The sequence below is a fragment of the Klebsiella sp. HMSC16C06 genome (genome assembly GCF_001808325.1).
GTDB lineage: Bacteria > Pseudomonadota > Gammaproteobacteria > Enterobacterales > Enterobacteriaceae > Klebsiella > Klebsiella variicola.
In genome coordinates this window covers 1-95,036 of the sequence record NZ_KV792984.1, presented here as the reverse complement: position 1 = coordinate 95,036, position 95,036 = coordinate 1, and the positions used below count along the sequence as shown (strand labels likewise).

Sequence of the window (95,036 nt, the reverse complement as noted above, 5' to 3'; positions counted from 1 at the left end):
ATCTGTCGCTGATCGGCGGCACCTGCCTGAGCTTTTATGACTGGTACTGCGATCTCCCCCCCGCCTCGCCGATGACCTGGGGCGAACAAACCGACGTGCCGGAATCCGCCGACTGGTACAACTCCAGCTACATTATTGCCTGGGGCTCCAACGTCCCGCAGACCCGAACCCCGGACGCCCACTTCTTTACCGAAGTACGCTACAAGGGCACCAAAACCATCGCCATCACGCCGGACTATTCGGAAGTCGCCAAGCTCTGCGACCAGTGGCTGGCGCCAAAACAAGGCACCGACAGCGCGCTGGCGATGGCCATGGGCCACGTGATCCTTAAAGCCTTCCACCTCGATAACCCGAGCGATTACTTTCTTAACTACTGCCGGACCTACACCGACATGCCGATGCTGGTGATGCTCGAGCCGCGCGACGACGGCAGCTATACGCCGGGCCGTATGCTGCGTGCTTCCGACCTGCTTGACGGTCTCGGGGAAAGTAATAACCCGGAATGGAAAACCGTCGCCTGTAACGCTGACGGCGAACTGGTCGCGCCGAACGGCTCCATCGGCTTTCGCTGGGGCGAAAAAGGCAAATGGAATCTCGAACAACGGGCTAACGGCCGGGACGTCGACTTAAAACTGTCGCTGCTGGATATGCACGATAGCGTGGTGTCGGTCGGCTTCCCCTACTTCGGCGGCAATGAAAACCCGCATTTCCGCAGCGTGAAGCAGGAGCCGGTAACGCTTCATCAACTGCCGGCTAAACAGCTACCGTTGGCCAATGGCGAGAGCGCTTTGGTGGTGAGCGTGTATGACCTGGTGCTGGCTAACTACGGTCTGGATCGCGGTCTTGACGATGCCAATGCCGCGCGCGACTTCGCGGATGTCAAAGCCTATACCCCGGCGTGGGCCGAGCAGATCACCGGCGTGCCGCGTCACCATATCGAGCAAATCGCCCGCGAGTTCGCCGAGACGGCGCATAAAACCCATGGCCGTTCGATGATTATCCTCGGCGCCGGTGTGAACCACTGGTACCACATGGATATGAACTACCGCGGGATGATCAATATGCTGGTGTTCTGCGGCTGCGTCGGTCAGAGCGGCGGCGGCTGGTCGCACTATGTCGGCCAGGAGAAACTGCGCCCGCAGACCGGCTGGCTGCCGCTGGCGTTCGCGCTGGACTGGACTCGTCCGCCGCGGCAGATGAACAGTACCTCTTATTTCTACAACCACGCCAGCCAGTGGCGCTACGAAAAGCTGACCGCGCAGGAGCTGCTGTCGCCGCTGGCCGACGCCAGCAAATTCAGCGGCAGCCTTATCGACTTCAACGTCCGTGCGGAACGGATGGGCTGGTTACCCTCTGCGCCCCAGCTCAACGTCAACCCGCTGACCATTAAGCAGCAGGCCGAGGCTACCGGGCTCTCCCCCGCTGAGTTCACCGTCCAGTCCTTAAAATCAGGCGATATTCGCTTTGCCGCCGAGCAGCCGGATAGCGGCAAAAACCATCCGCGCAACCTGTTTATCTGGCGTTCTAACCTGCTGGGATCGTCCGGTAAGGGGCATGAGTACATGTTGAAATACCTGCTCGGGACCGACAGCGGTATTCAGGGTGATGAACTGGGCGCCAGCGATGAGGTAAAACCTGAGGAAGTCGAGTGGCAGACCGCGGCGATTGAGGGCAAACTCGATCTCCTGGTGACCCTCGATTTCCGCATGTCCAGTACCTGTCTCTTCTCCGATATTGTCCTGCCGACCGCCACCTGGTATGAAAAAGACGATATGAACACCTCGGACATGCACCCGTTTATCCACCCGCTCTCCGCCGCCGTCGACCCGGCCTGGGAGGCAAAGAGCGACTGGGAGATCTACAAGGATATCGCTAAATCCTTCTCGCAGGTCTGTGTTGGCCATCTCGGGAAAGAGACCGATGTGGTGCTGGTCCCACTGCAGCATGATTCCCCCGGCGAACTGTCGCAGCCGTTCGAGGTGCTTGACTGGCGCAAAGGCGAATGCGATCTCATTCCAGGCAAAACCGCACCGTCCATTGCCCTGGTGGAACGCGACTACCCGGCCACCTGGGACCGCTTCACCTCTCTCGGCCCGCTGCTCGATAAGCTCGGCAACGGCGGGAAAGGCATCGCGTGGAATACGCAAAGCGAAGTCGATTTCCTCGCCAAGCTTAACTACGTCAAGCCCGACGGTCCGGCCAAAGGCCGGCCGCGGATCGACAGCGCCATTGACGCCTCTGAAGTTATTCTCAGCCTCGCGCCGGAAACCAACGGCCAGGTGGCGGTGAAAGCCTGGCAGGCGCTGGGAGCGTTTACCGGCCGCGATCATACCCATCTGGCGCTCAATAAAGAGGATGAGAAGATCCGCTTTCGCGATATTCAGGCGCAGCCGCGCAAAATTATCTCCAGCCCGACGTGGTCCGGACTGGAAAGCGAGCACGTCTCCTACAATGCCGGTTATACCAACGTGCATGAGCTGATCCCCTGGCGCACCCTCTCCGGCCGCCAGCAGCTGTATCAGGACCATCCGTGGATGCGCGCCTTCGGCGAAAGCCTGGTGGCCTATCGCCCGCCCATTGATACCCGAAGCGTCAGCCAGATGAAGGCCGTGCCGCCAAACGGTTTCCCGGAAAAAGCGCTGAATTTCCTGACGCCGCACCAGAAGTGGGGGATCCACTCCACCTATAGCGAAAACCTGTTGATGCTGACGCTGTCGCGCGGCGGGCCGATCGTCTGGCTTAGCGAAACCGACGCGAAAGAACTGGGCATTGAAGATAACGACTGGATTGAAGCGTTCAACGCCAACGGGGCTCTCACCGCGCGGGCGGTGGTGAGCCAGCGGGTGCCGCCGGGGATGACCATGATGTACCACGCTCAGGAACGGATTATGAATATCCCGGGTTCGGAAGTGACCGGTCGTCGCGGCGGTATTCATAACTCGGTAACCCGCGTCTGTCCGAAGCCAACGCACATGATTGGCGGCTACGCCCAGCTGGCCTATGGCTTTAACTACTACGGCACCGTCGGTTCGAACCGCGACGAGTTCATCATGATCCGCAAAATGAAGAATATTGCCTGGCTGGATGACGAAGGTCGCGATCAGGTACAGGAGGCGAAAAAATGAAAATCCGTTCTCAGGTTGGAATGGTGCTGAATCTGGACAAATGCATCGGCTGTCACACCTGCTCGGTCACCTGTAAAAACGTCTGGAGCAGCCGCGAAGGCATGGAGTACGCGTGGTTCAATAACGTGGAGACCAAACCGGGCATTGGCTACCCAAAAAACTGGGAGGACCAGGATCAGTGGCAAGGCGGCTGGATCCGCGGCATTAGCGGTAAACTGACGCCCCGTCTCGGCAATCGGGTCAGCGTATTATCGAAGATTTTCGCCAACCCGGTGCTGCCGGCGATCGACGATTACTACGAACCCTTTACCTACGACTACCAGCATCTGCACAACGCGCCGGAGGGCAAATATCTGCCGACCGCCCGCCCGCGCTCGCTGATCAGCGGCGAGCGTATGGATAAGATTAACTGGGGCCCTAACTGGGAGGAGCTGCTCGGCGGCGAATTCGAGAAACGCGCCCGCGACCGTAACTTCGAAGCCATGCAAAAAGAGATGTACGGCCAGTTCGAAAATACCTTCATGATGTATCTGCCGCGCCTGTGCGAGCACTGCCTCAATCCGAGCTGCGTGGCCACCTGCCCGAGCGGCGCGATCTACAAGCGTGAGGAAGATGGCATCGTACTGATCGATCAGGACAAATGCCGCGGCTGGCGGATGTGCATCAGCGGCTGTCCGTATAAAAAAATCTACTTTAACTGGAAGAGCGGCAAGTCGGAAAAATGCATTTTCTGCTATCCGCGTATTGAGTCCGGGCAGCCAACGGTCTGCTCAGAAACCTGCGTTGGCCGCATCCGCTACCTTGGCGTGCTGCTGTACGACGCGGACCGTATCGAAGAAGCGGCCAGCACTGAACATGAAGCCGACCTCTATGAGCGCCAGTGCGAGGTGTTCCTTAATCCAAACGATCCGGCGGTCATTGAGGAAGCGCTAAAACAAGGGATCCCGCACAACGTCATTGAGGCGGCGCAGAAGTCGCCGGTCTATAAGCTGGCGATGGACTGGAAGCTGGCCCTGCCGCTGCATCCGGAGTATCGCACCCTGCCGATGGTCTGGTATGTGCCGCCCCTGTCGCCGATCCAGTCGGTTGCCGACGCTGGCGGCCTGCCGGGCAACGGCAACATCCTGCCAGCGGTTGAGAGTCTACGCATCCCGGTGCAATACCTGGCGAATCTGCTGAGCGCCGGCGATACCGGCCCGGTCTTGCGCGCGCTGAAACGGATGATGGCGATGCGCCACTACAAGCGCTCGCAAACCGTCGAGGGCGTCACCGATACCCGGGCCATTGAAGAGGTGGACCTCAGCGTTGAGCAGGTCGAAGAGATGTATCGCTATCTGGCGATCGCCAACTACGAAGACCGCTTCGTGATCCCCACCAGCCATCGCGAACTGGCGGAGGATGCCTTCCCGGAACGCAACGGCTGCGGCTTTACCTTCGGCGATGGCTGCCACGGGTCAGATACGAAATTCAACCTGTTTAACAGCCGGCGGATCGACGCCATCGACGTCAGCGGCGTGCGTAAGCATGGGGAGGGCGAGTGATGCGGATCCTGAAAGTGATCGGTCTGCTGCTGGAGTACCCCGACGAGTTACTGTGGGAGAACCGCGACGACGCCCTGGCGCTGGTCAGGGCCGATGTCCCTTCCCTGACGCCGTTTGTCAGTGAGCTGCTGACGGCTCCGCTGTTGGATCGCCAGGCCGAGTGGTGCGAGGTGTTCGAGCGCGGGCGCGCCACCTCGCTGCTGCTGTTTGAACATGTGCATGCCGAGTCGCGAGACCGCGGCCAGGCGATGGTCGACCTGATGAATCAGTATCAGCAGGCGGGTCTGCAGATCGATTGTCGCGAGCTGCCCGATCATCTGCCGCTGTATCTTGAGTACCTCAGTATTTTACCCCCCGCGGAGGCGCGCGAAGGGCTGCAGAATATCGCGCCGATTCTGGCGCTGATCGGCGGCCGCCTGAAGCAGCGAGCCTGTCCGTATTATCAGCTGTTTGACGCCCTGTTGGCGCTGGCTAAAAGCCCGCTCACCAGTGACAGTGTCACAAAACAGGTGGCGGGAGAAAAGCGCGACGATACCCGTCAGGCGCTGGACGCCGTGTGGGAAGAAGAGCAGGTGAAGTTTATCGAAGATAACGCGACCGCTTGCGACAGCTCGTCGATGCAAGCTTATCAACGACGCTTTAGTCAGGATGTGGCGCCGCAGTACGTTGACATCCGCGCCGGAGGCCCGAAATGATCCAGTATCTGAACGTCTTCTTTTATGATATCTACCCTTACCTGTGCGGCACCGTGTTTCTGGTGGGCAGCTGGCTGCGCTACGATTACGGGCAGTATACCTGGCGCGCCTCATCCAGCCAGATGCTGGATAAGCGCGGGATGGTGCTATGGTCGAACTTATTTCATATCGGCATTCTCGGCATCTTCTTCGGCCATCTTTTTGGCATGCTGACCCCGCACTGGGTCTACTCGTGGTTCCTGCCGATGTCGCAGAAGCAGCTGATGGCCATGATCCTCGGCGGCATCTGCGGCGTGCTGACCCTGGTCGGCGGTATCGGCCTGCTGATGCGCCGCCTGACCAACCCGCGCATTCGCGCCACCTCCACGACCGCGGATATTTTGATCCTGTGCATTCTGCTGATTCAGTGCGCGCTGGGGCTGACGACCATCCCCTTCTCCGCCCGGCATCCGGACGGCAGCGAAATGCTCAAGCTGGTGGACTGGGCGCAGGCGGTGGTCACCTTCCACGGCGGCGCCTCAGCGCATCTGGACGGCGTGGCGTGGATTTACCGCGTCCACCTGGTGCTGGGGATGACTATCTTTCTGATCTTCCCCTTCACCCGTCTGGTTCACGTCTGGAGTGCGCCGGTGGAGTATTTTACCCGCCGTTACCAGGTGGTACGCTCCCGCCGCTGAAGGCTGGCGGCCCCAGCCATGCCCATTTACCGGTAGCCCGGACGAGGCGCTCGCGCCGACTCCGGGTCATATTTTTCAGCCCCGGTTCCAGCCTTTATGCCGGATGGCGGCTACGCCTTATCCGGCCTACAGGGGCCTCTCAAAGGCTCATACCTCCCAGGCCCGCGCAAGCGCAGCGCCGCCGGGCAAGATATCAGGCACGGCACCTGTAATTTCGCCGGGTGGCGGCTGTCGCCTTGCCCGGCCTACAGGGTCGTCTCACAGGCCCGGTCAGCGCAGCGCCACCGGGTATCAGGAAATTTACTTCCCGGCTTCCGGATGGGTATCGAACGCCGCCATTACCGCCGCCAGCGCCGCTTCACTAAAGCCATGTTTAGGATCGTCCACGCCCAGCCCGAAGCGGGTCTGCAGCGCTTCATACAGCGCGGAGACATCGGCAAAATCGATCTTCTCCACCACGTGGTTATTCTCCCAGTGGGTAAAGTGGAAGTTGGTGAGGGTCATTTTGCCGCCGTCCGGCAGATGACGGCACATCAGCAGATGGTGACGGAAGTGAGACTGTGGCCAGTGCGCCGACCAGAAGTTGCCCATCACATAATCAGACGCATACTGGCGGCCTAAATCGAAATGGTACATCGACTGCCAGTGCTCGTGATGGTTGAACTGCAGCGTCCACTCATCCCCTTCATGCACCAGACGATAGCTGCCATGCGGCGTTTGCTGGGGGATATCGGCCAGCAGTTTGATCGGCGCGGTCAGCGTCTGGCCGCCGAAGCCGACGTCGGCGATCCAGCGCTCGCCCGCCACTTCCACCAGCAATAAACGGTGAGTACGCGGCGGCATCTGCGGCGGATTGGCCAGCACTACGCGGCCAAGCAGGCTGCGGACGTTAAAGCCTATCTCGCGCAGCACGCGCTCAAGGAGACCATTTTGCTCAAAACAATACCCCCCGCGGCGGGCGGCGATCAGCTTCTCTTCCAGCGCCCGATCGTCAAGGTGGATCTCACGCGGCAGCAGGACGTCGAGGTTTTCAAAGGGGATGGCGCTGTTATGCTGCAGATGCAGTTCGCGCAGGGTATCAATGGATACATCAGGCTCACCCGTCCAGCCCAGACGGGAAAAATAGGCGCGTAAAAAGGGACTCATCAAGGCCTCCAGCTGTAGGTGTCCGACATTTATAGCCTATTTTTCCGCGCCGACCGTCTTTTTTGTGCGCTTGTCGTTAACCGCGCGTGCTGCGCTGCATCAGCGCCAGCGCCGTCAGCATCAGGACCAGACCGGTCAACAACGTCAGGCTGGCCATCGCCATGCCCTGACCGACGGAACCCTGTTCGAACTGGCGCCAGATAAACACCGCCACGTTTTGCGTACCGGCTGGAGAGAGCAGCAGCGAGGTCACCAGCTCCCGGGAGGCCACCGCGAACACCATCAGCATCGCCGCCAGCAGCGCCGGAAAGACCAGCGGCAGAACAATCAACCGCAGCGCCTGCAGTGGCGACGCCCCGTGCACCCGGGCGGCGGGCTCAAGATTGTGGCCCAGCTGGCGCAGCGCGCTACCGACATAGCGCACCGGCCAGGGCAACAGCAGGCAGCAATAGGAGAGCAGCAACATCCACAGCGTGTTATAGGGCGAGCGCGGCCAGAAGGGCTGATTCCACAGCAGGATCAAACCGACGCCTACCACCACGCCCGGCAGCGCCGCCGGCATCAGTGACAGCGCGTCCACCATCCCGCGCCCTTTAATCTTCTGCACCATCACCAGCCAGGCGGCCAGCAGGCCCAGCGCGCCGACAATCAGCGCCGAGCCCAGGGCCAGCGACAGGCTGGTGCCGAGGGCCGACAGGGCATCCCCCTGCTGGTCAAACAGCGCCGCGAAGTGACGTAGCGTGACATTCTCAACACTCACGCCCCCTGAGAGCGTGCCCATCACGCTGGTGAGCATCATCGAGGCGGCGGGGACGCCGACCGCCAGGCCGCCGACGGCCGCCATTATCAGCACGGCGGGCAGCGTCATCCAGCCCAGCGATGCCCCGCGGTTTTCTCCCGGCTTGCCGGTGACGCTGGTGACCTCTTTCTCCCCCACCAGCCGCTTTTGCAGCCACCAGGCGAACAACGCCACCGCCATCAACAGCAGCGACAGCAGCGCGGCGCCGGTAAGGTCCACCGGCCAGTCGGCCAGCTTTTTCTCAATACCGACCGTCAGCATCACCACTCCCGCCCGGCTGCCCAGCGCCGCCGGTACACCAAACTCCTCGATAGCGAGGGTAAACGCCAACAGCGTGCCCGCCGCCAGCGCCGGGGAGAGCATCGGCAGTGTCACGTGCCAGAAGGCGCGCCAGGCGCTGGCGCCATGGACGCGGGCGACCACCGCCAGCCGGGTCCCGCTCGCCAGCAGGCTGCGGGAGACGGCAAAGTACACCACCGGGAAAATATTAAAGGTCATCACCAGCACGATACCGCTGCGGCTGAACAGCAGATCGTTCAGTTGCCAGCCGGTCAGCTGCTGCAGATAGCCCTGGCTTTGCAGGGCCAGCATCCAGGAGAGCGCCGAGATATAGGGCGGCGTCAGAAAGGGGATCAAAAACAGGAGATCCCACAGTCGGGGTAGCGGCAGCGAAAACATACCGCGCAGGATGCCGAGCGGCAGGCCAATCATTACGCTGACCAGCGCCACGCCGGCGGCGATCCACAGCGTACCGCCGAGCATCGCCGGTAACTGGGGATCGGCCAGCAGCGCCGAGACGCCGCCAAAGGCGTCCCCGAGCGAACCGGCGCTAAAGTGGGGAAAAATCGCCTGCAGCAGAATAAACACTAACGGCAACGCGACCAGCATCACCAGGGCAGCGAGGGTCGCGCCGGAAAGGAATGTTTGTTTCACAACCGGTTCCTGAAGCTGAGGGGTCCCCCGGCGGCCAGCGCCGGAGGAACAGGATCAATTACTGCGCGTACAGCTGACTGAAGCGGGCGAGCACGGCGCCCCGCTCGCTGCTGCCTTCGCTGGTGGTGGGCAGCACCTTCAGCGCGTCCAGTAGCGGACGTTTGGCCGCCACGTCGCGGCGGGCGGGCATCAGCCAGGCATCGGCAACCCTCGCCTGACCTTCCGGCGACAGCACATAATCGATAAAGGCTTTGGCATCGTCGGCATGCTGGCTGGTTTTGAGGATCATCATCGGGCGCGGGGCAATCACTGTTCCGCTGGCCGGGAAGATCACCTTCAGCGACTCGCCCTGCTGAATATTGCCGTAGGAGACATAATCCACCGCGCCAAATACCGCCGCTTTCGCCCCCTGCATCACCGGCGTCACCGCCTGGGCGTTGGGTCCGCTGACCACCATGCCGTTCTTTTTCAGATCGTCAAACAGTTGCCAGGCCTGGTCGCCCATGCTGTTTTGCAGCCCGATCAGCAAATCCAGCGACGCGCCGGAGAGCGCCGGGTCGGGGGTTGTCACCTTGTCTTTAAACGCCGGCTGGGTGAGATCCCGCCACTCTTTCGGTTCCGGGGTACCGCTTTTACTGTTCCAGACAATGCCCAGGGCGGAGACGCCCTGGGCGATATAGTCCGCCGATTTCAGGTTCGCCGGTACCTGGTCGGCATTGGCGCTCGCAAAAGGCAGCAACCAGCCCCGCTGGTGCAGATCTTCGGCGGTATCCCACGAGGCGGAGATCAGCACATCCGCCTGCGGGTTGGCCTGCTCGGCCTCCAGTCGGGCCATTACTTTGCCGGTGGTGGCCTGGAAAACCGTCACCTTCACCCCGGTCTGTTGTTCAAAACCGCTGGCCAGGCTTTTCGCCAGCGAGCCGGGTCCGGCGGTGTAAACGGTCAGCGCATGGGCGCTGGAGAGCATCATGGCGGAAAGAGCCATCGCGAGTACCACTCCTTTCTTAACGGTCATAACGGTGTTCATGCAACTTCCCCTGAGGTTGGCGTAACGGCGCGGACAGCGGCCACGCGGCCCGCGGATAAATAGACAATCTGGTCAGCTAACAGCTCGGCTTCACGTCGATCATGGGTGACATACACGGCGGTGATGCCGAGCTGTCGCAACAGGCGGCTCATTTCGCCGCACAGCGATTCGCGCAGTTCGCTATCCAGGTTGGAGAGCGGTTCATCAAACAGCAGCACCCGCGGCGCGGCGACGATCGCCCGCGCCAGCGCCACCCGCTGCTGCTGACCGCCAGAAAGACCAGAAGGTTTACGTTCGGCGAAACCGTTGAGGCCTACCCGCGCCAGCGCCTCGCTCACCCGGCGCTCGCGTTCGCTACGGGAGACACCTCGCATGCGCAGCGGAAAGGCGACGTTCTGCGCCACGCTCATATGCGGCCAGAGGGCGTAATCCTGAAAAACCATGCCGATATCGCGCTGCTCCGGGGGCAATCCCCATCCTGCGCGAGCGACCAGCCTGTCGCCAAAGCGGATTTCGCCGCTGACCGGCACGCTCAGCCCGGCCAGCAGACGCAGCAAAGTGCTTTTGCCGCAGCCGGACGGACCCAGTAGCGCCACGATGCGGCCGGGTTCGATATGCAACGAGAAACGGTCAAGAACGGGAGTCTCTGCGAAGGCAAAAGAGACCTCCTGCAGGGTGATAGGGGTCAGCGTGCGCATCATCGCCCTCCCTTTCGGGACAGCGAGACCTGCCCGGCGGCCGACATCCGACGGGGCACGCTCACCTGGGATAACATCAGGGGAGCCAACATATTGTGATCCTCTTTGGGACTTAGTGCTGGCGACTATAGTCAGACGAGATGACGTATTGATTACATTTTCATTGCGGCTTAACGTGTTACCTGCCAACCGACCCATTATTCAAGGAACGCCTATGAGCCGCTTTCGCCACGTTGAACTGCAGTACGCCAGCCGCCTGCTCAACCACGGCCCGACCATTTTGATCACCAGCTACGATGCCCCGTCTGACCGGCGCAACGTCATGGCCGCCGCCTGGTCAATGCCGGTGGAATTCGCCCCGCCGCGGGTGGCTATCGTGGTGGATAAAAGCACCTGGACGCGGGAGATCATCGAGCGCAACGGCACCTTCGGCATTGTGGTTCCCGGCGTCGCCGCCGCCAGCTGGACCTACGCCGTCGGCAGCGTCAGCGGCCGCGATGAGGACAAATTCAATGCCTGGGGGATCCCGGTAGTGACCGGTCCGGAGCTGGGGTTGCCGCTGATCGAGGAGAAGTGTCTGGCATGGATGGAGTGCCGCCTGCTGCCGGCGACGGCGGCCCAGACCCAGTACGACACCCTGTTCGGGGAGGTGGTGTCTGCCGCCGCCGATGAACGCGCATTCGTCACCGGACGCTGGCAGTTCGACGACGATAAGCTCAATACCCTGCATCATCTTGGCACCGGCAATTTTGTCGCCAGCGGTCGTCATGTGCGGGCAAACTCCCTCGACGAATAAGCGTGACCTGCCGCGGGTGGCAGATTTTTCCCCTGCCCGGCCTGCGGCCCCCCCTTTTCAACCCGGAGGGCGGCGGCGATCGGCGCTGGGGGTCAGGCCAAACACTTTTTTATACAGAGTGGTAAAGTGGTTGCTGTTGGCGAAGCCGCACAGATAAGCCACTTCGGTAATGGACATCTCCGTTTCACGTAATTTGACCCGCGCGGAGACCAGTCGCAGACGTTTCAGATAATTATCCGGCGTTAAGCCCGTGGCCTCTTTAATATGGCGAAACGCCGTGCGGGTGGTGAGATGAAATTGCTCCGCCAGTTGCTGCCAGTTATGTTCTTCGAAACAGTGCTCCTGCAGCCAGGTGAGTAATTTATGCAGTTTATAGCGGGTGCTGCTATATTCGGCTTCCGACTCGGCTGTGAGAATGGTGGTCACCAGCTGGAAAAAGAGAGACTCCCGTTGCGGGGTATTATCCGCCGCTCTCAGCGCCGGGGAAAATATCTTTTCCACCAGTTCCCGGCAATAGCTGCGAGTCTCCGGCGCCAGCCAGCCATAGCAGGCGGCGCGCTGCGCGGATAATTGCTGCAGCAATCCCTCCATCTGCTGTAAATAGCCAAAGGCCACCGCCGGATTAATTAAGACATTAATCAGCTTCAGCGTCCCCAGTTCATCATAATAGTGGACATCGCCAGGCTGGACGTAAAATACATCGCCCTGCTGGATGTACAGCGGGCGGCCATTAATAACGTGTAATCCATGCCCCTCCTCGACGATCACCAGCTCGGCAAACTCGTGGCCATGCTCCTGGCTATTATCTTCCGGGTCGCTGGCGTACATGCCGAGCTTATCCTGGGGATGGGTGAAATAATACTCAACGGTCAGTGTCATCATTACAGCAAATCCTGAACAGCCTGGTGCGCAGGGGCACGATAATCTATTCCGACCTTCGCCACGCGCCCGATGTGCGGATTTGTGATCGCCAGCGCCCCCACCTCATTATTCCTGCCATTTTCACTGACGGTTTGGCATTGCCAGAGTGGTGGCGCCGCCAGACGACGGCCTATGCTGCGCCTAACCTAATGGAGAGGACGCAGTATGTCACAGGCAATTCAATACAATTCCAGTGTGGCGATGACCCGCCATCCGCATTTATTACAGCGTGCGGCCGCCCTGACGCCCGCGCTACATCGTCAGCGCCAGGCGCCGCAGGCCATCGTCGAGGCCGTCGCCGATCCGGCGGCGCTGAACGGCTGGCGGGGACACACCGTCTGCACGCCTGAGCAGTTTTATCAGCAGCCGCTTCGCGTCGGCGACAGCATCATCATTGATTTTGGCAGCCATTTTGTTGGCTACCTGCAGTTCAGCTGCCGCAGCGTCGGCAGCCCGCCGGATGCCCCGGCCCATCTGCACTTCACCTTCGGCGAAACGCTGAGCGAAGTCTGCGAGCCGTTCAGCGAGTACCAGGGGTGGCTGAGCAGTAGCTGGTTGCAGCAACAGGATCTGTGGCTCGACGTCCTGCCCGCCCGGGTTGACCTGCCGCGTCGCTACTGCCTGCGCTACCTGAAGGTGGAGGTCAAAGCGCTGTCGCGCAAATTTCGTCTGCAGTTCGATGAGATAGCCCTGGAAACCGTTACCTCAGCCGGCAGCCCGCAACCGGCGGTCATCGCCGATCCGCAGTTGAAAGCTATTGATAGCGTCGCGGTTCGCACCCTGCAAAACTGCATGCAGGAGGTATTTGAGGATGGGCCGAAACGCGACCGTCGGCTGTGGCTCGGCGACCTGCGCCTGCAGGCGTTGGTCAATGACGTGACCTTCGGCCACCACGATCTGGTCCGCCGCTGCCTGTACTTGTTTGCCGGCCATACCCGGGAAGACGGCATGGTCTCCGCCAATGTCTTTGTCCAGCCTGATGTGCGCGCCGATGACACCTTTCTCTTTGATTATTCATTATTTTTTATCGACGTACTTTATAACTACCTGCAAAGCACCGGCGACACGGAAACCGTCGGTGAGCTGTGGCCCACGGCGCGGCGGCAAATCGAGCTGGCGCTGACCCGCTGCGATCCCCAGGGTCTGGTGCGCGACAGCGATGACTGGTGGGCATTTATCGACTGGCAGGCAGAGCTGAATAAACAGTCGTCGGCGCAGGGGGTGCTTATCTACTGCCTGCAGCGTGCCCTCTGGCTGGCGCAGCGTGTTGAACCGCAGCGGGTAGCCGACTACACCGCTACGCTCGCGCAGCTGAAAGAGGCCGCCCTCCGCCACCTGTGGGACAGCGAGCGGCAGGTGTTTATCAGCGGCGCCGCGCGCCAGGTCTCATGGGCATCGCAGATCTGGCTGGTACTGGCGGAAGTTGGCACCGCCGGGCAGCGGCAAGCGCTGATGCGCCGCCTGCAGCAACAGCCGCCCGCCATTGCCATGAATACCCCGTACTTGCGCCATCATCACATTGTCGCCCTGCTGCAGTGCGGCCTGCGCGAGGAGGCGGTGGCGGAGATCAAAGCCTACTGGGGGGCGATGGTTGACTCCGGCGCCGATACCTTCTGGGAAATTTTCGACCCACAGCATCCTGACTTTTCCCCGTATGGCAGTAAGCTCATTAACAGTTACTGCCATGCGTGGAGCTGTACCCCGGCCTGGTTTATTCGCCAGTACGGACTTTAACAACAACGATAAGCGAGTGATTTATGGCAGAAACAACGTTTACCCTGTGGCGGCAGCGCCTTGGCTATGGCATTGCCGATCTCTCCTGCAACCTTGTGTGGCAGATGATCTCTCTGTATCTGATGTTCTTTTACACCGACGTGATGGGTCTCCCGGCCTATTACGTCGGGCTGATGTTCCTGGTTACCCGGCTGGTGGACGGCGTGGCCGACGTGCTGATGGGGCTGGTGATCGACAATACCGCCACCCGCTGGGGGCGCTGCCGTCCCTGGCTGCTGATCGGCGCCCTGCCTTTTGGTCTGCTGTGTATTCTGGCCTTTTATGTGCCGGATTTCGGCACCACTGGCAAACTGCTGTACGCCTTTATCACCTATCTGTGTCTGTCGTTCCTCTACACCCTGGTGAACATTCCGTTCTGCGCCATGCTGCCGTTTTTAACCAGTGATTCCGCAGAGCGCACCACGCTGTCGGCGGTACGTATTCTGCTGGGATCCCTCGGGGCCACCTTCGTCGCCGTGGCCACCCTGCCGCTGGTCGGCATGCTGGGCAAAGGCGACCAGCAGCAGGGGTTCCTCTATACCGCGGTGATTTTTGGCGTACTGGCGGCCTTTTTCCTGCTGGTGAGCTTTCGCAACGTCGAAGAAAAGATTACCCTCAGCGGGGAGCGCATGACCCTGAAACGCGCCTGGATTAGCCTGCGCGCCAATCGTCCGTGGTGGATCTTCGCCAGCAATATATTTCTGATGTGGGGGGCATTCTTCTTTCAGACCGGAGCGCTGGTGTACTTCTTCCACTATTACGTCGGGAATAGCGAGCTGACGGCGGTTATCGCCGGGATCTCCACCTTCGTTCCCCTGCTCGGCACCCTCACCGTCCCGCTGCTGGCCCGACGCATGAAAAAACGTCATGTCTATCTGGTGGCCAGCGCGGTCAATCTGCTCGGGATGGGGATGATGATGCTGTCTGGCACCTACGCGCTGGGGCTGATCGTCGGGGCGGTGATCCTCTCCCTTGGCGCCGGTCAGCGTACGGCTATCTATTTCTCGATGCAGGCCGACCCGGTGGATTACGGCGTGTGGAAAACCGGCATTAATACCGCGGGTATCCTGACCTCGATAAACGGCTTTCTTGGCAAGGTGGCGATGGCCGGCGCCGGGGCGATCACCGGGGCACTGCTCTCCTCCGGCGGCTATATCGCCAACCAGGCGCAAAGCGACAGCGCCCTGTTGGCCATCAAGGCCTGCTATCTGTACATTCCGGCGCTGTTGATCCTCGCCTCGATGCTGTGGATGGGCCGCTTCTACCGCCTCGACGATCACTATGAGCAGATCCGTGCCGACCTCGATGCCGGACGCGGCGCCTCGCCAGCCCCGGCCACCGGAGAATCCCCCGCCATGTAAGGCGCCCCGCTGCTTTAACCTCTGGATAAATTAAGGACTTTTATGCGTATCTCTGTGATTAGCGCAGCGGTTTGCTGCGCCCTTTTTCCACTCACCAGCGCCGCCGGGTTGAGCGTCGAACAACGGCTGGCGCAGCTCGAAGCGCGCCTCAATCTCGCCGAACAGCAGGCCAGCGAAGCCAGCCGCCGCGCGCAGCGGGCAGAACAGAAAACCGCCGCCGCCGAACAGCGCGCGGCGGCGGCGGAGCAGCAGGTGCAGGCGCTCAGCCAACAGACCACGGCTCGCGAACAAAAACAGCAGGCTACCAATCAGCAACTGAGCGAACAGCTGGCGAAGCGCGCCCCGGACGATGGCTTTACCTTTAACGCCTATGCCCGTTCCGGAATGTTAGTCAACAGCCACGGCAAAGGCGCCCGCGGCGGGCCAGGCATCTCCCCGGCCAGTTCGCTCAACGGCGATGCCCACGTCGGTCGTCTCGGCAACGAAAAAGATAATTACGCTGAGCTGAGCTTTGGCAAAAAGCTCACCTTCAACGATGGCTCATGGGCGCGCTTTAAGACCATGCTCGCCGACGGGGCCACCAACCCGGATCCGTGGGTTCAGGACAACGACAGCCACCATCTGAACATTCGTCAGCTGTACGTCGAGATGGGCGACTTCGCCGAGTTCACCGGGCCGTTAAAACGCGCCTCGATCTGGGCTGGCAAACGCTTCGATCGGGATAACTTCGATATCCACTTTACCGATAGCGACATCATGTTCCTCGGTGGCACCGGCGGCGGGATCAATGATGTCGACTGGGGAAGCGGCCTGCGCGGCGATTATTCGGTATATGCGCGTAACTTCGGCGACCTTGGCAGCGATAATTACGCGGATAATGACATTCAGAATCTGCTGTTCACCGCCAACCATTTTTACGGCAACTGGCAGCTGATGACCACGGTGATGACCGCCCAGGGTAACGATGACCTGAAAGATAATACCTCGACCACCGGAAGCTATGCCCTGCGCAGCGATAACACCGCCAAAAACGGCTACTACGCGATGCTGGCCCTGCACGACAAACAGCAGTTCTACGGCCTGGCGCCAGGGGTGTCGGAAAGCGCCCTGCAGTACGGCGTCGGGCTGGGCGCCGAAGCGCGTCAGCCGGGGAGCGATGGCGACCTGACCGAGAACGCGGCCTCCCTGCGCTTTGCGTCGTACGGGATCCTGCCGCTGGGGAAAAACTGGCAGCTGGCGCCGTCGGTGATAGCCCAGCACAGCGAAGACCGCTATCGCGACGGCGACCGCTACGACTGGGCGACGTTTAACCTGCGGGTATCGCAAGGGATCTCCGCTCACTTCGCCCTGCTGTATGAGGCCTCGTGGCAGTATATGGATCTCAATCCGAACGGGCGCAGCTATCGCTATAATGACAACGTTTATCAGTATCAGGCGGTCCGCGGTGATTTCTACAAGCTGACCTTCGCCCCCACCTTTAAAGTGGGCGATGTGTTTGATATCAAAGCGCGGCCGGAGATACGTTTCTTTGTCACGTGGATGAACTGGGATAAAGACCTGGATCGTTATGCGATCAACGATGATTTCGGCAGCAAAGGCTTTACCTCTGGCGGGACATGGAACTTCGGCGTGCAGACGGAGATTTGGTTCTGACCGAGCGTCACTGGCGGGCATCATGCCCGCCAGTGGCAATTACATGCTATAACCCGGCTTCTTTATCAGCTGCGCCATCTGCGGGGCGATCTCACTGTCCCACACCGCCTGCCACGCGTCCGGCTCAACCTGAGTCAGCGCGACGCTGACGGCGCTCTCTTTGCTGTTCAGATGGCGGATCAGCACCTCTGTGATGTCAGCGGCCAGCGCGGTTTTTTGTTCGTCAGTCAGTTCACGGGGAAAACATTTAATATCTACATGCGGCATAGCAAAGACTCCTTGTGGTCAGAGCCATAACGCTACCACAGAATGGCCGTTCTGGTTGCCATCGCGTGCGTTAAATCAGCTTGTTACGGCGTAGCGCCACGGCCAGCTCCGGTCGCTGACAGACCGCCCGGGCGATGGCGGCGAATTTTGGCGCGTGGTCGTCAAACCACGCCTGTCGCGGCCCCCAGCTGTACATCGCCGCGATATAGCAATCCAGCAACGTTACCGACGCGCCCAGCGCCCACGGCCCGGCAGCCAGCTGCTGTTCGAACCAGAGATAGAGATTTTTCCGGTACTGGCGACAATTCTCCACCAGCTGCTCCGCGGCGGCGGGCGCCCAGCGTTCCGGATAATCGGCATAGGTAAAGGTAGGATAGACGTTGGCCACCAGCCAGACCAGCAAACGCTGGAACTGTTGACGCTGCGGCGGCCCGGCGCGGGGGCCAGATCGGGACGCTGATCGAGGATCATCAGCGCGATGGCGGCGGTTTCGGTCATGATGCTCCCATCGGCCAGCCTCAGGGTGGGCACCTGGCACAGCGGATTAATCTGCCGCAGACGCTCGCGCGCCGGACCGGGCTGGTCAAAGCCCTCCACGTCAACCACCTCGTAGGGAATATCGGCCAGGGAGAGCATCAGCTCGCTAATCGTCGAGCCCCATCCCGGCACGCCATAAACGGTAATCATGGTCTGCCTCCAGGGTAAAGCCTAAGTGTAGGCAGAAATTCGCCGCTCACCCACCCGGCACACCATGCCCTGAAAAGGCAGGCCTACGCCGATTCTCGTGCCACCAGCTGAAAGCCGATATCTATAATCACCCCGCTGTCCTCTCCCCCTTCGATGCGGTCAGCCAGCAGCGTAGCGGCCCGTTCACCGATGGCATGACGGTCGACGCTGACGGTAGTGATAGCCGGACGATTGCTGGCGGCGAAATCCAGATCGCCAAAACCGATCACCGCCAGATCCTGCGGTACGCGTAGCCCCCGGCTTTCGGCTTCCATAATCGCCCCCTGGGCGAGGGTGTCTGAGCTGCAGATGATCACATCAAACTCGCTGGCGGCGAGCAGCTCCGCCAGACCGCGCCGCCCCAGCGCCAGCGACGCCGGGAGCGGCACTTCAACCTGAGGCGCATCGTCCAGCCCTTTTTTAGCCAGTCGGGCACAGAGCCCCTGCTTACGCAACATCGCGCGCGCATCGCCCGCCCACAGCAGGCCTGGTCGCTGGTAGCCTTTCTCCAGTACATACTCGCCAATGGTTTCGCCAACTTTTTCATGGGAAAAACCGACCAGCATATCCAGCGGCGTCGGGGTGAGATCCCAGATTTCCACCACCGGCGTGGCGGCGTTAAGAATCGTTTTCTTTAACAGCGGCGCATGCTGGATGCCGGTTAACACCACGCCATCAGGGCGCCGCGAAAGCAAGGTAGAGACCAGCTCGGCCTCGGTCTGCCGGTCATAGCCCGCCACGCACAGCAGCATATGGTAGCCGCGCGCCGCCAGGGTATCGCTCAGCGCCTGGATGGTATCGACAAACATATTGTTATTGATTTGCGGTACCACGACCGCCACCAGCTTGCTGCGCCTGGAGGCGAGGCCGCCGGCCAGCGCATTGGGGATATAGCCCGTCGCCTGCACAGCCTGCATCACTTTCTCTACCGTTTTTGGCCTGACCAGCTGGGGCGTATTCAGCGCCCGACTGACCGTCATCGGCGACAACCCGGCGCTGCGAGCCACATCCTCCAGCGTCGGCGCCCGCGTCGGTTTTTTGCTTTTCACGGCTAAGCCCCTGTGTTAAGTCGTTTTCTGTGGGCATTATTGATGATGCCCCACGCAATTGCCAGCGCCCGCCGCGTCTCCCCTAACAGAATCAACGACCTGCAATACAAAATGTTATCGCTATCATTATGACTTGTCACTTTTCACAAACTGTTTTGGATTGTGACCTGCACAGCAAATTTTTCGCCTTTATAACGGCCAATTGTGATCGTTTGTACAAATTAAAACCACTACCGTAGCGTCAAAATCATTTCACCATTACAAATGATAGCGCAATCATTTTATTATCAAAAAGGACACCAGTATGACCTCAAGCGCCAATTCCGAATCCGTAACCTACGCCAAAGCTTTCGGCGTCAAAACCGCCGCTGAAACCGGTGACCGCATTGACCACGTTAAACTGTCGCTGGCTTTTCTGCCGCTGGCCACCCCCGTCAGCGATGCCAAAGTGCTGACCGGTCGCCAAAAACCCCTGACCGAAGTGGCGATTATCATCGCGGAAATTCACTCCCGGGATGGATTCACCGGCGTCGGCTTTAGCTACTCGAAACGTGCGGGCGGCCAGGGCATTTACGCTCACGCCAAAGAGATAGCCGATAATCTGCTTGGCGAAGATCCGAACGACATTGACAAAATCTACACAAAACTGCTGTGGGCCGGGGCTTCCGTCGGCCGGAGCGGAATGGCGGTACAAGCTATCTCCCCTATCGATATTGCCCTGTGGGATATGAAAGCCAAACGCGCCGGTCTACCGCTGGCCAAACTGCTGGGTTCACATCGTGATTCCGTGCAGTGCTACAACACTTCCGGCGGCTTCCTGCATACCCCCCTGGATCAGGTGTTGAAAAACGTGGCTATCTCCCGTGAAAACGGCATCGGCGGGATTAAACTAAAAGTCGGTCAGCCTAATACTGCCGAGGATATCCGTCGTCTGACGGCGGTGCGCGAAGTGCTGGGTGATGACTTCCCGCTGATGGTCGATGCCAACCAGCAGTGGGATCGCGAAACCGCCATTCGCATGGGGCGCAAAATGGAGCCGTTCAATCTGATCTGGATTGAGGAGCCGCTGGATGCCTATGACGTCGAAGGCCACGCGCAGCTGGCCGCCGCGCTGGATACGCCGATTGCCACCGGCGAGATGCTGACCAGCTTCCGCGAACATGAGCAGTTGATCCTCGGCAACGCCAGCGACTTCGTGCAACCGGATGCCCCGCGCGTCGGTGGGATCTCCCCGTTCCTGAAAATAATGGATCTGGCCGCGAAGCACGGTCGCAAGCTGGCTCCGCACTTTGCCATGGAGGTGCACCTGCATCTCGCCGCCGCCTACCCGCTGGAGCCATGGCTGGAGCACTTCGAGTGGCTGAACCCGCTGTTTAACGAGCAGCTAGAACTGCGCGATGGCCGGATGTGGGTTTCCGAACGCCATGGTCTGGGCTTCACCCTCAGCGAGCAGGCCCGCCGCTGGACCCAGCAAAGCTGCGAGTTTGGAACTCGCCCGTAATGACTTTTCCCGGATGACGGCGTCCACGCCTTATCCGGGCTACCGGTCCGCAGACCACTGAGAACCCGTAGCCCCGGTAAGCGCAGCGCCACCGGGGATAAACCTCTGACCCGCTGTACTCGCAATACACGAAATCCGTCAGCAAGCATCAAAGCGGCATGAAAGATGACGTGTCTTCACAACCCTGCAAAGGAGTTGAATAACATGCAACAGCAAATAAAACGCAGCAACGTGCGTTACGGTATATTGGTTTTTTTATTTCTCGCGACCGTATTTAATTATGCTGACCGGGCCACCCTGTCCGTTGTCGCGCCGATGATGAGTAAAGAGTTAGGTTTTGACCCTGAAGCAATGGGCCTGGCCTTTTCGGTGTTTGGTATTTCCTACGTCATTATGCAAATCCCCGGCGGCTGGCTGCTGGATAAATATGGTTCGCGGTTGGTCTACGGCTGCGCGCTGATTGGCTGGTCGGTCGTCACTATGTTTCAGGGCACTATTTATCTGTTTGCCAGTCCGCTGGTTGTGCTGGTGATCCTGCGTCTGATGATGGGGGCCATTGAAGCGCCCGCTTTTCCGGCCAACAGTCGCCTGAGCGTCCAGTGGTTCCCCAATAAAGAGCGTGGATTTGTCACCTCGGTCTATCAGGCCGCGCAGTATATTTCGCTGGGCATTATTACGCCGCTGATGACCATCATTCTGCATAATTTAAGCTGGCACTATGTCTTTTATTATATTGGCGCTATCGGGGTGGTGCTGGGGATATTCTGGCTGGTAAAAGTGAAGGATCCTTCACATCACCCTAAAATTAACCCGCAGGAGCTCAATTATATTCGTGAAGGCGGCGGCGTACCGGAATTAGGTAGCCAAAAAACGCCGCAAAAATTAACTCTCGCGCAGATTAAAAGCGTCTGCGTCAATCGCATGATGATCGGGGTTTATATCGGCCAGTTCTGCGTCACATCGATTACCTGGTTCTTTCTCACCTGGTTTCCGACTTACCTCTACCAGGCCAAAGGCATGTCAATCCTCAAGGTCGGGTTTGTCGCCAGTATCCCGGCCATAGCTGGATTTATCGGCGGCCTGCTGGGCGGCGTATTTTCGGACTGGCTGCTGAAACGCGGTTACAGTCTGACCACCGCCCGTAAGCTCCCGGTGATCTGCGGCATGCTGCTCTCCTGCGTCATTGTCGTCGCCAACTACACCTCTTCGGAAGTGGTGGTGATCGCCGCCATGAGTCTGGCGTTCTTTGCCAAAGGTTTCGGGAACCTCGGCTGGTGCGTGCTGAGCGACACCTCGCCGAAAGAGATGCTCGGTATTGCCGGTGGCGTGTTCAATATGTGCGGCAACCTGGCGAGCATCATTACCCCGCTGGTCATCGGGGTGATCCTCGCCAACACCCACTCGTTTGATTACGCCATCCTCTACGTCGGTTCCATGGGCGTGCTTGGCCTGTTCTCCTATCTGTTTATCGTTGGGCCGCTGGATCGCTTGACGCTCACTCCGCGCACCGTTTGATTGAAGACCCTGGCGAGCATTCGCCTCCGCTGTTTCGCGTCGTACTCCGGCGAAACAGCGGTTTTTTAGTAGGTTATCCCCGGCGGGTTGACCACCGACTGCGCCACCGCCTCGCCCTGCTCTCCCCAGCGCGCCAGCACCTTCTGATATTCACCGCGGGCAATCGCCCCGTCGAGGGCTGCCTGCAGGGCAAAGACCAGGCCGTTGCCTTTTTTAGTGGTCGTCGCCACCCACGCTTTTTTCGGCCCCAGGCCCACCACCCGGGTCTGGCCGTTAAGGGCGGCCTTATAGGCTGCCACCGACTGCGGGCCGAAAAAGATATCCGCTCGCCCGGACTGGATATAGAGGTTGCCGGAGGCATCATCGGTCAGGTAGACCGGCTGGGCCTGCGGCCGTCCGGCGGCACGGTTGTCCTCATTCCAGCCCAGCAGGATCCGCTCCTGATTGGTGCCGGACCCGACGATCACTTTGCGCCCGGCGAGGTCAGCGGGTCCGTTTACCATGGCGATGTCGCTGGTGGATTTCACCGAGAAGGCCAGGGAATCCACCCGGTAAGTCGCAAAATCGAACTTCTCTTTGCGCTTCTCGGTCACCGCGATATTGATCATCGCCACGTCGTAGCGGCCGGAGGCGATGCCCAGCGGCCAGTCCTCCCACGCGGTGGGCACCAGCCTGAGCTTCAGGCCAAGGCTTCCGGCCAGCAGGCGGGCCATATCCGGGTCGCTGCCGATCCGCGTGCGGTTGTCGCTGGCCAGCAGCGCCAGCGGCGGCGAATTGAGCGCCGAGATCGCCACCGTCAGCGTCCCCGGCTCGACGAAGCGATAGCCCGGCGGAATTTTCGCTATCGCCTGCGGGTCGCGGGTGACCGGCAATGGCTGCTCATTGGCGCGCAGATCCAGCGCCGCCTGAGCGCTCATGGCAAAAGCGCTGAGAACAAGGGTCATTAGCGCTCTGTTCATGACGGCAGCACCCTGGATAAAAACTGTCGGGTACGCGGATGCTGCGGATGGTTGAGCACCTCGTCGCTGCTGCCCTGCTCGACGATCCTGCCGTCGACCATAAACACCACCTGGTCGGCCACCTCGCGGGCAAAGCCTACCTCGTGGGTCACCACCACCAGGGTGGTACCGGAGCGCGCCAGCTTCTTGATGACATCCAGTACCTCGCCCACCAGCTCGGGATCCAGCGCCGAGGTGGGCTCATCAAACAGGATCACCCGCGGGTCCAGTGCCAGCGCCCGGGCAATCGCGATACGCTGCTGCTGCCCGCCTGAGAGATGCCGCGACCAGGCGTCGGCTTTATTGCGCAGTCCGACAACGTCCAGCAGCTCCCAGGCGCGGGCAATGGCCTCTTTGCGCGTGACCTGCTTGTGGGCGATCGGCGCCTCAATCAGGTTCTCCAGCACCGTCAGGTGCGGAAACAGGTTAAAGTTCTGGAACACGTAGCCGACGTTGATCCGCTGGCGGAGGATCTCCTTCTCTTTCATCTCATACAGCTTGTCGCCTTTGCGGCGATAACCGATATAGTCGCCATCAATCTGAATAAATCCCTCATCGACACGTTCGAGGTGATTGATGGTGCGCAGCAGCGTGGACTTGCCCGAGCCGGAAGGGCCGAGGATCACCGTCACCGTGCCCGGGGGGATCTCCAGCGACACATCGTCCAGCGCCTTGTGGCGGCCATAGTATTTGCTGACCCCGGTGATAGAGATATGGCCATTATGAGAGCTGGGCATGAACGGCCTCCTGCGGCTGTGGTTGACGTGCGGGTTGATTCAGACGACTGCTGCGGGCGCTGTTTACCGCCGAGCGGCGCTCGCTGCGCGCCAGGGCGCGTTCCACCAGATACTGAATGGCGGAGAGGACGCTGGTGATCGCCAGATACCAGGCGGCGCCAACCATCAACAGCGGGATCACCTCCTGGGTACGGTTGTAGATCATCTGGATGGTGTAGAACAGTTCCGGCATCGCCAGGACGTACACCATCGCCGTTCCCTTGGCCAGACTGATGATCTCATTGAAGCCGGAGGGCAGGATGGTGCGCAGCGCCTGCGGCAGAATAATGCGCAGCGTGCGTCGCCAGGCGGGAAGCCCCAGCGCGGCGGCGGCTTCATACTGCCCATGGTCGACCCCTAAAAAGCCGCCGCGAATAATCTCCGCGGTATAGGCGCTCTGCACCAGCGTCAGGCCCACCACCGCCGTGGAGAATTGCCCCAGCACGTTAATGGTCTGATAGCTGGCCCAGGTGACGCCGGTAAACGGGATCCCCAGCGACAGGGTGTCGTAGAGATAGGAAAAGTTGTACAGAATAATCAGCACCACAATCAGCGGCAGCGAGCGAAACAGCCAGATATAACCCCAGGCGAGGCTACTGAGCAGCCACGATGAGGATAAGCGGGCCAGCGCCAGCAGGCCGCCGAAGATCACGCTCAGCACCGTGCCGAGCAGGGTCAGGAGCAGGGTTTGTCCCAGCCCCTCGAGGATCACCGGGTCGAAGAACCAGCGGGCGAAGACGCCCCACTCCCAGCGCGGGTTAAAGGCCACCGACTGGATCACCACCGCCAGCACCAGCAGGGCGACCAGGGCCCCGACCACCCGCAGCGGATAGCGCGCCGGCACCACTTTTATTGTTTCAGATGAATGCATCATGCCTCCTCAAGCGCTGTGACTGAAGGCGCTCACCGCCAGCGCTTTAGTGAACCGCAGCCGGCCATCGTACGGCGGCTGACTGTACTCTTCCGGGTCTCGCGTGAGGTCAAACTGCGCCTCATACCCCTGGCTGAGATAGAGCTTTACCGCCTCCGGCTGACGGAAGCCGGTGGTCAGGTAGATATGGCTGTACCCGGCCAGCACCGCCCGCCGTTCCAGCTCCTGGACCACCTTCGCCGCCAGCCCCTGCTGGCGCAGACGGCGGTGCGTCCAGATACGTTTGATCTCCGCGGTGTGGCGATCTTTCGGTTTATAAGCGCCGGTGGCGATAATTTCTCCCTCACGCTCAAGGACGATAAACAGCCCCTGCGGCGGCAAATACCACTCAGTCAACTCCACTTCCGCATCGCGGGAAAAATAGTCGCCGTAGCGGGCGGCATATTCGGCAAACAGCCCGCTAATAATCGGCTGCAGCTCCGGTGCGTCCGGAGAAATATCGCGGAATGCTTCGCTCATCGCGCCTCCTGTCAGTCGCCCAGTCCGGGTGGGTTGATTTCTGATTGCGGAATACTCTCCACCCCTTCGCCCCAGCGGTTAAGCACTTTGGCGTAATCGCCGCTGGCGATAGCGCCGTTCAGCGCCGCCTGGACGGCATTCACCAGCCCGCTGTCTTTTTTCAGCGTCACCGCGATATGCGCCGCTTTCGGCCAGCCGCCATCGACGCTGCCCACCAGTTTGGTTTTGCCGGTCAGCGCCGCCTTCCATGCGCCAATCACGTTAGGGCCGAAAAAGGCGTCGGCTCGCCCGGTCTGCAGGGCCAGCGTCTGAGCGGCGTCATCCTTGGTGTAGACCGGGGTAAACGGCTTCAGCCCCTTCTTGACGTTCTCCGCGTTCCACGCCAGCAGGATCGCCTCCTGGTTAGTACCGGAGCCGACGATAATCTTCAGCCCGGCGATGTCCTCCGCCTTGTCAATTTTGCTCAGCGGACTGGTGCTTTTGACGTAGAAGCCCAGCGAATCTTTGCGGTAGGTGGCGAAATCGAACTTCTCTTTGCGCTCTTTGGTAACGGTAATATTGCTGATCGCGGCATCATATTTGCCGGAGGTGACCCCCAGCGGCCAGTCTTCCCATGAAGTAGGAACCACGTTCACTTCCAGTCCGAGGCTCTCCGCCACCAGTCGGGCGATATCCGTCTCGCTGCCGAGCAGGGTTTTGTTGTCATCGGCGAAGACCGTCAGCGGTGGTGAGTTCAGGGCTGCCACCGCGACGGTGAATTTCCCCGGCACCGCCAGATGCAGATCTTTCGGCAACAGCGCAATGGCCTGTGGATTTTTCGCTGTGTGAATCGGCGTTTTGTTGGCCTCCAGGCTCACCCCGGTGCCATTGATCTTGACGTCCTGGGCCCACGACGAGGCGCTAAATGCCAACGCGACGGCCAGCAAGAGTGTTGTTTTCTGCATAGCGTGATTCTCTTTTATTATTTTTGGAATTGGTTAGCAGGTAGCGCCAGACCCAGACTTTCCCGCAGGGTGGTGCCCGGATAGTCGCGACGGAACAGGCCGCGCGCCTGTAACAGCGGAACCACCTCATCCACAAAGCGCGGGAAGGTTTCCGGCGTGCCGCCCTGAATAATGAAACCGTCCGCCGCGTGCTGTTCGAACCACAATTGCAGGCCATCGGCGACATCGCTGGCGGTGCCGGTAAAGCGCGGACGCGGACTCGCTGCCTCCAGGGCCACCTGGCGCAGGGTTAATCCCCGCTCGCGGGCGTGACGTTTAATCTCGTCGGTGGTGCTGCGGAAGCTGTTTTGTCCCAGGTCGCCAATATCCGGGAACGGTTCATCAAGCGGATACTGTGAAAAATCATGGTGTTCGAAATACCGCCCCAGATAATTCAGCGCATCCTCGATGGAAACCAGCGCCGCGGTAGTCTGGTACTGACGTTCCGCATCCTCGGCGTCATCCCCGACGATGACGCTGACGCCCTGGAAGATATGCAGTTGGTCCGGGGTGCGCTGATATGCGCTGAGTTGGCTTTTGACATCCTGATAAAATGCCTGCGCCTCGGCCAGCGATTCCTGATGGGTAAAAATGGCATCGGCGTGGCGTGCAGCTAATTTCTTACCATCGTCCGACGCGCCGGCCTGGAAAATAATCGGCCGTCCCTGCGGCGTGCGGGCAATATTTAGCGGCCCGGCCACTTTAAAGAAATCGCCATGGTGATCGAGCGTATGCAGTTTATTTTTATCAAAAAACTGGCCAGTCTCCTTATTGCGCACAAAGGCGTCTTCTTCCCATGAATCCCATAAGCCTTTCACCACCTGCAGATATTCATCGGCAATGCGATAGCGCAGCGCATGATCCGGATGCTGGGCCCGGGAGAAGTTTTTCGCTGACCCTTCCAGCGGCGAAGTGACCACGTTCCACCCCGCCCGTCCCTGGCTTAAATGGTCGAGGCTGGCGAACTGACGGGCGGTAGTAAACGGCTCGCTGTACGACGTCGATAAGGTCCCCACCAGTCCCAGACGCCGGGTGACCGCGGCCAGCGCGGAAAGTACCGTTAAAGGTTCGAAGCGATTTAAAAAATGGGGAATCGATTTTTCATTGATATATAACCCGTCGGCGACAAAAATAAAATCCAGCTTCCCCTCTTCCGCTTTTAACGCCGTCTCTGTGACGAAGTTAAAATTAATACTGGCGTCCGCCTGCGCCGCCGGATGACGCCAGGCGGACATATTTCCCGATGCGCCATGTAATATCGTTCCCAGACGCAATTGTCGATTTTCAGACATAGCTACCCCTTCCCCTGTCATCCATTAAATGTGTTGTAATGCCTGTTCCGCCAGCTGGGCGAAATAGTGCGCTGCGGGTGCAATAAGCCGTTCGTCCGGATTAAATGCCGGATGGTGCAGACCATATTCGCTGGCGCTGCCGATGCTGACGAACGCCCCGGGAATATGCTGAAGATAGACCGCAAAATCTTCGCCGCCGAGATGCAGATCGGCGTGATGGGTGCGGTACCCGGCCTGGGCCGCCACGTCGCTGGCGAAGTCGGCCCAGCGGGCGTCATTGACCAGCGCCGTCGGGCCGGCATACCAGAAGACGTCAATCTGTGCGCCAAAGGCGCTGGCGAAACCGGCCGCGATCTCGCTGACCCGGGCCTTGACCCGCTGCTGCACTTCACTGCTGTGAGTGCGCAGCGTCCCTTCCAGCTCGACGCTCTCCGGCAGCACGTTCCAGGTATTGCCTCCCTGGATCCGCGTCACGCTGAGCACCACCGAGTCGAGGGTGTTCACTTCCCGGCTGGCCACGCTCTGCAGCACCGTCACCAGCTGGCTGGCCAGCAGGATCGCATCCTTTCCTTCATGTGGACGGGCGGCATGCGCCCCCTTCCCGGTCACTTTGAAGACGAAGCGGTCGACGTTGGCGTAGAACGCGCCGCCGCGGGTGGCAAATTCGCCCACCGGCAGGCCGGGCTCATTGTGCATGCCAAAGATCGCCGACACGTCCTCCAGCGCCCCGGCGCGGATCAGGGTTTTCGCGCCGCCAAAATTTTCCTCCGCCGGCTGAAACAGGATCCGCACCCGCCCCGGGAGTTCCGCTTCCCGCTCCTTCAGCAGCAGCGCCGCCCCCAGCATCACGCTGGTGTGAATATCATGGCCGCAGGCATGCATCACCCCTTCATTTTGCGAGCGGTAAGGCAGACCGGTCGCCTCCTCGATGGGCAACGCGTCGATGTCCGCCCGCAGGGCAATCACCTTGTCGCCGCTGCCGACTTCGGCGACCAGCCCGGTTTTCAGATCGAAGGGCAGCAGAGTCAGCCCGCCGCTCTGCAGCCAGTCGCGGATCCGCGCGGTGGTGGCTACCTCCTGCAGGGAGAGCTCCGGGTTCTGGTGCAGCTCGCGCCGCCAGCTAATCAGTTGTTGTTCAAAGGACATTCAGCACCTCCTTGCCGTAGTGAGCCTGCGCCAGCAGGCGCAGGGAGTGCAGGCGCGCTGGCCCGTCGCTAATGGGGGTATCAATGATTAATTCATCCAGCTGATCTTCCGCCTGCAGCGCGTCAAGCCGGGCTTTAACCTGTTCGGGAGTACCGGAGATCAGTGAAGATTCGCGGCGGTGGATGCGTGTCGGCCGGCTGCCAGCCTGGCGGGCAAAGGCGACGGCCTGAGCCTCACTGCCGACGGTCACCCGCTGGCCGTTCTCCAGCTCGACGCCCCACACCTCGACCTGCTGCGCCAGCGCGGCGGCGGTGGCCGGATCGTCAGCCACCACCACCTGCACGGCGACGATCGCCTCACGCGGGCTGAGCTCGCGCCAGCGGTTGATCACCGTGCGGCGCAGCGCGCTGTCGCCATTGAGATGGGCGGCAAACACGAAGTTCCAGTCAAGACGGGCGGCCAGTTCCGCACTCTCCAGGCTGGCGCCGAGCAGAAATCCGTCGGCCCGGCGCGGCGGGATCGGCGTGGCGCGCAGGCTCTCCTCTCCCCCTGGCTCAGTCAGTGACAGCCAGTTATCCAGCTGCGCCAGCTGATCGGCAAAGGTCCCTTTCTCCTCCTGATGCAGGCCCTGCTGCAGGGCGCGGGTGGAGAGCGGCAGGCCGCCAGGCGCCTTGCCCACCCCGAGATCGATGCGACCCGGCGCGAGGGCAGCCAGCAGGTTAAAGTTTTCCGCGACTTTATAGGGGCTGTAGTGCTGGAGCATGACGCCGCCGGACCCAAGACGAATGCGCCGGGTGTGGCCCAGCAGCCAGGCGATAACCAGCTCCGGCGAGGGGCTCGCCAGCTGATCGGTATTGTGGTGTTCGGCGACCCAGAAGCGGTGATAACCCCAGGCTTCGGCGTGTTGCGCCAGCGTTAATGTACGCGCCAGCGCCTGCGCGGCGGTTTCCCCGGCGGCAAGCGGACTTTTATCCAGGATACTGATTCGATAAGACATTTCGCAGGCTCATATGAAAGTACGTGCCTGCATTATTAAAATCTCAGCTAACTATTGAGAAACAATTAATTCACATGTGTACTGCTGAAAATTAGATATGCCCGCCTGGCCGCTGCGCTTCCAGCTCGCGGAGCAGCGCCTCAGCCTGCCGCGGACTGCGCACCCGGACGAAGCGAATATGACGATATTGCGGATCCTGCATGTCGGCCAGATAGCGTCGGCGATTCTGCCGCCAGGTTTTCAGCGTCCAGAGGATAATGGATTCCCGGCTGCAGAACGAACGGCGAAAGCTCTCGCGGTTGCCCGTGCCCGGCCACAGCTCCTGATGCCGCCACGCCCGGCTCGTCGCCCGCCACACCGCCTGGCGCAGCGTGCGCCAGAGGCTATAGTCGACCCAGATCACCAGATCCACCTCGCGCCATTTGACGCTGCGGCTGCGATTGTAATTGCCATCCAGCACCCAGCCCGGCGAGGCCGTAGCGGCGGCAATAGCGGCGAAAAACGCCTCATCCGGCGTGCCCTGCCAGTTCGGCCGCCAGTACAGGCGATCGAGCTCGATCCAGGGTAGTCCCAGCCTGTGCGCCAGGCGCCGGGCCAGAGTGGATTTGCCTGAGCCGCTGGTGCCGACCACGTTGATGTTCATCTCTGTTTCTCCCTGGTAGCCAAACGAATACTTATTTCAATGTTAAATGGCGTATATAGTAGTGATGTTTATCAATGATAAAAGGTGTTTTCAGGATGAACCCCTATGAAGCCCGCTACAGACAACTGTTAGCCAACGGAGCCAGCGCCTGGGCGGGTGATGGTTTTGCCAGGGCAAAGATACAACAAGAAAAAACATTTCATTGGCTGGATGCCCATGGCTATTTACCCGCTCCCGGCGCGCCGGTACTTGAACTGGGATGTGGCAATGGTGCCATGGCAGCCCAGTATCTGGCGGAAAGAGGCTATGCCGTATCGGGTGTTGATGTGTCCGAAACGGCGATCCGCTGGGCAGAAGACCGTTTTCAGCAAGCGGGTCTGGACGCCACATTTTTCGTCGGCAACGTCTGTCATCTTTCTCAATGTGAGGATGCCCAGTTTGCCTTAATCATTGATGGCAGCTGTTTACATTGTCTGCTGGAAGATGAGCGTCGCCATTTTTTCGCCGAGGCGAGAAGATTGCTGAAACCCGCAGGCCGGCTGGTGATCGGCTCTATGTGCGGGCTTCCTCGTTATGCTGAAGACCTCGCCACTTACGATCCTGTCAAGCATCATCTCCTGAAAGAGGGGCAGCCCTGGCGTACGCTTAAACCCCTCCCGGCTTTACTGAATGAGATACAGCAGGCGCAGTTTAGCGTCCTTGCCACCGATGTTAAGCACAATGCCTGGTGGGATCATGCCACCATCGTTTGTTCGGCAAACGGGCCGTCGGCTGATCCTCAGAAGAGTTAATTTCAGGCTGACCGCGCCATCTGTTATGCAGCGCCAGTGAAGATGGCGCTGCCGCCAACAAAGCAGTCTTTATCCAGCGTCAGGCTGGCGATTTTATGCACCGGGCCACGCATACGGACCTGAAAATCCGCGTCGAAGGTGATGTGCAGCTGACCACCAGGCATGTTGACATCCACCCGATCGTCCACCTTCCCTAACCGGCGCATCGCGCTGGCAGCCGCGCAACTGCTGCTCCCGGAGGCCATCGTGAACCCCGCGCCCCGCTCCCAGATACCAATCTTTAGCGTATGGCGATCGATAACTTCCACGAACTGGACATTGGTGCGTTTGGGGAACAAGGAATGGTTTTCGATTTGCGGCCCTAAACGATGAACCTGCGCCAGGTCGAGCTTATCGACGAGGACAACGCAGTGGGGATTGCCCATGGAGACCAGCACGACGGACAGGGTTTCATCCGCCAGCGGCAAAGGATAATTCACCGCCTCAGGCAAATTCACTAAGGCGGGCAGCGCCGCCGGATTGAAATTCGCCCGCCCCATGTCGACGCTAATCTGATGAACATCGCCATGCACAGTGCAATAAACGTCACCGCCCGCCGTATGTACCAGAAAGGGCTCATGGCCGACGCGACCGATATCAAAAAGATAACGCGCATAGATCCGTAGCCCGTTACCGCTTTTCTCCGCTTCGGAGCCGTCCGGATTGATAATACGCAGTGTGGGATTGATCTGATCGCCGCTGTCGATCAGCAGACCATCCGATCCCACGCCATAGTGGCGATGGCACAGCATTTGAATATGCTCGTTGCTCAACTGTTCGGCAACGTCGCGATGGCATACCAGGTAATCATTACCCAGCCCGTGATATTTATGAAAGTGTAAGGGTGTCATTGTGTGGGTTCGCCTGGCGCTGCAGTTTTTTGGACATCTTACATCACATTCACCGTCTTGATGAATTAAACCCTGCGTTGTTAACCGTCGTGATCATTCTGCTCCACTGCGTCCGGCTATCAGACTGGCGCCTCCCCTCCGTCGGGCTTACACTCTGCGTACCTGTGAGCGGTATTCATCAATCCGGAAAGATTATGCTAAAAGAGAACGTAAACGATCTGCTCTCCTTTATGGTGGTAGCGCGTGAGCGCAGCTTTACACGCGCAGCGGCCCAGCTCGGCGTGTCGCAGTCGGCGCTCAGCCATGCCATGCGCCATCTTGAAGCGCGTCTTGATGTGCGGCTGCTGACCCGCACCACCCGCAGCGTGGTACCAACCGAGGCGGGTGAGCGACTCATTCAGCGCCTCGGTCCGCATCTGGAGGAGATGGAGCGGGCGCTGACCGCGCTGCGCGATACGCGCGAACGCCCGGCGGGCAACCTGCGCATCACCGCCGGGGAGCATGCCACCAGCACCGTACTCTGGCCGGCGCTAAAGCCATTTATGCTGCAATATCCGGATATTAACATCGAAATCACTGTTGATAATGGCCTCACGGATATCGTGGATGGCCGGTTTGACGCCGGGGTGCGACTCGGCGAACAGGTAGCGAAAGAGATGATTGCCGTGCGCATTGCCCCGGATATGCGGATGGCGGTAGTGGGTTCGCCAGCCTATCTGCAGCAGGCCGGTACGCCGCAGACGCCCTGGGATCTTGCGCAGCATCGCTGCATCAATCTGCGCCTGCCGACACGAGGTGGACTTTACGCCTGGGAGTTTGCCCGCGACGGCCGGGATATCCAGGTCCGGGTGGAGGGGCAAGTGATCCTCAACAGCCTGCCGCAGCGCATCGATGCGGCGGAGGCGGGCCTCGGTCTGGCCTACGTTCCGGATGACTGCGTGGCGGAGGCCTTAGCCAGTGGCCGGCTGGTGCAAGTGCTGGCGGACTGGACCCCCACCTTCCCCGGCTACCATCTCTACTACCCCAGTCGACGCCAGCATACCAGCGCTTTCACTCTGTTGCTGGAAACTCTGCGACGCTGATCTCATTGATAAATCTGTCAAATGCTATCGGTAAATGTTTTAGGTGCGTAACTATTACGTTACGTGTAGGATTCAGCGCCATGTCTGAGCTTATCTCCTACGTCAGAATGATGAGAAAGCCAGCATAATGTGCCAGCCGTCATCCACTCCGGCTGCAAACATGGGCATTGACAGGAAACTGATACATCAATGAATACGAAACACGACACTGCAGCGGAGCACCATGCTGCGAAACGCCACTGGCTCAACTCACATGAAGCGGGTTATCACAAAGCGATGGGCAACCGTCAGGTACAGATGATCGCCATCGGCGGCGCTATCGGTACCGGTTTGTTCCTCGGCGCCGGGGCACGTTTACAAATGGCAGGGCCAGCGCTCGCCCTGGTCTATCTGGTCTGCGGCATCTTCTCCTTCTTTATTCTTCGCGCCCTCGGCGAACTGGTTCTCCACCGCCCCTCGAGCGGCAGCTTCGTCTCCTATGCCAGGGAATTCCTCGGTGAAAAGGCCGCTTACGTGGCCGGCTGGATGTACTTCGTTAACTGGGCCATGACCGGGATCGTCGATATCACCGCCGTGGCGCTGTATATGCACTACTGGGGCGCGTTTGGCGATGTGCCACAGTGGGTCTTCGCCCTCGGCGCGCTGGCGATCGTCGGTACCATGAACATGATCGGCGTAAAATGGTTCGCCGAGATGGAGTTCTGGTTCGCGCTGGTCAAAGTGCTGGCGATCGTTGCGTTCCTCGTGGTCGGCACCATTTTCCTCGGCTCTGGTAAGCCGCTGGACGGCAATGCCACCGGCTTCCATCTGATCACCGATAACGGCGGCTTCTTCCCTCACGGCCTTCTGCCGGCGCTGGTGCTGGTGCAGGGCGTGGTCTTTGCCTTCGCCTCCATTGAACTGGTGGGCACCGCGGCCGGCGAGTGTAAAGATCCGGAGTCGATGGTACCGAAGGCCATCAACAGCGTGATCTGGCGTATCGGCCTGTTCTACGTCGGTTCGGTGGTGCTGCTGGTGCTGCTCCTGCCGTGGACCGCCTACCAGGCAGGACAGAGCCCGTTCGTCACCTTCTTCTCCAAACTGGGCGTACCGTATATCGGCAGCGTAATGAACATCGTGGTGTTAACCGCCGCCCTCTCCAGCCTCAACTCCGGCCTCTACAGCACCGGACGTATCCTGCGCTCCATGTCGATGGGGGGCTCCGCGCCGAAGTTTATGTCGAAGATGAGCCGTCACCACGTCCCTTACGCCGGGATCCTGGCGACGCTGGCGGTGTATGTGGTGGGAGTGTTCCTCAACTATCTGGTGCCGTCGCAGGTGTTTGAGATCGTGCTGAACGTCGCGTCGCTGGGGATCATTGCTTCCTGGGGCTTTATCGTGGTGTGTCAGATGCGTCTGCGCAAAGCGATCAAGGAAGGAAAAGCGGCGAAGGTGAGCTTCAGAATGCCGGGGGCGCCATTCACCTCCTGGCTGACGCTGCTGTTCCTGTTCAGTGTGCTGGTGCTGATGGCCTTCGATTATCCGAACGGCACTTACACCATTGGCTCAATTCCACTGCTGGCGGTGCTGCTGGTAGCTGGCTGGTTTGGCGTGCGTAAACGCGTGCATGCGATCCACAGTACGGCGCCGACGCTCAGGAAGTAACTGGCAGGACTCCCGGTTTGCCCGCGACGGACAAACCGGGAGGTCAGGATTTAGTTATCCTCAACCAGCTGCGACACGTCGCTACTGTTAATTTCCCGCTTATTACCAGACTCATCGATATAGCTGGTCATCCCCGTTTCTTTATCCAGCTGCGGCTTGCCGTGGGTGACGATCGTCTGACCGCTTTTGGTGGTCATAACGTAGTTGGACGAACAGCCTGCCAGCAGCGCCAGCATCGCACCGGCGCAAATCACCATAAATGGCTTTTTCATTTTATCTCCACTGATTACCACTGCCCGCGCAAGGCGGGAAAGCGTTAAGTGTATAACCATCTGGTTTATCAGGCCAATACGCGTTTGTAACAGAGGGTGAGGTGCCGGGCGGCATGCGGGGCGCGACCTTGACCGATCGTCGTCGCCCCGGGCATCTTACAGCGCGATGCGGATCACGTCGTCCGGCGCGGTGGCCTCTTTCTCACGGCTGGAAGCCTGTTTCACGCTGACATACAGCGTTTTGCCGTCATCAGAAAGCGCCAGGCTGTTGGGGTGAGTCGGCGTTTTAAAGGTCTTCACGATCTTGTAGCGCTTGCCATCGATAACGCTGACTTCCCCGGCCTTACGGTGCGTCACATAGGCTTCATTACGCGTCGGGTTAAACAGCACCGCCAGCGATTCCGGCGCGGCGATTTTCTCCAGCACCTTACCATCGCGGGTATCGACCACCAGCACTTCCGGCTGCTTGCTGTCGGTAATAAAGGCGCGGTGACCGGCGGTATCAAGGCTCAGGTTTAAGTAGAAGTGCGCTTTGCCATCGTCCTGCAATTTCTTGCGCGACACAATGGTATTGCTCTCGCTGTCGATGGTCAGCAGTTCGCCGTCGGCATTGGTGGTATAGAGGCGTTTCGCCTGCGGATCGATCGCCAGACCCGTCGCCATTGCCCCGGTGCCGGTAATAGTGGTTTTCAGCTTCAGGGTCGCGCCATCTACCACCCAAATCACGCTCTCTTTGCCCAGACCGGTAATGTAGACCGTGTTGGTCTGCTCATTGACCGCCAGCTCGCGCGGTTGCAGTGGGCGTACGGTTTCACTGCGCTGACGCTCGTCCAGCACCAGACGCCCTTTCACGGCGCCGGTTTTGGCGTCAATGGCGGTGACGGTGCTGTCGACGGTATTGCCAAACCACAGCATGCCGGTGGCATGGTTGATAGCAGCGCCGAACGGCTTCAGATCGTTGTGAATAATCTGCGTCACGTCCAGGGTGGTGGGGTCAAGACGATAAACAATACCGCCCTTGTCCAGTGAGCGACTCTGCGACGTGGCGACCCATAACGCGTTCTCCTGCTGGCTGTAGGCCATTTCGTAGGCCCCTTTTCCGACGGCCTTACGCAGCATCTCATCCGCAGCGTGGGCGCTAAAGCTACCTGCCAGCAGCAGAGAGGTGAATAACAGTGAATGGCGCAGACGCGGCGCGGCAAAATGACGTAGTGACATGACGACTCCCTTTGATAAACCAGTATGTGCTGACCCGACATCGCTTCCGGCGGTAAAGTCCTGGCTTTACCCTTATTTTTGAATGCGAATAGTAATCATTATTTATCTCAAAGTGGAGCGCTAATTGTTGTTGTTCGGTAAATTCATCAGCAAGAAGCACTATCCGTTAACCAACGGCGGTTAATAATTTTCAAATGTTTTACAAACGGGGTAACATATCTACATATGTTCCATTTGGTTCGTCTCCCGAGTACTATCGATGAAAATCCTGTCCGTGCGTCACGCCGCCCTGCCGGCGCTGCTGCTACCGCTGATTGCCGCGGCCCAGACCGCTGATGAACAAACCATGGTGGTGACCGCCGCGCCAACCACTGTTTCTGAACTGGATACCCCCGCCGCCGTCAGCGTGGTCAATGGGGATGAAATGCGCCAGGCCGCCCCGCGCGTCAATCTCTCTGAATCACTGGGCGCCGTACCGGGCCTGCAGGTGCAGAACCGGCAAAACTATGCCCAGGATCTGCAACTGTCGATTCGTGGCTTTGGCTCTCGCTCCACCTATGGCGTGCGCGGGCTACGCATCTATGTCGATGGTATTCCGGCGACCATGCCAGACGGCCAGGGGCAGACCTCGAATATCGATATTGGCAGCGTCGACACCATTGAGGTGCTGCGCGGCCCCTTCTCTGCCCTGTACGGTAACTCGTCCGGCGGGGTGATCAACGTCACCAGCCAGACCGGCACCCAGCCGCCCACCGTGGAAGCCAGCAGCTACTATGGCAGCTTCGGTACCTGGCACTACGGGATGAAGGCCACTGGCGCCGTTGGCGACGGCAGCCATGCAGGCGATGTGGATTACACGGTCTCGACCAACCGCTTCACCACTCATGGCTATCGCGATCACAGCGGCGCACGCAAAAATCTGGCGAACGCCCGACTGGGGGTGCGCATCAACGATGTCAGTAAGCTGACGCTGCTGCTGAACAGCGTGGATATCAAAGCCAATGACGCCGGCGGCTTAACCGCCGACGAATGGCGCGATAACCCGCGCCAGTCGCCGCGCGGCGACCAGTATAATACCCGCAAGAATACCCGGCAGACCCAGGCCGGCCTGCGCTATGAGCGCCAGCTGAGCGCCCAGGACGATCTCAGCGTCATGATGTACGCCGGTGAACGTGAAACCACGCAGTTCCAGTCGATCCCGCGCACGCCGCAGCTGAAACCGAGCCATGCCGGCGGGGTGATCGATCTCACCCGTCACTACCAGGGAATCGATACCCGCCTGACCCATCGCGGAGAGCTGCTGGTGCCCGTCACCCTGACCGCCGGTCTCGATTACGAGAACATGAGCGAGCGCCGTAAAGGGTATGAAAACTTTGTGATGGTCAACGGCGCGCCGCAGTATGGCGAACAGGGTGCGCTGCGCCGTAACGAACGCAACCTGATGTGGAACATTGACCCCTACCTGCAGACCCAGTGGCAGTTAACGGACAAACTCTCGCTCGATGCCGGGGTTCGCTACAGCTCAGTATGGTTCGACTCGAATGACTACTACATCACCCCAGGCAATGGCGATGATAGCGGTGATGCCAGCTATCACAAGTGGCTGCCCGCAGGCTCGCTGAAGTATGCTCTGACCGACGCGTGGAACGTCTACCTCTCCGCTGGCCGCGGCTTCGAGACGCCGACCATTAACGAACTGTCATACCGCTCCGATAACCAGAGCGGCCTTAATTTCGGCCTGAAGCCCTCCACCAACGACACAGTGGAGATCGGCAGTAAGACGCGGCTCGGCAATGGGCTGCTCACCGCCGCCCTGTTCCAGACCAATACCGATAATGAGATCGTGGTCGACAGCAGCAGCGGCGGGCGCACCAGCTATAAAAACGCCGGCAAGACCCGTCGTCAGGGGATGGAGCTGGGGCTGGATCAGCAGTTTGGCGAGAGCTGGCGTCTGAAGGCGGCCTGGACCTGGCTGGACGCGACCTATCGCACCAACGTCTGCGACGACGCCAGCTGCAACGGCAACCGCATTCCGGGGATCGCACGCAATATGGGCTACGCCTCCTTTGGCTATCAGCCGGAGCAGGGCTGGTACGCCGGCAGCGATATTCGCTACATGAGCGACATCATGGCGAATGACGAAAACACGGCTAAAGCGCCTTCCTGGACGGTGGTTGGCCTGACGACCGGCTATAAATGGAGCTACGGCAGGATGGACATGGATCTGTTCGGCCGCGTCGACAACCTTTTCGACCGGGAGTACGTCGGGTCCGTTATCGTTAATGAATCCAACGGGCGCTACTACGAGCCTGCTCCCGGACGCAACTACGGCATCGGCCTGAACCTCGCCTGGCGCTTCGAATAACACGCCCCTTCCCCGCCGGCGGTGATTGGCGGGGAAGGCTTAACGATGTGGCGTTTTCCCCACGGACGCGGGTTAAAGCAGATTTCGCAGGGATAACTCGAAAATGATCTTTTCCGCCTGGCAGGAGAAAGCGATGGCGAGATCGAGTTTAACCTCGTCGCCAACGGCGGCGATGGTGTAATCGACCTGCGGCGGTTCACTGGCCGGCGCCGCGGCGGCAGCACGTTCGCGCACGGCGGCTACGGTGGATTCCGCTTCCTCGCGGCTCGGGAACATTTTCTCCGCCCGGTAGACGCAGTCCTCGTTATCAATGATGGTACCGACATCAATGGCGCAGCCTTTGGTACTGCATTTATCTACTACATCTTTCATCGTAATAACCTCTTGAGTTTTCTTAAGGATAAGAATCCGCTCACCGAAAAGCAAACCATTAATATCCGTAAGGATTAGCAATTTTTCTATTATATCGCGCCGCGGCGGGCGCCAGCTTGCGCCATCGCAAGGTGAGGCAATATGACTGCCGACGATCGCCTGACGATACTCGATGCCATCGCAGCAATCGTGGCCTCCATCACACTATTCTGCACACCATCTCGTCTGCCTCGCCTCACAGCGTTAGTCTGGTCACAGAACAACGCCAACAAGGAGCTGCTATGGCACTGCCGATGATGATTGATTGCGATCCGGGACATGATGACGCGATCGCCCTGGTCCTCGCCCTCGCCTCGCCGGAGCTGGAGGTGAAAGCCGTCATCGCTTCCGCGGGCAACCAGACCCCGGAGAAGACCCTGCGCAACGTGCTGCGTATGCTGACGCTGCTGAACCGGCCGGATATCCCGGTGGCCGGCGGCGCGTGGAAGCCGTTGATGCGCGATCTGATCATCGCCGATAACGTGCACGGCGAGAGCGGACTGGATGGCCCGAGCCTGCCGGAACCAACCTTTGCCCCGCAGAACTGCACCGCCGTCGAGCTGATGGCCAGGGTGCTGCGGGAAAGCCAGGAGCCGGTGACTCTGGTGGCCACCGGGCCGCAGACTAACGTGGCGTTGCTGCTCGCCAGCCACCCGGAGCTGCACGCGAAAATCGCCCGCATCGTGATCATGGGGGGCGCAATGGGGCTGGGCAACTGGCAGCCGGCGGCGGAGTTTAATATTTTCGTCGATCCGCAGGCCGCGGAAATGGTCTTTCAGTCCGGGATCCCGGTGGTGATGGCGGGCCTTGACGTCACCCATAAGGCGCAAATCCTTCCTGCCGATATCGAGCGATTCCGCCAGATTGGCAATCCGGTGTCGACCATTGTCGCCGAGCTGCTCGACTTCTTTATGGCCTACCACAAGGATGAAAAGTGGGGCTTCGACGGCGCGCCGCTGCACGATCCTTGCACCATCGCCTGGCTCCTCAAGCCGGAGATCTTCACCACTATCGAACGCTGGGTCGGCGTGGAAACGGAAGGAAAATATACCCAGGGGATGACGGTGGTCGATTACTACCATCTGACCGGCAATCGGCCCAATACTACCCTGATGCTGGATGTCGACCGTGAAGCCTTTGTCGATCTGCTCGCCCAGCGGTTAACCTTTTACGCCTGACACGCCTCCCATGCCCCTTTTCCCTCACGGGAAAAGGGGCAGAGTAAGTTGGATCCGCCGGACTAGTCGTCCGCCGCGACGCGGATCACCACTTTACCGAAGTTCTCACCTTTCAACAGGCCGATCAGCGCCTGCGGCGCCTGATCCAGACCGTCGATCAGCTGTTCGCGATATTTAATTTTCCCCTCTTGCACCCAGCGCCCCATCTGCTGCTGGAATTCCGCGATCCGATGCCCGTAATCCTGGCCGATAATAAAGCCCTGCATCCGGATGCGCTTCTTGAGGATGGTCGCCATCAGCAGCGGCAGGCGATCCGGTCCGTCCGGCAAACCGGTGGCGTTATAGCCGCTTACCAGCCCGCAGACCGGTACCCGCGCTGCGGTATTCAGCAGCGGCAGCACCGCGTCAAAAACCTTGCCGCCGACGTTTTCGTAGTAAACGTCAATGCCCTGCGGGCAGGCCTGGGCCAGCTGTTCGGCAAAATCATCCGCACGATGGTCAAGGCAGACATCAAAGCCTAACGTCTCAACCGCATACCGACACTTCTCCTCGCCGCCAGCGATGCCGACGGTGCGGCAGCCCTTAATTTTGCCGATCTGTCCGACCGTGGCGCCAACCGGCCCGGTCGCCGCAGCGACCACCAGCGTTTCGCCCGCCTTCGGCTGGCCGATGTCCAGCAATCCCATGTAGGCGGTGAAGCCCGGCATCCCCAGAACTCCCAGCGACCAGGACGGGTGTTTCGGGTCGTCACCCAGCTTCACCAGTCCGTTGCCGTCGGAGAGTTCATAATCCTGCCAGCCGCTGTAGCCCAGCACCCAGTCGCCGGGTTGATAATCGGCATGATTTGAGCTGACCACGCGACTCACGGTCCCTCCTACCATCACCGCGCCAATGGCCACCGGTGGCGAATAAGAAGGCGCATCGCTCATGCGCCCGCGCATATAGGGGTCGAGCGATAAATAAACGGTACGCAGCAGAACCTGCCCCGGCCCCGGCGTCGGCACCTCGCTCTCTTCCAGGCGGAAATTCTCTGCCGTCGGTTCACCATGGGGGCGGGAAGCCAGTACCCAGCGGCGATGGCGTTGCGGTTGATCTGTCATAGCAAACTCCTCTTGTTAGCAGACTGTACTGAGGCTAGCTGCTTTATGCGCAACGTGCTTTACCATTAAGAGCCGGATGGCGATTGATTAAGACGAACCACCAGATAGACGCAGGTCTCCGCGGATTCATTGATAAAGCGACAATCGTTGGGCGGGCCAAGCTCCAGACAATCCCCCTTCTGCATCTCATGACGGGTAGTCCCTTCGACAAACACCAGCTCGCCCTGCTGCAGCCAGATCAGCTGGCGGGCGAGCGCATAGGAAGAGGCCGGCATGGGCACATCGCTGCCGGGCGGCAGCTCAATCTGCACCAGATCGATCGGCAGATCGCTGCGCGGCGAGACGTGGCGGCGGAGATAGTGGCTTTGCGGGTCGTGCCACACCGGCTGGCTGGCAAAGCGCAGCAGCTTACCCTCCTGCATTTCCGCCCGGGCGATCAGCGTCGACATACTGATGCCGAAGGCGCCGGAAAGACGCCCCAGCATCGAGGCCGTCGGGCTGCTTTCGCCGCGCTCGATTTTATGGATCATCGCCCGCGAGGCGCCAGCCCGTTCGGCGAGGTCGTTCAGCGACCAACCGCGGGACTCACGCTCGATGCGGATGCGCGCACTGATGCGCTGATTGAGGTTGTCTTCTATAGTATTCATAACGTAATACTATAGTGTGCACCCACCCATTACACAACTGCCCGTCGGGCCGCGTGCTTGCCGGGTCATCCGTAAAAATTATGCGGAAAACGGATGACAGCGCGATGTTCATTATTGTAATAATATCGTACTACTATAGTGTACAAAAAACTGAGGTTTGCTATGTCCATCCGCCCTGCCATTAAAGACGACTGTGCAGCGATCGCCGAAATCTATAACCACGCCGTCGTGCATACCGCCGCCATCTGGAATGATAAAACCGTGGATACCGACAACCGTATCGCGTGGTTTGAAGCCCGCCAGCTGGCCGGCTTTCCGGTGCTGGTGAACGAGGAAAACGGCGTCATCACCGGCTATTCCTCGTTTGGCGACTGGCGCGCGTTTGACGGTTTCCGCCACACCGTGGAGCATTCGGTGTACGTTCACCCCGATCATCAGGGGAAAGGGCTGGGTCGCAAACTGCTGGTTGCGCTGATCGCCGAAGCGCGTCGGCTGAATAAACATGTGATGGTCGCCGGTATTGAATCGCAGAACCACGCTTCGCTGCATCTGCATGAAACGCTGGGCTTTATCACCACCGGGCAGATGCCGCAGGTAGGAACCAAATTTGGTCGCTGGCTGGATCTCACCTTTATGCAGCTGCAGCTGGATGAGCGTCAGGACCCGGACGGTAAGGCATGAATGCGTCGCTCGCCCTCGCCTGTCTGGTTGCCGCCGGCGTTGGTCTCGTGGTGCAGAATACCCTTATGGTGCGCATCACCCAGTCGGCGTCGACGATCCTTATCGCCATGCTGCTCAATTCGCTGGTGGGAATTGTTATTTTCGTGACGATGTTACTGCTGCGCCAGGGCGTCGCCGGCTTTCAGGAGCTGGCCCTGAGCGTGAAGTGGTGGACGCTGATCCCCGGCCTGCTGGGGTCCTTTTTCGTCTTCGCCAGCATCAGCGGCTATCAGACCGTGGGCGCGCCCACCACCATTGCGGTACTGGTCGCCAGCCAGCTGGTTGGCGGGTTGATCATGGATTTAGTTCGCGCCCACGGCGTGCCGGTGCGGGCGCTGATCGGGCCGGTATGCGGCGCGGTGATGCTGGTGGTGGGCGCCTGGCTGGTGGCCGGGCGCCAGTTCTGAGCGCATCTTCAGAGGATCGCGCCGCCTTTCGTCAGCTGCTCGCGGCGTGCGTCCTGCTCTTCCTGATGCTGTCGCCCATGGTGGGCGATGGCAGTGCGCAGGCGCTGCTGCTGGGTATAGCGTTCCTCACGACTGAGTTGTGGATCATCGCTCAGGGCGATCAGCAGCTCATTCATATGAGTGATAACGCCCTCGGCAAGGGTGTCATCGACTTTGACGATAACCTCATCCAGATGTGCCATCCGGTTCTCCTTTCGCTTAATTCAGCTTCGCTTTGGAAAAATCGCTCCCCATCATGCTCACGCGGTAGCCGCTGACGTTGCTACGGGTGGCATAGAAGGTCTTGCCGGTCGCCAGGGTGATCCACGGCGCCTGCTGGTAGAAGATCTCTTGCGCCTGTTCATAGAGTTTGGCACGCGCCTGCGGATCGCTCACCAGCAGCGCTTTCTTCACCAGCGCGTCATAGGACTTATCGCACCAGCGAGCGGCGTTGGAGCCGGTCTGGATATTATCACAGCTGAGCAGCGTGCCGGCAAAGTTGTCCGGGTCGCCGTTGTCCGACATCCAGCCATACAGGGCGCTGTCGTGCTCCCCTTTGCGCATACCGGCAAGGTATTCGCCCCATTCGTAGCTGACAATCTTCGCTTTGACGCCCACTTTAGCCCAGTCGTTTTGGATCATTTCGGCGATCCGCTTCGAGTTCGGGTTGTACGGACGCTGGACCGGCATCGACCACAGGGTTACTTCCGCTCCTTGCTCCAGACCCGCCTGCTTGAGCAGCGCTTTGGCTTTCTGCGGATCGTAATCATAGTCCGGGAGATCTTTCTTATACCCGAGCATCGTCGACGGGATCGGTGATTTCGCCACGCTGCCGGAATCGAGGAATACCGCCTTGACGATCGCCTGCTTGTCGGTGGCATAGTTTAATGCCTGGCGCACCAGCACATTATCAAACGGTTTTTTCTCCGTGTTGAACGCCAGATAGCCGACATTCAGCGCCTCAACCGCATGCAGCGCCAGATCTTTATTGCCCTTAATCACCGGGAACTGAACCGGCGAAGGCGCAGGAATAATCTGGCACTCGTTGGTCTGCAGTTTCGCCAGACGGGTCTCGACGTTCGGCGTAATGGAGAAGATCAGGTGCTTAGTCGGCACCTCGCCTTCCCAGTAGTGGGGATTGGCGATATAGCGGATTTGGGAATCCACTTTATACTGCTGCAGGGCATACGGCCCGGTACCGACAGGCCAGTTATCAACATTCTCCGGCGTCCCTTTCTTCAGCATCGCCTCGCCATACTCCGCCGACAGAATAGAGGCGAAGTCCATGCCCCAGTCGGCAAGAAACGCCGCGTTCGGCTCGTTAAGCACGAACTGGACGTGATAGTCATCGACCTTTTTCACCGACTTAATCAACTTATCGAGGCCCACGTCGTGGAAGTACTCATAGTTCCCCTGCGACACCTTGTGATAGGGATGCTGAGGATCCATCTGGCGCAGCACGGAAAACAGGACGTCGTCGGCGTTAAAATCGCGGGTTGGTTTGAAGAATTTGTTGCTGTTGAACTTCACCCCCTGACGCAGAGTAAAGGTCCAGGTTTTGCCATCCTCAGAGACGTGCCACTCGGTGGCCAGCGACGGGATCGGCGTGTTCTTCACCGGGTCAAAGGTGACCAGGCGGTTATACAGCACCTGCGAGCTGGCGACGAACGACGGGCCGGAGCTGGCGATTTGCGGATTAAAGGACTCCGGAGAGGCTTCTGAGCAGTAGACCAGTGTGTCATTGCCTGCGGCCCAGGCGGCGCCGGCCGGCAGCAGTGCGCTCAGCAGCAGCGCCAGCGTGGTTTTCCCTGTAGACATGGTTATAAGTCCTGATTATTGATTATAAGAACCGTAATATCAGCACAGGCGCCCGCCCCCGGCAAATAATCAATGGCTATCACCTTATGCAAATCACGCTGAAATCGCTGGTTTAATCGGCGTAGCGCTGTTTTTTACGCCAGCAAGTGTCGGGATGTTGTGAGCCACACATAATTCCTGCAAAAAAATGTGCGATAACCGCCCTGCTCACGCTCACTGTCAGTAGTGCCCGGTACACTGGGGGAACCGCAGAACAAGAGGTTTCCACCATGACAATCACCTGCAATCTGTACATTGACGGCCAGTGGCACGATGCCGAAGGCCGCCGCACCTTTACCCGACGCCACCCGGCCCACGACGACGTCGCCTCGGTGGCCGCGGCCGCCAGTCTCGCCGACGGCAAACGCTGCGTCGAAGCCGCGGCCAAAGCCTTCCCGCTGTGGTGTGATACCTCTCCGGCGGAACGACGCCGTTTACTGCTCGACGCGGCGGAACATATGCTGTTGCGGGAGGCTAAATTTATCGCCGCCATGGCGGCGGAGACCGGCGCGACTGCGCACTGGGCCGGCTTTAACGTTCATCTGGCGGCCGATATCCTGCGTGAAGCGGCGGCGCTGACCACCCAAATTGAAGGGCAAATTATTCCTTCCAACGTGCCGGGCAACCTGGCGATGGGCGTCCGCCAGGGGGCGGGGGTGGTGCTGGGCATGGCGCCGTGGAACGCACCGCTGATTCTGGCTACCCGGGCGCTGGCAACGCCGCTGGCCTGCGGCAACGCAGTGATCCTCAAGGGCGCGGAGCTGTCGCCGGCCACTCAGGGACTGATTATCGACGCCCTTGACGCGGCGGGCTTCCCACCGGGGGTGGTGAACTATCTTACCTGTGCGCCTGAAGATGCGCCGGCGCTGGTGGAGCCGCTTATCGCCCACCCGGCGGTGCGGCGCGTTAACTTTACCGGATCCACGCCGGTGGGGCGGATTATCGCCCGCACCTGCGGGCAATATCTTAAACCGGCGGTGCTGGAGCTCGGCGGTAAAGCGCCGCTGCTGGTGCTGGACGATGCTGATATCGAGCAAGCGGCGGCGGGCGCGGTTTTTGGCGCCTTCGCCAACGCCGGCCAGATCTGCATGTCCACCGAGCGCATTATTGTCGACAACGCCGTAGCAGAGGTGTTTATCCCGCTGCTGGCCAGGCGCGCCGCCGCCCTGCCCGCCAGCCTGACGGGGCCGGTGGTTGATATGAACACCATCATCCGCTGCAACGCCTTAATCGACGATGCGTTAGCCAAAGGCGCTCGCCTGCTAACCGGTGGTAAAGCCAGCGATACCCACATGGCGCCGACCTTGCTGGACGGCGTGACCCGCGAGATGCGGCTGTGGAACGAAGAGTCCTTCGGCCCGGTAAAAGCGATTATTCGGGTTAAGAATGAAGAAGAGGCGCTGACGGTGGCCAACGACAGTGAATACGGTCTTTCCGCTGCGGTCTACAGCCGCGACAGCGCCAGAGCGTGGAACGTGGCGCAACGTCTGCAAACGGGCATTTGCCATATCAATGGCCCAACGGTGCATGATGAAGCGCAAATGCCGTTTGGCGGCTGCAAATCCTCGGGCTATGGCCGCTTTGGGGGGCGGGCCGGCATCGCGGAATTCACCGAGCTGCGCTGGATAACACTCCAGACCCAGCCCCGCGAACTCCCTTTCTGAACCGGTATTCTTTTAACCCTGGCTGGCGATGATCTGCGCCAGCCCTTGCGGATTCTCCCACGCCATCGAGTGTCCCCCGCGGGGCACAATCCCGACCGGGATCCCTTGCGCCTCAGCCAGGTCAATATCGGCATAAGGCAGGGAGAGCTCACCGACGATGAGCCTTTTTTGACAGTGCAGCTGGCAGAGCTGACTAAACCAGGGGGTATCGCTGCCACGCATCAGGCTGCTGGCGGCCCGCCAGACGGCCCAGGGCGCGCTGTTTTGCAAACAGCCAGCCCATGGCGAGCGCTCCTCAGCCAGCATTCTGGCATAGCCTTCGGCAATAAAGGCCGCCTCTGTCTGCGCCGCAATGCGCCTGCTGTACTCACCGCCGCCGGCAAACAGATTGGGTTCAGAGACCAGCAGCGTGGTCACGCGCTCGCCCAGCAGCCCCGCCGCTTCGATGGCGATGCTTCCTCCCATGCTATGACCGAACAGCGCGAAGCGCTGCAGGCGCAGATGGTTAAGTAGCTGCTCCACGACTTGCGCCTGAATATGTATGTTGTAACTAAAGTCGTGCGGTTTATCGCTGTAGCCGAAGCCTGGCAGATCGATGAGTATTTTACGCCGTCCGTTCAGCGCAGGATCGCTGGCGACGCGGGGATAATCGTAGGATGACGCGCAGCCGAGACCGTGGATAAACACCACCGGGAGGCCATCTCCCGGAAGATCGAGCCAACGCAGCGTGGCGCCTGCGACGGAAGAAAAGAAACCGTTCACCTGTATGCCTCCATGATAAAATTACTGGTTTTTTATACAGTAACCTTACCCTTTCCGCCACCCTTTTCTGCCGTCCGGCATCTGGGGTTAAAACAGCGAGACGAGCAGCGCCATCGGGAAGCTGAACGGCCAGGTGGCGCCGATCAACAGGGCCGCCAGCAGGCGGATCACCCGGCTCTCTTTGGTCAAAAACCAGCTAATCACGGCGCATATCACGCCCATAATGGCGTAAAACACCAGCATTTTTTGATATAACGTCATTCTTACTCTTCCTTCCCTGAGGGGCGTTCCATGGTGGGATGATTATCTGCCATGACGTCGTGATTCAGAGATACCTGTATAACAAATTCTGAAACGGGCTGAATATTGAGAATAAAGCCTGATTCGTCTTAATCCGATAGCGCAACCGCAGGCGCCGTACTATACCTTTATGGACTTACTCATTAAGGTGGCGTTATGGATGTCTCCAGCAAAACCGTCATTCTGATTAATGTCTGCGCCGCGTGCGTACTTATCAGCCTGCTGTCCGTGAGATTTGGCTGGTTTTAATGATTTTACTCAGCAACGAAACCTAAAAAAGCAGCCCCCAGGGGCTGCTTTTTTACGCGCGAACACGGGCGATATTATAAAGGTTATAAGCGACAGGTGCTGCCTGGCCTGCCGCAATAACCTTATTAAGCTCCGGGTTATAGTGCGGCAGAAAATTCATCTGTTCGCTATCCCATTCGGCGGCAGCGCAGACGGCCTGCCCCACTCCCGCGTTCTCACAGCCCTGAATGCGTTTTGCCGGGGCGTTACCATAGCTCAGCGTCACAGCGCCGATAGCCAGCAGAATAAAAGCCAAAATTTTCACAACGACATCAACGTTAAAACCTAATATGCGCTAAATGATCGCATGAGCAGCGACGGAAAGTCAAACCCGGGAGCACCCGCAACCCGCCTGCAGCCCGCATTTTGGCCGGACTCACGGAATATTTAATATTCAGAACAAATATCATGCAATAACAGCAAATATTAAATCCTTATTTATAGTCGTGAAATAATTTCGGTTCAGGGCAATTCCATTGGTCTGATAAAGATAATATGTCCCCGTTCTCAGGGGGAAAAGATTGTCGCCGCATTCACCAAAAATGCGATATTCCGCGCAGGGCCTCCATCTTAATACGATAAAAGGCCGCTACAAGCCGTTGTTACATAACCCCTTCATTGTGGATCTCGCGGTTAATCGCCAAAAATAGCGCTAAATGACAACAAATATCATTTGCCTTCCATTCAGATAATACTTACATTCATAACTATTGGTAATGTTTTGGCGCCAGGGCGCTTTTTATATTTCGAGGTGGATATGTCCGGAATCATCACGCTGGTCATCGCGCTGATCCTACTGGTCGCGGCGGTGTATAATCTTATTTCCTATATTCGTGACCGTCGTAGCGCCAGTTTACCGAGCAAAAAAACCAAGCGCTGAATGGCGGCCAGACGATGCGTTTCCTGATGGCCATTCGGTCTTCATCCCGCGACGCGGCGGGCATAAAAAAGCCCCTGCCAACAGGCAGAGGCCAGTATCCGGTCGCGAACCGCGACGCTGTCGCCTCACCCGCCGGGCGCGACGCGCCCTGGGTGACTGGCGGACCCCATCCGGCGCTTATCTCCGGCACTCACAATGGCTTAGCTCTTGAAGGGGCATCAGAATAATCTCATATCCCCCTCGCAGAGTTTTGACAATTTTTGCCATTGTGACTATTAGCGAACTAACACAACCGTCGCGCAATCATCGCCAGCCACTAAAGGGTCAATGCTTTAGCCATGCTTAACCATGACATGGCGGACCACCGTGTAATCCTCAAGGCCATACATCGACATGTCCTTTCCGTAGCCCGACAGTTTCTGGCCGCCGTGCGGCATTTCGCTCACCAGCATAAAGTGGGTGTTGACCCAGGTGCAGCCATACTGCAGCCTGGCACTAAGCCGGTGGGCACGGCCTACATCTTTCGTCCATACTGAGGACGCCAGACCATACTGGGAATCATTCGCCCAGCTCAGGGCCTGCGCTTCATCGCTGAAAGGCGTCACGCTGACCACCGGGCCAAACACTTCGCGCTGTACAATGGCGTCTTCCTGTCGGGCGCCGGCAAGCAGTGTCGGCTGGAAGTAATAGCCCGCGCCGTCAGCCCGGCGACCGCCGGTGACCACCTTAATATGCGGCAGTGCCTTTGCGGCTTCCACTGCGGCACTGACCCTTTCAAGATGCGCCAGCGAGCTCAGCGGTCCCAGCTCGGTAGAGGCATCCTCTGGCGCGCCCATTTTCAGGCTGGCCACCGCCGCCCCAAGTTTCTCCACCAGTTGGTCGTAAATCCCCTGCTGAGCGTAGATCCGGCAGGCAGCCGTGCAGTCCTGGCCGGCGTTATAGAAACCGAAGGTTCGTACCCCGTCGACTACCGCATCGATATCCGCGTCGTCAAAAACAATGACCGGCGCCTTGCCGCCCAGCTCCATGTGGGTGCGTTTGATCGACGAGGCGGTATGGCTGATGATATGGGCGCCGGTGGCAATCGACCCGGTCAGCGACACCATTCGCACTTTGGCATGCGAGGTCAGCGGGTCGCCTACCGTTTTGCCGCGGCCAAACAGCACGTTGATCACCCCTTCGGGGAAGATATCTTTTGCCAGCTCCGCCAGCTTCAGCGCCGTCAGGGGGGTGATCTCCGAGGGTTTTATCACCACGCAATTGCCTGCCGCCAGCGCCGGGGCCAGCTTCCAGGCCGCCATCATCAGGGGATAATTCCAGGGGGCGATAGAGGCCACCACGCCCACCGGGTCGCGGCGGATCATTGAGGTATGCCCTTCGAGATACTCTCCGGCGGCCATTCCCGGCAGGCAGCGGGCGGCGCCGGCGAAGAAGCGGAAGACGTCCGCAATGGCCGGCATCTCATCGTTAATCACGCAGTGCAACGGCTTGCCACAGTTCAGCGACTCCAGCTGCGCCAGGGTCTCCGCCTGCGCCGCGATAGCGTCCGCCAGCTTCAGCAAGCATTCCGAGCGCGTTTTCGGCGTTGTCTGGCTCCAGGCATCGAACGCCCGATCCGCCGCCTCAACGGCGGCATCGACCTGGGCCGCTGTCGCTTCGGCAATCTCCAGGATCACATCGCCGGTCGCAGGGTTGTATACCGGCACCTTTTCGCCTTCACCTGCCACTAACTTACCGTTTATCAAAAGGTTGTGTTGCATAGCATTATCCTGTTTCATGGTTTTATTTCCCGTTTCCGGCGTCGTTATCGCCGTCGCGGGTGAGCCACCAGGCCCCTAAGATTGGTATCGTCGTTACCAGCATCACCAACAGCGCGACAACGTTGGTGACGGGCACATCGCGCGGCCGCCCCAGCTGATTCAGTAACCACAGCGGCAATGTTCGCTCATGCCCCGCGGTAAAAGTGGTGACGATAATTTCATCAAACGACAGGGCGAAGGCCAGCATTCCCCCCGCCAGCAGCGCCGATCCCAGATTGGGCAACACCACGTAGCGAAAGGTCTGCCAGCCGGTCGCGCCCAGGTCCATCGAGGCTTCCACCAGGCTCCACGAGGTCCGACGAAAGCGGGCAATGACGTTGTTAAAGACCACCACCACACAAAAGGTCGCGTGCCCCACCACAATGGTCAGTAGCCCCGGCTCGAGACCGACGGCTTTAAACGCCGTCAGCAGCGCCAGGCCGGTAATGATCCCCGGCAGGGCGATCGGTAACAGCAGCAGTAGCGATACCGCATTCTTACCAAAAAAAGTGCTGCGCCACAGGGCACCTGCAGCCAGCGTGCCAAGTACTAAGGCAATGGCCGTCGACAGGGCGGCAATTTTAAGTGACAACGTCACGGATTCGAGAATATCGCTACGCCCTGCTGCCTCGCTAAACCAGCGTAGCGTCAGCCCCTGCGGCGGAAAGCTGAAGGCCGCATCCTCCGTATTAAAAGCATAGATGGCAATGATCAGCAGCGGGAAGTGGAGGAACACCACGCCGCCCCAGGTCGCCAGTTGCAGATACCAGGGTGCGCGTTCAGAGTGCATCGAAGGCTCCCAGACGTTTCACGAACGCCAGATAAAGGGCAATCAGCACGATCGGCACGAGGGTGAACGCCGCCGCCATCGGCAGATTGCCTATCGCCCCCTGCTGCGAGTAGACCATGTTGCCGATAAAGTACCCCGGCGGCCCGACCAGCTGCGGCACGATAAAGTCGCCCAGCGTCAGCGAGAAGGTGAAAATCGATCCGGCGGCAATACCAGGGATAGCCAGCGGCAGAACCACATAGCGGAAGGTCTGTCGTGGCCCGGCGCCAAGATCGGCCGACGCCTGCAGCAAGGAGCCCGGAATGCGCTCCAGCGCCGCCTGCACCGGCAGGATCATAAACGGCAGCCAGATGTAGACGAACACCAGAAAGCGTCCCAGCCCGGAGGTGGACAAGGTGTTGCCGCCGATCGCCGGGACGGTCAGAAGCGCATTCAGCGCCCCTTCCAGTCCAAGATGGCCCAGAAACCACTGCGCCACACCATCTTTGGCCAGCAGCAGTACCCACGCGTAGGCTTTGACGATATAGCTGGCCCACATCGGCAGCATCACAGCGATATAAAAGAAAGCCTTCATTTTGCCGCTGGTATAGCGAGCCATGTACCAGGCCATCGGCAGCGCCAGCATGGCGCTGGCGAGCGTCACACTCAGGGCCATTACCAGGGTACGGACAATAATGTCGTAATTGGCGGGATTGAACAGCGCCCGCAGGTTGGCCAGCGTAAAGTCGCTGGTCACCGACATGGTGAAGTCGTCAAAGGTATAAATACTCTGCCACAGCAGGGTCAGGAGCGATCCCAGATAGACGATGCCAAACCACATCAGCGGCCCGAGCAGCAGTAAAAACAGGCCCAATGCTGGCCGACGCCAGAAGATCCCGGATACGCGCCCGGCCTGCGCAGGAATCATCGCCATGGTCATCTCAGCCTCCGCTTTCCAGCGGGGTCATCGCAGACCGCGACCATGACGCCAGCACCGTTTGCCCCATTCGCGGGGCGCTGGCTGCCGCCGCGCCATCGATATTCGCCTGGCTGACCAGCAGCTTGTCCCCCTCCGCCAGCCTGAGCTCAATCCGCGTCGCCGCCCCCTGATACTGTACCGCCTGCACTACGCCCTGAACCTGAACCTCGCCGCCGCCCTGCAGGCGAACATGCTCCGGACGCAGCGACCAGCTACCCGGCATGCCGCACAATCGCCGGGCCGCCTCGGCTTCAAAAACGTTGGCGGTGCCGACAAAGCCAGCGACAAACGCGGTCTTCGGATGCAGATAGAGATCCTGCGGCGCATCCACCTGTTCGATGCGCCCATTGTTAAACACCGCCACGCGGTCTGACATCGACAACGCTTCGCTCTGGTCGTGGGTCACGAAGATAAAAGTTATCCCCAGCGACTGCTGCAGCTTTTTCAGCTCCACCTGCATCTGCTCGCGCAGCTTTAAATCCAGCGCACCCAGCGGCTCATCGAGCAGCAGCACCCGCGGCTGGTTCACCAGCGCCCGGGCAATAGCGACCCGCTGCCGCTGGCCGCCGGAGAGCTGAGAAGGCTTACGATGATGAGCAAAGCCAAGGGCCACCTTTTCCAGCGCTTCCTGGGCGCGGGCATGGCGCGCTTTCTTCGCCATGCCTTTGACCATCAGGCCGTAGGCGACGTTGTCGAGGATCGACATATGGGGAAACAGCGCATAGTCCTGGAACACCGTATTCACATCCCGCTGCCAGGGCGGCAGTTCGCTGGCCGGCTGACCGAAAATACGGATGGTGCCGCCGGAGAGCTGCTCGAAACCGGCAATCAGCCGCAGGCAGGTGGTTTTACCCGAACCGGAGGGCCCCAGCATCGAGAAAAATTCCCCATCGCGAATGCCTATGCTAACCCCATCTACGGCCCGCACATCGCCGTACAGGCGCGATACATTCTGAAACTCGACCGCGTACGTCATTGTCTGCCTCCCGTCCTTAGCGGCCGCCCATTATCGCAATATAGTCCTGAGTCCATCTGCTGTAGGGTACGTATTTCCCGCCTTCGGCAACCGGCGTTTTCCAGAAATGGATCCGGGTAAACTGGTCATAGCCGTTGGTTTCACAGCCTTTGTCACCGAGCAGCGCGCTGGCTTTACACCCCTCTGGCACCACCGGGAGCGAGCCGAACCACGCCGCCACATCGCCCTGCACCTTCGGCGTGAGCGACCAGTTCATCCATTTGTAGGCGCAGACCGGATGCTTCGCTTCGCTGTGCAACATGGTGGTATCCGCCCAGCCGGTCACCCCCTCCTTCGGAAACACGGTGGCGATGGGCTGGCCTTCAGCCTTCAGGCCGTTGGCCTGATAGGGCCACGAGCTGGAGGCGGCCACCCCTTCGTTTTTGAAGTCGTTCATCTGTACGGTGGCGTCATGCCAGTAGCGATGGATCAGCGGCTGCTGGTCGCGCAGTACTTTCAGCACCGCGTTATACTGGGTTTCGGTCAGTTGATAGGGATCTTCGATCCCCAGCTGCGGCTGGGTGGCTTTGACAAACAGCGCGGCGTCAGCGATATAGATCGGGCCATCATAGGCCTGCACGCGTCCCTGATTGGTTTTGCCGTCCGGCAGGTTCTGTTTAACGAAGACCACGCTCCAGCTGTCCGGCGGCGTCGGGAATACACGGGTGTTGTACATCAGCAGGTTCGGCCCCCACTGATACGGCGTGCCGTAGGCTTTACCGCCGACGTTAAACCATGCCCCTTGCGCAATGCGTGGATCGAGGGTGCGCCAGCCGGCAATCAGCGCGGTATTAATCGGCTGAACGCGTTTGCCCATGATCAGACGCAGCGAGGCATCGCCCGACGCGGTCACCAGATCGTAGCCCCCCTTGGCCATCAGGCTGACCATCTCGTCAGAGGTAGCGGCGGTTTTGACATTAACCTGACACCCGGTCTCTTTTTCAAACTGAGTGACCCAGTCGTACTGCTTGTCTGTCTGGCCGCGTTCGATATACCCCGGCCAGGCAATAATATCGAGCCGCCCTTCCGGTTTATCCAGCGAGGTGAGTGGCTCCGCCGCCTGCACGGTCAAACAGGCCATGCTCAGCACATAAAGGCTGCAACGGGCAAATTTTTTGCTCATCAGGTGTTACTCCTGTCACAAGGTAATTAGCGGCAGCCGTGCCGTAAAAATATCTCCTGAAATAAGGGTAGTCAGCGGATTAACGCCCCCTGGGGAATTTATTCAGGTTGTGACCAGGGACGCATTACGCAAAAATCGCCAACACAAGCAGGACTTTATGGATTATAGACAACGAGTTAGAGAAAAAGGAGGGGTATGCGTATTTCCTATGATGAGCGCCGGTAAAATAATGACCGGCCTCAATAAAAACTCACCCTCGTTTATTTTTGCCGAGAGTTGATGGCGACGGAAAATAGCCTGAGTCGTCAGGTAAGCTGCTCACGAATAAGTTCACCCAACCGCCTCACCCCCTGCTCTTCGCGTTCCCCCCAGCCCCAGGCGGTATTAAAACGGAAAAATGAGGTCCAGCTGGCGGAGGTGGAGAACATTTTTCCTGGGGCAATGCTGATGTGCGAGGCCAGCGCCCGGGCGCTTAGCTCACTGGCGTCGGCCCCTTCCGGCAGTTCAATCCACAGAAAGTAGCCGCTGTCGCTGTGGTGGACGATAACCTCCGGCGGCAGATGGCGCAGCAGCGCCTGCCAGGCCAGCTGTTTACGCTCCGCCAGCTGGCGGCGCAAACGGCGCAGGTGGGCGTCATAGCGCTTGGTGGACAGATAATCCACCAGGGCTAGCTGCATCGGCGAGCTGGTGGAGAGCGTACTCATCAGCTGCAGTTGCTGGATCCGCCGCGCCTGTTTGCCGGCCGCCACCCAGCCGATACGAAACCCGGGCACCAGACATTTTGAAAACGAGCTGCAGTGCAGCGTCATATCCTGATGGTCCCAGTATTTCGCCGGGAGCGGTTTCTCGCGACCAAAGTAAAGCTCGCTGTAGACATCATCTTCTATCAGCATCACGTTATAGCGCGCCAGCAGCGCCACCAGCGCCGCTTTTTTTTCGGGGCTAAGGGTGAAGCCGAGCGGGTTTTGTCCGTTAGTCATTAGCCAGCAGGCCTTGACCGGGTAATTTTGCAGGGCCGCTTCCAGCGCCGTCAGGTCAATGCCCTCTTTGACGTCGGTCGCCACCGACAGCGCCTTCAGGCGCAGCCTCTCCAGCGCCTGCAGGGCGCCGTAGAAACAGGGGTTTTCCACCACCACCCAGTCGCCCGGCTCGGTCACTGCCTGCAGACTGAGGTTAAGCGCCTCCAGCGCCCCGGCGGTAATCACGATCTCGTCCGGCGAGATGTTCATCCCCTGCAGGGCATAGCGTCGGGCAATGGCGTGCCGCAGCTCGGCATTGCCCGGCGGCAGGTTCTCAATGACGCTCATGGCGGTGGCGGTTTTGCTCACCTGCGCCAGCGAGCGGTTAAGCTGCTGCAGCGGGAAGAGACGCGGGTCCGGAAAGGCCGAGGCAAAGGGCAGCATCGACGCCTGGCGGCTGGCCTGTAGCACCTCAAAGATATAGGTATTGATATCGACAGCTTCATCGCGGGTCACCTGGGCAGGCGGCGCCGGCTGTCTAAGCTTCACCGGCTGAGGGGCGACATAATAACCCGACTGCGGACGGGCGACGATGCGCCCCTGGCTTTCCAGCAGCTGATAGGCATGGCTGACGGTCATAAAGCTCATGCCGCTGCTGATCACCTGCTCGCGCAGCGACGGCAGCCGATCGCCAGGCAACCAGACGCCAAGCGCGATCTGTTCGGTCAGCTGTTGCGCCAGCTGTTGATACTTTTTCATTGCGGCCGTCCCCGTACGATAACCTCCCATTATCATATATCAGTTATAAAAAAATCATAGTTTGCTGTAACTGTTATATCTGCAGCGGCAGTCGCGTCCCGTCATAGCACGGGATAGGTTTAAAATATCACCACCCAGAATAGTGAGATTAACGCAAACCAGAAGATAATCATCACGCCGAGCGTAATGCACAAACTCTGTAATCCTTTTTCAGACATGGGCATTCCTTTTTATTTATTCCCGAGCGCATACAGTACAAATTACCCACGGAGTCGACAATTTATTATTATTTAATTTACGATTAACCCGCTCAGCGTTTTTACTTATTCTCATACTAATGCGTGAGAATAAATGACGCTAAAACTCGTTGTGCATTATCGCAAGAATTAATACGGCAACGCGTGATATTCGGGATATATTATTCCGGCCAGAAACAGTGCCGTGCCGGCGGCCGAGTCCGCCGAACAACCGCTCCCGGGATAACGGCCAAATCTCCGCTGGTCTGTTGGTTAAGCGACCCACCCCATCGGTATTTATTTGTACCGGCCGATGATTGGGACGCGAGGTGAAAAATCATAACAGCGGCCAACTGTTATGATAAAAAATGGCGCGACTGCCTCTGCCCCCCAGCCACCACCCTGCCTAAAATTGCGCTGAATCAATTTTGTAGTGGAGTCCTGCATGTTCGGTCTTGATGCATTCCATCTTGCGCGAATTCAATTCGCCTTTACGGTCTCATTTCATATTATCTTTCCCGCCATTACTATTGGGCTGGCCAGCTACCTGGCGGTACTCGAAGGTCTGTGGCTAAAAAGCAAAAATCCCACCTGGCGTTCGCTGTACCACTTCTGGTCGAAAATCTTCGCCGTCAACTTCGGCATGGGGGTGGTTTCCGGGCTGGTGATGGCCTATCAGTTCGGCACCAACTGGAGCGGTTTCTCTCAGTTCGCGGGCAGCATTACCGGCCCCCTGCTGACCTATGAAGTCCTGACAGCGTTCTTTCTGGAAGCGGGCTTTCTCGGGGTGATGCTCTTCGGCTGGAACCGCGTAGGGCCGGGGCTGCATTTCTTCGCCACCTGCATGGTGGCGCTGGGCACCATCATCTCGACCTTCTGGATCCTCGCCTCCAACAGCTGGATGCAGACCCCGCAGGGGTTTGAGATCGTTGACGGCCAGGTGGTGCCCGTCGACTGGCTGGCAGTGATCTTTAACCCGTCGTTCCCCTACCGCTTACTGCATATGACAGTAGCGGCGTTTCTCAGTAGCGCGCTGTTTGTCGGCGCCTCGGCGGCCTGGCATCTGCTGCGCGGCAATCAGTCGCCGGCGATCCGTAAGATGTTCTCTATGGCGCTGTGGATGACGCTGCTGGTCGCCCCCGTCCAGGCGCTGATCGGCGATATGCATGGTCTGAATACCCTGAAACACCAGCCGGCGAAAATAGCCGCCATTGAGGGCCACTGGGAAAACCCGCCGGGCGAGGCAACGCCGTTGCTGCTGTTTGGCTGGCCTGATATGGCGCAGGAGCGCACCCGCTACGGGCTTGAGATCCCGGCCCTGGGCAGCCTGATCCTCACCCACAGCCTTGATAAACAGGTGCCGGCCTTGAAGGAGTTCGCTCCTGAGGATCGCCCGAACGCAACCGTGGTGTTCTGGTCGTTTCGCCTGATGGCCGGTCTTGGCATGCTAATGCTCCTGCTCGGCGTACTGGCCCTGTGGCTGCGTCGCGGCGGCCGACTGTACCATTCCCGGCCATTTCTGCGCTTTGCGCTATGGATGGGCCCTTCAGGACTGATTGCTATTCTCGCTGGCTGGGTGACCACCGAAGTGGGCCGTCAGCCATGGGTGGTGTATGGCGTTCAGCGCACTGCTGACGCCGTTTCCGCCCACGGCGATCTGCATATGTCGGTCAGTTTATTGACCTTTATCGTGGTCTACAGCGCCGTCTTCGGCGTCGGCTACAGCTATATGCTGCGCCTGATCCGCAAGGGGCCGCAGGAGGTGCAGCCCGCGACAACCGGTACGCCAGCCCGCCCGCTGTCCGCCGCCACTGAAGGTTATCTGCAGAAGGAGTCCCGCTAATGGGTATCGAATTATCGGTGATCTGGTTCGTGATTATCGTCTTTGCCACGCTGATGTACATTGTCATGGATGGCTTTGATCTGGGCATCGGGATGTTGTTCGGCACAGTACGGGGCAGCACCGAGCGCGACGTAATGGTCAACAGCGTCGCCCCGGTGTGGGATGGCAATGAGACCTGGCTGGTACTGGGCGGCGCTGGTCTGTTTGGCGCTTTTCCCCTCGCCTACGCGGTGATAATCGACGCCCTGTCGATCCCCCTGACCCTGATGCTGATCGGCCTGATTTTTCGCGGCGTCGCCTTTGAGTTTCGCTTCCAGGCCACCCCGTCGCACCGACCCTTCTGGGACCGTGCCTTTTTTGGCGGTTCCCTGCTGGCGACCTTCAGCCAGGGCGTGGTGGTCGGGGCGGTGATCAACGGTTTCACCGTCAGCGGTCGCGCCTTCAGCGGCGGCATGTTTGACTGGCTGACCCCGTTCAGCCTGTTTTGCGGACTCGGGCTGTGCGTGGCCTATGCGCTGCTCGGCGCCACCTGGCTGGTGATGAAAAGCGAAGGCGCGCTGCAGCAGCGGATGCGAAGCGCATCGCGGCAGCTGCTGGTTGCCCTGCTGGCGGTGTTTGCCGTCATCAGCCTGTGGACTCCGCTGGCGCACCCGGCAATTGTCGCCCGCTGGTTCAGCCTGCCGAATCTCTATTTCCTGCTGCCGGTGCCGCTGCTGGTGATCCTCATCAGCGGCTGGCTGTGGCGTACGCTGCATCAGCGCGACCGCCATGTTTCGCCCTTCACGCTGACGCTGGGCCTGGTCTTTCTCGGCTTTAGCGGACTGGGGATCAGCATCTGGCCGCATATTATCCCGCCGGCCATCACGCTGTGGCAGGCTGCCGCTCCCCCGCAAAGCCAGGGCTTTATGCTGGTGGGCGCACTGCTGATTATTCCGGTCATTCTTGGCTACACCTGCTGGAGCTATTACGTGTTCCGCGGCAAAGTTCAGCCCGGGGAGGGATATCACTGATGCATACTGCCTGGCCTAAACGTCTGCTGTGGCTGATCGCGCTCTGGGGAGGCAGCGTACTGACGCTGGCCGCCATCAGCCTGCTGTTTCGCCTGCTGATGAACGCCGCAGGGCTAAAAGTCTGAGTGGGATGCAGAGAAGTCCGAAAAGGGATTTCTCCATCTTATCTTCACTTTTGCCTGATGAAATACGGCGATACATCAGAAGAAAGGATATTGCTATGAAGAAGTTAGCTTTACTGTCCGCCGTGATGACGCTGGGAATATCGTCATGGGCGTTCGCTGCCGACAACCCGCCACCGCCGCCAGAAAAAGGCGCGCAGCATCAGGGTAAACCGCCGGCGAAAAACGGCCAACACGATGGTAAGCAAGCGCAACACAACGGCAAGCAGCCACAACGAGATGGCAAACAGCCGCAGCATGATGGCAAACAGCCGCAGCGTGACGGCAAGCAGCCACCAAAAGGCGGCGAGCACAGCGGGAAACCGCTGCCGCCAAAAGCATAACCCCTCAGGCCTGGCCTTCTGCGCCAGGCTTTTTTTCACCTTCTTTCAGCTGACATTGACAAACTCTTGCCCTTCTTTGAGAAGCCGAGAAAAAAACCTGCACAACGCCTGGCATAGTAAGCCCACCCCATTGATTCGCAGAGTAAAGGTATGTTGAGGAGAAGCATGAGCGCGCTGCTGTTGCTGTGCGCGCTGTTTTCAGGACATCTGCTGGCCCACCGCCAGGGGCACGATTACTTTCCGGTGCAGAGCCTCGAACAGCAGCTGCTGCACGAGGCGGACAGCGACGAGCTTCGCAGCCAGTGCGAGGAGGCCGCCGCCGATCTGAACGAGCATCACCGCTGGCAGGATGCCCGCAAACCGCGGGCGCCGCATTACCCGTAGCGTCGCGCTGGATCAGGCTCCTTTGCGCTTCGGCAGGGTCTTCATCAGCTCATCCGGGCTGACGGAGGCGACGATGCTCCCGGGAAGCGGCATTTTGAGGATGTGGTTTTTAATCTTCCCGACGACATGCATTTCGCACGGGCGACAGTCAAACTTCAGGGTCAGCACTTCATCGCCGTGGATCAGCTGCATCGGCGTGGCTTTCCAGCTCTTGATGGAGCCTTTCGCCTGTTTCGGACAAAGATTAAACGCAAACCGCAGGCAGTGTTTGGTGATCATCACCGGCACATCGCCCTTCTCTTCGTGCGCTTCATAGGCGGCGTCAATCAGCTGCACGCCATAGCGCTGGTAAAAGGCCCGCGCCTTATGGTTATAGACGTTGGCGAGGAAGGAGAGATGGGTCTCCGGATAGACCGGCGGCGGTACGGAGACCGGCTTGCGGGTGCCGCGTTGCCAGGCGTTGAGGCGCGCTTCGTCCAGCATTTCAGCCGTTTCACGACGCAGCTGGTTGAGCAGGCTGTTGGGGACAAACAGCGGCGGCAGGTTGACCTGCACGTCGCGTGGGTAGTAAATGGTCTGCCCCAGTTTTGTGACGCCGTCACGCAAATTGGCCAGCGCTTTTTCTGCCTGATTGGCTTCGGCGAACGCTCCGTCGAGAGTATGGGTCACGCTGACGCCATCTTCACAGGTCATGGTCAGAACCAGCTGTTCCTGCCAGCCGCTCAGCGTAACGTCCACGGCGATGCGGCGTTCGCTGGAGGTCTTCAGCAGCGCCTGCTGCCAGTTGTGATCGAGGTTACGGTTGAGCGCCTGGTGCGGACGCGCTTTATGCAGATCCGCCGGCATCTCGTTCGGCCACACCCGATAGCGATTTTCGCCGGTTTTCTCCACCGTATTGGCACGGAAGCCCACCACTTCACGCTTGATCATCACGTTAAGGCCATCGCCGTTGGTTAACGGTTCGCTCACTTCGACATCAAGATGGTCTTTCCCCACCTTCAAGACTTCGCCCACCGGCAGCCCGATAAATTTCGGCGAATCAAAGGCGCCGATGTCGCCTTTACGGGCATTGACGAAGTAATCGGTGCTGCCGCGGTGGAAGGTTTTATCGGTAGACGGAATAAAAAAGTGCTCGGTGCGCCCTGCCGAGGCGCGCGCCAGGTCGCCGCGGTCTTCGATAATGGCATCCAGCATTTGACGGTAGTGCGCAGTGATGTTTTTCACATAACTCATGTCTTTGTAACGGCCTTCAATTTTGAAGGAACGTACCCCGGCGTCGATCAGCGCCGCCAGGTTGGCGGTCTGATCGTTGTCCTTCATCGACAGGAGATGTTTTTCATAGGCCACCACCCGTCCCTGATCGTCTTTCAGGGTATACGGCAGGCGGCAAGCCTGCGAGCAGTCGCCCCGGTTGGCGCTACGTCCGGTCTGGGCGTGCGAAATGTTGCACTGCCCGGAATAGGCCACGCACAGCGCGCCATGAATAAAGAATTCAATGGTGGCGTCGGTATGGTCATAAATAGCTTTGATCTGACTGAGATTCAGTTCACGCGCCAGCACGATCTGGCTGAAGCCGGCGTCGGAGAGAAATTTCGCTTTTTCCACGCTGCGGATATCACACTGGGTGCTGGCGTGCAGCTCAATCGGCGGCAGATCCAGCTCCATGATCCCCATATCCTGCACAATCAGCGCGTCAACGCCCGCCTCATAAAGATCGGTAATCAGCCGCTGCGCCGGCTCCAGCTCATCATCATGCAGAATGGTGTTCAGCGTGACAAAGATTTTGGCGCCATAGCGATGGGCAAAAGGCACCAGACCGGCGATGTCGCTCAGGCTGTTGCTGGCATTGTGACGAGCGCCAAAGTCAGGCCCACCGATATAAACGGCGTCGGCGCCGTGGAGGATCGCTTCGCGAGCGATACCGGCGTCGCGGGCAGGACTAAGAAGTTCAAGACGATGATTGTGCAGGCGCATACGCGTGTTGTTATCCAGTATAAGGGGGTCGAAATGGCGGCTATTGTAGTCAGAACCGGGCACAGACGAAAACCTTTTCCACCGTCGCGCGACGACGAATTTTCATTTTTCAGCAAAGTATTGACGGAAAAGATAGTTCCTTCACATCCTCGCGCAGCGTACTGTCATCTCGTATTCCGGATTTTCCTCGTCACGTTGTGAGTGGTTATCATCAGTCATCTTGTCTGGCCGCGGGTTCGCCCGCGGTTTTTTCTTTTGGATAATGGATAAGAGAATGGAAATGGGCCGCCTGAATGCCGCGGTTACGATACGCATGCGCCTCATCGCCGGCGAAGCGCCGTCCCTCCCCTGGCTGCAGTAAATGCCACTCCCCCTGTAAACAGAGATCAAGGGCGCCGCTAATCACCACCACATGTTCAATCACCCCTTTCTCATGCGGCGTCGATTCGCTCAACGCGCCGGGGGCAAGGGTTATCGAAAAATGGTCAAAGCGCAGCTCCGGGTCCCACGGGAAGACCGGGGTCACCACCATCGCCTGCTGCTGCGGATCAAAAGCGGAAGGCGCTGCGCTGGCGTCCGGAACGATAAACGCCGAAAACGGCACGTTCAGCCCGGTGGCAATCTTCCACAGCGTCGCCACCGTCGGGCTCGATTCATTACGCTCAATCTGCCCCAGCATGGCTTTCGACACCCCCGTCTCTTCTGCCAGACGCGAGAGACTCCAGCCACGCTGCTGGCGCAGGGTTTTGAGCGTTGCCGCCAGATGTTGCGCAATATTCATCCTACCTCCTGACTTGTACAGGCAAGAGTATATCCCCATTTGCCTGATTCTACAGGGCGTTTCTCGGCATATCACTGTGAGAACAGGTGTCTTACGCTCTCCACACCCGCACCTTGTGCGCTATAACGCACAGTGATAGAGTATTTGTATGTTATAACGCACAAGAGAATCCTATGCGCTCGTTTACCCTTCCTCTTCCCACTCTGTTGGCGGGTTTCGTCGCTGTACTGGTGGGCTACGCCAGTTCAGCCGCCATTATCTGGCAGGCTGCTGCGTCTGCTGGCGCTACCCCCGGGCAGATCGCCGGCTGGATGACGGCCCTTGGCCTCGCCATGGGTATCAGCACCCTTGCGCTGAGCGGCTGGCGTAAAGTTCCTGTGCTCACCGCCTGGTCAACGCCGGGCGCCGCGCTGCTGGTCAGCGGTCTACAGGGAGTCACCCTCGCCGAGGCCGTGGGGGTGTTTATCTTTGCCAACGCGCTGATCGTCCTTTGCGGCGTGACGGGCCTGTTTGCCCGGCTGATGAAGATCATTCCCCATTCACTGGCAGCCGCGATGCTGGCCGGGATCCTGCTGCGTTTCGGTTTGCAGGCCTTCGCCGGCTTACAGGACCATCTGCTGCTGTGCGGCGGCATGCTCGCCGCCTGGCTTCTCTGTAAAGCGCTGTGGCCCCGCTTCGCGGTAGTCGCCGCGCTGGTGGTGGGGGCGCTGATCGCGGCGGCCTCCGGGGACGTCGCCAGGACGGCCGTACCGCTGGCCTTCGCGGCACCAGAGTGGATCGCGCCGCAGTTTACCCCGGCGCTGCTGCTCAGTGTCGGCCTGCCGTTTTTCCTCGTCACCATGGCCTCGCAGAACGCCCCCGGGTTCGCCACGCTGCAGGCATCCGGCTACACCGTACCGGTATCGGCACTGCTCGTCGCCTGTGGAGGTCTGGCGTTGTTGCTGGCGCCGTTTGGGGTCTACTCCATCTGCATCGCGGCGATCACCGCTGCGATTTGCCAGAGTCCGGAGGCGCACCCGGATCCGCAACAGCGCTGGCTGGCGGCCATGGCCGCAGGCGGTTTTTATCTGCTGGCAGGTCTGTTCGGCGGATCGATCACCGCCCTGATGTCGGCTTTACCCGCGGCGTGGATCCAAATGCTGGCCGGCCTGGCGCTGCTTGGCACCATCGGCGGCAGCCTGTTTCAGGCGGTACATCAGGCCAGTGAGCGCGATGCGGCGGTGCTGACCTTCCTGGTCACCGCCAGCGGCGTGACGCTGGCGGGAATTGGTTCGGCCTTCTGGGGCGTGGTGCTTGGTGGGGTAAGCTATGGCGTGTTATCCGCGCTGCGCCGCCCTTAGCTGGGACGGCGTCAGGCCGGTGGCCGCTTTCACCCGATGGCTGAAATGGCTGGCGGAGCTGAAGCCGCAGGCCAGCGCAATCTCCGTTAACGGCAGCGCGCTGTGGCAGAGCAGATTTTGCGCCCTGGCCATTCGCTGCTGCATCACATATTGATGCGGGGCCATATTCAGCGACTGGCGGAACATGCGGGCAAAATGGAACTCACTGAGTCCCGCCTGTTGCGCCAGGTCGGCCAGGGTCAGCGGCTGATCGAGGTGGGCATCGATCCAGGCCAGCACGTGACGCTTCACGCCCGGCGCCAGCCCTCCGGTGACCGTCGGCAAACGCCACTGCACGGTGGAATAGTGCTGGATCAGATGGGTGAGCAGTAAGCTGCTGGCGGCGCTGAGGGTCAACTGGTTCGCCGGCTGTCGCCAGTCATTGGCCAGTAAAAACTGGCGGTACACCGCGGTGATTTTGTCATCGCTGGCGAAGGTTTTTTCCTGCAGGGTGAAGTTTGCCGGGCTACGATCCCACACCTCTTCGCCGACGCGGCGCAGGTGCTCATCGGTACAGTAGAGATGCACAAAAGACAGATCGCCGCGGATATCCCAGACGCTCTCATCCCCTTTCGGCATCAGACAAAAGCGATCCGGGCCGCCGCCATTTTTCCAGCCGTGCGGCGTCTTTTGATAGCTTTCATAGCCATCGGCGACGTACAGGCTCAACGTATGGTGATCGCTGCGCACCGTCACGGTATCGCAATTGTTGTACCAGGCGGCCAGTTGAATTCCGGAATTCAGCTCCACCGTGCCCCGCAGCACCGCGTTCTGTCGCCGTAATGTTTCAAACGTCCCGTAACCCATTGCCTTCACGCATCTGCCCGTAAAAGCTCTAGTCTAGGGAGACTCCGGCGCGGTTTCCAGTCCTCACCGCAGGCGAATGACAAATAAGCGCAAGAATTTGCAAGCCGACAACAAGCGGGTGAAAGCTGCCGGTTGCGACAGGCGGCATACTCCTCCCTTCAACAAGCAGAGGAGAGTCAGGGTGAACGCATTACTTTATGCACTCGTTGTCGTGATCTGGGGGACAACGTGGATTGCGATTTTTTTACAACAAGGGCCGGTGGCCGCGCCGGTATCGATTTTCTGGCGTTTCGCCGTAGCCAGCGTCACGATGCTGGCGATTCTGCTCGTCACACGACGCCTGCGGCCGCTGGGCGCGAAAGATCATCTCTGCTGCCTGCTGCAGGGCTGCTGCGTCTTCTGCTTCAATTTCTGGTGTTTTTATACTGCCGCGGCCTGGATCAACACCGGTCTGGAATCGGTGATCTTTTCCATGGCCGTACTGTTTAACGCCATTAACAGCTTTCTTTTTTTTCGCCAGCAGCCGCCGGGCCGCTTCTGGGCCGCCGCCGCGCTGGGCCTCGCCGGTATCGTCACCCTGTTCTGGGATGACCTGCTGGCCAATGGGCTAAACGCCTCGCTGCTGTGGGGGATCGGTCTGAGCGCCCTGGGCACCTACGGCTTTTCACTGGGCAATATGTTCAGCATTCGCCACCAGCGGCGAGGGCTGGAAACCCTCACCACCAACAGTTGGGCGATGCTCTACGGGACGCTGGTGATGGGCGCGATCGCCCTGCTACGTGGCGATAATTTTATGCCGGAGTGGACCGTCAGCTACCTTGGCGCCCTGCTTTACCTGGCGCTGTTCGGCTCAGTGATCGCCTTTGGGGCCTATTTCACTCTCGTGGGGCGCATCGGCGCCAGCAAAGCCGCCTACAGTACGCTGCTATTTCCGCTGGTCGCATTATCCATTTCCACCGTCTATGAAGGGTATGTCTGGCACAGCAACGCCGTGATCGGGCTGGCGCTGATCCTGCTGGGTAACCTGGTGATGTTTGCCAAACCGGAACAGCTGCTGCTGCGCCGAAGGCTGGCCTGAGGAGACAGAAGAGAAACAGCGCCGTCGTCAGACGGCGCTGGCACGATTAACGCTGAGAGGGATCGAATTTGACGGCGTCGACCGCCATATCATCGATCACCTGCTTCAGGGTATCGACGGTCAGCGGCGTATTCTCATTCGCCAGGGTTTTGCCTTCCCCTTTACGAACGACCTTGATGACCGGCTTATTGGTGCTGGCGTCAATGACCTCCGCCTCAAAGTACAGATCGGTGTCCATGGTACGATGGCCGGTGGCGGCCTGGGTGCCGGCGACAATCATAGCGACCGGGATCACTTCATAGAACTGCAGCCCCTCTTTGCTGGAATCCACCCCGGTGATCGCCCCGCGGAAGATGAGGCTGCGCTTGCCGGCGGTAGTGGCCAGCGGTTTACGCTCGGAAATAGCCTGTTTCAGCTCTTTGTTGGTGTAGTTAAGAATATCCTGCAGCGCCTTTTCCCCTACCTGGGTGGTCGGCTTCGGTACCGGATAGTAGGTCACCGGGTGATAAACGATATTGTCATAGTTGGCTGGATTGAAGTTCGGATCGATCCAGCGCAGCTCCGGCTTGCCGGAGGCAGAGGTCGTTTCTTTCAAACTGGAATAATCTTTTAAGAAGCCCGAATACTGATTCGGTTGCGCCACTTTCGCCGCACAGCCGGTCAACGCCAATATTCCCGCCAGAGCGGCGACTTTCAGTAAAACGCGAGTACGCATAGAGAGATCCCTGTAAATGCAGTTTTTTTTCGGCAGACGTTATAGCAAATAGGACCCACTAGTTTTGTGACAAAAAAAGGGCTTCGTCAAGGAAGATTTATAAATATTGATAGGATGAACATTACGTTATTAAATAATCACTTAAAACAGGCAGAAGGCTGCTTTTTATCCCTCTTTTATACGGTGACTTCCTCGCTTATTTTCCCTGCTCTTCACCTTACTACGCGGCGCGGGCAACGTCCTGATTCCCCACGCCGCCGCGTATCAGGCAGGCTTGCGCGCCAACAGGGTGGCGAAGCGCAATTTGATGCGATTGCCGTTGGCGTCGGTGCGATGCAGCTCGCCGACGTCCTCATTGTATTTCAGCAGCTCCCAGCCCTGGTAATAATCACGAAGCTCATCGGGTTTAAAGGCAAACGGGAAGCCGACGGTGCAGGGATAATCTTCGGTATCCATTGCCGCCACAATCAGGTTATAGCCACCGGCGGCGGTGCAGCGCTGCATATTGGCGATCAGACCCGGGATGGTGTCAGGCTCCAGGAACATCATCACCACGGTGGAGAGGATCAGGTCATACTCCCCATCAAAGGTCAGGCTATTGAGGTCTGTTATCGCGGTGCGGAGATTTTCCAGCGCCTCGGCAGCGCGAATACTTTCCAGATTATTGATGCTCATCGGATTTTTATCCCACGCCGTCACCGTGAATCCGTTCGCCGCCAGATAAAGGCTGTTACGCCCGTTGCCACAGCCCAGATCCAGCGCCCGCCCCGGCGGCACCACTGTCGCAGCATGCAGCACCTCGGAATGGGTGCGTGTCAGGCCATATTTATCACTAAAATAATCCGCGTCACGCGTTGTCATGATCCTTCCTTCTTATTCAGGAGTGTTTCCCGGTCGACCTGTACCAGCAGTTTCCCGCTCACCAACAGCAAAATTGTGCGCAGTAACAGCAGGCCGACAACCAGATTGCTAAAAATAAACAGCGGCATTGCCAGATGGTGAAAAAAGCCGTCCGCCCTGGCCTGGCCGAGATGCAGGCCGGTGGTGGCCAGTGCGGAAATACCGAACGAGAAGCTCCAGAAGGAAGCATTGAACGGCTGGCGAAGATACCAGGGCATCAGGCGCAGCATGAACAGTAGCTGCAGCAGGCCGTAACCAAACAGCAGCTTCGCGAAGGTATCCGCTTCCCCACCGTTGACGCTGAGCCAGGCGCTGCAGGCCACCAGCGCAGGCGCCAGTTGGATCCCCAGCGAGGTGCGCAGCGGCGTCGGCAGCTCGCCCGCGCTGCGCAGACGCTGGAGGATCGCCGGCTCGAGGCTCAACCAGGAGAAGACCCCGGCGCCGAGGAACACCAGCCCGCCGTCGGTAAATCCCAGCGCGCCGCAGGCCATCGCGCTAATGAAATTATTGGCCACCGTGGGCAGATAGAGCCCCGGCGTGGTGGCCTCGTGAGGATGCGTCCCCCGCCACAAGCCGCCACTTTGCCAGGCGGCATAGGCAAGCTGCAGCGCCACCCCCGGCACAAACAATCCCAGCGCCAGCGGTCGCCACCAGGGCACCAGCCCGATCGCCACCAGCAGCGTGGTGGCCGGAAACAGGCTGACAAAGCTGCTGCTGACCGGATGACGCATCTCCCGTAGCACGCTCGCCGGAAAGCGAATTGCCCGGCTGATAAACGCCATGCTGAGCAGCGCCCACATCGCAATCGCCAGCATCACCAGACCATCGCCGATGCTGCGGCTAACCGGCCAGAGCGTGCTGGCGTAGCGCCAGGCGAAGCCCATTCCGATGGTGCCGAGCACCATACCAAAATAGCCTGCCGGCAGGTTCAGCGCCTGCCGCGGCGTTTGCTTGCTCTTCATTTTGTTGATGATATCAATTTAATTTGAAGTTGCATTTTAAAGGAACCTTATCCCGCGCGCTACGGTGATCTTTGCTATGTTTATGTTAACCATAAGTAATGAGGATCGGGAATGCGTAAATACCGTCTCAGCGAACAGACCCGGCAGTATTGTTACCAGGAAGAGGCTGGCAAACAGAGCGTCACCCTGCGCCAGATAGTGGCGCTTATCGATTTCGCTGACGTCAAAGCAGGCAGCGAAGGCGGTTGGGTGGACGCGGAAAGCGCTCTCAGCCAACAGGGAGAGTGCTGGATCTACGATGCCAACAGCGTGGTTTTCGCCGGGGCAAGTATCCGCGACGACGCTCGCTTAACCGGGCCCTGCGTGGTCAGCCACGAGGCCGCCATCGGCGGACGGGCATGCATTCATGCCTCGCACATTAGCCATCACGCGCAGATAAGTGACAACGTCACGATTAATCATAGTCTGGTGCGCGGTTACTGTCGCCTCGCCGACGAGGCGCGTCTCCTGCCGCACTGTCAGGTGATTGCCGCCCGCGGTCTGACCGCCGATCGCGACAAAGTCCTGCAGATTTATCAGCGAGCCACCGTTAGCGCCTCGCGTATTCTTCATCAGGCGCAAATCTACGGCGATGCCTTTGTCGAGCACGCTTTTGTCGAACATCGCGCAGAAGTGTTCGACCAGGCAAGACTGGAGGGGAACGAAGAAAACGACGTCTGGGTGTGCGATAACGCCCGGGTTTATGGTCATGCGCGACTGATCGCCGGTCGCGGAGAGGATGCCATTCCCACCGTGCGCTACAGTTCGCAGGTGGCGGAGAATGCGGTGATTGAAGGCAACTGCCTGTTAAAGCACCGGGCGATGGTCGGGGGCGAGGCGCAGCTGCGCGGTGGTCCGATTCTGCTCGACGACGATGTGCTGATCCAGGGGCGGACAGTCATCATCGGCGATGTGATCGTTGAGCACCAGGTATCCATCAATGACGAGGTGCAGATTGCCGCACAGGAGGGAGAGGCCATTCATCTGCGCGGCCCGAAAACGCTTGACGGCCAGCAGCACATCACCCGCACGCCGCTGTTAGGCGCCCTCTAGCGCCTCGTCGCGGTCAATAATGCGCGAATAGATATTCTGATCGTCATAGCTGCCGTTCAGATACTCGGCCTGCCTGAGGCAACCTTCAAGAACGAACCCATTGCGCAACGCCACCTGGTTACTGCGGGTATTGGCCACCCGGCATTTGATCACAAACCGGCGCACCAGCCCGCTGTGGGCATAATGGTGGATAAAGGCCTGCAGGGAGCGGGAAAGCAGCCCCTGCCCCTGGTACTCTTCATCGATCCAGTAACCGATATAGGCCGTTTTGTTCTGCGGCTCGATCTGGTTGAACGACAGAACGCCAACGAGTCGATGGTCGAGAAACAGCAAAAACATTTTGGCGTAATCCCGCTGATGCAGAATCACGTTACCCTGCACATGGCGGCGGGTCTCCTCTTCGCTGTTCACTTCGGCGGGCCAGTTGAGCGATTGCTGCAGCCAGTGGCGGTTTTTCACCACCAGCTGGTGCAGATCGCTGACGTAGCGCTCATCAATCGCGATAAGCGTCAGTGCGTCGGTCACCGGGATCGTCTCAGGTACTGCGGGAATATCTGTAGTCATGGGGCTCTCTACTGGCCCGCAGGCGTTGCTTGCGGGCCGCGGCTGTCACGGGATTATTTCATGATCCGGTCGTCAACGTAGTTACGTTTATCCGGCGCCGGCGGGAAGTACTGATAGAGCCAGGTTTCGCTGATGGCTTCGCCCTGACAGCGCAGGAACAGGCGCATCTCCACCGGGTCGGTCGAGTCGGAGGTCGGATACCAGTCGAAGAGGATCCGGTAGCCATCGAACGGCTCGACATAGAGGATCTCAATCTGCTTCGCTTCCCCGCTGGAGAGGGTGATCACCGGTTCAATACCGCGCGGCGCGGCGGCCTTCAGATCGCCGCCGACAAAATCGATGGCAAAACGACGCGCCCACTTATCCGGATAGTGCTCGCCCGGCGCCCAGCCTTCCGGGAAGCCCCCCATCCCGGTGCGGGTGGCGAGCACACGCGCCAGCGGGGTGCTCACCGGCGGCTGCGCGCTCCAGTAGAGACGGTAGCGGAAGTCCAGTTCGTCGCCCGCCTTCACCGCTTTTTCCGGCTGCCAGAAGCAGACGATATTATCCAGCGTTTCGCCGGTGGTTGGGATCTCCATCAGGCTGACCGCCCCTTTCCCCCACTGGTTACGCGGCTCAACCCACAGGCTGGGGCGCTTGTTATACCAGCCCATCACGTCCTGGTAATGGGAGAAATCGCGGTCCAGCTGCAGCAGACCGAAGCCGCGCGGGTTCTTGTCCTGGAAGGCGTTGAACTGCAGCTTCTGCGGGTTATTCAGCGGCCGGCAGACCCATTCGCCGTTCCCCAGCCACATCGACAGCCGATCGGAGTCGTGGATCTGCGGGTGGATGGTATCGCACATCCGGCGCTCGTTGTTGCCGCAGCTGAACATACTGGTCATCGGCGCGATACCCAGCTGTTTGATGTCCTTGCGGGCATAAAGGTGGTTTTCCACGTCCATGATGACCTGGGTATCCTGGCAATGGATGGTGAACTTGTAGGCCCCGGTGATGCTCGGGCTATCCAGCAGCGCATAAACGGTAAAGACCGTGGCGTCCCCTTTAACCGTTTCGAACCAGAAGGAGGTGAAATCAGGGAACTCTTCCGGGGTATCGGTAAAGGTGTCTACCGCCAGCCCACGAGCCGACAAGCCGTACTGGTAGGTGCTGTCTACCGCGCGGAAATAACTGGCGCCAAGGAACGCCACGATATCGCGGCGCGCCAGCTCCGGCGCTTTAAACACCCGGAATCCGGCGAAGCCGAGGTCGGACTGCCCTTCCAGCTGGCGGGTGTCGACCCCGGCGTCATTGTACTTAAACAGCTCAGGGCGGAAATGGATCTCGCGCGCCTGCTGAGTGGCGGCGTCAAGAGAGAACATCCGCACGCGGCGACGGAACCCCATCCCGACGTGGAAAAACTGGATGTCCAGTTTGCGTTCTTCGATGTTGTTCCACAGCGAGTGGTTGGCGTCATACTGGATGCTGTTATAAGCCTGCGGAGTCAGATTGGCCAGCGTCGGCGGCAGATCGCGCGGGGCGCCGCCCCATGGCTGGCGCGCCAGATCGTGGGCCATCGCCTGCAGCACGGTGTAATCGAAACGACGCGTTTGCCCGTCGGCAATACCCGCGTCTTCGGCAAAAGCGGCCTGACTGAATAAGGAAGCGACTCCTGACGTCCCGCATACGGCGGCAACAGCCATGGAAGATTTAAGAAAACGTCTGCGGTTCATGCCTGAGAAAGCGTCCTTCTGCACGGGTGAATTGATTCGCAACGCGTCATCACGCTGCGTGATAAATTCCGCCCACTCTAGACAAAAACGATTAATAATCCAATTGTTGCCCGCAGAAAAAAGGTAAAAAAGCCCTGTCTACCGGAACAACCCGTTTTTTTACTTTTCCTTCGACGTGCGGCCGGGGAAAGAACAGACTGCCGGCCGCTTTTTCGCCTGACCATTGAGCGGATAGCTCTTCCTCGCTGCGGTATATTCATCACACCTATGCCCCGCCGCCCTGCGTTTTTTTTAGGCACGATTGGCGCAAATTTCCGCCACATCCGGTGCTAACTTTTCACCGGTAACCGCTATATTTCTTCATGTTAGCGGCCAACACGGGAGAGCCGTTCGGGCTGTCCCTCCACGCTCTCCAGGGAATTCATTCAGGAGTCATGCCATGCAAGTGAAAGCAGCCGTCACGCTGGGCTACCAGCAACCTTTCGTCATCAAGGATGTCGACGTCTCCCCTCCGGGGAAGGATGAGATATTAGTGAAAATTGTCGCCACCGGGGTCTGTCATACCGACGCGGTGATGCGCGATAACCCGGGAGTGGTGCCTATGCCTGCCATCCTCGGCCATGAAGGCGCCGGGATCGTCGCCAGCGTCGGGGAGGCGGTCAGCGGTATCAGAGTCGGAGACCACGTGGTGCTCAGCTATGCCGCCTGCCACCATTGCGAAAATTGTTTAAGCAACCACCCTTCAGCTTGCGAAGATTTTAATACGCTTAATTTTGGCGGCCGACGCGAGGATGGCACCACCCCCTATCGGCTGGGCGATCAGGATCTGTCCCTGTTCTTTGGCCAGTCGTCCTTCAGCCAGTATGTGGTCACCCGCGCCAGCAACGCCGTGGTGGTCGACCCGGAGGTCGATCTCACCCTGCTCGGCCCGCTGGGCTGCGGCATCCAGACCGGCAGCGGGACGGTGCTCAACCGCCTGAAACCGGTGATTGGGGAATCGATTGTGGTGTTTGGCTGCGGCGCCGTGGGGCTCAGCGCCATCATGGCGGCGAAATTAACCGGCTGCTCTCAGATCATCGCTGTCGATATTCATGCCAGTCGCCTCGCCCTGGCGGGCGAACTGGGCGCCACCCATCAGATCAATGGCAAGGAACAGGATGCCGTGGCCCTGATCAAACAGATCACCGGCAAAGGCGCTCACTACGCGGTGGAAACCACCGGCGTATCGGCCATCGTGCTGCAGGCCGTACACGCGGTGAAACCATTAGGTACGGTGGCCATCGTCGGCTTTACCGGGGATATCACCTTTAACGTGCAGAACGATCTGATGGCGGAGGGCAAGTCGCTGGTCGGGGTGATTGAAGGCGATGCCGTCCCGGCGCTGTTTATTCCGCTGCTGGTGCAGCAGTACAAGCAGGGAAAATTCCCCATCGATAAGCTTATCGTTCGCTATCCGCTGGCCGATATTAATCAGGCTTTCGCCGATTCGGCGTCTGGCAAGGTGATAAAGCCCGTGGTCGTCATGTGAGTGAACGCCGCCACCAACCGGTGGCGGCAGTTGCTCAGCCGCACCTCAGCGCATTTACTCCAGCGTCACGTGATGCTTCATCACCCGGCGAAACAGCGCCAGCCGGGCGCGCATAAAGCGATTTTCCACTTTAAAGCCGGCACGCTTATGCAGGCCAATGCGCAACAGACGATCCCGTCCGCGCAGGCACGCTGGCCAGCGCACCGCGCCGGCAAGCGCCTGGTCGCCGCTGGCGACGCGGGCAAACTGGGCCCAATAGTCAGCCACCTGAGCGGCGAAGGCCAGATCCGCTTCGCTGGCATACTGACACACCGGGTCGGTCAACCGCAGGTTATCAAACACGTAGGGCACCTCGTTGCCATGCCAGGCGCCGTGCGGATAGGTGTCATGCTCCGCCTCCGCAACATAATCAAACCAGTAGCGCCAGCACGGCTGCCCCACGCGCTGCTGCGCCTGCATCACCACATAGCCGAGGGTGGTGAAGGCCATGTCGCGGCACACTTCCCGCCCCAGCGCCTCATCGCCCTTCACGCCGGGATAAAGGAGTTTGATCAGCCCCAGTCCCAGGCGGCGCTCACGGCGCAGCTTCTGGATCTGCCCGGCGATATCGACGCCAAACACGGCCATCACGCTGGCTTCATCGCTGTTGGAGCCGATCATCACCGGCATTGGATGCTGGCGCCCGGCAAAAAAGGTCTCCAGCATCGGCTGCGGCAGCACCGCGTCGCCGACGATGGGGGCCGGCCCTGTGTTCAGCGGCGCGGTGAGCGACCAGAAGGCCTCCGCCGGGATCGCCCGCAATTCCTCAGCGCTGGCTTGCGGTAAGGCAAAGTGTTCCGCCAGCAGGCGGCCTTTCTCCAGCGCCTTCTCTCGCGGCAGGTCAGGTAACGTATACCCGCTCTGAATAATCGCTTTATGGAACAACCCTTTCGCTTTCGGCGAGGCCATCAGCGACAGCACGCTGCGCGCCCCGGCGGATTCGCCAAACAGCGTGACGTTGGCGGCATCCCCGCCGAAGGCGTGGATATTCTCCTGAACCCACTGCAGGGCGGCAATCTGATCGAGCAGCGCGAAATTATAGAGACGTTCGCCCGCCTCTTCTTCCAGCGCCGGATGGGCGAAAAAGCCGAGATGGCCCAGCCGGTAGTTGACCGTCACCACCACCACATCGCGGCTGGCTAACGCTTTTCCATCGTAAGGCGGCAGGCTGCCGGCGCCGATGGTAAACCCGCCGCCGTGCAGCCAGACCATCACCGGCAGCGGCTGCGCCGCAGCAGCAGGTGCCCAGATATTGAGATATAAGCAGTCTTCGCTGAAAGCGCCGGGATCGCCGCCGCCGAGCTCACGGCAGTAGTCAATGTCCTGCCAGCTGGCGGCGGAAAAGGCGTCGGCCTGGCGGACGCCCTGCCAGCGGGCAGGAGGCTGCGGCGCGCGCCAGCGCAGCGGGCCCACAGGCGGCGCGGCATACGGAATGCCGCGCCAGATATGGATCCCCTGCTCTGCGCTCCCGGATACGGTTCCCTGGCGGGTTTTCGCCAACGGTTTCGACGGATGTTGCATAACCTGCTCCCTGTAAGGCTGATGCCAGCAGGGTACTGATTTTACAGCAGACCGCAACGTCGTTTGCTGCGCTCCTCCGCCTGTCGGTACAGGGCAAACTCATCCTCCACCGGGCAGCCCAGCGCCGTCTCAAAGGCTTCGCGGCTGGCATTCCCGTGGCTGCGCGCCTGCGTTTCGTTGCCCAGATTAGACTGAAAAATGCCCGCCGCGCTGACCGGTAAAAAATCTTCATAAATAATCGGCTGGGCGACCACCCACCCGCGCTCAATCAGCGGCTGCGGATCGTCCCCCGGGCGAAACGCCTGGCGATGCGCCTCGCCGGCGGGCGTCAGGCGGTAGCGAAACCAGGCCAACCCCTGCTGACGGAGCAGAAATTCGCTGTCGGGGAATTCGCGGAATACCTCCTGCAGATGCAGCTGATGGCTGAGATTGTCCTTTCCTGTCCCTGCCGCCTGCAGCAGTCGGTCGTACAGTGCGCGTCCTTTTGGCGTTAGCGCAATGCCGCGTTGCTCAATTTCGCCAAAGCGGGCGCTGTGGGTGCCTTTATGCTCACCGGCGAACATCACCGGCTCCTCAAGCGCCTTAAAGCTGGTCTGCCGCAGGAGGATCGGGACCTCCCGGCGCGGTGGCCCTTCAATCAGCGCTTTGGGTTCAATACCACACTCGGGCATCAGGGCCTGGGCGCGGTCAATATCCAGCGTCCGCGGCGTGAGGTGATTGATATGGCATCCCGGAAAGCAGACCACATCGGCAATCAGGCGGTGCTCGCGATGCAGAGCATGGTAGGTCTCCTCATCGACGGTGGCATGCCGGTGCCAGCGGAAGGTCTCCAGCGCCTCCTGCACAAACTCGCGCGCGTCTGCAGAGGTGAATTCGCCCTCAGCTTCATACTGCGCAATCAGCGCCAGACAGCGGGGGGTAAAGATTTTGCGCCGGGCAAGGATGGCCTCGGCCCGCTCGCGCAGGGCGCGATTTTCAATCAGCTCCAGGCGCAGCAGCGAGGTGAAAACCCGAAACGGATTGCGCGCCAGCGCGGCATCGTCGATGGGACGAAAGGCCGTGGAATGGACCGGCACGCCGGCCTGTGAGAGATCGTAATAGCTGACGGGATACATCCCCATGATGGCAAACATGCGACGCAGCGTCGCCAGTTCCTCCGCTGTGCCCACGCGGATTGCGCCGTGGCGCTCCACGTTTAAGCGCGCCAGCTCGTCGGCATTGGCCAGTTGTTCATGCAGCTGCGGATTATTTTCCAGTACCGCGAGATTGACGTCAGCCACCAGCTCCAGCAGCGTCCCGTATTGCGGAACTTCCTGCTGGTACATAGCCGACATGGCCTGCGAAAACTGCTCCCGAATCTCATCAGCCGTGATGGTGTTCGCCATGATGTGTTACCTCCAGTGAATACTTCCTGGAGTGTAGGAAAGCTGCCTCCTGGCGGGGGGAAGAATTTACAAACTGTGATGGCGATAACCTGCTTCCGCTAGCAGTCATTGCACAAAACATAACCCACGGTTATGAAAAACACCCGGTAATTTCACTTTAAATTAACAATACATTTACACAGACTGTTTCTGGCGACATTACAACAACATGCCCCTCTACCGTCTACACGGAGTACCCGATGAACGACAAATGGTCCCCGCGCGAGGTTATCCATCGCGATTACAGTAGCCACCCGCCCGCTTACGCGCCGGGCTATAAAACCAGCGTCCTGCGCTCACCGAAGAATGCCCTGATCTCCGTGCAGAACTCATTGTCAGAGATCACCGGGCCGGTCTTTAGCCGTGACGATCTGGGCCCTCTGGATAACGATCTTATCCTTAATTACGCCAAAGAAGGCCTGCCGATTGGCGAGCGGATCATTGTCCACGGTTACGTGCGCGATGGTTTTGGCCGACCGATGAAAAACACCCTGGTGGAAGTCTGGCAGGCCAATGCCGGCGGCCGCTACCGACATAAAAAAGATCAGTATCTGGCCCCGATTGACCCGAACTTCGGCGGCTGCGGCCGGGTGCTGACCGATGAAAACGGCTATTACTGTTTTCGCACTATCAAGCCCGGCCCCTACCCGTGGCGTAACCAGGCCAGCGACTGGCGTCCGGCGCATATTCATTTCTCGCTCTCGGGTGAAGCCTGGGCGCAGCGCCTGATCACTCAGATGTATTTCGAAGGCGATCCGCTGATCAAACAGTGTCCGATCGTCCGAACCATTAATAATGACGACGCCGTGCGCACGCTGATCGCCGAGCTGGACATGCACGCCGCCGTACCGCTGGATTGTCTGGCCTACCGCTTTGACCTTGTTCTGCGCGGCCATCGCGCCACGCTGTTTGAAAATCGCACTCAGGGGGCCGCCCGATGAAAGAGTATCTGCCTGAAACCGCCTCGCAGACGGCGGGACCCTATGTTCATATCGGTCTGGCGCCTGACGCCGCGGGCTTTCATATTTTTGAGAAAAACTTTGGCCCGGTCCTCACCACCGCGGATACCACCGGGGAGCGGATCACCATTGAAGGCCGGGTTATCGACGGCTCCGGAACACCGGTCCGTGATGTGCTGCTGGAGATCTGGCAGGCCAACGCCGCAGGACGCTATAACCATCCTGACGACCGTCAGCAGCAGAAAGCTGTCGACCCGGGCTTCCGCGGCTGGGGGCGTACCTGCTCTGATTTCACCTCCGGCGTCTGGCGCTTTGACACCATTAAGCCGGGCCCGGTTGTCGGCCGCGATGGCCGCCTGATGGCGCCGCACGTCAACCTGTGGGTGGTCGCCCGGGGGATCAACATCGGCCTGAACACACGGATGTATTTCGCCGATGAACATGAGGCCAACGCCAGCGACCCGGTGCTGAATCTGATCGAGTGGGAAGTGAGACGCAAAACCTTAATCGCCGAACGCGAGGTTCGTGGTTCGGAAGTGGTCTATCGCTTCGATATTTATCTGCAGGGCGAAAACGAAACCGTCTTTTTCGATATCTAGCGGCCACGCCGATAAACGCCTTCCCCTCGTCCTGCGGGGGGAAGGCGTTTTAAACCGTGGGGAAAGATCTTGTAATGTAATCAGGTCAAATGTTAATAATATTTTGCTATCTGGTTATCAAATTTAAACAAGGCCGCTTGTCTCTTTCACCGCTGTGTTTTTAACATCATCTACTATGGAAAAAAATGGTCTCTTCAGTCAGCGCATTCGCTTGCGCCATCTACACACCTTCGTGGCCGTCGCTCAACAGGGAACGCTGGGGCGCGCGGCTGAAACTTTAAATCTGAGCCAGCCTGCACTCTCGAAAACGCTTAACGAGCTTGAACAGCTAACCGGTACCCGGCTGTTCGAGCGGGGCCGCCTGGGGGCGCAACTCACCCTGGTCGGCGAACAGTTTCTGACTCATGCCGTTAAGGTCCTTGATGCCCTTAACTCAGCGGGTCAGGCGCTGAACCGTAAAGAGGGGCTGAATAACGACATTGTGCGTATCGGCGCGCTGCCTACCGCCGCGCTGGGGATCCTGCCAACGGTGATCGGCCAGTTCCATAAGCAGCAAAAAGACATCACGCTGCAGGTCGCCACCATGAACAACACCATGCTGCTGGCAGGGTTAAAATCCGGGGAGATCGATATCGGTATCGGACGCATGTCCGACCCGGATCTGATGAGTGGACTCAACTATGAACTGCTGTTCCTCGAATCCCTGAAACTGGTGGTTCGCCCGGGACACCCCCTGCTTCAGGAGACCGTGACCCTGAGCCGGGTAATGGAGTGGCCCGTCGTCGTTTCGCCGAAGGGCACCGTACCGCGGCAAAACGCCGAAACGTTGCTCCAGAGCCAGGGCTGTAAAATGCCCGCCGGCTGTATCGAGACCCTCTCGGCTTCGCTGTCACGCCAGCTGACGGTCGATTTTGACTATGTGTGGTTCGTACCTTCCGGAGCGGTGAAAGACGATCTTCGCCGGGGTGTGCTGAGCGCCCTGCCGATTGCCACCCAGGGCGCCGGAGAGCCCATCGGCATTCTAACCCGCGTCGATGCGACGCTCACGCCAGGTACGCAAACCTTGCTCAGCGCCATCCGCAAGTCAATGCCTGCCTGACCCCGCTTTCTCCCCGGTAGCCCTGCCGGGGAGCCTACGTACGTCGATGTGGTGCGACGGACGGCGCAACACATTTAGCAAAATAATCATTTAGTGCGAAATCATTCATTAACAATTGCGTAAATTTCTTTAACAGATCTATCATATCGCGATTTCACCAAATGGTTCATTTGAAATCACATCAAGCAATAAACCTGCGTTTATGAAGGTGCAAACCTCTTCATTCAAAAATAAAACAGAAAACACCTGTTTCATTTGGTTCATGATGAAGTGGCGGGAGTGGTTAAGGAGATTACATGGCAACTGGCAACGCGCCGCGCGGATTCCCCCGGATCCTGCAGTGGCTTCTCGCCGGACTGATGCTCATCATCGGTCTGGCTATGGGTATTCTTGGGGCAAAACTGGCCCTCGTCGGCGGTACACTGTACTTCGCGCTGATGGGCGTGGTCATGGTCATCGCGGCGGTGTTGATTTTCCGCAACCGCCGCGGCGGTATTCTGTTATACGCCGTGGCGTTTATCGCCTCGGTGATCTGGGCGATTAGTGACGCTGGCTGGAGCTACTGGCCGCTCTTCTCGCGCCTGTTTGCGCTCGGCGTCCTGGCCTTCCTGGCCGCCCTGGTCTGGCCTTTCCTCGCCAGCCCACCGGCAAAAAAAGGCCCGGCATATGGCGTCGCCGCCGTTCTCGCCGTGGCGCTGGCGGTGAGCTTTGGCTGGATGTTCAAATCCGAACCACTGGTTAGCGCCACTGAAGCGGTGCCAGTGAAGCCCGTCGCGCCGGGCGAACAGCAGAAAAACTGGGCGCACTGGGGTAACACCACCCACGGCGACCGTTTCGCCGCGCTGGACCAAATCAACAAACAGAACGTCAACCAGTTGCAGGTGGCCTGGGTGGCGCATACTGGCGATATCCCGCAGAGCAATGGCTCCGGGGCGGAAGATCAAAACACCCCGCTGCAGATTGGCGATACTCTGTACGTCTGCACCCCTTACAGCAAAGTGCTGGCGCTGGATGTGGACAGCGGAAAAGAGAAATGGCGCTATGACTCCAAATCCTCTTCGCCCAACTGGCAGCGCTGCCGCGGCTTAGGCTATTACGAAGAGAGCCAGGCGCAAACCGCGCCAGCGTCAGGCACACAGCCTGCTGCCTGTTCCCGTCGTCTGTTCCTGCCGACGATCGACGCCCGCCTGATCGCCATTGATGCCGATACCGGCAAACTGTGCGAAAGCTTCGGCGATGGCGGTATTGTCGACCTCAGCGTCGGCATGGGTGAAGTGAAAGCGGGCTACTATCAGCAGACCTCCACCCCGCTGGTAGCGGGCAATGTGGTAGTGGTGGGCGGCCGCGTCGCGGATAACTACTCCACCGGCGAACCGCCGGGCGTGGTCCGCGCGTTTGACGTCCACACCGGCAAACTGGCGTGGGCGTGGGATCCCGGCAATCCAGCGCTGACCGGTGTTCCGCCGGAAGGCCAGACCTATACGCGCGGTACGCCAAACGTCTGGTCGGCGATGTCCTACGACGCGAAGCTGAATCTGATCTATCTGCCAACCGGCAACGCCACGCCAGATTTCTTTGGCGGCGAACGTACCGCGCTGGACGATAAATACAGCTCCTCTATCGTGGCTGTGGATGCCACCACCGGCCAGGTGCGCTGGCACTTCCAGACCACGCACCACGATCTGTGGGACTTTGACCTGCCGTCTCAGCCGCTGCTGTACGATCTGCCTGACGGCAAGGGTGGTACCACTCCGGTGCTGGTGCAAACCAGCAAGCAGGGCATGATCTTTATGCTCAACCGCGAGACCGGCGAGCCGGTGGCCAAAGTGGAAGAGCGTCCGGTACCGGCGGGCAACGTCAAAGGTGAACGCTACTCTCCGACGCAACCTTACTCGGTAGGGATGCCGATGATCGGCAACCAGACGTTGACCGAATCCGATATGTGGGGGGCGACACCGATCGACCTGCTGCTGTGCCGTATTCAGTTCAAAGAGATGCGCCATCAGGGCGTCTTTACCCCGCCAGGTGAAGACCGTTCCCTGCAGTTCCCGGGCTCGCTCGGCGGCATGAACTGGGGCAGCGTTTCGGTGGATCCGAACAACAGCCTGATGTTCGTCAACGATATGCGTCTGGGTCTCGCCAACTATATGGTGCCGCGCGCGAAGGTGGCGAAAGACGCCAGCGGGATCGAGATGGGCATCGTGCCGATGGAAGGTACGCCGTTTGGCGCCATGCGCGAACGTTTCCTGTCGCCGCTGGGCATTCCGTGCCAGAAACCGCCGTTCGGCACCATGTCCGCGGTGGATCTGAAAACCGGGAAACTGGTGTGGCAGGTACCGGTTGGCACCGTAGAAGATACCGGGCCGCTGGGGATCCGGATGCACATGCCCATTCCGATCGGCATGCCGACCCTTGGCGCGTCGCTGTCGACGCAGTCCGGACTGCTGTTCTTCGCCGGTACCCAGGATTTCTACCTGCGCGCCTTTGATACCGCGAACGGGAAAGAGATCTGGAAATCGCGTCTGCCGGTCGGTAGCCAGTCCGGCCCGATGACCTACGTCTCACCGAAAACCGGTAAGCAGTACATTATTATCAATGCTGGCGGCGCCCGTCAGTCACCGGATCGCGGCGATTACATTATCGCCTACGCGCTCCCGGATCATCACTGATCGACCTAAGCAAAAGGGCCCATCCGGGCCCTTTTTTTATGGGTGACGATACGCCATCAGCGTTAGCGATTACTGGTCGCCAAAGTGGATCACGGTGCGAATCGATTTGCCTTCATGCATCAGATCAAAGGCCTCGTTAATCTGCTCCAGCGGCAGGCGATGGGTAATAAACGGGTCGAGGCGAATTTTACCGGCCATGGCGTCCTCCACCATTCCCGGCAGCTGACTGCGCCCTTTCACGCCGCCGAAGGCGGAACCGCGCCACACGCGGCCGGTCACCAGCTGGAACGGACGGGTCTTGATCTCCTGGCCCGCACCGGCTACGCCGATGATCACGCTCTCACCCCAGCCTTTATGGCAGCACTCCAGCGCCGCGCGCATCACGTTGACATTGCCGATGCACTCGAAGCTGAAATCCACCCCGCCGTCGGTCAGTTCGACAATCACATCCTGAATCGGCTTATCGTAGTCGTTCGGGTTGATAAAGTCGGTTGCGCCCATCTCTTTGGCGAGGGTGAACTTATCCGGGTTGGTATCGACCGCCAGAATGCGTCCGGCCTGCGCCTGCACCGCGCCCTGGATCACCGCGAGACCAATGCCGCCTAAACCAAAGACCGCGACGCTATCCCCGGGCTTGACCTTCGCCGTGTTGTGCACCGCGCCGATACCGGTGGTGACACCGCAGCCCAGCAGGCACACTTTATCCAGCGGCGCCTGCGGATTGACTTTCGCCAGCGAGATCTCGGCGCAAACCGTATATTCGCTGAAGGTGCTGGTGCCCATATAGTGATAAATCGGTTCGCCGTTATAGGAGAAACGGGTGGTGCCGTCCGGCATCAACCCTTTGCCCTGGGTGGCGCGCACCGCCTGACAGAGATTGGTTTTACCCGACTTACAGAACTTGCACTCGCCGCATTCGGCGGTATACAGCGGGATCACGTGGTCGCCCGGCTTAAGGCTGGTAACGCCCTCGCCCACTTCCACGACAACCCCGCCGCCTTCATGGCCCAGTACCGCCGGGAAAACACCCTCTGGATCGTCGCCGGAGAGGGTAAAGGCATCGGTGTGACACACGCCGGTGTGGGTGATTTTCACCAGAACTTCGCCTTTCTTCGGCGGCGCGACGTCAATCTCAACGATTTTTAACGGCTGGCCAGGACCAAAGGCAACTGCTGCGCGTGATTTCATAACTGTCTCTTCCTCGTCGTGATGTTATTTTAAATAGGATCGTAGCAGATGACCGACCTCTGCCATTCTCGCGGCCCGCTGGTCCGGGGTGGTCTCGCCGCTAACCAGCTCGTCCTGCAGGTGGATCTCCACCATTTCGCCCATCAGGCCATTTGCCGCACCGCGAATCGAGGCAATCTGCTGCAGGATTGTCATGCAGGGTTCGCCGGACTCCAGCGCGCGCTCGAGGGCCTCGACCTGGCCGCGGATGCGGCGTACGCGACTGAGCGCCCGTTTTTTATCTTCAGGTGAATGTGGCACGATTACGCCTCCGTATCATATAGGGGGGTATACTATATTTTATTACCCATAAAGGCAAAAAAAACCCCGTCGCGGGACGGGGTCAGGCAAAAAGGGTAACGATCATTTAGCGCTTACGAGGCATCATCCGCAGCAGGGTATTATCTTTCCACCAGTAATGATGGACCAGCGCGGCAAGGGCATGCAGGCCAATGACGAAGTACCCGGCGTTGGCTAACCATTCATGGATCGCCTTCAGGGTATCCACCCGCTCAAAATCGCTCTGTGGGGCATACGGCATGGTCAGGCCAAAGGCGTACCAGGGATTTCCGCGCCAGTACATCATCACCATCCCGATCAGCGGCAAGGCAATAAATAGCAGATAGATAACCAGATGGCCGAGATGAGCAAAACCGGTCATCATCGGCGACGGTTTCGGCACGATCGGCGGCGCTGGCGACTTCAGCCGCACCAGCAAACGCGCCACCATCAGCGCGCAGATGGTGATCCCGCAGGAGACATGAATCATATTAATCAGCGGCCGGTCACTACGGGGAAAAAATCCACGTAGCTCCATTGCCGCATAAGCCACCACCACCAGCAAAAAGACCAACCAGTGAATACCGATCTGCAGGCCCGAATATTTATCGCGCATGGAATTTCCTTAATGGAAAGAATGATATCGCCAACATAGCGGCCTTCTCTTAAATTTTCATTAACCTTTACGTTGAATTAACAATTGATTACCGCACTGCGCCGACCCGGGAAGGCGCAGCATGCCCCGACGTGCTGAAGCGAACAGGCAACCGGCAGTCGGTACGCTATTACAAAATTAAACAGTTTTGTCACCTTCCACCGCCCTGTCCTTCTCTATAGTAGAGAGCATCTGTCGAGCCACGTTGCGCATGGAGATGAGAATGAAGAAAATCGGCTTACCGCTATTGTTGCTGGCGTCGCTGGCTGTCCCGGCTTTCGCTGCGGACTGCCAGCCTAACGGCATTGGCGGATCATTTTGCATAAACGATGATGGCACCACCACCGACACGGTACCGAATGAAGTGAATGGTATGGATACTTACTCAAACAATGGCGGGTATACCAGCTCCCTGCCCGATCAGTCGGGGGCCGATGAAGCGCTGGAAGGCTCGACGATGTCGACGCAACAGGATACGGTCGCCAGCAGCGGCCAGGGCGATAGCGCGCTGGCTGGCCGCGACTGGCATGCACCGTCCAATCTCAATGATGGCGCCGCCACCTCCAGCATGAGTCTGCTGGATAAACCCTGAGATCGGATGCTAAGCGAGACTCCAGCCTGCGGCGCCGATAGCGACGGCGAACAGCAGGCAGGCCAGCGCCGTTTTTCGTAACAGCATGGTATAGAATGAAATCGCAACGCCAATAAAGACCACAATCAGAATCGGCCACATGCTTAATAGCAGCAGCAGAAAACCCTCAATATTATTATGGATTACGCTCTCCACATCCGCATCCTTGCCTCATCGTCGATAAAGTAAGCAGAATTTAATATGTAACATGAATACATTCAAATAAAATATAAATGCAAATGATTATGCACAGCATTCTGCGGCGGACGGTGGCTCGCCTGTCGCGGCGTCCTGGGGTGCCATCAGGAGCCGCCACGAAAAGAGACGTCAGGATGGTTCCAGGACCACTTAGTGGTACGCTCGTACTCTTGCTGGGATCGCGCTCCCCTTCAGACCTTCATTCGCCGCTGATATCCGACACTACGCGCCGGCGATGGCAGTCGCCTGGTTGCAGTTTATCCCCCTGAGCGGAACGCACATCCAGATACTGAAGCGGCTGACCGTGTTCGTTATCCAGCAGGACAGAATAGGTTTCCCCTTTATCAAACATATAACGCTCTCCCCATTGCCGCATCGCCACAACAATGGGAAACACAGATCTCCCCTTTTCAGTCAGGACGTATTCCTTGTAGGCGCTGCCATCCGATGCCGGTAAAATCGCGAAAATACCGATATCGACCAGGTGCTTCAGCCGCGAGGCAAGGATATTTTTGGCCAGCCCTAGATTCTTTTGAAACTCGCTGAATCGCCGCACATCGTCAAATGCCTCGCGAATAATCATCAGGCACCAGCGTTCTCCAATTGATTCAAGCGTTCTTGCCACCGGACATTCACTGGTTCTGAGTGATTCCTGTTTCGCCATCTGCGTGCTCTCCGTCTATCAGTCTGCTGTTGCCAGCTTAATCTCCCCTCGTAGCAGTTGCAAAAGAAAACCATTATGGCTAATTTTATAGGCATACTAGTTTTAAAAAGCAACCAGATCGCAGGCCTCTTATGAAATGCAAGGCAAGTTTGTGTACCGAGCACGAGATCCCGACAGCCTCCGCCCCTGTCACGATGCTGACCGCGGGGATAACGACGCTGTTTTCATTGACCTGCGCGCTGGCGGTAGCCAACGTTTATTCAGCTCAGCCTTTACTCGACTCGATGGCGGTCAGCCTGAAAGTGTCGCCCGGTATGATTGGCAGCGTCGTCACGGCAACGCAGGCGGGCTATGCCATTGGTTTGCTGTTCCTGGTTCCGCTCGGGGACGGGTTGAACCGTAAATACGTGGTGTTGACTCAGCTGTTGCTGTCAGTGGCGGCGTTAGTCGTGGCAGGGTTATCCCCTAATATCGCGATCCTGCTGGGGGCCATGCTGATCGTCGGGCTGATGGCCGTGGTGGTGCAGTTGATGGTGGCGTGGGTGGCGATACTGGCGACGCCGCAGAAACGAGGCCAGGCGGTAGGTACCCTGACCAGCGGCATTGTTTCAGGCATTCTTTTATCTCGTTTTATATCAGGGGCGATCGCTGATATCGCCGGCTGGCGAGCCGTTTATCTCACGGCTGCCTGTCTGATGTTGTTGATTGCCGGCGTCGTCTGGAAAGTCATGCCTTCGCCCCCGCCGCAGCCGCAAAAGCCCACTTATCTATCCTTACTGAAGTCAGTTTTTCAGCTGTACCTCACTGAACCGCAACTGAGAAAGCGCGGGATCCTGGCGCTACTGATCTTCGCCGCTTTCAGCATGCTGTGGACGACCATGGTCATGCCGCTCACCGCTCTTTCCCTGTCGCACACCCAGACAGGGATGTTTGGCTTAGCCGGCATCGCTGGCGTGCTGGCCGCCTCAAGGGCGGGCAGATGGGCTGACCAGGGATGGGCGCAGCGCACGACCGGCCTGGCGCTGGCGCTGCTGGCGCTCTCCTGGCTACCTATCGCCTTTGCCGAAACTTCTCTGCTCTGGCTGATAGCGGGCGTTATCGCACTGGACTTTGCGGTGCAGGCCGTTCATGTCACCAACCAGAGTCTGATTATTGCCGCCAGGCCTGCAGCGGCAAGCCGCCTGGTTGGGGCTTACATGTGTTTTTATTCGCTGGGCAGCGCGGCAGGTGCTATCGTCGCCACCCAGCTCTATTCTCACTGGGGATGGCAGGCGGTTTGCCTTGCCGGCGCCGCGGTCAGCGCCTGTGCTTTTCTGGTCTGGTCAGGATCGCGTCAATCATGAACGTCGTGCTCGCTGTAAAATGGCGCAGCGAAAAAGAGCGGAAAAGTGACCAGAGAAGCCCCAGCTGTTTGTATCGAATGGATTTTTTCAATGCTTTTAAACAGTTATGTACATGTTGTATAATGACGTGCACTTTAACTAAAAAAAGAGTGCGACCATGATTGATTCTTCATTGCCATTAACCGACATTCACCGCCACCTTGACGGTAACATCCGGGCCCAAACCATCCTCGATCTTGGCCGCGAGTTTAATATTGCCCTTCCCGCTTCCACCCTCGACACGCTGCGTCCCCACGTCCAGGTCACCAGCCTTGAGCCCGATCTGGTCAGTTTTCTTGCCAAGCTCGACTGGGGGGTAAAAGTCCTTGCCTCACTGGAAGCCTGCCGTCGCGTGGCATACGAGAACGTCGAAGACGCCGCGCGCAATGGCCTGCACTACGTTGAGCTGCGCTTCTCTCCCCGCTATATGGCGATGACCCACCAGCTTCCTGTCGACGGCGTAGTAGAGGCGGTGATCGCGGGCGTACGTGAAGGCAGCCGCGATTTTCAGGTCGACGCCCGCCTGATCGGCATTCTGAGCCGCACCTTCGGTGAAGCGGCCTGTCAGGAAGAGCTGGCGGCGCTGCTCGCCCACCGCGAGGGCATCACCGCGCTGGATCTGGCCGGTGATGAGCTGGGCTTCCCGGGCGCGCTGTTCCTCAACCATTTTAATCAGGCCCGCGACGCTGGCTGGCATATTACCGTCCACGCTGGCGAAGCGGCCGGACCGGAAAGTATCTGGCAGGCCATCCGCGAGCTGGGCGCGGAGCGCATCGGTCATGGGGTCAAAGCGGTAGAGGATCCGGCCCTGATGGACTACCTGGCCGAACATCAGATCGGCATTGAATCGTGCCTGACCTCGAATGTGCAAACCAGCACCGTGGCTTCGCTGGCCCAGCATCCGCTGAAGCAGTTCCTTGAGCACGGCGTGCTGGCGAGCCTCAACACTGACGATCCGGCGGTGCAGGGCGTCGATATCATTCACGAGTACACCGTGGCGGCGCCGGCGGCGGGCCTGAGCCGGGAGCAGATCCGTCAGGCACAGATCAACGGTCTGACCCAGGCGTTTCTGAGCGAACAGGAAAAAGCCGCTCTCATTCAGCGGGTGGCGAAAGGTTGATCACCGGCCCGGCGGCAGCGCTGCCGGGCTCCCCCTCACACCAGGCTGAGCGTGGCGCGATGTCTGGCCGACTCGATACCCAGCTCAATCAACGTCATGATCTGAATCGCCTCGCTGGCCGGGACCGGGTTTTCTCCCTCCCCGTTAAGCGCATCGCGAATGGCGGCATAGTAGGCGGGATAGTTGCCCGGCAGCGTCAGCCATGTCTCCTCGCTTCGTTCGTCGCCTTCGGCGCGGGTCAGAGTACCGTCGCGCATATCATACCCCCAGTCCTCCTGCGGCAGTCGTTCACCGTTTTTTAGCCGTTCCTCCTGAGGATCAAGGCCGAACTTAATATAGCTGGCCCGCGAGCCGTGGACGATAAAGCGCGCGCTCTCCGCCGCAGCGAGCAATGTGCCATGCAGCACCACCCGCCGCTGGGGATAGGCCAGCACGGCATGAAAATAGTCGGTGGATTGCGCGCCGGGGCGAAGTTGAGCGAGATCGACTGTGATACTCACCGGCAGGCCAAAGAGCACCACCGCTTGATCGAGCAGATGTGGCCCCAGATCGTACCAAATGCCACTTCCGGGACCACCCTGCTCACGCCAGCGCTGACGCACCTGGGGGCGGAAGCGATCGAAATGCGACTCAAAGTAACACACTTCCCCCAGCTGACCTTCGTTAATTAACGCCCTGACGGTTAAGAAGTCACTGTCCCAGCGGCGGTTATGAAACACCGACAGCACCCGGCCGCAATGCTTCGCCAGACTCTCCAGCTCGCGTGCTTGTGACAGTGTCACGGTAAAGGGTTTATCCACCACCACATGTTTGCCCGCTTCCAGCGCCGCTTTCGCCAGCGGAAAGTGGGTATCGTTCGGGGTGGCGATGACCACCAGATCAATATCAGGATCGTTGAGCAAGTCCTTTGCCGCACTCACCACCCTGACCCCCGGCCAGTCGGCATGGACTTTGCCGGCCTCGCTGCTGGAGACCCTCGTCAGCGCCATGCCCGGCGTGCCGCCGATCAGCGGCGCGTGAAACGTTTTGCTGGCGTAACCGTAGCCTATCAGCCCTACCCGGATCGCGTCACTCATGTTACCGCCTCACTTATTCAGCTAATGTCAATATCGCGTAGATGAGAATAATCTTACAAACAATGAGCAAAATTTATCATTTGATTCACAGCTGTTTTCCCGCATGCGTGCAAAATCAGACAGATACCCCTTGTGATCTGCTGACCTTGGAGTAACATTTCCCACTGTGTTCAAAGGATACTGAAGTGTTATGACGACTGTTTTTACCCGTATTGTAGAACTTATTGGCTGGATTGTTTTTGGGATTTGCGCACTGCTTTTGGTTATCGCCCACCATATTGATAACTACCAGTCGCCACCGCCAGCGGATGTGGTGCAGACAAAGTAGCGCCGCCGTGAAACAGTGACCCGCCTCGCAACTGTGCAACCGGTTACAGAAACCGGTTGCACAGCTATCCTTGCTTTGATTACACTCCCTCTATCATCAGACTGGGAGCTTTTTCATGGCCGCTTTTCCGCACAATTTTTTATGGGGTGCCGCTACCGCAGCGTATCAGGTTGAAGGTGGGCACGACGCAGACGGTAAAGGACCGTCAATCTGGGACATCTACTCTCACCTGCCAGGTACCACCTTTGAAGGCACCACCGGCGATGTCGCGGTCGACCACTATCACCGTTTTCGCGAAGACGTTGCGTTAATGGCCGAAATGGGCCTGCAAAGTTATCGATTCTCCATCTCCTGGCCCCGGCTGCTGCCCGCCGGGCGCGGCGAAGTGAATGAAGCCGGCGTACAGTTTTACAGCGATCTGATCGACGAACTGCTGGCGCACAATATTGAGCCGATGATCACCCTCTATCACTGGGACCTGCCGCAGGCCCTGCAGGATGAGGGTGGCTGGGAAGCACGCAGTACCGCCGAGGCCTTCGCCGAGTACGCCCGCCTGTGCTATGCGCGCTTTGGTTCACGGGTGAAGCTGTGGGCGACCTTTAACGAAACCATCGTGTTCATTGGCCACGGCTACATTAATGGTCTGCATCCCCCGGCGGTGCGCGATCCGGCGCGTGCCATTCAGGCGTGTCATCACGTGTTTATCGCCCATGCGCTGGCGGTCAAGGCATTCCGCGAGATGAACGTGGCGGGCGAGATTGGCTTCGTCAATGTGCTACAGCCGCATACTCCGCTCACCGACAGTGAGGCGGACAAAAAAGCCACCGAACTGGCTGACGCCATCCACACCCACTGGCTTTACGACCCGGTACTGAAAGGCACCTATCCTGCCGCCCTGCTGGCGCAGACCCAGGCGCTGTGGGGGGTACCGCGCTTTGCCCCGGACGATGACACACTACTGCGCGAGAATCGCTGTGACTTTATCGGGCTGAATTACTATCGCCGGGAAACGGTGTCCGCCCAGCCGCCCAACATCCCCACCGGTGGCGAACCTGGCGTGGAGGGGTTGTTCTATTTCGTGCGTAATCCGCAGAGCACCTATACCGAATGGGGATGGGAAATCTGGCCGCAGGGGCTGACGGACGGCATTATGATGATCAAGGAACGCTATGGCGATATCCCGATCTATATCACCGAAAATGGCCTGGGAGCGAAAGACCCGATAATTGCCGGAGAAGTGGTCGACGATCCGCGAATCGACTACCTGAGCAGCCATATTGGCGCCCTGGAAAAGGCGCTGGCGCTGGGGGCGGATGTGCGCGGCTATTATCCCTGGTCGTTTATCGATCTGCTGAGCTGGCTCAACGGATATCAAAAGCAGTACGGCTTTGTCTATGTCGATCACCAGCAAAATCTGGCACGCAAACGAAAGAAGAGTTTTTATTGGTACAAATCTGTTATTGCCAGTCACGGCGAACAGCGTTAATCTTCTCTTGCGGGCGCCATTCGGCGCCCGGTCTGGTTTTAGAATATTCTTAAACTTCTCCCTGCTCTTCAAGGTCGGCTCTCGCCCCTTGTCATGGGTTTATATAACCTGAATCATTCCACCCGGCCCCATTCAGAAGGCGCCGTTGGTTGAGAGTAGGTTTAGTGAATGCTGATAATATTCAACATAATTATTCCGATTATAAAATGGATACGAAAATGACCGTTCTGGACTATTTATTAAAATTCCGCAAAATCAGTTCGCTCGAAAGTCTTGAAAAACTATTTGATCACCTTAACTACTCCCTGACCGACACCGAAGAGATCGTGAATATGTATCGTGCGGCCGACCACCGCCGGGCAGAGCTGGTCTCCGGTGGTAAATTGTTCGATGTGGGCCAGGTGCCTAAATCCGTTTGGCGATTCGTGCAGTAAGGCTGTCATCCTTCACGCCAGTTGCTTATACTTCCCGGCCTGATTTTCATTACTGGCGTTGAATAGGGGAGTAACATGACGTCTCAATCTGCAGAACGCATTGGCGGATGGCTGCTGGCACCGCTGGCCTGGTTGCTGGTGGCGCTGCTGAGCGCCTCCTTATCTCTGCTGTTTTTTGCTAATGCTCTCATGTCGACGCAGACGTATGCCCTGCTCCGCGCCATGAGCACCGGACATCTGGCGCTGTGGCTCGCTTCGCTGCTGTTTGCCGTCGCCATGTGGTATTACACGCTCTGGCTGACCATCGCGTTCTTTAAGCGGCGCTCGCTGGTCCCTAAGCACTATATTATCTGGCTGCTCATCACCCTGCTGCTGGCGATAAAGGCATTTGCCTTCTCTCCCGTCTCGGATGTCCTTGCTTTGCGCCAGCTGCTGTTTCCACTCTTGGCTGCCGCGCTCCTGGCGCCCTATTTTCGCCGTTCCCAGCGGGTAAAACGGACCTTTGTTCATCCGTAATAACCCCACACTTAACCTGTTGTCGCCGGTATCGTTTTATTCGATAATAAGCGGCTTTTTTTCGTTTCAGGTCGCATGATGGCTGATTATTTACTGCTCTTTATTGGTACAGTCCTGGTCAATAACTTCGTTCTGGTGAAGTTTCTTGGTCTGTGCCCGTTTATGGGGGTTTCCAAAAAGCTGGAAACCGCAATGGGGATGGGGCTTGCCACCACCTTCGTGATGACGCTGGCCTCTATTTGCGCCTGGCTGATTGATACTTGGATCCTTATCCCCTTAAATCTGGTCTATTTACGCACGCTGGCCTTTATTCTGGTCATCGCCGTGGTGGTTCAGTTCACTGAAATGGTCGTGCGTAAAACCAGCCCGGCGCTCTATCGCCTGCTGGGTATCTTTCTGCCGCTGATCACCACCAACTGTGCCGTACTCGGGGTGGCGCTGCTGAATATTAATCTGGGGCACAATTTCCTGCAGTCCGCGCTGTACGGCTTTGCCGCCGCCGTCGGTTTCTCGCTGGTGATGGTGCTGTTCGCGGCGATCCGCGAACGCCTGGTGGTGGCCGATGTGCCCGCGCCGTTTCGCGGTAATGCCATCGCATTGATTACCGCCGGTTTAATGTCTCTGGCTTTTATGGGCTTTAGTGGTTTGGTGAAGTTGTAATGAGCGCAGTCTGGATAGCCGTGATCGCCATCAGCCTGTTAGGGCTGATTTTCGGCTTAATACTGGGGTATGCCTCCCGCCGTTTCGCGGTGCAGGACGACCCGGTGGTGGAAAAAATTGATGAACTGTTACCGCAGAGCCAGTGCGGGCAGTGCGGCTACCCCGGCTGCCGCCCCTATGCGGAAGCTGTTGGTGCCCAGGGTGAAAAAATTAACCGCTGTGCGCCGGGTGGCGAAGCCGTAATGTTAAAAATCGCCGCCTTACTGAACGTCGACCCGCAGCCGGTCGATGGCGATGAACAGGAGGCGGAGCCAGTTCGTATGCTCGCGGTAATCGACGAGCCGAACTGCATTGGCTGCACCAAATGCATCCAGGCGTGTCCGGTGGATGCGATTGTCGGGGCAACCCGCGCCATGCATACCGTGATGAACGACCTGTGCACCGGTTGTAATCTGTGCGTTGCCCCCTGCCCGACCCAGTGCATTTCGCTCGTTCCGGTGGCGACCACCCCGGAAACCTGGAAATGGGATCTCCATGCGATCCCGGTGCGCAATATTCCTGTGGAACAACATGTTTAAGTTATTTTCCGCTTTCCGAAAAGATAAAGTCTGGGATTTTAACGGCGGTATTCATCCGCCCGAAATGAAAACCCAGTCTAACGGTACCCCACTGCGCCAGGTGTCCCTGCCGCAGCGCCTTATCATTCCGCTCAAGCAGCATATTGGCGCCGAAGGCGAACTGTGCGTCAAGGTGGGCGATCGGGTGCTGCGCGGCCAGCCGTTGACCCGCGGATGGGGAAGAATGCTGCCCGTACACGCCCCGACCTCCGGTACCGTTACCGCCATCGCCCCGCACACCACCGCTCATCCTTCGGGGCTGGCGGAGATGAGCGTGATCATTGACGCCGACGGCGAAGACCGCTGGATTGAGCGCGATGGCTGGAGTGATTATCAGGTCCGCACGCGCGAAGCACTTATCGAACGCATTCATCAGTTTGGCGTCGCGGGCCTCGGCGGCGCCGGTTTCCCCACCGGCAGCAAACTGCGCGGCGGTAGCGATAAAATTAAGACGCTGATTATTAACGCCGCCGAATGCGAACCCTATATCACGGCGGACGACCGCCTGATGCAGGACTGCGCCGCGCAGATTGTCGACGGGATCCGCATCCTCGCGCATATTCTGCAGCCTGACGAAGTGCTGATCGGCATTGAAGACAATAAACCGCAGGCCATTTCGATGCTGCGGGCGGTGCTCTGCGACGCCCATGGCATCTCACTGCGCGTGATCCCCACTAAATACCCCTCCGGTGGGGCCAAGCAGCTTACCCAAATTCTCACCGGCAAGCAGGTACCGCACGGCGGTCGTTCGTCGGATATTGGCGTGCTGATGCAGAACGTGGGGACGGCCTATGCGATAAAACGCGCGGTGATTGACGGCGAGCCGTTAACGGAGCGCGTGGTCACCCTGACCGGCGAGGCGGTCTCGCGGCCGGGCAACGTCTGGGCGCGCCTTGGTACACCGGTTCGCCATCTGCTTAACGACGCCGGCTTCTGCGCCAGCGCCGAGCCAATGGTGATCATGGGCGGCCCGCTGATGGGCTTTACCCTGCCGGGGCTGGATGTCCCGGTGGTGAAGATCACCAACTGCCTGCTGGCGCCTTCCGCCAGCGAGATGGGCGAGCCGCAGGAAGAGAAAGGCTGCATTCGCTGCAGCGCCTGCGCCGACGCCTGTCCGGCCGATCTGCTGCCGCAGCAGCTGTACTGGTTCAGCAAAGGCCAGCAGCACGATAAAGCCACCGCGCACAATCTGGCGGACTGCATAGAATGCGGCGCCTGCGCGTGGGTTTGCCCAAGCAATATTCCGCTGGTGCAGTACTTCCGTCAGGAGAAAGCGGAGATCAGCGCGATTCGCCAGGAAGAGCAGCGCGCCGCAGAAGCTAAAGCGCGATTCGAAGCCCGACAGGCGCGCCTGGAGCGTGAAAAAGCCGCCCGCGCCGAACGGCATAAAAAAGCTGCCGTTCAGCCTGCCGCCAAAGATCAGGATGCGATTAACGCCGCCCTCGCCCGGGTACGCGACAAACAGCGTGATGCCGCGCAACCGATCGTGATTCAGTCTGGCGCCAAACCGGATAACAGCGAGGCGATCGCTGCACGCGAAGCGCGGAAGGCCGAAGCCCGGGCACGCAAGGCACAGCAGCAGGCCGCGTCGGTGGAAGCCCCGGTCGCCGAGCCGGTCGACCCGCGTAAAGCCGCGGTGG

General features: G+C 59.1%; 92 protein-coding genes and 2 pseudogenes. 44 read left to right on the top strand and 50 right to left on the bottom strand.

What is annotated here, in order from left to right:
* The 4 genes from HMPREF3142_RS02795 to narI form a co-directional block, all read left to right on the top strand.
* Nucleotides 1-3,125: nitrate reductase subunit alpha (locus tag HMPREF3142_RS02795; protein ID WP_228706460.1), on the top strand; the 3,125-nt coding region annotated here is incomplete at its 5' end.
* Nucleotides 3,122-4,666, top strand: coding sequence for a nitrate reductase subunit beta (narH, locus tag HMPREF3142_RS02790; RefSeq protein WP_070611533.1), 1,545 nt, complete (start codon nt 3,122-3,124; stop codon nt 4,664-4,666). The genes HMPREF3142_RS02795 and narH, both read left to right, overlap by 4 nt.
* Nucleotides 4,666-5,361 carry a nitrate reductase molybdenum cofactor assembly chaperone gene (gene narW / locus HMPREF3142_RS02785; protein WP_004180106.1) on the top strand — a complete coding sequence of 232 codons (696 nt, stop codon included), beginning with the start codon at nt 4,666-4,668 and terminating at the stop codon, nt 5,359-5,361. Before narH ends, narW begins: the two co-directional genes overlap by 1 nt.
* Nucleotides 5,358-6,038, top strand: a complete 681-nt coding sequence (gene narI, locus HMPREF3142_RS02780; protein ID WP_009484267.1) for a respiratory nitrate reductase subunit gamma — start codon at nt 5,358-5,360, stop codon at nt 6,036-6,038. The genes narW and narI overlap by 4 nt, the downstream gene beginning before the upstream one ends.
* 300 nt (nt 6,039-6,338) lie before the next feature.
* Here narI and nhoA read toward each other — a convergent pair whose 3' ends face one another.
* The 4 genes from nhoA to HMPREF3142_RS02760 form a co-directional block, all read right to left on the bottom strand.
* Nucleotides 6,339-7,184, bottom strand: a complete 846-nt coding sequence (gene nhoA / locus HMPREF3142_RS02775) for an N-hydroxyarylamine O-acetyltransferase (protein WP_016161153.1) — start codon at nt 7,182-7,184, stop codon at nt 6,339-6,341.
* A 76-nt stretch (nt 7,185-7,260) separates the two neighbouring features.
* Nucleotides 7,261-8,916, bottom strand: coding sequence for an ABC transporter permease (locus HMPREF3142_RS02770; RefSeq protein WP_070611531.1), 1,656 nt, complete (start codon nt 8,914-8,916; stop codon nt 7,261-7,263).
* Between the two features lie 58 nt (nt 8,917-8,974).
* A complete protein-coding gene (locus HMPREF3142_RS02765) occupies nt 8,975-9,943 on the bottom strand; it encodes an ABC transporter substrate-binding protein (RefSeq protein WP_008804721.1) in 969 nt (322 codons plus the stop codon).
* A complete protein-coding gene (locus tag HMPREF3142_RS02760; protein ID WP_008804720.1) occupies nt 9,940-10,644 on the bottom strand; it encodes an ABC transporter ATP-binding protein in 705 nt (234 codons plus the stop codon). The genes HMPREF3142_RS02765 and HMPREF3142_RS02760 overlap by 4 nt, the downstream gene beginning before the upstream one ends.
* A gap of 211 nt (nt 10,645-10,855) precedes the next feature.
* Here HMPREF3142_RS02760 and HMPREF3142_RS02755 point away from each other — a divergent pair, with 211 nt between their 5' ends.
* The gene (locus HMPREF3142_RS02755) at nt 10,856-11,437 is read left to right on the top strand and encodes a flavin reductase family protein (protein WP_004151228.1); all 582 of its coding nucleotides are present in this window, start codon (nt 10,856-10,858) and stop codon (nt 11,435-11,437) included.
* A 57-nt stretch (nt 11,438-11,494) separates the two neighbouring features.
* Here the strand turns inward: HMPREF3142_RS02755 and HMPREF3142_RS02750 are convergent, their stop codons facing one another.
* Nucleotides 11,495-12,319, bottom strand: a complete 825-nt coding sequence (locus tag HMPREF3142_RS02750) for a helix-turn-helix domain-containing protein (RefSeq protein ID WP_023340230.1) — start codon at nt 12,317-12,319, stop codon at nt 11,495-11,497.
* A gap of 204 nt (nt 12,320-12,523) precedes the next feature.
* On the opposite strand from HMPREF3142_RS02750, the gene HMPREF3142_RS02745 reads away from it, so the two are divergent.
* Genes HMPREF3142_RS02745 through HMPREF3142_RS02735 form a run of 3 tightly spaced genes read left to right on the top strand, consistent with a single transcriptional unit; the run spans nt 12,524 to nt 17,145 of the window.
* A complete protein-coding gene (locus HMPREF3142_RS02745) occupies nt 12,524-14,092 on the top strand; it encodes an alpha-L-rhamnosidase-related protein (protein ID WP_032730487.1) in 1,569 nt (522 codons plus the stop codon).
* A gap of 23 nt (nt 14,093-14,115) precedes the next feature.
* Nucleotides 14,116-15,492 (top strand): MFS transporter, encoded by a 1,377-nt coding sequence (locus HMPREF3142_RS02740; RefSeq protein WP_070611529.1) that lies wholly within the window; start codon nt 14,116-14,118, stop codon nt 15,490-15,492.
* A gap of 42 nt (nt 15,493-15,534) precedes the next feature.
* Nucleotides 15,535-17,145 carry a carbohydrate porin gene (locus HMPREF3142_RS02735; protein WP_070611527.1) on the top strand — a complete coding sequence of 537 codons (1,611 nt, stop codon included), beginning with the start codon at nt 15,535-15,537 and terminating at the stop codon, nt 17,143-17,145.
* A 39-nt stretch (nt 17,146-17,184) separates the two neighbouring features.
* Here the strand turns inward: HMPREF3142_RS02735 and pptA are convergent, their stop codons facing one another.
* The 3 genes and pseudogenes from pptA to HMPREF3142_RS02720 all read right to left on the bottom strand — a co-directional run bounded on the left by pptA (nt 17,185) and on the right by HMPREF3142_RS02720 (nt 19,187).
* Nucleotides 17,185-17,412 carry a tautomerase PptA gene (gene pptA, locus HMPREF3142_RS02730; RefSeq protein ID WP_002906690.1) on the bottom strand — a complete coding sequence of 76 codons (228 nt, stop codon included), beginning with the start codon at nt 17,410-17,412 and terminating at the stop codon, nt 17,185-17,187.
* Between the two features lie 70 nt (nt 17,413-17,482).
* Nucleotides 17,483-18,099 (bottom strand): annotated as a pseudogene (locus HMPREF3142_RS02725) (glutathione S-transferase family protein).
* Nucleotides 18,100-18,182: 83 nt separating this feature from the next.
* A complete protein-coding gene (locus tag HMPREF3142_RS02720) occupies nt 18,183-19,187 on the bottom strand; it encodes a LacI family DNA-binding transcriptional regulator (protein WP_016161162.1) in 1,005 nt (334 codons plus the stop codon).
* A gap of 304 nt (nt 19,188-19,491) precedes the next feature.
* Between HMPREF3142_RS02720 and HMPREF3142_RS02715 the strand changes: the two genes are divergently transcribed.
* Together HMPREF3142_RS02715 and HMPREF3142_RS02710 are read left to right on the top strand one after the other, a co-directional pair.
* Nucleotides 19,492-20,688 (top strand): L-talarate/galactarate dehydratase, encoded by a 1,197-nt coding sequence (locus tag HMPREF3142_RS02715; RefSeq protein WP_012541576.1) that lies wholly within the window; start codon nt 19,492-19,494, stop codon nt 20,686-20,688.
* A gap of 204 nt (nt 20,689-20,892) precedes the next feature.
* The gene (locus HMPREF3142_RS02710) at nt 20,893-22,203 is read left to right on the top strand and encodes an MFS transporter (protein WP_023340237.1); all 1,311 of its coding nucleotides are present in this window, start codon (nt 20,893-20,895) and stop codon (nt 22,201-22,203) included.
* Between the two features lie 65 nt (nt 22,204-22,268).
* On the opposite strand, the gene HMPREF3142_RS02705 is transcribed toward HMPREF3142_RS02710, so the two are convergent.
* From HMPREF3142_RS02705 to HMPREF3142_RS02665, 8 genes and pseudogenes are all read right to left on the bottom strand, one after another.
* Nucleotides 22,269-23,120, bottom strand: a complete 852-nt coding sequence (locus HMPREF3142_RS02705) for a transporter substrate-binding domain-containing protein (RefSeq protein WP_176747604.1) — start codon at nt 23,118-23,120, stop codon at nt 22,269-22,271.
* A gap of 38 nt (nt 23,121-23,158) precedes the next feature.
* Nucleotides 23,159-23,938 (bottom strand): amino acid ABC transporter ATP-binding protein, encoded by a 780-nt coding sequence (locus tag HMPREF3142_RS02700; RefSeq protein WP_012541573.1) that lies wholly within the window; start codon nt 23,936-23,938, stop codon nt 23,159-23,161.
* Entirely contained in the window at nt 23,922-24,848 is a 927-nt protein-coding gene (locus HMPREF3142_RS02695; protein WP_008804709.1) for an amino acid ABC transporter permease, read from the bottom strand. The genes HMPREF3142_RS02700 and HMPREF3142_RS02695 overlap by 17 nt, the downstream gene beginning before the upstream one ends.
* Before the next feature lie 9 nt (nt 24,849-24,857).
* A complete protein-coding gene (locus HMPREF3142_RS02690; protein ID WP_008804708.1) occupies nt 24,858-25,367 on the bottom strand; it encodes a GNAT family N-acetyltransferase in 510 nt (169 codons plus the stop codon).
* A gap of 11 nt (nt 25,368-25,378) precedes the next feature.
* Nucleotides 25,379-27,642: pseudogene (locus tag HMPREF3142_RS29715) on the bottom strand (NtaA/DmoA family FMN-dependent monooxygenase).
* A 24-nt stretch (nt 27,643-27,666) separates the two neighbouring features.
* The gene (locus HMPREF3142_RS02675) at nt 27,667-28,788 is read right to left on the bottom strand and encodes a M20 peptidase aminoacylase family protein (protein WP_012968083.1); all 1,122 of its coding nucleotides are present in this window, start codon (nt 28,786-28,788) and stop codon (nt 27,667-27,669) included.
* Complete coding sequence (locus tag HMPREF3142_RS02670; protein ID WP_012541571.1) at nt 28,778-29,785, bottom strand: MsnO8 family LLM class oxidoreductase; 1,008 nt, start codon at nt 29,783-29,785, stop codon at nt 28,778-28,780. Before HMPREF3142_RS02670 ends, HMPREF3142_RS02675 begins: the two co-directional genes overlap by 11 nt.
* A gap of 91 nt (nt 29,786-29,876) precedes the next feature.
* Nucleotides 29,877-30,428, bottom strand: a complete 552-nt coding sequence (locus tag HMPREF3142_RS02665) for a P-loop NTPase family protein (protein WP_022065415.1) — start codon at nt 30,426-30,428, stop codon at nt 29,877-29,879.
* A 95-nt stretch (nt 30,429-30,523) separates the two neighbouring features.
* On the opposite strand from HMPREF3142_RS02665, the gene HMPREF3142_RS02660 reads away from it, so the two are divergent.
* Nucleotides 30,524-31,219, top strand: a complete 696-nt coding sequence (locus HMPREF3142_RS02660) for a class I SAM-dependent methyltransferase (protein ID WP_070611524.1) — start codon at nt 30,524-30,526, stop codon at nt 31,217-31,219.
* Nucleotides 31,220-31,242: 23 nt separating this feature from the next.
* On the opposite strand, the gene dapF is transcribed toward HMPREF3142_RS02660, so the two are convergent.
* Nucleotides 31,243-32,109: a diaminopimelate epimerase gene (dapF, locus tag HMPREF3142_RS02655; protein WP_008804701.1), complete on the bottom strand. Its 867-nt coding sequence runs from the start codon at nt 32,107-32,109 to the stop codon at nt 31,243-31,245.
* Between the two features lie 194 nt (nt 32,110-32,303).
* Between dapF and HMPREF3142_RS02650 the strand changes: the two genes are divergently transcribed.
* Nucleotides 32,304-33,191 (top strand): LysR family transcriptional regulator, encoded by an 888-nt coding sequence (locus HMPREF3142_RS02650; protein WP_008804700.1) that lies wholly within the window; start codon nt 32,304-32,306, stop codon nt 33,189-33,191.
* A gap of 189 nt (nt 33,192-33,380) precedes the next feature.
* Nucleotides 33,381-34,835, top strand: coding sequence for an L-asparagine permease (gene ansP, locus HMPREF3142_RS02645; RefSeq protein WP_008804699.1), 1,455 nt, complete (start codon nt 33,381-33,383; stop codon nt 34,833-34,835).
* Between the two features lie 50 nt (nt 34,836-34,885).
* Here the strand turns inward: ansP and HMPREF3142_RS02640 are convergent, their stop codons facing one another.
* Nucleotides 34,886-35,107 carry a YgdI/YgdR family lipoprotein gene (locus tag HMPREF3142_RS02640; protein ID WP_002906779.1) on the bottom strand — a complete coding sequence of 74 codons (222 nt, stop codon included), beginning with the start codon at nt 35,105-35,107 and terminating at the stop codon, nt 34,886-34,888.
* A 156-nt stretch (nt 35,108-35,263) separates the two neighbouring features.
* Nucleotides 35,264-36,325, bottom strand: coding sequence for a 7-bladed beta-propeller protein YncE (locus tag HMPREF3142_RS02635; protein WP_070611522.1), 1,062 nt, complete (start codon nt 36,323-36,325; stop codon nt 35,264-35,266).
* A gap of 259 nt (nt 36,326-36,584) precedes the next feature.
* Here HMPREF3142_RS02635 and pqqU point away from each other — a divergent pair, with 259 nt between their 5' ends.
* Entirely contained in the window at nt 36,585-38,690 is a 2,106-nt protein-coding gene (gene pqqU, locus HMPREF3142_RS02630) for a TonB-dependent receptor PqqU (RefSeq protein ID WP_049157883.1), read from the top strand.
* Nucleotides 38,691-38,762: 72 nt separating this feature from the next.
* Here pqqU and HMPREF3142_RS02625 read toward each other — a convergent pair whose 3' ends face one another.
* Both HMPREF3142_RS02625 and HMPREF3142_RS27300 read right to left on the bottom strand, forming a co-directional pair.
* On the bottom strand, nt 38,763-39,062 hold the full coding sequence (locus HMPREF3142_RS02625; RefSeq protein ID WP_016161172.1) for a DUF406 domain-containing protein: 300 nt from the start codon (nt 39,060-39,062) through the stop codon (nt 38,763-38,765).
* Nucleotides 39,063-39,151: 89 nt separating this feature from the next.
* Nucleotides 39,152-39,382, bottom strand: a complete 231-nt coding sequence (locus HMPREF3142_RS27300; RefSeq protein WP_071599449.1) for a hypothetical protein — start codon at nt 39,380-39,382, stop codon at nt 39,152-39,154.
* Between HMPREF3142_RS27300 and rihA the strand changes: the two genes are divergently transcribed.
* Nucleotides 39,344-40,279, top strand: coding sequence for a pyrimidine-specific ribonucleoside hydrolase RihA (gene rihA / locus HMPREF3142_RS02620; RefSeq protein ID WP_070611520.1), 936 nt, complete (start codon nt 39,344-39,346; stop codon nt 40,277-40,279). The two genes, HMPREF3142_RS27300 and rihA, sit on opposite strands and share 39 nt — an antisense overlap.
* A gap of 62 nt (nt 40,280-40,341) precedes the next feature.
* On the opposite strand, the gene HMPREF3142_RS02615 is transcribed toward rihA, so the two are convergent.
* Together HMPREF3142_RS02615 and HMPREF3142_RS02610 are read right to left on the bottom strand one after the other, a co-directional pair.
* Entirely contained in the window at nt 40,342-41,379 is a 1,038-nt protein-coding gene (locus HMPREF3142_RS02615; RefSeq protein ID WP_032733125.1) for an NADP-dependent oxidoreductase, read from the bottom strand.
* Between the two features lie 65 nt (nt 41,380-41,444).
* On the bottom strand, nt 41,445-42,026 hold the full coding sequence (locus HMPREF3142_RS02610; RefSeq protein WP_008804693.1) for a helix-turn-helix domain-containing protein: 582 nt from the start codon (nt 42,024-42,026) through the stop codon (nt 41,445-41,447).
* 162 nt (nt 42,027-42,188) lie between these two features.
* On the opposite strand from HMPREF3142_RS02610, the gene HMPREF3142_RS02605 reads away from it, so the two are divergent.
* Together HMPREF3142_RS02605 and HMPREF3142_RS02600 are read left to right on the top strand one after the other, a co-directional pair.
* Nucleotides 42,189-42,707: a GNAT family N-acetyltransferase gene (locus HMPREF3142_RS02605; RefSeq protein ID WP_012541564.1), complete on the top strand. Its 519-nt coding sequence runs from the start codon at nt 42,189-42,191 to the stop codon at nt 42,705-42,707.
* Entirely contained in the window at nt 42,704-43,153 is a 450-nt protein-coding gene (locus HMPREF3142_RS02600) for a DMT family transporter (RefSeq protein WP_070611518.1), read from the top strand. Before HMPREF3142_RS02605 ends, HMPREF3142_RS02600 begins: the two co-directional genes overlap by 4 nt.
* Before the next feature lie 8 nt (nt 43,154-43,161).
* On the opposite strand, the gene HMPREF3142_RS02595 is transcribed toward HMPREF3142_RS02600, so the two are convergent.
* Entirely contained in the window at nt 43,162-43,395 is a 234-nt protein-coding gene (locus HMPREF3142_RS02595) for a YdcY family protein (RefSeq protein ID WP_008804690.1), read from the bottom strand.
* 16 nt (nt 43,396-43,411) lie between these two features.
* Complete coding sequence (locus HMPREF3142_RS02590) at nt 43,412-45,010, bottom strand: ABC transporter substrate-binding protein (RefSeq protein WP_022064846.1); 1,599 nt, start codon at nt 45,008-45,010, stop codon at nt 43,412-43,414.
* Between the two features lie 269 nt (nt 45,011-45,279).
* Here HMPREF3142_RS02590 and HMPREF3142_RS02585 point away from each other — a divergent pair, with 269 nt between their 5' ends.
* A complete protein-coding gene (locus HMPREF3142_RS02585) occupies nt 45,280-46,713 on the top strand; it encodes an aldehyde dehydrogenase (RefSeq protein WP_070611516.1) in 1,434 nt (477 codons plus the stop codon).
* A gap of 12 nt (nt 46,714-46,725) precedes the next feature.
* On the opposite strand, the gene HMPREF3142_RS02580 is transcribed toward HMPREF3142_RS02585, so the two are convergent.
* Both HMPREF3142_RS02580 and HMPREF3142_RS02575 read right to left on the bottom strand, forming a co-directional pair.
* Nucleotides 46,726-47,475: an alpha/beta fold hydrolase gene (locus tag HMPREF3142_RS02580; RefSeq protein WP_070611514.1), complete on the bottom strand. Its 750-nt coding sequence runs from the start codon at nt 47,473-47,475 to the stop codon at nt 46,726-46,728.
* A gap of 87 nt (nt 47,476-47,562) precedes the next feature.
* A complete protein-coding gene (locus HMPREF3142_RS02575) occupies nt 47,563-47,736 on the bottom strand; it encodes a GhoT/OrtT family toxin (protein WP_008804686.1) in 174 nt (57 codons plus the stop codon).
* A 195-nt stretch (nt 47,737-47,931) separates the two neighbouring features.
* Here HMPREF3142_RS02575 and yncL point away from each other — a divergent pair, with 195 nt between their 5' ends.
* Entirely contained in the window at nt 47,932-48,024 is a 93-nt protein-coding gene (gene yncL, locus HMPREF3142_RS02570) for a stress response membrane protein YncL (protein ID WP_012968073.1), read from the top strand.
* Nucleotides 48,025-48,076: 52 nt separating this feature from the next.
* Here yncL and HMPREF3142_RS02565 read toward each other — a convergent pair whose 3' ends face one another.
* Nucleotides 48,077-48,328 (bottom strand): hypothetical protein, encoded by a 252-nt coding sequence (locus tag HMPREF3142_RS02565; RefSeq protein WP_008804685.1) that lies wholly within the window; start codon nt 48,326-48,328, stop codon nt 48,077-48,079.
* Nucleotides 48,329-48,820: 492 nt separating this feature from the next.
* On the opposite strand from HMPREF3142_RS02565, the gene HMPREF3142_RS27295 reads away from it, so the two are divergent.
* The gene (locus tag HMPREF3142_RS27295) at nt 48,821-48,943 is read left to right on the top strand and encodes a small membrane protein (protein ID WP_004175940.1); all 123 of its coding nucleotides are present in this window, start codon (nt 48,821-48,823) and stop codon (nt 48,941-48,943) included.
* Between the two features lie 332 nt (nt 48,944-49,275).
* On the opposite strand, the gene patD is transcribed toward HMPREF3142_RS27295, so the two are convergent.
* The 6 genes from patD to HMPREF3142_RS02535 all read right to left on the bottom strand — a co-directional run bounded on the left by patD (nt 49,276) and on the right by HMPREF3142_RS02535 (nt 56,346).
* Nucleotides 49,276-50,703 (bottom strand): aminobutyraldehyde dehydrogenase, encoded by a 1,428-nt coding sequence (gene patD, locus HMPREF3142_RS02560; RefSeq protein WP_012541560.1) that lies wholly within the window; start codon nt 50,701-50,703, stop codon nt 49,276-49,278.
* Between the two features lie 22 nt (nt 50,704-50,725).
* Nucleotides 50,726-51,532 carry an ABC transporter permease gene (locus tag HMPREF3142_RS02555; protein WP_008804683.1) on the bottom strand — a complete coding sequence of 269 codons (807 nt, stop codon included), beginning with the start codon at nt 51,530-51,532 and terminating at the stop codon, nt 50,726-50,728.
* Nucleotides 51,522-52,451, bottom strand: coding sequence for an ABC transporter permease (locus tag HMPREF3142_RS02550; protein WP_064170908.1), 930 nt, complete (start codon nt 52,449-52,451; stop codon nt 51,522-51,524). Before HMPREF3142_RS02550 ends, HMPREF3142_RS02555 begins: the two co-directional genes overlap by 11 nt.
* Nucleotide 52,452: 1 nt before the next feature.
* Nucleotides 52,453-53,466 (bottom strand): ABC transporter ATP-binding protein, encoded by a 1,014-nt coding sequence (locus HMPREF3142_RS02545; RefSeq protein ID WP_008804681.1) that lies wholly within the window; start codon nt 53,464-53,466, stop codon nt 52,453-52,455.
* A gap of 16 nt (nt 53,467-53,482) precedes the next feature.
* Nucleotides 53,483-54,628, bottom strand: coding sequence for a putative ABC transporter substrate-binding protein YdcS (ydcS, locus tag HMPREF3142_RS02540; RefSeq protein ID WP_008804680.1), 1,146 nt, complete (start codon nt 54,626-54,628; stop codon nt 53,483-53,485).
* Nucleotides 54,629-54,933: 305 nt separating this feature from the next.
* The gene (locus HMPREF3142_RS02535) at nt 54,934-56,346 is read right to left on the bottom strand and encodes an aminotransferase-like domain-containing protein (RefSeq protein ID WP_022065566.1); all 1,413 of its coding nucleotides are present in this window, start codon (nt 56,344-56,346) and stop codon (nt 54,934-54,936) included.
* Nucleotides 56,347-57,027: 681 nt separating this feature from the next.
* On the opposite strand from HMPREF3142_RS02535, the gene HMPREF3142_RS02530 reads away from it, so the two are divergent.
* The 5 genes from HMPREF3142_RS02530 (at nt 57,028) to HMPREF3142_RS02510 (ending at nt 60,324) form a co-directional block, all read left to right on the top strand.
* Nucleotides 57,028-58,425 (top strand): cytochrome ubiquinol oxidase subunit I, encoded by a 1,398-nt coding sequence (locus tag HMPREF3142_RS02530; protein ID WP_008804678.1) that lies wholly within the window; start codon nt 57,028-57,030, stop codon nt 58,423-58,425.
* Nucleotides 58,425-59,435 (top strand): cytochrome d ubiquinol oxidase subunit II, encoded by a 1,011-nt coding sequence (gene cydB / locus HMPREF3142_RS02525; RefSeq protein WP_070611511.1) that lies wholly within the window; start codon nt 58,425-58,427, stop codon nt 59,433-59,435. The genes HMPREF3142_RS02530 and cydB overlap by 1 nt, the downstream gene beginning before the upstream one ends.
* Nucleotides 59,435-59,560, top strand: a complete 126-nt coding sequence (locus HMPREF3142_RS02520; RefSeq protein ID WP_012541556.1) for a DUF2474 domain-containing protein — start codon at nt 59,435-59,437, stop codon at nt 59,558-59,560. The genes cydB and HMPREF3142_RS02520 overlap by 1 nt, the downstream gene beginning before the upstream one ends.
* Before the next feature lie 95 nt (nt 59,561-59,655).
* Nucleotides 59,656-59,940, top strand: coding sequence for a hypothetical protein (locus tag HMPREF3142_RS02515; RefSeq protein WP_016161179.1), 285 nt, complete (start codon nt 59,656-59,658; stop codon nt 59,938-59,940).
* 150 nt (nt 59,941-60,090) lie between these two features.
* Nucleotides 60,091-60,324: a DUF2554 family protein gene (locus tag HMPREF3142_RS02510; protein ID WP_008804675.1), complete on the top strand. Its 234-nt coding sequence runs from the start codon at nt 60,091-60,093 to the stop codon at nt 60,322-60,324.
* Between the two features lie 12 nt (nt 60,325-60,336).
* Here the strand turns inward: HMPREF3142_RS02510 and HMPREF3142_RS02505 are convergent, their stop codons facing one another.
* Entirely contained in the window at nt 60,337-62,298 is a 1,962-nt protein-coding gene (locus tag HMPREF3142_RS02505; RefSeq protein WP_012541553.1) for a peptidase U32 family protein, read from the bottom strand.
* Nucleotides 62,299-62,331: 33 nt separating this feature from the next.
* On the opposite strand from HMPREF3142_RS02505, the gene HMPREF3142_RS27290 reads away from it, so the two are divergent.
* A complete protein-coding gene (locus tag HMPREF3142_RS27290) occupies nt 62,332-62,499 on the top strand; it encodes a hypothetical protein (protein WP_012541552.1) in 168 nt (55 codons plus the stop codon).
* Between the two features lie 10 nt (nt 62,500-62,509).
* Here HMPREF3142_RS27290 and HMPREF3142_RS02500 read toward each other — a convergent pair whose 3' ends face one another.
* On the bottom strand, nt 62,510-63,079 hold the full coding sequence (locus tag HMPREF3142_RS02500) for a helix-turn-helix domain-containing protein (RefSeq protein WP_070611509.1): 570 nt from the start codon (nt 63,077-63,079) through the stop codon (nt 62,510-62,512).
* A gap of 173 nt (nt 63,080-63,252) precedes the next feature.
* Between HMPREF3142_RS02500 and HMPREF3142_RS02495 the strand changes: the two genes are divergently transcribed.
* On the top strand, nt 63,253-64,419 hold the full coding sequence (locus tag HMPREF3142_RS02495; RefSeq protein WP_016161181.1) for a benzoate/H(+) symporter BenE family transporter: 1,167 nt from the start codon (nt 63,253-63,255) through the stop codon (nt 64,417-64,419).
* Here the strand turns inward: HMPREF3142_RS02495 and HMPREF3142_RS02490 are convergent.
* Nucleotides 64,396-65,265 (bottom strand): helix-turn-helix domain-containing protein, encoded by an 870-nt coding sequence (locus HMPREF3142_RS02490; protein ID WP_008804671.1) that lies wholly within the window; start codon nt 65,263-65,265, stop codon nt 64,396-64,398. The genes HMPREF3142_RS02495 and HMPREF3142_RS02490 overlap by 24 nt on opposite strands.
* 181 nt (nt 65,266-65,446) lie before the next feature.
* Between HMPREF3142_RS02490 and HMPREF3142_RS02485 the strand changes: the two genes are divergently transcribed.
* The gene (locus HMPREF3142_RS02485; protein WP_070611508.1) at nt 65,447-66,343 is read left to right on the top strand and encodes a DMT family transporter; all 897 of its coding nucleotides are present in this window, start codon (nt 65,447-65,449) and stop codon (nt 66,341-66,343) included.
* Between the two features lie 46 nt (nt 66,344-66,389).
* Here the strand turns inward: HMPREF3142_RS02485 and HMPREF3142_RS02480 are convergent, their stop codons facing one another.
* The 3 genes from HMPREF3142_RS02480 to tehA form a co-directional block, all read right to left on the bottom strand.
* Nucleotides 66,390-67,058 carry a DUF3313 domain-containing protein gene (locus HMPREF3142_RS02480; RefSeq protein ID WP_004143788.1) on the bottom strand — a complete coding sequence of 223 codons (669 nt, stop codon included), beginning with the start codon at nt 67,056-67,058 and terminating at the stop codon, nt 66,390-66,392.
* A 264-nt stretch (nt 67,059-67,322) separates the two neighbouring features.
* A complete protein-coding gene (gene tehB, locus HMPREF3142_RS02475; RefSeq protein ID WP_070611506.1) occupies nt 67,323-67,919 on the bottom strand; it encodes a tellurite resistance methyltransferase TehB in 597 nt (198 codons plus the stop codon).
* Nucleotides 67,916-68,920 (bottom strand): dicarboxylate transporter/tellurite-resistance protein TehA, encoded by a 1,005-nt coding sequence (gene tehA / locus HMPREF3142_RS02470; RefSeq protein WP_070611504.1) that lies wholly within the window; start codon nt 68,918-68,920, stop codon nt 67,916-67,918. The genes tehB and tehA overlap by 4 nt, the downstream gene beginning before the upstream one ends.
* Before the next feature lie 111 nt (nt 68,921-69,031).
* Between tehA and ydcK the strand changes: the two genes are divergently transcribed.
* Nucleotides 69,032-70,012 (top strand): YdcK family protein, encoded by a 981-nt coding sequence (ydcK, locus tag HMPREF3142_RS02465; RefSeq protein ID WP_008804666.1) that lies wholly within the window; start codon nt 69,032-69,034, stop codon nt 70,010-70,012.
* Here ydcK and rimL read toward each other — a convergent pair.
* Nucleotides 69,998-70,576 carry a 50S ribosomal protein L7/L12-serine acetyltransferase gene (rimL, locus tag HMPREF3142_RS02460; RefSeq protein WP_038422646.1) on the bottom strand — a complete coding sequence of 193 codons (579 nt, stop codon included), beginning with the start codon at nt 70,574-70,576 and terminating at the stop codon, nt 69,998-70,000. The genes ydcK and rimL overlap by 15 nt on opposite strands.
* A gap of 53 nt (nt 70,577-70,629) precedes the next feature.
* The gene (locus HMPREF3142_RS02455) at nt 70,630-72,285 is read right to left on the bottom strand and encodes a glucan biosynthesis protein D (RefSeq protein WP_012541545.1); all 1,656 of its coding nucleotides are present in this window, start codon (nt 72,283-72,285) and stop codon (nt 70,630-70,632) included.
* Nucleotides 72,286-72,724: 439 nt separating this feature from the next.
* On the opposite strand from HMPREF3142_RS02455, the gene HMPREF3142_RS02450 reads away from it, so the two are divergent.
* Nucleotides 72,725-73,813, top strand: coding sequence for an NAD(P)-dependent alcohol dehydrogenase (locus HMPREF3142_RS02450; RefSeq protein ID WP_012541544.1), 1,089 nt, complete (start codon nt 72,725-72,727; stop codon nt 73,811-73,813).
* 54 nt (nt 73,814-73,867) lie between these two features.
* Here HMPREF3142_RS02450 and HMPREF3142_RS02445 read toward each other — a convergent pair whose 3' ends face one another.
* Entirely contained in the window at nt 73,868-75,373 is a 1,506-nt protein-coding gene (locus HMPREF3142_RS02445) for a carboxylesterase/lipase family protein (protein ID WP_032730519.1), read from the bottom strand.
* Nucleotides 75,374-75,414: 41 nt separating this feature from the next.
* Nucleotides 75,415-76,758: a 2-oxoadipate dioxygenase/decarboxylase HglS gene (locus HMPREF3142_RS02440; RefSeq protein ID WP_008804661.1), complete on the bottom strand. Its 1,344-nt coding sequence runs from the start codon at nt 76,756-76,758 to the stop codon at nt 75,415-75,417.
* Between the two features lie 239 nt (nt 76,759-76,997).
* Between HMPREF3142_RS02440 and pcaH the strand changes: the two genes are divergently transcribed.
* The 4 genes from pcaH (at nt 76,998) to HMPREF3142_RS02420 (ending at nt 82,123) form a co-directional block, all read left to right on the top strand.
* Nucleotides 76,998-77,738, top strand: a complete 741-nt coding sequence (pcaH, locus tag HMPREF3142_RS02435; RefSeq protein WP_070611502.1) for a protocatechuate 3,4-dioxygenase subunit beta — start codon at nt 76,998-77,000, stop codon at nt 77,736-77,738.
* Nucleotides 77,735-78,355, top strand: coding sequence for a protocatechuate 3,4-dioxygenase subunit alpha (gene pcaG / locus HMPREF3142_RS02430; RefSeq protein ID WP_008804659.1), 621 nt, complete (start codon nt 77,735-77,737; stop codon nt 78,353-78,355). The genes pcaH and pcaG overlap by 4 nt, the downstream gene beginning before the upstream one ends.
* 175 nt (nt 78,356-78,530) lie before the next feature.
* A complete protein-coding gene (locus tag HMPREF3142_RS02425) occupies nt 78,531-79,454 on the top strand; it encodes a LysR substrate-binding domain-containing protein (RefSeq protein WP_012541541.1) in 924 nt (307 codons plus the stop codon).
* 296 nt (nt 79,455-79,750) lie between these two features.
* Nucleotides 79,751-82,123, top strand: coding sequence for a glucose/quinate/shikimate family membrane-bound PQQ-dependent dehydrogenase (locus HMPREF3142_RS02420; protein WP_049009706.1), 2,373 nt, complete (start codon nt 79,751-79,753; stop codon nt 82,121-82,123).
* Nucleotides 82,124-82,192: 69 nt separating this feature from the next.
* Here HMPREF3142_RS02420 and HMPREF3142_RS02415 read toward each other — a convergent pair whose 3' ends face one another.
* From HMPREF3142_RS02415 to cybB, 3 genes are all read right to left on the bottom strand, one after another.
* On the bottom strand, nt 82,193-83,311 hold the full coding sequence (locus tag HMPREF3142_RS02415) for an S-(hydroxymethyl)glutathione dehydrogenase/class III alcohol dehydrogenase (RefSeq protein ID WP_012968056.1): 1,119 nt from the start codon (nt 83,309-83,311) through the stop codon (nt 82,193-82,195).
* A 24-nt stretch (nt 83,312-83,335) separates the two neighbouring features.
* Nucleotides 83,336-83,611 carry a metal/formaldehyde-sensitive transcriptional repressor gene (locus HMPREF3142_RS02410; protein WP_004101746.1) on the bottom strand — a complete coding sequence of 92 codons (276 nt, stop codon included), beginning with the start codon at nt 83,609-83,611 and terminating at the stop codon, nt 83,336-83,338.
* Between the two features lie 106 nt (nt 83,612-83,717).
* Nucleotides 83,718-84,245: a cytochrome b561 gene (gene cybB, locus HMPREF3142_RS02405; RefSeq protein WP_008804655.1), complete on the bottom strand. Its 528-nt coding sequence runs from the start codon at nt 84,243-84,245 to the stop codon at nt 83,718-83,720.
* Between the two features lie 262 nt (nt 84,246-84,507).
* Here cybB and HMPREF3142_RS02400 point away from each other — a divergent pair, with 262 nt between their 5' ends.
* Entirely contained in the window at nt 84,508-84,876 is a 369-nt protein-coding gene (locus HMPREF3142_RS02400) for a hypothetical protein (protein ID WP_012968055.1), read from the top strand.
* Nucleotides 84,877-84,885: 9 nt separating this feature from the next.
* On the opposite strand, the gene HMPREF3142_RS02395 is transcribed toward HMPREF3142_RS02400, so the two are convergent.
* Both HMPREF3142_RS02395 and HMPREF3142_RS02390 read right to left on the bottom strand, forming a co-directional pair.
* Nucleotides 84,886-85,071, bottom strand: a complete 186-nt coding sequence (locus HMPREF3142_RS02395) for a hypothetical protein (RefSeq protein WP_008804653.1) — start codon at nt 85,069-85,071, stop codon at nt 84,886-84,888.
* Nucleotides 85,072-85,312: 241 nt separating this feature from the next.
* Nucleotides 85,313-85,777, bottom strand: coding sequence for a winged helix-turn-helix transcriptional regulator (locus HMPREF3142_RS02390; protein ID WP_008804652.1), 465 nt, complete (start codon nt 85,775-85,777; stop codon nt 85,313-85,315).
* Between the two features lie 194 nt (nt 85,778-85,971).
* Between HMPREF3142_RS02390 and HMPREF3142_RS02385 the strand changes: the two genes are divergently transcribed.
* Together HMPREF3142_RS02385 and add are read left to right on the top strand one after the other, a co-directional pair.
* Nucleotides 85,972-87,120: an MFS transporter gene (locus HMPREF3142_RS02385; protein WP_032730522.1), complete on the top strand. Its 1,149-nt coding sequence runs from the start codon at nt 85,972-85,974 to the stop codon at nt 87,118-87,120.
* A gap of 157 nt (nt 87,121-87,277) precedes the next feature.
* On the top strand, nt 87,278-88,279 hold the full coding sequence (gene add / locus HMPREF3142_RS02380) for an adenosine deaminase (RefSeq protein ID WP_012541536.1): 1,002 nt from the start codon (nt 87,278-87,280) through the stop codon (nt 88,277-88,279).
* A gap of 35 nt (nt 88,280-88,314) precedes the next feature.
* On the opposite strand, the gene HMPREF3142_RS02375 is transcribed toward add, so the two are convergent.
* Nucleotides 88,315-89,355, bottom strand: coding sequence for an oxidoreductase (locus tag HMPREF3142_RS02375; protein ID WP_008804649.1), 1,041 nt, complete (start codon nt 89,353-89,355; stop codon nt 88,315-88,317).
* Nucleotides 89,356-89,545: 190 nt separating this feature from the next.
* Here HMPREF3142_RS02375 and blr point away from each other — a divergent pair, with 190 nt between their 5' ends.
* The 7 genes from blr to rsxC all read left to right on the top strand — a co-directional run.
* On the top strand, nt 89,546-89,683 hold the full coding sequence (gene blr / locus HMPREF3142_RS02370) for a division septum protein Blr (RefSeq protein ID WP_070611500.1): 138 nt from the start codon (nt 89,546-89,548) through the stop codon (nt 89,681-89,683).
* 115 nt (nt 89,684-89,798) lie between these two features.
* Nucleotides 89,799-91,169 (top strand): GH1 family beta-glucosidase, encoded by a 1,371-nt coding sequence (locus tag HMPREF3142_RS02365; RefSeq protein ID WP_012541533.1) that lies wholly within the window; start codon nt 89,799-89,801, stop codon nt 91,167-91,169.
* Nucleotides 91,170-91,387: 218 nt separating this feature from the next.
* On the top strand, nt 91,388-91,603 hold the full coding sequence (gene ydgT, locus HMPREF3142_RS02360) for a transcription modulator YdgT (protein WP_004202843.1): 216 nt from the start codon (nt 91,388-91,390) through the stop codon (nt 91,601-91,603).
* Nucleotides 91,604-91,678: 75 nt separating this feature from the next.
* Nucleotides 91,679-92,119, top strand: a complete 441-nt coding sequence (locus HMPREF3142_RS02355) for a DUF2569 domain-containing protein (protein WP_008804647.1) — start codon at nt 91,679-91,681, stop codon at nt 92,117-92,119.
* A 78-nt stretch (nt 92,120-92,197) separates the two neighbouring features.
* Nucleotides 92,198-92,779, top strand: a complete 582-nt coding sequence (gene rsxA, locus HMPREF3142_RS02350) for an electron transport complex subunit RsxA (RefSeq protein ID WP_002907658.1) — start codon at nt 92,198-92,200, stop codon at nt 92,777-92,779.
* Entirely contained in the window at nt 92,779-93,357 is a 579-nt protein-coding gene (gene rsxB / locus HMPREF3142_RS02345; protein ID WP_008804646.1) for an electron transport complex subunit RsxB, read from the top strand. Before rsxA ends, rsxB begins: the two co-directional genes overlap by 1 nt.
* The coding region (rsxC, locus tag HMPREF3142_RS02340) for an electron transport complex subunit RsxC (RefSeq protein ID WP_070611498.1) at nt 93,350-95,036 on the top strand (1,687 nt) is incomplete at its 3' end. The genes rsxB and rsxC, both read left to right, overlap by 8 nt.

Coding starts and splice junctions, on each gene's coding strand:
- HMPREF3142_RS02480 (WP_004143788.1), bottom strand. CDS start 67,058: ATGCGTACTCGCGTTTTACTGAAAGTCGCCGCTCTGGCGGGAATATTG.
- HMPREF3142_RS02745 (WP_032730487.1), top strand. CDS start 12,524: ATGTCACAGGCAATTCAATACAATTCCAGTGTGGCGATGACCCGCCAT.
- HMPREF3142_RS02505 (WP_012541553.1), bottom strand. CDS start 62,298: ATGCGCCTGCACAATCATCGTCTTGAACTTCTTAGTCCTGCCCGCGAC.
- HMPREF3142_RS02365 (WP_012541533.1), top strand. CDS start 89,799: ATGGCCGCTTTTCCGCACAATTTTTTATGGGGTGCCGCTACCGCAGCG.
- HMPREF3142_RS02445 (WP_032730519.1), bottom strand. CDS start 75,373: ATGCAACATCCGTCGAAACCGTTGGCGAAAACCCGCCAGGGAACCGTA.
- rsxA (WP_002907658.1), top strand. CDS start 92,198: ATGGCTGATTATTTACTGCTCTTTATTGGTACAGTCCTGGTCAATAAC.
- HMPREF3142_RS27295 (WP_004175940.1), top strand. CDS start 48,821: ATGTCCGGAATCATCACGCTGGTCATCGCGCTGATCCTACTGGTCGCG.
- HMPREF3142_RS02670 (WP_012541571.1), bottom strand. CDS start 29,785: ATGTCTTATCGAATCAGTATCCTGGATAAAAGTCCGCTTGCCGCCGGG.
- cybB (WP_008804655.1), bottom strand. CDS start 84,245: ATGCGCGATAAATATTCGGGCCTGCAGATCGGTATTCACTGGTTGGTC.
- dapF (WP_008804701.1), bottom strand. CDS start 32,109: ATGACACCCTTACACTTTCATAAATATCACGGGCTGGGTAATGATTAC.
- HMPREF3142_RS02635 (WP_070611522.1), bottom strand. CDS start 36,325: ATGTCACTACGTCATTTTGCCGCGCCGCGTCTGCGCCATTCACTGTTA.
- HMPREF3142_RS02500 (WP_070611509.1), bottom strand. CDS start 63,079: ATGAATATTGCGCAACATCTGGCGGCAACGCTCAAAACCCTGCGCCAG.
- narH (WP_070611533.1), top strand. CDS start 3,122: ATGAAAATCCGTTCTCAGGTTGGAATGGTGCTGAATCTGGACAAATGC.
- add (WP_012541536.1), top strand. CDS start 87,278: ATGATTGATTCTTCATTGCCATTAACCGACATTCACCGCCACCTTGAC.
- HMPREF3142_RS02385 (WP_032730522.1), top strand. CDS start 85,972: ATGCTGACCGCGGGGATAACGACGCTGTTTTCATTGACCTGCGCGCTG.
- rsxB (WP_008804646.1), top strand. CDS start 92,779: ATGAGCGCAGTCTGGATAGCCGTGATCGCCATCAGCCTGTTAGGGCTG.
- HMPREF3142_RS02415 (WP_012968056.1), bottom strand. CDS start 83,311: ATGAAATCACGCGCAGCAGTTGCCTTTGGTCCTGGCCAGCCGTTAAAA.
- HMPREF3142_RS02705 (WP_176747604.1), bottom strand. CDS start 23,120: ATGAGCGCTCAGGCGGCGCTGGATCTGCGCGCCAATGAGCAGCCATTG.
- HMPREF3142_RS02740 (WP_070611529.1), top strand. CDS start 14,116: ATGGCAGAAACAACGTTTACCCTGTGGCGGCAGCGCCTTGGCTATGGC.
- HMPREF3142_RS02355 (WP_008804647.1), top strand. CDS start 91,679: ATGACGTCTCAATCTGCAGAACGCATTGGCGGATGGCTGCTGGCACCG.
- HMPREF3142_RS02425 (WP_012541541.1), top strand. CDS start 78,531: ATGGAAAAAAATGGTCTCTTCAGTCAGCGCATTCGCTTGCGCCATCTA.
- HMPREF3142_RS02605 (WP_012541564.1), top strand. CDS start 42,189: ATGTCCATCCGCCCTGCCATTAAAGACGACTGTGCAGCGATCGCCGAA.
- HMPREF3142_RS02600 (WP_070611518.1), top strand. CDS start 42,704: ATGAATGCGTCGCTCGCCCTCGCCTGTCTGGTTGCCGCCGGCGTTGGT.
- tehA (WP_070611504.1), bottom strand. CDS start 68,920: ATGAAGAGCAAGCAAACGCCGCGGCAGGCGCTGAACCTGCCGGCAGGC.
- narW (WP_004180106.1), top strand. CDS start 4,666: ATGCGGATCCTGAAAGTGATCGGTCTGCTGCTGGAGTACCCCGACGAG.
- HMPREF3142_RS02710 (WP_023340237.1), top strand. CDS start 20,893: ATGCAACAGCAAATAAAACGCAGCAACGTGCGTTACGGTATATTGGTT.
- rihA (WP_070611520.1), top strand. CDS start 39,344: ATGGCACTGCCGATGATGATTGATTGCGATCCGGGACATGATGACGCG.
- HMPREF3142_RS02625 (WP_016161172.1), bottom strand. CDS start 39,062: ATGAAAGATGTAGTAGATAAATGCAGTACCAAAGGCTGCGCCATTGAT.
- HMPREF3142_RS27290 (WP_012541552.1), top strand. CDS start 62,332: ATGGCGGCTATTGTAGTCAGAACCGGGCACAGACGAAAACCTTTTCCA.
- HMPREF3142_RS02390 (WP_008804652.1), bottom strand. CDS start 85,777: ATGGCGAAACAGGAATCACTCAGAACCAGTGAATGTCCGGTGGCAAGA.
- HMPREF3142_RS02675 (WP_012968083.1), bottom strand. CDS start 28,788: ATGTCCTTTGAACAACAACTGATTAGCTGGCGGCGCGAGCTGCACCAG.
- HMPREF3142_RS02555 (WP_008804683.1), bottom strand. CDS start 51,532: ATGCACTCTGAACGCGCACCCTGGTATCTGCAACTGGCGACCTGGGGC.
- HMPREF3142_RS02750 (WP_023340230.1), bottom strand. CDS start 12,319: ATGATGACACTGACCGTTGAGTATTATTTCACCCATCCCCAGGATAAG.
- HMPREF3142_RS02455 (WP_012541545.1), bottom strand. CDS start 72,285: ATGAACCGCAGACGTTTTCTTAAATCTTCCATGGCTGTTGCCGCCGTA.
- HMPREF3142_RS02640 (WP_002906779.1), bottom strand. CDS start 35,107: ATGAAAAAGCCATTTATGGTGATTTGCGCCGGTGCGATGCTGGCGCTG.
- tehB (WP_070611506.1), bottom strand. CDS start 67,919: ATGACAACGCGTGACGCGGATTATTTTAGTGATAAATATGGCCTGACA.
- HMPREF3142_RS02755 (WP_004151228.1), top strand. CDS start 10,856: ATGAGCCGCTTTCGCCACGTTGAACTGCAGTACGCCAGCCGCCTGCTC.
- HMPREF3142_RS27300 (WP_071599449.1), bottom strand. CDS start 39,382: ATGTCCCGGATCGCAATCAATCATCATCGGCAGTGCCATAGCAGCTCC.
- HMPREF3142_RS02515 (WP_016161179.1), top strand. CDS start 59,656: ATGAAGAAGTTAGCTTTACTGTCCGCCGTGATGACGCTGGGAATATCG.
- HMPREF3142_RS02375 (WP_008804649.1), bottom strand. CDS start 89,355: ATGAGTGACGCGATCCGGGTAGGGCTGATAGGCTACGGTTACGCCAGC.
- HMPREF3142_RS02650 (WP_008804700.1), top strand. CDS start 32,304: ATGCTAAAAGAGAACGTAAACGATCTGCTCTCCTTTATGGTGGTAGCG.
- HMPREF3142_RS02695 (WP_008804709.1), bottom strand. CDS start 24,848: ATGCATTCATCTGAAACAATAAAAGTGGTGCCGGCGCGCTATCCGCTG.
- HMPREF3142_RS02735 (WP_070611527.1), top strand. CDS start 15,535: ATGCGTATCTCTGTGATTAGCGCAGCGGTTTGCTGCGCCCTTTTTCCA.
- HMPREF3142_RS02595 (WP_008804690.1), bottom strand. CDS start 43,395: ATGGCACATCTGGATGAGGTTATCGTCAAAGTCGATGACACCCTTGCC.
- HMPREF3142_RS02765 (WP_008804721.1), bottom strand. CDS start 9,943: ATGAACACCGTTATGACCGTTAAGAAAGGAGTGGTACTCGCGATGGCT.
- HMPREF3142_RS02575 (WP_008804686.1), bottom strand. CDS start 47,736: ATGACGTTATATCAAAAAATGCTGGTGTTTTACGCCATTATGGGCGTG.
- HMPREF3142_RS02590 (WP_022064846.1), bottom strand. CDS start 45,010: ATGTCTACAGGGAAAACCACGCTGGCGCTGCTGCTGAGCGCACTGCTG.
- yncL (WP_012968073.1), top strand. CDS start 47,932: ATGGATGTCTCCAGCAAAACCGTCATTCTGATTAATGTCTGCGCCGCG.
- HMPREF3142_RS02400 (WP_012968055.1), top strand. CDS start 84,508: ATGAAGAAAATCGGCTTACCGCTATTGTTGCTGGCGTCGCTGGCTGTC.
- HMPREF3142_RS02495 (WP_016161181.1), top strand. CDS start 63,253: ATGCGCTCGTTTACCCTTCCTCTTCCCACTCTGTTGGCGGGTTTCGTC.
- HMPREF3142_RS02440 (WP_008804661.1), bottom strand. CDS start 76,758: ATGGCGAACACCATCACGGCTGATGAGATTCGGGAGCAGTTTTCGCAG.
- narI (WP_009484267.1), top strand. CDS start 5,358: ATGATCCAGTATCTGAACGTCTTCTTTTATGATATCTACCCTTACCTG.
- cydB (WP_070611511.1), top strand. CDS start 58,425: ATGGGTATCGAATTATCGGTGATCTGGTTCGTGATTATCGTCTTTGCC.
- patD (WP_012541560.1), bottom strand. CDS start 50,703: ATGCAACACAACCTTTTGATAAACGGTAAGTTAGTGGCAGGTGAAGGC.
- ydcS (WP_008804680.1), bottom strand. CDS start 54,628: ATGAGCAAAAAATTTGCCCGTTGCAGCCTTTATGTGCTGAGCATGGCC.
- blr (WP_070611500.1), top strand. CDS start 89,546: ATGACGACTGTTTTTACCCGTATTGTAGAACTTATTGGCTGGATTGTT.
- pqqU (WP_049157883.1), top strand. CDS start 36,585: ATGAAAATCCTGTCCGTGCGTCACGCCGCCCTGCCGGCGCTGCTGCTA.
- HMPREF3142_RS02665 (WP_022065415.1), bottom strand. CDS start 30,428: ATGAACATCAACGTGGTCGGCACCAGCGGCTCAGGCAAATCCACTCTG.
- HMPREF3142_RS02690 (WP_008804708.1), bottom strand. CDS start 25,367: ATGAGCGAAGCATTCCGCGATATTTCTCCGGACGCACCGGAGCTGCAG.
- pptA (WP_002906690.1), bottom strand. CDS start 17,412: ATGCCGCATGTAGATATTAAATGTTTTCCCCGTGAACTGACTGACGAA.
- HMPREF3142_RS02450 (WP_012541544.1), top strand. CDS start 72,725: ATGCAAGTGAAAGCAGCCGTCACGCTGGGCTACCAGCAACCTTTCGTC.
- HMPREF3142_RS02530 (WP_008804678.1), top strand. CDS start 57,028: ATGTTCGGTCTTGATGCATTCCATCTTGCGCGAATTCAATTCGCCTTT.
- HMPREF3142_RS02550 (WP_064170908.1), bottom strand. CDS start 52,451: ATGACCATGGCGATGATTCCTGCGCAGGCCGGGCGCGTATCCGGGATC.
- rimL (WP_038422646.1), bottom strand. CDS start 70,576: ATGACTACAGATATTCCCGCAGTACCTGAGACGATCCCGGTGACCGAC.
- HMPREF3142_RS02535 (WP_022065566.1), bottom strand. CDS start 56,346: ATGAAAAAGTATCAACAGCTGGCGCAACAGCTGACCGAACAGATCGCG.
- HMPREF3142_RS02660 (WP_070611524.1), top strand. CDS start 30,524: ATGAACCCCTATGAAGCCCGCTACAGACAACTGTTAGCCAACGGAGCC.
- HMPREF3142_RS02610 (WP_008804693.1), bottom strand. CDS start 42,026: ATGAATACTATAGAAGACAACCTCAATCAGCGCATCAGTGCGCGCATC.
- nhoA (WP_016161153.1), bottom strand. CDS start 7,184: ATGAGTCCCTTTTTACGCGCCTATTTTTCCCGTCTGGGCTGGACGGGT.
- HMPREF3142_RS02420 (WP_049009706.1), top strand. CDS start 79,751: ATGGCAACTGGCAACGCGCCGCGCGGATTCCCCCGGATCCTGCAGTGG.
- ydgT (WP_004202843.1), top strand. CDS start 91,388: ATGACCGTTCTGGACTATTTATTAAAATTCCGCAAAATCAGTTCGCTC.
- pcaG (WP_008804659.1), top strand. CDS start 77,735: ATGAAAGAGTATCTGCCTGAAACCGCCTCGCAGACGGCGGGACCCTAT.
- HMPREF3142_RS02615 (WP_032733125.1), bottom strand. CDS start 41,379: ATGACAGATCAACCGCAACGCCATCGCCGCTGGGTACTGGCTTCCCGC.
- HMPREF3142_RS02545 (WP_008804681.1), bottom strand. CDS start 53,466: ATGACGTACGCGGTCGAGTTTCAGAATGTATCGCGCCTGTACGGCGAT.
- ansP (WP_008804699.1), top strand. CDS start 33,381: ATGAATACGAAACACGACACTGCAGCGGAGCACCATGCTGCGAAACGC.
- HMPREF3142_RS02490 (WP_008804671.1), bottom strand. CDS start 65,265: ATGGGTTACGGGACGTTTGAAACATTACGGCGACAGAACGCGGTGCTG.
- ydcK (WP_008804666.1), top strand. CDS start 69,032: ATGCGTAAATACCGTCTCAGCGAACAGACCCGGCAGTATTGTTACCAG.
- HMPREF3142_RS02715 (WP_012541576.1), top strand. CDS start 19,492: ATGACCTCAAGCGCCAATTCCGAATCCGTAACCTACGCCAAAGCTTTC.
- HMPREF3142_RS02700 (WP_012541573.1), bottom strand. CDS start 23,938: ATGCCCAGCTCTCATAATGGCCATATCTCTATCACCGGGGTCAGCAAA.
- HMPREF3142_RS02510 (WP_008804675.1), top strand. CDS start 60,091: ATGTTGAGGAGAAGCATGAGCGCGCTGCTGTTGCTGTGCGCGCTGTTT.
- pcaH (WP_070611502.1), top strand. CDS start 76,998: ATGAACGACAAATGGTCCCCGCGCGAGGTTATCCATCGCGATTACAGT.
- HMPREF3142_RS02585 (WP_070611516.1), top strand. CDS start 45,280: ATGACAATCACCTGCAATCTGTACATTGACGGCCAGTGGCACGATGCC.
- HMPREF3142_RS02760 (WP_008804720.1), bottom strand. CDS start 10,644: ATGATGCGCACGCTGACCCCTATCACCCTGCAGGAGGTCTCTTTTGCC.
- HMPREF3142_RS02520 (WP_012541556.1), top strand. CDS start 59,435: ATGCATACTGCCTGGCCTAAACGTCTGCTGTGGCTGATCGCGCTCTGG.